General features: G+C 39.0%; 100 protein-coding genes, 10 pseudogenes, 1 riboswitch and 1 other annotated feature (2 of these 112 cut by a window edge). Of the genes and pseudogenes, 38 read left to right on the forward strand and 72 right to left on the reverse strand.

The annotated features are described in order from the left end of the window. Both LREU_RS08110 and LREU_RS08115 read right to left on the reverse strand, forming a co-directional pair. On the reverse strand, nucleotides 1-425 hold the 5' end (the start) of the coding sequence (locus LREU_RS08110; RefSeq protein WP_003668880.1) for a dipeptidase. Its footprint begins 910 nt before the window's first position; only the first 425 of its 1,335 coding nucleotides appear in the window; it begins with the start codon at nucleotides 423-425; its stop codon lies beyond the left edge, outside the window. Nucleotides 426-437: 12 nt separating this feature from the next. Beyond that, nucleotides 438-1,955 (reverse strand): YfcC family protein, encoded by a 1,518-nt coding sequence (locus tag LREU_RS08115; RefSeq protein ID WP_003668882.1) that lies wholly within the window; start codon nucleotides 1,953-1,955, stop codon nucleotides 438-440. Nucleotides 1,956-2,089: 134 nt separating this feature from the next. On the opposite strand from LREU_RS08115, the gene LREU_RS08120 reads away from it, so the two are divergent. From LREU_RS08120 to LREU_RS10560, 3 genes are all read left to right on the forward strand, one after another. After that, nucleotides 2,090-3,034, forward strand: coding sequence for a Dyp-type peroxidase (locus tag LREU_RS08120; RefSeq protein ID WP_011953543.1), 945 nt, complete (start codon nucleotides 2,090-2,092; stop codon nucleotides 3,032-3,034). A gap of 263 nt (nucleotides 3,035-3,297) precedes the next feature. Beyond that, nucleotides 3,298-3,849 (forward strand): ATP-binding cassette domain-containing protein, encoded by a 552-nt coding sequence (locus LREU_RS10555; RefSeq protein ID WP_003668887.1) that lies wholly within the window; start codon nucleotides 3,298-3,300, stop codon nucleotides 3,847-3,849. Further along, the gene (locus LREU_RS10560; RefSeq protein ID WP_003668889.1) at nucleotides 3,849-4,766 is read left to right on the forward strand and encodes an ATP-binding cassette domain-containing protein; all 918 of its coding nucleotides are present in this window, start codon (nucleotides 3,849-3,851) and stop codon (nucleotides 4,764-4,766) included. Before LREU_RS10555 ends, LREU_RS10560 begins: the two co-directional genes overlap by 1 nt. A 226-nt stretch (nucleotides 4,767-4,992) precedes the next feature. Here the strand turns inward: LREU_RS10560 and LREU_RS08130 are convergent, their stop codons facing one another. After that, nucleotides 4,993-5,709 (reverse strand): alpha/beta hydrolase, encoded by a 717-nt coding sequence (locus LREU_RS08130; RefSeq protein ID WP_003668890.1) that lies wholly within the window; start codon nucleotides 5,707-5,709, stop codon nucleotides 4,993-4,995. Between the two features lie 178 nt (nucleotides 5,710-5,887). Here LREU_RS08130 and LREU_RS08135 point away from each other — a divergent pair. Further along, nucleotides 5,888-6,916 (forward strand): annotated as a pseudogene (locus LREU_RS08135) (YeiH family protein). An 83-nt stretch (nucleotides 6,917-6,999) separates the two neighbouring features. Here LREU_RS08135 and LREU_RS08140 read toward each other — a convergent pair. Further along, nucleotides 7,000-7,539, reverse strand: a complete 540-nt coding sequence (locus LREU_RS08140; protein ID WP_003668895.1) for a flavodoxin family protein — start codon at nucleotides 7,537-7,539, stop codon at nucleotides 7,000-7,002. A gap of 194 nt (nucleotides 7,540-7,733) precedes the next feature. Continuing rightward, the gene (locus LREU_RS08145; protein ID WP_003668897.1) at nucleotides 7,734-8,648 is read right to left on the reverse strand and encodes a PLP-dependent cysteine synthase family protein; all 915 of its coding nucleotides are present in this window, start codon (nucleotides 8,646-8,648) and stop codon (nucleotides 7,734-7,736) included. Between the two features lie 449 nt (nucleotides 8,649-9,097). On the opposite strand from LREU_RS08145, the gene hemH reads away from it, so the two are divergent. Next, nucleotides 9,098-10,030, forward strand: a complete 933-nt coding sequence (gene hemH / locus LREU_RS08150) for a ferrochelatase (RefSeq protein WP_003668899.1) — start codon at nucleotides 9,098-9,100, stop codon at nucleotides 10,028-10,030. 2 nt (nucleotides 10,031-10,032) lie between these two features. Beyond that, entirely contained in the window at nucleotides 10,033-11,337 is a 1,305-nt protein-coding gene (locus LREU_RS08155) for an Nramp family divalent metal transporter (protein ID WP_003668901.1), read from the forward strand. Nucleotides 11,338-11,603: 266 nt separating this feature from the next. Here LREU_RS08155 and LREU_RS08160 read toward each other — a convergent pair whose 3' ends face one another. Genes LREU_RS08160 through LREU_RS08170 form a run of 3 tightly spaced genes read right to left on the reverse strand, consistent with a single transcriptional unit; the run spans nucleotide 11,604 to nucleotide 14,171 of the window. Next, nucleotides 11,604-12,149 (reverse strand): class I SAM-dependent methyltransferase, encoded by a 546-nt coding sequence (locus LREU_RS08160; RefSeq protein WP_003668903.1) that lies wholly within the window; start codon nucleotides 12,147-12,149, stop codon nucleotides 11,604-11,606. A 17-nt stretch (nucleotides 12,150-12,166) separates the two neighbouring features. Continuing rightward, on the reverse strand, nucleotides 12,167-12,835 hold the full coding sequence (locus tag LREU_RS08165) for a potassium channel family protein (protein WP_003664702.1): 669 nt from the start codon (nucleotides 12,833-12,835) through the stop codon (nucleotides 12,167-12,169). Further along, complete coding sequence (locus tag LREU_RS08170; RefSeq protein WP_003668905.1) at nucleotides 12,828-14,171, reverse strand: TrkH family potassium uptake protein; 1,344 nt, start codon at nucleotides 14,169-14,171, stop codon at nucleotides 12,828-12,830. The genes LREU_RS08165 and LREU_RS08170 overlap by 8 nt, the downstream gene beginning before the upstream one ends. A gap of 154 nt (nucleotides 14,172-14,325) precedes the next feature. On the opposite strand from LREU_RS08170, the gene LREU_RS08175 reads away from it, so the two are divergent. Beyond that, nucleotides 14,326-16,098: an oleate hydratase gene (locus tag LREU_RS08175; RefSeq protein WP_003668907.1), complete on the forward strand. Its 1,773-nt coding sequence runs from the start codon at nucleotides 14,326-14,328 to the stop codon at nucleotides 16,096-16,098. Nucleotides 16,099-16,175: 77 nt separating this feature from the next. Further along, on the forward strand, nucleotides 16,176-16,937 hold the full coding sequence (locus tag LREU_RS08180; protein WP_003668909.1) for an NADPH-dependent oxidoreductase: 762 nt from the start codon (nucleotides 16,176-16,178) through the stop codon (nucleotides 16,935-16,937). Here LREU_RS08180 and LREU_RS08185 read toward each other — a convergent pair. The 8 genes from LREU_RS08185 to LREU_RS08220 all read right to left on the reverse strand — a co-directional run bounded on the left by LREU_RS08185 (nucleotide 16,934) and on the right by LREU_RS08220 (nucleotide 25,712). After that, nucleotides 16,934-18,073, reverse strand: coding sequence for a glycosyl hydrolase family 8 (locus tag LREU_RS08185; RefSeq protein WP_003668911.1), 1,140 nt, complete (start codon nucleotides 18,071-18,073; stop codon nucleotides 16,934-16,936). The genes LREU_RS08180 and LREU_RS08185 overlap by 4 nt on opposite strands. Nucleotides 18,074-18,087: 14 nt before the next feature. After that, on the reverse strand, nucleotides 18,088-19,395 hold the full coding sequence (locus LREU_RS08190; protein ID WP_003668913.1) for a glycosyltransferase family 2 protein: 1,308 nt from the start codon (nucleotides 19,393-19,395) through the stop codon (nucleotides 18,088-18,090). Nucleotides 19,396-19,537: 142 nt separating this feature from the next. Further along, entirely contained in the window at nucleotides 19,538-20,401 is an 864-nt protein-coding gene (locus LREU_RS08195) for an efflux RND transporter permease subunit (protein ID WP_003668917.1), read from the reverse strand. Nucleotides 20,402-21,573: 1,172 nt separating this feature from the next. Beyond that, nucleotides 21,574-22,278: a phosphate signaling complex protein PhoU gene (gene phoU, locus LREU_RS08200; protein ID WP_011953545.1), complete on the reverse strand. Its 705-nt coding sequence runs from the start codon at nucleotides 22,276-22,278 to the stop codon at nucleotides 21,574-21,576. A gap of 10 nt (nucleotides 22,279-22,288) precedes the next feature. Further along, nucleotides 22,289-23,044, reverse strand: a complete 756-nt coding sequence (gene pstB, locus LREU_RS08205; RefSeq protein WP_011953546.1) for a phosphate ABC transporter ATP-binding protein PstB — start codon at nucleotides 23,042-23,044, stop codon at nucleotides 22,289-22,291. A gap of 10 nt (nucleotides 23,045-23,054) precedes the next feature. Then, nucleotides 23,055-23,936, reverse strand: a complete 882-nt coding sequence (pstA, locus tag LREU_RS08210; RefSeq protein WP_003668923.1) for a phosphate ABC transporter permease PstA — start codon at nucleotides 23,934-23,936, stop codon at nucleotides 23,055-23,057. Next, on the reverse strand, nucleotides 23,936-24,835 hold the full coding sequence (pstC, locus tag LREU_RS08215; protein WP_003668926.1) for a phosphate ABC transporter permease subunit PstC: 900 nt from the start codon (nucleotides 24,833-24,835) through the stop codon (nucleotides 23,936-23,938). Before pstC ends, pstA begins: the two co-directional genes overlap by 1 nt. A gap of 4 nt (nucleotides 24,836-24,839) precedes the next feature. Beyond that, nucleotides 24,840-25,712 carry a phosphate ABC transporter substrate-binding protein gene (locus LREU_RS08220; RefSeq protein WP_011953547.1) on the reverse strand — a complete coding sequence of 291 codons (873 nt, stop codon included), beginning with the start codon at nucleotides 25,710-25,712 and terminating at the stop codon, nucleotides 24,840-24,842. A gap of 125 nt (nucleotides 25,713-25,837) precedes the next feature. Here LREU_RS08220 and LREU_RS08225 point away from each other — a divergent pair, with 125 nt between their 5' ends. Further along, complete coding sequence (locus LREU_RS08225) at nucleotides 25,838-26,548, forward strand: winged helix-turn-helix transcriptional regulator (protein WP_003668930.1); 711 nt, start codon at nucleotides 25,838-25,840, stop codon at nucleotides 26,546-26,548. A gap of 178 nt (nucleotides 26,549-26,726) precedes the next feature. Beyond that, a pseudogene (locus LREU_RS10735) lies at nucleotides 26,727-27,770 on the forward strand (transposase); the annotation flags it as partial. 26 nt (nucleotides 27,771-27,796) lie between these two features. Here LREU_RS10735 and LREU_RS08240 read toward each other — a convergent pair. Together LREU_RS08240 and LREU_RS08245 are read right to left on the reverse strand one after the other, a co-directional pair. Continuing rightward, nucleotides 27,797-28,009: a hypothetical protein gene (locus LREU_RS08240; protein WP_003668936.1), complete on the reverse strand. Its 213-nt coding sequence runs from the start codon at nucleotides 28,007-28,009 to the stop codon at nucleotides 27,797-27,799. Between the two features lie 163 nt (nucleotides 28,010-28,172). Further along, nucleotides 28,173-29,186 carry a hypothetical protein gene (locus tag LREU_RS08245; protein WP_003668938.1) on the reverse strand — a complete coding sequence of 338 codons (1,014 nt, stop codon included), beginning with the start codon at nucleotides 29,184-29,186 and terminating at the stop codon, nucleotides 28,173-28,175. Nucleotides 29,187-29,301: 115 nt separating this feature from the next. On the opposite strand from LREU_RS08245, the gene LREU_RS08250 reads away from it, so the two are divergent. Together LREU_RS08250 and manA are read left to right on the forward strand one after the other, a co-directional pair. Continuing rightward, nucleotides 29,302-29,832 (forward strand): GNAT family N-acetyltransferase, encoded by a 531-nt coding sequence (locus LREU_RS08250; protein ID WP_003668940.1) that lies wholly within the window; start codon nucleotides 29,302-29,304, stop codon nucleotides 29,830-29,832. A gap of 134 nt (nucleotides 29,833-29,966) precedes the next feature. Continuing rightward, nucleotides 29,967-30,939, forward strand: a pseudogene (gene manA, locus LREU_RS10575) (mannose-6-phosphate isomerase, class I). On the opposite strand, the gene LREU_RS08265 reads toward manA, so the two are convergent. Further along, on the reverse strand, nucleotides 30,936-31,829 hold the full coding sequence (locus tag LREU_RS08265) for a LysR family transcriptional regulator (RefSeq protein WP_003668946.1): 894 nt from the start codon (nucleotides 31,827-31,829) through the stop codon (nucleotides 30,936-30,938). The pseudogene manA and the gene LREU_RS08265 overlap by 4 nt on opposite strands. Before the next feature lie 128 nt (nucleotides 31,830-31,957). Here LREU_RS08265 and LREU_RS08270 point away from each other — a divergent pair, with 128 nt between their 5' ends. Then, a complete protein-coding gene (locus tag LREU_RS08270) occupies nucleotides 31,958-33,064 on the forward strand; it encodes an NAD(P)-dependent alcohol dehydrogenase (protein ID WP_003668948.1) in 1,107 nt (368 codons plus the stop codon). Nucleotides 33,065-33,081: 17 nt separating this feature from the next. Further along, nucleotides 33,082-33,545, forward strand: a pseudogene (locus tag LREU_RS08275) (low molecular weight protein-tyrosine-phosphatase). Between the two features lie 48 nt (nucleotides 33,546-33,593). Here the strand turns inward: LREU_RS08275 and LREU_RS08280 are convergent. The 3 genes from LREU_RS08280 to LREU_RS08290 all read right to left on the reverse strand — a co-directional run bounded on the left by LREU_RS08280 (nucleotide 33,594) and on the right by LREU_RS08290 (nucleotide 36,827). Beyond that, nucleotides 33,594-34,637: a hypothetical protein gene (locus LREU_RS08280; RefSeq protein ID WP_003668952.1), complete on the reverse strand. Its 1,044-nt coding sequence runs from the start codon at nucleotides 34,635-34,637 to the stop codon at nucleotides 33,594-33,596. A gap of 191 nt (nucleotides 34,638-34,828) precedes the next feature. Then, nucleotides 34,829-35,386 (reverse strand): elongation factor P, encoded by a 558-nt coding sequence (gene efp / locus LREU_RS08285; protein ID WP_003664757.1) that lies wholly within the window; start codon nucleotides 35,384-35,386, stop codon nucleotides 34,829-34,831. Between the two features lie 259 nt (nucleotides 35,387-35,645). Continuing rightward, entirely contained in the window at nucleotides 35,646-36,827 is a 1,182-nt protein-coding gene (locus LREU_RS08290; protein ID WP_003668955.1) for a PTS sugar transporter subunit IIC, read from the reverse strand. A 310-nt stretch (nucleotides 36,828-37,137) separates the two neighbouring features. Between LREU_RS08290 and LREU_RS08295 the strand changes: the two are divergent. Next, a pseudogene (locus LREU_RS08295) lies at nucleotides 37,138-38,105 on the forward strand (IS30 family transposase). A gap of 146 nt (nucleotides 38,106-38,251) precedes the next feature. Here LREU_RS08295 and LREU_RS10660 read toward each other — a convergent pair. The 6 genes from LREU_RS10660 to LREU_RS08320 all read right to left on the reverse strand — a co-directional run bounded on the left by LREU_RS10660 (nucleotide 38,252) and on the right by LREU_RS08320 (nucleotide 43,157). Beyond that, nucleotides 38,252-38,377, reverse strand: a complete 126-nt coding sequence (locus LREU_RS10660; protein WP_003664763.1) for a hypothetical protein — start codon at nucleotides 38,375-38,377, stop codon at nucleotides 38,252-38,254. Between the two features lie 251 nt (nucleotides 38,378-38,628). After that, nucleotides 38,629-39,492, reverse strand: a complete 864-nt coding sequence (locus LREU_RS08300) for a MetQ/NlpA family ABC transporter substrate-binding protein (protein WP_011953549.1) — start codon at nucleotides 39,490-39,492, stop codon at nucleotides 38,629-38,631. 115 nt (nucleotides 39,493-39,607) lie between these two features. After that, a complete protein-coding gene (locus LREU_RS08305; protein ID WP_003668959.1) occupies nucleotides 39,608-40,084 on the reverse strand; it encodes an S-ribosylhomocysteine lyase in 477 nt (158 codons plus the stop codon). Nucleotides 40,085-40,162: 78 nt separating this feature from the next. Continuing rightward, nucleotides 40,163-40,412: a binding site (T-box leader), on the reverse strand. 59 nt (nucleotides 40,413-40,471) lie between these two features. Next, nucleotides 40,472-41,158 (reverse strand): matrixin family metalloprotease, encoded by a 687-nt coding sequence (locus LREU_RS08310; protein WP_003668960.1) that lies wholly within the window; start codon nucleotides 41,156-41,158, stop codon nucleotides 40,472-40,474. A 23-nt stretch (nucleotides 41,159-41,181) separates the two neighbouring features. Beyond that, the gene (locus LREU_RS08315; protein ID WP_011953550.1) at nucleotides 41,182-41,796 is read right to left on the reverse strand and encodes a DUF6198 family protein; all 615 of its coding nucleotides are present in this window, start codon (nucleotides 41,794-41,796) and stop codon (nucleotides 41,182-41,184) included. 305 nt (nucleotides 41,797-42,101) lie between these two features. Beyond that, on the reverse strand, nucleotides 42,102-43,157 hold the full coding sequence (locus LREU_RS08320) for a zinc-dependent alcohol dehydrogenase family protein (protein WP_003668962.1): 1,056 nt from the start codon (nucleotides 43,155-43,157) through the stop codon (nucleotides 42,102-42,104). 318 nt (nucleotides 43,158-43,475) lie between these two features. Here LREU_RS08320 and LREU_RS08325 point away from each other — a divergent pair. From LREU_RS08325 to LREU_RS08335, 3 genes and pseudogenes are all read left to right on the forward strand, one after another. Next, nucleotides 43,476-44,807, forward strand: a pseudogene (locus LREU_RS08325) (ISL3 family transposase). Nucleotides 44,808-44,923: 116 nt separating this feature from the next. Next, nucleotides 44,924-46,318, forward strand: a complete 1,395-nt coding sequence (locus LREU_RS08330) for an IS3 family transposase (protein WP_003668965.1) — start codon at nucleotides 44,924-44,926, stop codon at nucleotides 46,316-46,318. A 214-nt stretch (nucleotides 46,319-46,532) separates the two neighbouring features. Next, nucleotides 46,533-47,780: an ISL3 family transposase gene (locus tag LREU_RS08335; protein WP_003668966.1), complete on the forward strand. Its 1,248-nt coding sequence runs from the start codon at nucleotides 46,533-46,535 to the stop codon at nucleotides 47,778-47,780. A gap of 67 nt (nucleotides 47,781-47,847) precedes the next feature. Here LREU_RS08335 and LREU_RS08340 read toward each other — a convergent pair whose 3' ends face one another. Beyond that, nucleotides 47,848-48,090 carry a cytochrome b5 domain-containing protein gene (locus LREU_RS08340; protein WP_003668967.1) on the reverse strand — a complete coding sequence of 81 codons (243 nt, stop codon included), beginning with the start codon at nucleotides 48,088-48,090 and terminating at the stop codon, nucleotides 47,848-47,850. A gap of 91 nt (nucleotides 48,091-48,181) precedes the next feature. After that, complete coding sequence (locus tag LREU_RS10325) at nucleotides 48,182-48,652, reverse strand: transposase (protein ID WP_011953551.1); 471 nt, start codon at nucleotides 48,650-48,652, stop codon at nucleotides 48,182-48,184. Between the two features lie 180 nt (nucleotides 48,653-48,832). Here LREU_RS10325 and LREU_RS08350 point away from each other — a divergent pair, with 180 nt between their 5' ends. Further along, nucleotides 48,833-49,120: a transposase gene (locus tag LREU_RS08350; RefSeq protein WP_003668971.1), complete on the forward strand. Its 288-nt coding sequence runs from the start codon at nucleotides 48,833-48,835 to the stop codon at nucleotides 49,118-49,120. Between the two features lie 179 nt (nucleotides 49,121-49,299). Here LREU_RS08350 and LREU_RS08355 read toward each other — a convergent pair whose 3' ends face one another. Further along, nucleotides 49,300-49,887: a DUF4767 domain-containing protein gene (locus tag LREU_RS08355; protein ID WP_003668972.1), complete on the reverse strand. Its 588-nt coding sequence runs from the start codon at nucleotides 49,885-49,887 to the stop codon at nucleotides 49,300-49,302. A gap of 312 nt (nucleotides 49,888-50,199) precedes the next feature. Then, a riboswitch (TPP riboswitch) is annotated at nucleotides 50,200-50,308 on the forward strand. 74 nt (nucleotides 50,309-50,382) lie between these two features. Between LREU_RS08355 and cytX the strand changes: the two genes are divergently transcribed. Continuing rightward, nucleotides 50,383-51,552 (forward strand): putative hydroxymethylpyrimidine transporter CytX, encoded by a 1,170-nt coding sequence (gene cytX, locus LREU_RS08360; RefSeq protein ID WP_011953552.1) that lies wholly within the window; start codon nucleotides 50,383-50,385, stop codon nucleotides 51,550-51,552. A 73-nt stretch (nucleotides 51,553-51,625) separates the two neighbouring features. Here the strand turns inward: cytX and LREU_RS08365 are convergent, their stop codons facing one another. The 4 genes from LREU_RS08365 to LREU_RS08380 form a co-directional block, all read right to left on the reverse strand. Next, on the reverse strand, nucleotides 51,626-52,147 hold the full coding sequence (locus tag LREU_RS08365) for a GNAT family N-acetyltransferase (protein ID WP_003668975.1): 522 nt from the start codon (nucleotides 52,145-52,147) through the stop codon (nucleotides 51,626-51,628). A gap of 215 nt (nucleotides 52,148-52,362) precedes the next feature. After that, nucleotides 52,363-52,827 carry a hypothetical protein gene (locus LREU_RS08370; RefSeq protein WP_003668976.1) on the reverse strand — a complete coding sequence of 155 codons (465 nt, stop codon included), beginning with the start codon at nucleotides 52,825-52,827 and terminating at the stop codon, nucleotides 52,363-52,365. Between the two features lie 12 nt (nucleotides 52,828-52,839). After that, nucleotides 52,840-53,907: a LysM peptidoglycan-binding domain-containing protein gene (locus LREU_RS08375; protein ID WP_003668977.1), complete on the reverse strand. Its 1,068-nt coding sequence runs from the start codon at nucleotides 53,905-53,907 to the stop codon at nucleotides 52,840-52,842. Between the two features lie 92 nt (nucleotides 53,908-53,999). Continuing rightward, nucleotides 54,000-55,160, reverse strand: coding sequence for an MFS transporter (locus LREU_RS08380; RefSeq protein ID WP_011953553.1), 1,161 nt, complete (start codon nucleotides 55,158-55,160; stop codon nucleotides 54,000-54,002). Between the two features lie 18 nt (nucleotides 55,161-55,178). Between LREU_RS08380 and LREU_RS08385 the strand changes: the two genes are divergently transcribed. Beyond that, nucleotides 55,179-55,715 (forward strand): TIGR01440 family protein, encoded by a 537-nt coding sequence (locus LREU_RS08385; RefSeq protein ID WP_035164165.1) that lies wholly within the window; start codon nucleotides 55,179-55,181, stop codon nucleotides 55,713-55,715. Between the two features lie 191 nt (nucleotides 55,716-55,906). Here the strand turns inward: LREU_RS08385 and LREU_RS08395 are convergent, their stop codons facing one another. The 11 genes and pseudogenes from LREU_RS08395 to LREU_RS10685 form a co-directional block, all read right to left on the reverse strand. After that, entirely contained in the window at nucleotides 55,907-56,779 is an 873-nt protein-coding gene (locus tag LREU_RS08395; protein ID WP_003668981.1) for a TrmH family RNA methyltransferase, read from the reverse strand. Nucleotides 56,780-56,849: 70 nt separating this feature from the next. Beyond that, nucleotides 56,850-58,088 carry an L-lactate MFS transporter gene (locus LREU_RS08400; protein ID WP_003668982.1) on the reverse strand — a complete coding sequence of 413 codons (1,239 nt, stop codon included), beginning with the start codon at nucleotides 58,086-58,088 and terminating at the stop codon, nucleotides 56,850-56,852. Between the two features lie 392 nt (nucleotides 58,089-58,480). Continuing rightward, the gene (locus tag LREU_RS08405) at nucleotides 58,481-59,698 is read right to left on the reverse strand and encodes a tyrosine-type recombinase/integrase (protein ID WP_003668983.1); all 1,218 of its coding nucleotides are present in this window, start codon (nucleotides 59,696-59,698) and stop codon (nucleotides 58,481-58,483) included. After that, entirely contained in the window at nucleotides 59,676-59,891 is a 216-nt protein-coding gene (locus tag LREU_RS08410) for a DUF3173 domain-containing protein (RefSeq protein ID WP_003668985.1), read from the reverse strand. The genes LREU_RS08405 and LREU_RS08410 overlap by 23 nt, the downstream gene beginning before the upstream one ends. A gap of 1 nt (nucleotide 59,892) precedes the next feature. Then, nucleotides 59,893-60,141, reverse strand: coding sequence for a hypothetical protein (locus tag LREU_RS08415; protein ID WP_011953555.1), 249 nt, complete (start codon nucleotides 60,139-60,141; stop codon nucleotides 59,893-59,895). Nucleotides 60,142-60,158: 17 nt separating this feature from the next. Continuing rightward, nucleotides 60,159-62,225, reverse strand: a complete 2,067-nt coding sequence (locus tag LREU_RS08420; protein WP_003668988.1) for a hypothetical protein — start codon at nucleotides 62,223-62,225, stop codon at nucleotides 60,159-60,161. Further along, nucleotides 62,192-63,097 carry a hypothetical protein gene (locus tag LREU_RS08425; protein ID WP_003668990.1) on the reverse strand — a complete coding sequence of 302 codons (906 nt, stop codon included), beginning with the start codon at nucleotides 63,095-63,097 and terminating at the stop codon, nucleotides 62,192-62,194. Before LREU_RS08425 ends, LREU_RS08420 begins: the two co-directional genes overlap by 34 nt. Nucleotides 63,098-63,581: 484 nt before the next feature. Next, complete coding sequence (locus LREU_RS08430) at nucleotides 63,582-64,064, reverse strand: IS30 family transposase (protein WP_011953556.1); 483 nt, start codon at nucleotides 64,062-64,064, stop codon at nucleotides 63,582-63,584. A gap of 191 nt (nucleotides 64,065-64,255) precedes the next feature. Next, nucleotides 64,256-66,025 (reverse strand): glycoside hydrolase family 13 protein, encoded by a 1,770-nt coding sequence (locus LREU_RS08435; protein WP_003668994.1) that lies wholly within the window; start codon nucleotides 66,023-66,025, stop codon nucleotides 64,256-64,258. Next, nucleotides 66,022-67,368 carry an SLC45 family MFS transporter gene (locus tag LREU_RS08440; protein WP_003668995.1) on the reverse strand — a complete coding sequence of 449 codons (1,347 nt, stop codon included), beginning with the start codon at nucleotides 67,366-67,368 and terminating at the stop codon, nucleotides 66,022-66,024. Before LREU_RS08440 ends, LREU_RS08435 begins: the two co-directional genes overlap by 4 nt. A gap of 267 nt (nucleotides 67,369-67,635) precedes the next feature. Next, nucleotides 67,636-67,908: pseudogene (locus tag LREU_RS10685) on the reverse strand (type IIL restriction-modification enzyme MmeI); the annotation flags it as partial. Between LREU_RS10685 and LREU_RS08450 the strand changes: the two are divergent. Beyond that, a complete protein-coding gene (locus LREU_RS08450) occupies nucleotides 67,877-68,494 on the forward strand; it encodes a hypothetical protein (RefSeq protein ID WP_003668998.1) in 618 nt (205 codons plus the stop codon). The pseudogene LREU_RS10685 and the gene LREU_RS08450 overlap by 32 nt on opposite strands. Nucleotides 68,495-69,628: 1,134 nt before the next feature. Here the strand turns inward: LREU_RS08450 and guaA are convergent. Next, entirely contained in the window at nucleotides 69,629-71,182 is a 1,554-nt protein-coding gene (guaA, locus tag LREU_RS08455) for a glutamine-hydrolyzing GMP synthase (RefSeq protein ID WP_011953557.1), read from the reverse strand. Nucleotides 71,183-71,696: 514 nt separating this feature from the next. Between guaA and LREU_RS08460 the strand changes: the two genes are divergently transcribed. Beyond that, nucleotides 71,697-72,887: an ATP-binding protein gene (locus LREU_RS08460; protein ID WP_003669001.1), complete on the forward strand. Its 1,191-nt coding sequence runs from the start codon at nucleotides 71,697-71,699 to the stop codon at nucleotides 72,885-72,887. Here LREU_RS08460 and coaA read toward each other — a convergent pair. Both coaA and LREU_RS08470 read right to left on the reverse strand, forming a co-directional pair. Then, nucleotides 72,884-73,807, reverse strand: coding sequence for a type I pantothenate kinase (gene coaA / locus LREU_RS08465; RefSeq protein WP_003669003.1), 924 nt, complete (start codon nucleotides 73,805-73,807; stop codon nucleotides 72,884-72,886). The genes LREU_RS08460 and coaA overlap by 4 nt on opposite strands. Before the next feature lie 190 nt (nucleotides 73,808-73,997). Beyond that, nucleotides 73,998-76,094 carry an LTA synthase family protein gene (locus LREU_RS08470; RefSeq protein WP_011953558.1) on the reverse strand — a complete coding sequence of 699 codons (2,097 nt, stop codon included), beginning with the start codon at nucleotides 76,092-76,094 and terminating at the stop codon, nucleotides 73,998-74,000. A 210-nt stretch (nucleotides 76,095-76,304) separates the two neighbouring features. On the opposite strand from LREU_RS08470, the gene LREU_RS08475 reads away from it, so the two are divergent. Then, a complete protein-coding gene (locus LREU_RS08475) occupies nucleotides 76,305-77,174 on the forward strand; it encodes a DMT family transporter (protein WP_003669008.1) in 870 nt (289 codons plus the stop codon). A gap of 39 nt (nucleotides 77,175-77,213) precedes the next feature. On the opposite strand, the pseudogene LREU_RS08480 reads toward LREU_RS08475, so the two are convergent. The 4 genes and pseudogenes from LREU_RS08480 to helD all read right to left on the reverse strand — a co-directional run. Then, nucleotides 77,214-77,477, reverse strand: a pseudogene (locus LREU_RS08480) (NADH oxidase); the annotation flags it as partial. 144 nt (nucleotides 77,478-77,621) lie between these two features. Continuing rightward, on the reverse strand, nucleotides 77,622-78,797 hold the full coding sequence (locus LREU_RS08485) for an RNA-guided endonuclease TnpB family protein (protein WP_003669011.1): 1,176 nt from the start codon (nucleotides 78,795-78,797) through the stop codon (nucleotides 77,622-77,624). Further along, nucleotides 78,797-79,195, reverse strand: a complete 399-nt coding sequence (gene tnpA, locus LREU_RS08490) for an IS200/IS605 family transposase (RefSeq protein WP_035167654.1) — start codon at nucleotides 79,193-79,195, stop codon at nucleotides 78,797-78,799. Before tnpA ends, LREU_RS08485 begins: the two co-directional genes overlap by 1 nt. 153 nt (nucleotides 79,196-79,348) lie before the next feature. Next, complete coding sequence (helD, locus tag LREU_RS08495) at nucleotides 79,349-81,655, reverse strand: RNA polymerase recycling motor HelD (protein WP_011953560.1); 2,307 nt, start codon at nucleotides 81,653-81,655, stop codon at nucleotides 79,349-79,351. A 219-nt stretch (nucleotides 81,656-81,874) separates the two neighbouring features. Here helD and LREU_RS08500 point away from each other — a divergent pair, with 219 nt between their 5' ends. The 3 genes from LREU_RS08500 (at nucleotide 81,875) to hflX (ending at nucleotide 84,559) form a co-directional block, all read left to right on the forward strand. After that, a complete protein-coding gene (locus LREU_RS08500; RefSeq protein WP_003669016.1) occupies nucleotides 81,875-82,525 on the forward strand; it encodes a DedA family protein in 651 nt (216 codons plus the stop codon). A 73-nt stretch (nucleotides 82,526-82,598) separates the two neighbouring features. After that, nucleotides 82,599-83,252, forward strand: a complete 654-nt coding sequence (locus LREU_RS08505) for a histidine phosphatase family protein (protein WP_003669019.1) — start codon at nucleotides 82,599-82,601, stop codon at nucleotides 83,250-83,252. A gap of 29 nt (nucleotides 83,253-83,281) precedes the next feature. Next, on the forward strand, nucleotides 83,282-84,559 hold the full coding sequence (hflX, locus tag LREU_RS08510; RefSeq protein WP_003669021.1) for a GTPase HflX: 1,278 nt from the start codon (nucleotides 83,282-83,284) through the stop codon (nucleotides 84,557-84,559). 46 nt (nucleotides 84,560-84,605) lie between these two features. Here the strand turns inward: hflX and LREU_RS08515 are convergent, their stop codons facing one another. The 5 genes from LREU_RS08515 to LREU_RS08535 all read right to left on the reverse strand — a co-directional run bounded on the left by LREU_RS08515 (nucleotide 84,606) and on the right by LREU_RS08535 (nucleotide 89,840). Continuing rightward, nucleotides 84,606-84,857 (reverse strand): GlsB/YeaQ/YmgE family stress response membrane protein, encoded by a 252-nt coding sequence (locus LREU_RS08515; protein ID WP_003664819.1) that lies wholly within the window; start codon nucleotides 84,855-84,857, stop codon nucleotides 84,606-84,608. A 2-nt stretch (nucleotides 84,858-84,859) separates the two neighbouring features. Beyond that, entirely contained in the window at nucleotides 84,860-85,057 is a 198-nt protein-coding gene (locus tag LREU_RS08520) for a CsbD family protein (RefSeq protein ID WP_003669022.1), read from the reverse strand. A gap of 218 nt (nucleotides 85,058-85,275) precedes the next feature. Further along, nucleotides 85,276-86,268: a D-2-hydroxyacid dehydrogenase gene (locus tag LREU_RS08525; RefSeq protein ID WP_011953561.1), complete on the reverse strand. Its 993-nt coding sequence runs from the start codon at nucleotides 86,266-86,268 to the stop codon at nucleotides 85,276-85,278. 131 nt (nucleotides 86,269-86,399) lie between these two features. After that, nucleotides 86,400-89,267 (reverse strand): YhgE/Pip domain-containing protein, encoded by a 2,868-nt coding sequence (locus LREU_RS08530; RefSeq protein ID WP_003669026.1) that lies wholly within the window; start codon nucleotides 89,265-89,267, stop codon nucleotides 86,400-86,402. 36 nt (nucleotides 89,268-89,303) lie between these two features. Beyond that, nucleotides 89,304-89,840, reverse strand: a complete 537-nt coding sequence (locus tag LREU_RS08535) for a TetR/AcrR family transcriptional regulator (protein ID WP_003664827.1) — start codon at nucleotides 89,838-89,840, stop codon at nucleotides 89,304-89,306. Between the two features lie 308 nt (nucleotides 89,841-90,148). Here LREU_RS08535 and LREU_RS08540 point away from each other — a divergent pair, with 308 nt between their 5' ends. Beyond that, nucleotides 90,149-90,400 carry a PspC domain-containing protein gene (locus LREU_RS08540; RefSeq protein WP_003669028.1) on the forward strand — a complete coding sequence of 84 codons (252 nt, stop codon included), beginning with the start codon at nucleotides 90,149-90,151 and terminating at the stop codon, nucleotides 90,398-90,400. Nucleotides 90,401-90,454: 54 nt separating this feature from the next. Here LREU_RS08540 and LREU_RS08545 read toward each other — a convergent pair whose 3' ends face one another. The 5 genes from LREU_RS08545 to LREU_RS08565 are packed head-to-tail and all read right to left on the reverse strand — an operon-like array spanning nucleotide 90,455 to nucleotide 93,318. Then, a complete protein-coding gene (locus tag LREU_RS08545; RefSeq protein ID WP_003669030.1) occupies nucleotides 90,455-91,294 on the reverse strand; it encodes a DUF6681 family protein in 840 nt (279 codons plus the stop codon). An 18-nt stretch (nucleotides 91,295-91,312) separates the two neighbouring features. Then, nucleotides 91,313-91,792, reverse strand: a complete 480-nt coding sequence (locus LREU_RS08550; protein ID WP_003669032.1) for a hypothetical protein — start codon at nucleotides 91,790-91,792, stop codon at nucleotides 91,313-91,315. Between the two features lie 59 nt (nucleotides 91,793-91,851). Next, complete coding sequence (locus LREU_RS08555; RefSeq protein ID WP_003669033.1) at nucleotides 91,852-92,289, reverse strand: Fur family transcriptional regulator; 438 nt, start codon at nucleotides 92,287-92,289, stop codon at nucleotides 91,852-91,854. Between the two features lie 39 nt (nucleotides 92,290-92,328). After that, a complete protein-coding gene (locus tag LREU_RS08560; protein WP_003669035.1) occupies nucleotides 92,329-92,901 on the reverse strand; it encodes a guanylate kinase in 573 nt (190 codons plus the stop codon). A gap of 6 nt (nucleotides 92,902-92,907) precedes the next feature. After that, complete coding sequence (locus LREU_RS08565; RefSeq protein ID WP_011953562.1) at nucleotides 92,908-93,318, reverse strand: bis(5'-nucleosyl)-tetraphosphatase; 411 nt, start codon at nucleotides 93,316-93,318, stop codon at nucleotides 92,908-92,910. A 128-nt stretch (nucleotides 93,319-93,446) separates the two neighbouring features. Here LREU_RS08565 and LREU_RS08570 point away from each other — a divergent pair, with 128 nt between their 5' ends. Next, nucleotides 93,447-94,838 carry an APC family permease gene (locus LREU_RS08570; RefSeq protein WP_003669038.1) on the forward strand — a complete coding sequence of 464 codons (1,392 nt, stop codon included), beginning with the start codon at nucleotides 93,447-93,449 and terminating at the stop codon, nucleotides 94,836-94,838. 175 nt (nucleotides 94,839-95,013) lie between these two features. Then, the gene (locus LREU_RS08575; RefSeq protein WP_003669040.1) at nucleotides 95,014-96,318 is read left to right on the forward strand and encodes an MFS transporter; all 1,305 of its coding nucleotides are present in this window, start codon (nucleotides 95,014-95,016) and stop codon (nucleotides 96,316-96,318) included. Between the two features lie 80 nt (nucleotides 96,319-96,398). On the opposite strand, the gene LREU_RS08580 is transcribed toward LREU_RS08575, so the two are convergent. From LREU_RS08580 to LREU_RS08600, 5 genes are all read right to left on the reverse strand, one after another. Next, nucleotides 96,399-97,691 carry a hypothetical protein gene (locus LREU_RS08580; RefSeq protein ID WP_011953563.1) on the reverse strand — a complete coding sequence of 431 codons (1,293 nt, stop codon included), beginning with the start codon at nucleotides 97,689-97,691 and terminating at the stop codon, nucleotides 96,399-96,401. Nucleotides 97,692-97,808: 117 nt separating this feature from the next. Then, nucleotides 97,809-98,882, reverse strand: coding sequence for an ABC transporter substrate-binding protein (locus LREU_RS08585; RefSeq protein ID WP_003669042.1), 1,074 nt, complete (start codon nucleotides 98,880-98,882; stop codon nucleotides 97,809-97,811). Then, a complete protein-coding gene (locus LREU_RS08590; protein WP_003669043.1) occupies nucleotides 98,879-99,697 on the reverse strand; it encodes an ABC transporter permease in 819 nt (272 codons plus the stop codon). Before LREU_RS08590 ends, LREU_RS08585 begins: the two co-directional genes overlap by 4 nt. Next, complete coding sequence (locus tag LREU_RS08595) at nucleotides 99,697-100,503, reverse strand: ABC transporter permease (protein WP_003669044.1); 807 nt, start codon at nucleotides 100,501-100,503, stop codon at nucleotides 99,697-99,699. The genes LREU_RS08590 and LREU_RS08595 overlap by 1 nt, the downstream gene beginning before the upstream one ends. Then, nucleotides 100,503-101,594, reverse strand: a complete 1,092-nt coding sequence (locus tag LREU_RS08600) for an ABC transporter ATP-binding protein (protein WP_011953564.1) — start codon at nucleotides 101,592-101,594, stop codon at nucleotides 100,503-100,505. Before LREU_RS08600 ends, LREU_RS08595 begins: the two co-directional genes overlap by 1 nt. A gap of 139 nt (nucleotides 101,595-101,733) precedes the next feature. On the opposite strand from LREU_RS08600, the gene LREU_RS08605 reads away from it, so the two are divergent. From LREU_RS08605 to LREU_RS08620, 4 genes are all read left to right on the forward strand, one after another. Further along, nucleotides 101,734-104,136: a Xaa-Pro dipeptidyl-peptidase gene (locus tag LREU_RS08605; protein ID WP_003669046.1), complete on the forward strand. Its 2,403-nt coding sequence runs from the start codon at nucleotides 101,734-101,736 to the stop codon at nucleotides 104,134-104,136. A 100-nt stretch (nucleotides 104,137-104,236) separates the two neighbouring features. Next, complete coding sequence (locus tag LREU_RS08610; RefSeq protein ID WP_003669047.1) at nucleotides 104,237-105,148, forward strand: proline-specific peptidase family protein; 912 nt, start codon at nucleotides 104,237-104,239, stop codon at nucleotides 105,146-105,148. 235 nt (nucleotides 105,149-105,383) lie between these two features. Then, nucleotides 105,384-108,047, forward strand: a complete 2,664-nt coding sequence (locus LREU_RS08615; protein WP_003669048.1) for an HAD-IC family P-type ATPase — start codon at nucleotides 105,384-105,386, stop codon at nucleotides 108,045-108,047. Nucleotides 108,048-108,189: 142 nt separating this feature from the next. After that, entirely contained in the window at nucleotides 108,190-108,657 is a 468-nt protein-coding gene (locus LREU_RS08620; protein ID WP_003664851.1) for a Dps family protein, read from the forward strand. Nucleotides 108,658-108,737: 80 nt separating this feature from the next. Here LREU_RS08620 and LREU_RS08625 read toward each other — a convergent pair whose 3' ends face one another. Next, nucleotides 108,738-110,129 (reverse strand): APC family permease, encoded by a 1,392-nt coding sequence (locus tag LREU_RS08625; RefSeq protein ID WP_375341266.1) that lies wholly within the window; start codon nucleotides 110,127-110,129, stop codon nucleotides 108,738-108,740. A 140-nt stretch (nucleotides 110,130-110,269) separates the two neighbouring features. On the opposite strand from LREU_RS08625, the gene LREU_RS08630 reads away from it, so the two are divergent. Then, on the forward strand, nucleotides 110,270-110,926 hold the full coding sequence (locus LREU_RS08630; protein ID WP_003669050.1) for an HAD family hydrolase: 657 nt from the start codon (nucleotides 110,270-110,272) through the stop codon (nucleotides 110,924-110,926). Nucleotides 110,927-111,157: 231 nt separating this feature from the next. Here LREU_RS08630 and LREU_RS08635 read toward each other — a convergent pair whose 3' ends face one another. Continuing rightward, on the reverse strand, nucleotides 111,158-111,367 hold the full coding sequence (locus tag LREU_RS08635) for a hypothetical protein (protein ID WP_225349842.1): 210 nt from the start codon (nucleotides 111,365-111,367) through the stop codon (nucleotides 111,158-111,160). A gap of 170 nt (nucleotides 111,368-111,537) precedes the next feature. Here LREU_RS08635 and LREU_RS08645 point away from each other — a divergent pair. Beyond that, nucleotides 111,538-112,251 (forward strand): annotated as a pseudogene (locus LREU_RS08645) (helix-turn-helix domain-containing protein). A gap of 98 nt (nucleotides 112,252-112,349) precedes the next feature. Then, nucleotides 112,350-113,099 (forward strand): annotated as a pseudogene (locus LREU_RS08650) (IS3 family transposase); the annotation flags it as partial. Nucleotides 113,100-113,192: 93 nt separating this feature from the next. Here the strand turns inward: LREU_RS08650 and LREU_RS10715 are convergent. Further along, nucleotides 113,193-113,372, reverse strand: a complete 180-nt coding sequence (locus tag LREU_RS10715) for a double zinc ribbon domain-containing protein (protein WP_072575295.1) — start codon at nucleotides 113,370-113,372, stop codon at nucleotides 113,193-113,195. Continuing rightward, nucleotides 113,369-114,367 (reverse strand): NAD(P)/FAD-dependent oxidoreductase, encoded by a 999-nt coding sequence (locus LREU_RS08655; RefSeq protein ID WP_003669058.1) that lies wholly within the window; start codon nucleotides 114,365-114,367, stop codon nucleotides 113,369-113,371. Before LREU_RS08655 ends, LREU_RS10715 begins: the two co-directional genes overlap by 4 nt. Before the next feature lie 164 nt (nucleotides 114,368-114,531). Between LREU_RS08655 and LREU_RS08660 the strand changes: the two genes are divergently transcribed. Then, a protein-coding gene (locus tag LREU_RS08660; protein WP_003669060.1) for a nucleoside hydrolase crosses the window boundary here: on the forward strand, nucleotides 114,532-115,343 show its 5' portion. The gene runs 151 nt beyond the window's last position; the window shows 812 of its 963 coding nt (coding positions 1-812); it begins with the start codon at nucleotides 114,532-114,534; its stop codon lies off the right edge, out of view.

Consider the following 115,343-nt stretch of genomic DNA (forward strand, 5'->3'; position numbering starts at 1 on the left):
ATTCGTTGATTGAAGTGATAACCTTGATCCATCAATGCTTTAACAGCATATAAAGCTGCAATTCCTGGACCTTTATCATCTTGTGACCCTCGTCCATAAACTGCATCATTGATTACTGTGCCTTTAAATGGATCATGTTTCCATTTGCCTAAATCGCCGGCAGGAACCGTATCAAGATGACAAATTACACCAAAAATTTTGTCCCCACTACCAACTTCTGCATAGCCATAGTACCCGTCTGGATCTTCATAGGTCTTAAAACCTAATTCATCACAAATCTTCATCATTTCATCGAGGGCGTTACGAATTCCTTTGCCAAATGGTGCGCCTTCTTCTGCTGGTTGATTATATGATGGAACAGAAATTAGTCGTTCTAAAATTTTAACAGCAGCTTTTTGTTCATCTTCTGTAATAATTTTATCCATTCAAATCCCCTCCTAGAGCAAGGCAGCAATTCCTAAGAACAAGCAAGTAGCAACAAAGAGATAAATCATTAATTTCAGCATCCACTTCCACCAAATGCCGACATTAATATGCGCAATTGCTAATGCTCCCATAACAACTCCCGAAGTTGGGGTAATAAGGTTAACCCAACCTGAAGCTGCTTGATAAGCAGTAATAACAAGGCTACCAGAAACATGCGCAAAATGTCCCATTGGTCCGATAATTCCCATCGTTGCCGCAGCTAACCCAGACGTTGATGGAATTAAGAATGACATTGGGATATAGAAAATGTAAGTCAAAATAATAAAGATCGTTTGTGATAATCCATGAAGGCCCAATTCTCCCCAGTGAAGAACTGTTCCAGTGATCATCCCATTATTCATTATTACTTGAATTCCCCGTGCAACTGCCACAATAATTGCAACGCTTAAGAAATCTCCCATTCCTGACATGAAAGCATCAATAAATTCACTTTCCTTCATATGGTAAACAGCCATAATCAAGACCGACATAAAGAGGAAGAGCATGGTAATTTCATTGAAGTACCATGTTCCAAAGGGTGCCATATCATGCCCTAATAAATCGCCTAGGAATGGAATATTAACCAACCACTTTGTAAATTTATCAAAAAATGTCCAATGGCTATTAAGGTTTGACCATGGAATTAGTCCTAGAATCATCACAACAAAAGTAATTCCGAATAGCCAAATAACTGTCTTTTGACGACCGGTCATCTTATGGTCGTCATTAGGATCAGCCTTGACTAAAAAGTGCTTTTCATCTTCTGCTCGTTGATTGTAAACTAATGATTTAGTTGGATCTTTTTCAATTACCGATGCATAGTGGTAAACATAAATAATACTAATCGTTATCGTAATAATTAAAAGGATTACCCGGGAAACTAAACCATCACCAGGAGAAATATTTAACGTTTGAGAAGCTACTCCTGTGGCAAACGGGTTAACAGTTGATGCTAAACAACCAACTTGACTTCCCACTAAAGCAATCGCAACCGCTACAATTGAATCAAAGCCAACACCCATCATCACGGGGATCAAGAGAGGATAGAATGCAATCGTTTCTTCCCCCATTCCATATGTTGATCCACCAAGAGCAAACAGAAGCATTAAAATTGGAATCAATTGTTTTTCTCGTCCCTTATACCGGCGAACGATTGAACCGATCCCTTCGTTTAATGCATTTGTCTTATTAACCACTCCTAGGAATCCACCGATAACAAGAATAAATAGTGATACTGAGATAGCTCCATCTGTCTTTTTATCACCGACCATCCCGATAACGGGTGCCATAAAGATATCCCAAATTCCCTGGGGTTTATTTGTCACCGCCTTATATGTGCCAGAAATAATATTTCCAGCTTTATCCGTCTCATATGTCCCTGCTGGTATAATCCACGTTAAAATTGCAATTAAAATAATAATTAAAAATAAAATTGTAAACGCAGAGGGCATATGAAAATGATGTTTTTTCTTCGTTTGCGTTTCCTGCACAATAACCGCCTCTTTTGTAAAATTAGTATCAATTTTATTTTAATTCAGTTTGAAAGCGGCTTCAACTTAATCTAAGAATTATCCTTAAAGAATGCTATAATTGCCTTGTAGTAATTTTAAGGAGGATGAAGCTAATGGTAATGAATCCTAATAAAGCACAAGACGTTTGGAAAGACGCCGGTGAACATGTCCAATTTACTGTATTAGAATTAAAACGAGAAAATCAAGCAAAGGAACAAGAAGCAATTCAAGAATTTGTTGAACGGTTCCAAGCAATTACTCGATCACTGCGAATTCGGGATAATAAGGGTAATCTTAAAGTTTCTTTAGGCTTTAGCAACGACGCATGGGACTATCTTTTCCCAAATGCCCCTAAACCCAAAGAATTAGAAACTTACCAAACATTAACCGGGCCAAAATACAAAATGCCTGCCGCAAAAGGAGATATTTTCCTCCATATTCGTGCAAACGATGAGGCTGCAGTTTACGAATTCATGGCTCAAGTAATGCTCTTTATTAGAGATATTACTAATGTTGTTGATGAAACAAAGGGCTTTCGCTATTTTGAAGGCCGGGCCATTATTGGCTTTATTGATGGAACTGAAAATCCGGAACCTCAGGATGCTGCTGAATACGCAATTATTGGTGATGAGGATCCTACGTTTGAAAATGGTTCATATGCCTTTGCACAAAAATGGCGGCATAACATGGACATTTGGAATAAGCTAACTACTGAAACGCAAGAAAAAGCTGTTGGACGAAAGAAGTTTTCTGACTTAGAATTAAGCGAAAAAGAGAAGTTTAAGAATGCTCATAATGTCGCTTCCCAAGCGGAAATTGATGGTATTGAACAGAAGATTGTGCGCATGAATGTTCCATATTCAGACCCTGCCGCTGATAATACTGGAACTTTCTTTATTGGTTATTCAAGGCATTGGACTGTAACTAAGAAGATGCTTGAAAATATGCTTGAGCAAAACGATTATCTCCTAACTTTCTCTGATATTTTAGGTGGTCAACTCTTCTTTATTCCTTCGCGTCCAATGTTGGATCAAATTGCTGAAGGCGAATTAAATTAGTTGATTGACAAGTTGAAGGCAAATTGCTATATTATTAGTAGCAAATTTTAAGAGGGATCATCCATTGAAATTTTAATTCTACACAATTTAATGTATCTGGAACTGTGGATTCACGCAGAAAGATACTACGGGTAGAATTATTTTTCAATGATTGATCAATAAATGAGAACTAATGGGCCAATACCATTAGTTTAAAAGTCTACCTGTAGTGGTGGGCTTTTTTTCGTTACCTTTTCTGCGAGTAACGAAAGGGTGATTTTTTAATGGAACCAATCACGATAAATAATTTAACTTTTGCTTATCCGGGACAAGAACCGCTTTTTAATCATTGTGATCTTAATATTAGCAGCGATTGGAAACTTGGTCTTCTTGGACGAAACGGTCGGGGCAAAACCACACTACTCAAAATCTTGCAAAAGCAACTTTCCTTTCAAGGAAGTATTCAAACCAATCTTAAGTTTAACTATTATCCATTAGTAATTCGTGAACCGAATGATTACACATTGAATGTCCTTATGAGAAGTGGCTATCAAGGTGAGCAATGGCAAATCGAACGAGAATTAAATTTGATGGCAACTCCCACAGAATTACTATGGCAACCTTTCAGTAGTCTTAGTGGTGGCGAACAAACACATGTGATGCTAGCAACCCTTTTTGCCCAGGATGGATATTTCCCCCTGCTTGACGAACCGACTAATCACCTTGATCAGGATGGTCGAAAACAAATTGCTCAATATCTAAAAGCGAAAAAAACGGCTTCATTATCACTAGCCATGACCGAGATTTTCTCGATAAAGTCATTGACCATTCATTAGTGATTGAACAACACCAGCTTGTTTTAACCCGTGGTAATTACAGTGATTATTTCGTTCATAAGGAGCAACGAGATTCTACGGCCATCAAGAAAAACGAAAATTTATTAAAAGATATTCGTCATTTAAAGCAAACACGTCAGGCAAAATCTCAATGGGCTCAACAAGCAGAAAATGAAAAGAAGAATAATTCGCATGCGGATAAAGGCTTTATTGGTGCCAAAGCTGCAAAAATGATGAAAAAAGCAACCATAATGAAAGGACGCTTAGACACCGCAATCGAGGAACGAAAAGGACTTTTAAAAGAGATTGAAAACGTTGTTCCGCTAACAATTAATGTCCTCCCCACTAATCATCAACTATTGTTAAGCATTAATGATCTAACGTTATCGTATCCAACTAAACAACCCTGTTCTAATATCACTACAACCATTGAAAAAAATGACCAGGTCCTGCTCTGTGGGAATAATGGTACTGGAAAATCTAGTATTATTAATGCAATCATCGGGACATTCAGTGGTAAACAAAGCGGAGAGATACTTTTTAGCAGTGCCCTTAAAATCAGCACAGTGCGTCAAGATTATTCTGATAATCATGGAAGTTTACGTAGTTTTGTATCTTCTTCTAAAATTAACTACGATCAATTTCTTAACCTTCTTCGTAAATTAGGAATGGAACGTGCTACTTTTAATGTTCCGATTGAAGAAATGAGTATGGGACAACAAAAGAAGGTTGAACTAGCACGGTCATTAGCTGAACCCGCTCACCTTTATTTATGGGATGAACCGCTAAACTATCTTGATACCTATAATCAGCAACAACTAATTCAGTTAATTCAAGAAAAGCGATCACCAATGCTAATTGTTGAACATGATCAAAATTTCATTAAGCAAATTGCTACAAAGAAAATTGAAATTTAATATTTCCTGGGAAATAATCAACTTTACAAAGTTAGTGTTAAAAAGCTGAGAGAAAATTTGTTTTTCTCCCAGCCTTAACTGTTTTCACGAACAATAGCAAGATATCGTGGAAATTAACCGCAAGGCTCGAGGCTAAGTCCGAACAATAATCAGCCCGTGCTAATCACCGTTCTATCCTTAGCCCACCGCCTTGTCGAGAAGGTTAATTCCCACTCACAATCATTAGCTAAATTAAATTCAGTTCAGTTAACCACTCAAGAAATAGCGGGAACCACTTTCCCATATGATTATCTACCCGATCATTATTAACAATACCAGTATATTCGTTAGCTAACGCGATTCCATGTCCCCCAGTGCCAAACTCATGTAATTCATATGGAATATCATTCTTAATTAACGCATCTGCATATACTTGAAGGTGATCAACAAAGGGAGTCAGTTCATCTTTTGCCGATCCCCACATAAAGGTTGGTGGTGTTTGCGGATTTACTAATTTCGCTACATTCTCTGTTGTAACCCCCATACGTTCATCAATCAAGGGTTGAATAACAGGATATCCTAATGCGGCGAATCTAGCGTGTGTTAGTTTTTCATTACTATATGCAGCGGCAATTTGGCCTCCTGCAGAAAAGCCAATAATCCCCAACCGATCAGCGTCAACATCTAATTCAGCTGCATGGTTGACGATATATTCAAATGCTTGGTGAACCGCTATTTTGGCTTCTTCATAATTCTTATGCTCAACTACCGGATATCGTACAACAAATGTTTGCCATGCATGGGTTGCAAACGTTAATGCCACCCGTTCAGAATCTCGCTCCATGATCTGGTTATAACTGCCTCCTGGTAAAATAACAAGACCGGGCAAAGCTTTATCAGTATTACTATGATAAATATCTAGAGACGAATATGGTTGATCTAAGTTAACACTTTTAATTTCCATTTTCTCACCTCATTTTGATTTTTTAAATGTCGAAATTACAATGAATAGTATAACCTTAATCTGAGATAAACGATACAGGTAAAAAAATGTTATTAATTCACAAATTTCCCCTTGTTTATTATGATACATTTGTTAAAGTGATAAGGTATCAATTATTATTTGGGGGTTAGAAAATCTAATGAGTATTATGAAGACTAGGTCATTCTGGATTGCTGCCATTATGACCTTAATTTGTTCTGTTGCTGGGGTGCTTTTAGCAAAACTACCTTATGTCAACTTGATTGGAGCATTGGTCATTGCTTTATTATTAGGTATTGCCATGCAGTTGACTCCTGCTAGCTTGCGGAATGAGGCTCAAGGCGGCATCGGATTTATTTCTAACAAATTTTTACGGCTTGGTATTATTCTTCTTGGTTTCCGCTTAAACCTAGAAAAACTTGCGGCCGCAGGGGTTAAGACTATTTTGGTTGCAGCTATTGGGGTTACCGGCACGATTGTCCTCACTTATTGGCTTAGTCGAAAGTTTGGTGCAGAAGATGAATTAGCTATCCTTTCTGCTTGCGGCTGTGGTATTTGTGGAGCGGCTGCCGTAATGGGGGTTTCACCACAAATTGAAACCGACAACGAGGAGCGCAAACGAGAAAATGAAGTATTAGCTGTTGCTGTTGTTTGTGTAATGGGAACAGTCTTTACTTTAGTTGAAATTGGAATCAAACCATTAATCGGGCTTACTGACCCACAGTTTGGAATTGTTGCCGGTGGTTCATTGCATGAAATTGCTCATGCCGTTGCTGCCGGAGGTGCTTTCGGTGAAGCAAGCTTAGATAACGCCCTTATTATGAAACTTTCACGGGTTCTTCTCTTGGCGCCAGTCGCTTTAATTGTTGGTTACTGGTATTAACACCGTCTTGTAGTTGAAAGTGAAGAAGAACATACTAAAGAACCAAAGAAATTACCAATTCCTTGGTTCCTTGGCGGTTTTATTTTAACTAGCGTGTTAGGAACCTTTCTTCCATTCTCACCAGCTTTTCTTGATGCACTTGTTCAAGCAGCCTATATCTTTTTAGGAATGGCAATGGCTGCATTAGGTGTTTCAGTAAACTTTAAAGTTATTTTTAAACGCGGAGGAGCCGTTTTTGGCGCAGCTGCGATTAGCTCAACCTGTTTATTGGTGTTCATGATTATTATGAGTAAAATATTCTTCTAATTATTAAAAGCGTTAAATTGAGGATTTATTTTAAAAGGGCATATCGCCTTTCCTCCAATTTAACGCTTTTTATTTATATTCTTCTATTTAACTCTCTTTCCCAGCTGGTAAGCTTCTTCAACGTGTTTAGCCAATTTTTGATTATTCCAAGAATCAGCCGCAAGCACTTCTCCTACTTTATCCCAACGCATATATTCAAGCAATTGCTTAAAATATAAGTCAAGTGAAGCAAAGGCATCTTCTTGACCATAGCCACTCACTAAAGTAATAGCTTTCTTTCCGCCATGAAGTTCATGGTTATAGTTGTAGAAACGATCAATCACTGCTTTTAGGGCTGCATTGATCCCATAATAATATAGCGAACTAACCAAGACTACCATGTCTGCCGCTAACAGCTTAGGCATTACTTCATTAGTAATAACATCATTCGGTTCAATCGCAACTTCTTGTCCGGGATGATTGTCTTCCAATTCAATCATCGAAAATTCATCAGTCCGGCGTCCAGCATCAAAGCGATAAACTTCATTTCCTGCTTCAGTAGCGCCCTTAACAAAGGCATCTGCTAATTGCTCAGAAGTTCCTGGATGATGGGGACTTCCTGTTAATACAACAATCTTCATCATGATCCCGCCCTTTCTTACTTAATTATAGTGATAATTCGACCAGATTAGAAATAGAAACATTGAATATTAATAGATAACTAAAATGAATTAACGAGGCCAACTAAAAATTTTTAACCAATTTAACTTAGCACGCTCTCGTTTTTGTTCTTCTTTAATGTATGAACGATCCGTAATGAAATGAAAGATATTCATGCCTATTCCTCATAAATATGTTCACTAAGGTAGCGCTCGCTTGAATCAGGAAATACCGTGACTAAATTAGCCCCGTGTGGCAATTCTTTAGCAACTTCTAAACTTGCCGCGAGCGCAGCCCCACTAGAGCTACCAATAAAGAGGCCGAGATTTTTAGCAACCCAGCGAACATAATAGAATGCATCCTCATCACTGATTGTTTTTACCCCGGTATAATCTAAGTCCTTGAAAAACGGTGGAATAAACTCCACTCCAATTCCTTCTGTACGGTGACTATGGGCTGGACCCCCATTTAAAATCGATCCGGCTGGTTCAACAATATAGCCTTTTAATTCTGGGTAAGCATCTTGGAGCGCCTTTTGAATTCCCGCAAAAGTGCCACCACTTCCTGCACCAGCTACAAAGGCCGCCAGCGGTTTATTAGCAAGATCAGCTAAAATTTCCGGTCCCAAGGTGCGTTGATAAACATCAGGATTTGCTGGATTCTGGAATTGTAAAGGCACGTAAGCATCTCCGATTTCAGCAGCTAATTCTTTGGCGGCCGCAATTGCTCCTTTGATCCCTTCTTCACTCGGAGTATTAATCACTTCGGCTCCCAACGCACGCATTAATGTTTGCTTTTCAAAACTAAACTTTTCTGGTACCACTAATTTAACTGGTAAATGGTATTTTAGTGCTGCTAAAGCGACTCCAATCCCTGTATTTCCGGCAGTTGGCTCGATGATTGTCGTTGTATCTTTTATTTTTCCTTCTTCCATTCCTCGCTGGATTAGCGCCATCCCCAAACGATCCTTGATACTGCCACCTGGGTTAAACATTTCGAGCTTAGCATAAATATTAACGTCATTCGGAGTCTTCATCGGCAAGTGCATTAAGGGGGTGTGACCAATCAAATCATAAGTATTTTCAACTAACATAATAGTTCCTTCTTCCTCAGAAAAGTAAGTGGGAATTAACCTCCTCGACAAGGCGGTGGGCTAAGGATAGAACGGTGATTAGCACGGCACGGGCTGATTATCGTTCGAACTTAGCCTCGAGCCTTGTGGTTAATTTCCACGATATCGTAACAATATACCTATAAAAAACGAGGCTGTTGAAAAAACAAAAGTTTTTTCTCAGCCTCGCCTTATGTGTTATCAACTTGATAGTAATTCAATTAAAAATGAGTATACCAAAAAGTGAGTCGCATAAGACGCGATTCACAACAACAAATATTTGCGTTAACAAAATAATTGTTTTCCATTGGTAATTTCCTCGTATTTCAAATTACAGTAATAATAACTAGTTAAAAGTAAGTTGTCAAGAAAATTTATATGGACAGGTGTAAAATAAAAAAGAATTATTTTATAAAGCAGGAGCGATACCTATGAAAAAGAATGGACTACTATTAGTCAATCTCGGTTCACCCGATACGCCAACAACTCCCGACGTTAAACGTTATTTGAAAGAATTTCTCAGTGATCGGAATGTTATTGAAATGCCCCCAGCATTATGGCAGCCACTCCTTCGTGGGATTATTCTTCCAACTCGGTCATGGCGATCAGCGACTTTTTATCGTAATTGCTGGACAAAAGATGGATCCCCATTAATTGTCTACACAGAACGGTTGGTTGCTAAGGTTCAGGGATTAATGCCGGAATGGGTTGTCAAAATGGCAATGACCTATGGCAAGCCTAAAATTAGCGACACAATTACCGGAATGAAAAAGGAATGTCAAAATATTACAGTTTTGCCGCTCTTCCCTTTTTTTACTAAAAGTACAACTCAAACGGTTATTGACAAGGTAAAGGATGCTGATCCAGAAGCGAAAATAATTGATCGTTTCTCGGCCGAAGAAGATTATTTAGACTTATTGGCTAAGCAAATCCAAACGGCATGGGATAGAGGAAAATATGACAAATTACTCATTTCGTATCATGGAATTCCGACTGCCATGGTTAATCACGGTGATCCTTATCGCGATGAAACAGAAGCGGCCACCGCGGAACTAATTAAACGTCTTGACATTCCTGAAAAGCAAATTAAGATGGCTTACCAATCTAAGTTTGGCCCAATGCCATGGTTAAAACCTTACCTCCGGAACACGCTACTTAATGAGGCACAACTTGGACATCGTGATGTGTTAGTCGTCGCTCCATCATTTGTGGCGGACTGTTTAGAAACATTAGAAGAAGATCAAGTGCAAAACTATCAGGTCTTTCGTGAAAATGGCGGAAATAACCTTGTAATGGTGCCTTCACTCAATGACTCACCAGAATTTGCTCAGTTTATTACTGATCTTGTGCAACGAAAGGGATAAAAATGGAACGAAAAAGTTTAGACGAAATCAATGGAAGTGTTGATGTTCCAAATGTCTATCAAAGTGCATTTTGGCAGAAATTTCTCGCTTATAGTGGTCCCGGTGCTTTAGTCGCCGTTGGTTATATGGATCCAGGTAATTGGTTAACGTCGCTTGCCGGTGGGAGCCAATATCGCTATCAGCTATTAGTGGTCCTTTTTACTGCCATTTTAATCGCTATGTATATGCAATCTTTAGCAATCAAACTCGGCGTTACCACCCGAACCGACCTCGCCCAAGCAATTGCGCGGCGTTTACCTACTCCCCTGCGGATTGCCCTGTGGTTATTTAATGAAATAGCGATGATGGCAACGGACTTAACCGGAGTCGTTGGAACTGCTGTCGCCTTAAACATGTTATTCAAGCTGCCCTTACTTATCGGCGTCCTGCTAACAATTGCGGACGTGCTAGTTGTCTTATTTTTCCTTCATTTTGGGATCCGCCGAATTGAATTTATCGTTTTAACTGCTATTCTGGTTGTCGGCGCCATCTTTGCGATTGAAGTCTGTCGGGCCCACCCTGAATTTTCCGCGATCATGGACGGTTTTGTTCCTCGTTCCACAATTTTTACTAATCACAGTGAGTTGCTAATTAGTTTAGGGATTGTCGGGGCCACAATTATGCCCCATAATATTTATCTTCATTCCTCCCTGGCGCAAAGTCGACGCTACGATGAACATGATCCAAAGCAAGTCAAAGAAACGCTCCGTTTTGCTAATTGGGATTCATTAATTCACCTTTTTGCGGCTTTCATCGTCAACGCCCTTCTGCTTATCCTTGGTGGCACCCTCTTCTTTCATGCAGCAAGTCTCGGTAGTCTCGAGGATGTCTTTTTCGGACTAAAGAATCCCCAAATCGTTGGTAGCCTCGCTAGTCCATTAATGAGTTGGCTCTTTGCCTTCGCTCTACTGGTAACTGGTTTAATTTCTTCAATCACTAGTACCTTGGCCGGTCAAATTGTCATGGAAGGATTTATCAATATTCGCCTTCCACTCTGGAAAAGGCGTCTCCTTACTCGAGCTGTAACCCTTGTGCCAATCCTAATTATCGGCTTCATGATTAATTTCAAAGAAGAACAATTTGAGCAACTCATCATTTATGCGCAAATCGTCCTCAGTATCGCCTTACCATTTACCCTCTATCCCCTTGTTGCCTTGACGGGTAATAAGAAACTGATGGGACCACACGTTAATTCACGATGGCAAACGGTCCTTGGATATATTTTAGCTAGTTTGGTCACTGGGTTGAACTTGCTGGTATTGGTATAATTTTTGTTTATCATTATAAACCCAATAGATAGATACCCTTATTTTCAGTTATCAGTGTTTAAAAAAGCAATCAAATATTGTAAGATAATAATAAATTTTGTTGTAATTGTTGATGCAATAAAAGACTGGGCACTATTTACTTTTGGGAGAGTAATTTGATATTAAAAATTTTATCTTTGGTGTGACGCTTTTATCAATCTCATTTTACAACTGAATTAAAGAAGCAGGGCTGAACGGTATTTATGTTCAAACCCTGCTTCTTTATTTTAGTTTCGTCGCGCAACCATCACGCGCTGTCCACCTATTTGTTTAACTTTAATGTCTTTAAAACGATAATATTCCAGTAGTTGACGATAACGTTGCACAGTAGTAGCAGTAATCACTATGGTTCCCTTAAAAGCGAGAACCCTTATCGCCTCTTGCAAAACACGTCCTTGCGTAATTGCCGGTTTCACCTGCTGCAAATCACTAATCAGAACATAGTCAAACTGATGATCAGTGAAAGGCAAATTAGTGTTATCAGTCAATTCTACTTTCGCGCGATCAGCTACTGCCTCTTCTTTGATCAGTCCTTTCGCTTGCTGTGCTTGCTTTTCATTTTTAACTATTCCCATAATTTTGCCGGGAGCAGTCAATTGCTTGGCAAGGTTAATAAACGTTTTTCCATTACCAATGCTCATATCAAGGATTTGCACATCCCCGCGTATCGATAAATCAGTACTTATCTTTTTCCAGACCTGTTGCCTTTGCCAGATCAACCATCCAATAATTCCAACAACTATAACAACTATGATCCCAATAACGACTATCAATTCTCTTCACCCATTATTTAACTAACAATATCGTTTAGTTTCCGAATATCCTTTAACTGCCCAACAACTGTGATTTTATCGTGCGGTTGAATAACATCATTAGCTTGCGGCATTTGATTAACTTCATCATCTTTACTAACAATGATAATCACATTGACATTATAACGATTACGAAAATCCAGTTCGTCTAAGGTCTTATTAAAGAACTTGGGATTATTAATATTTACTTCTGCCAAAGTTATTTCCTTACTTAAGGTGACATAATCGACGACGCTTGGGTTTAGTTGTTGAAAAATAAGTCGCTTAGCTAAATCATGCTCTGGACGAACAACCATATCAGCACCAATTCGTTCCAAAACGCGCGCATGATTAACATTTTCAGCCCGACAGATTACATCTGGCGCCCCAAGTTCTTTAGCGATTAGCGTGGCCATGATACTTGCTTCAACATTTTTTCCGATTGAAATATACACATGATCAAAACTACCGATATCAAGGTCACGCAGAGCATCCTCATCTTGCGCATCCGCAATTACCGCCCGCATAACTGACCCCGCAAATTCATTTACCACTTCTTCACTAGAATCAATCGCCAATACTTCTTGGCCTGCTTGAACTAAAGCTTCACATATTGAGGCCCCAAATTGTCCAATTCCAATAACAGCATAACTTTCTTTTTTAGCCAATTAACACACTCTCCTCTGGATAACGATAATTCTTCGCTGCTGTACTTGCATTTAGGATTGAGAACATTACAGTATAAATTCCTACCCGGCCCACAAACATTAAAAACATTATAATAAATTGACCTAATAAATTAAGGTGGGTTGTAATTCCCAACGATATTCCAGTTGTCCCAAAGGCTGCCACTGCCTCAAAAGTAACATACGCCAACGAATCATGTTTTGGCAAATCCTGTGTTTCAACAAGCACCAAAATTGATACAAGCAAAATAAATAAAGCAACAAACAGTAATGTCAAAGCACGATAAATATTTTCTTGGGTAAACCGGCGATGAGCAAATGTCGTGTCTCGCTGTCCACGCAAAGTTGCAAAACTCTGAATCGTTAATAGACCGATTGTTGTGGTTTTAACCCCACCAGCAGTTGACCCCGGCGTTCCTCCGATAAACATCAAAATAACCGTAAACGCGAGGCCGGCAGCACTTAAATCAGTATAAGGAAAAGTAATTAAACCGGCAGTTCGTGGCGTGATTGCCATAAAAATAGTATTGAGAATACGGTTGGAAAAACTTAACTTATCACTTAATTGTGCTAAGTTTTTCTCGGTAATAAAGTAAACAACCACAGAAACAACGAATAAAACTGCTCCAGTACGTAACGCTAACTGCGTATGCAAGGATAGCCGGTGATATTTAGGATAATTGAGAATATCTTTCCATACTAAAAATCCTAATGATCCGGCAACAATCAAAACAGCAAGCACACATAGCATATAAGGGTCATTAGCATAATTTGCCATACTATTATCAAACAAGTCAAAGCCGGCATTACAAAAGGCTGAGATTGAATGAAAAATACTAAACCATATTCCCTTACCGAGTCCGTAACACGGATAAAAGTCAAAAAATAAAAATATTCCACCCGCTAATTGGATAAGTAATGAAAGCCGAATAATAAGGTAAACCACGTTCAATTGGGATAAGTGGTCAAGATTAAGGGCTTCTTGAGTTAATAATCGTGTTGACATTCGCATTCGTTGCCGGATCAGTAACGACATCATGACTGCAAACGTCATAAAACCTAAGCCTCCCACTTCCATCAAGATTGCAATCACAATCTGGCCAAATAATGTCCAGTGATGAGCTGTACTAACAAGAGTTAATCCAGTTACGCAGGTTGCACTCGTTGAAGTGAAGAAAGCAGTCATAAAATTTGTCGTTTCTCCTGGTCGTGTTGCAAACGGCAAGGAGAGTAAAATTGTTCCCATAAAAATAACAATTAAGAACCCAAATGTAAGAATTTTGGGAAATGTATATTTATGTTTATTTATTTCAATCACTTTTATCCTTCCTCATATCAATATTACTCAACTAATTATAAGCGTTTTTGTTAAATTCTAAACCATTATTTTATTTCCCGGGAAATCATCTCGAGAAAGCGCTACAATATAACTGTAGATTACCCGATTGCTTTTCCTGAAAGGAGATCCTTTTATGTACTATTCAAACGGAAATTATGAAGCATTTGCTCGTCCCCGTAAGCCGGCAGGAGTGGATAAAAAACATGCTTACATTGTTGGCGCTGGTTTAGCAGGTCTTTCTGCGGCTGTCTTCCTAATTCGTGACGCCCAAATGCCAGGCGAAAACATCCATATTTTTGAAGAGTTACCAATCGCTGGTGGTTCCTTAGATGGTCAAGATCGCCCCGATGTTGGCTTTGTCACTCGTGGTGGCCGTGAGATGGAAAACCACTTTGAATGTATGTGGGATATGTATCGTTCAATTCCATCCTTGGAAATCCCCGGTGCATCTTATCTTGATGAATATTATTGGCTAGATAAGGATGATCCAAATAGTTCAAATTGTCGCTTAACTTATAAACGGGGCAATGAGGTTCCAACTGACGGCAAATACCTTCTCGGTAAGTCAACTAAGGAATTGATGAAACTGATCCTTACACCTGAAGACCAGCTCGGCGACTTAACGATCGGTGATTACTTCTCTGAGGACTTTTTCAAGAGTAACTTCTGGATTTATTGGTCAACCATGTTTGCTTTTGAGAAGTGGCATTCGTTAGCAGAAATGCGGCGATACGCAATGCGATTTATCCACCACATTGACGGCTTGCCTGACTTTACTGCTCTTAAATTTAATAAGTACAACCAGTATGAATCAATGACTAAACCATTGCTTGCATACCTTAAAGATCATGGTGTTAAGTTTGAATACGATACCCAAGTCCAAAACGTCCTGGTTGATACCAAGAATGGTGAAAAGCACGCTAAAAAGATTATTCTTAAGCAAGGCGGCGAAGATAAAGCCATCAACTTAACTGACGATGATCTGGTATTTGTTACTAATGGTTCAATCACGGAAAGTTCAAATTATGGGAGTCATCACCAGGTAGCACAACCAACCCGAGCCCTTGGCGGCAGCTGGAAATTATGGGAAAACCTTGCTAAACAATCGCCAGCATTCGGTCACCCGGATGTCTTTTGTAAAAACATTCCTAACCGCAGTTGGTTCATTTCTGCAACTGCGACCGTTAAGAATCCACAAATTGAACCATACATTGAACGACTAACTAAGCGTGACCTTCATGATGGAAAGGTAAACACTGGTGGAATTATCACCGTCACTGATTCTAATTGGATGATGAGTTGGACCATCCACCGGCAACCTCATTTTAAGAGTCAAAAGCCAAATGAAACCATTGTGTGGATTTATGGTCTCTATTCTGATACAGAAGGTAATTACATCAAGAAACGAATTGTTGATTGTACTGGGGAAGAAATTACTAAAGAATGGCTCTACCATCTCGGTGTTCCAGAAGCTTTAATTGACGATTTAGCAAAAGAAGAGTCGGTTAATACCGTCCCTGTTTATATGCCATTCGTTACTAGCTACTTTATGCCACGGGTAAAAGGCGATCGTCCTGATGTTATTCCTGAGGGGTCCGCTAACTTAGCCTTTATTGGTAACTTTGCCGAATCGCCAACTCGGGATACCGTCTTTACAACTGAATATTCAGTCCGGACGGCAATGGAAGCTGTTTATAGCCTCCTCAACGTTGATCGCGGGGTACCAGAAGTCTTTAATTCGATCTATGATATTCGCGAATTAATGCGGGCAATGTACTATATGAACGATAAAAAGCCGCTTGAAGAAATGGACTTGCCAATTCCAAAGATTGTTGAGAAACCACTGCTCAAGAAAATCAAGAAGAATTGGATTGGCGAATTAATGGAAGAACAACATTTACTTTAAAAAACTAGGGGAGTGAGGCATTAGGTATCTCTACTTTTGTCCCACTCCCTTCAATTTAATATAAAGGAGTCTTTTTTATGACCAATGAAACGATTAAGCACCAATTAAACCATCGTACAATTCGGGCCTTTAAGCCCACAACTCTTTCAACAGAACAATTGAATACTCTTTACTCTGTTGCTAGTCATACGCCAACCAGTATGTTTATGCAGCAAATGTCAATTATGCACATTACCGATCCAGATAAACGGGCCGTAATCAGAGAAATTAGTAAGCAACCGTATGTCGGTGCAAACGGTGACCTGTTCATTTTGTTAGTTGACCTTTATCGTAACCAACAAATACGACAGCAAAAGGGCAAGGATGATGGCCGTTTACATACCGCTGATATTTTCTTCCAAGGCCTTGATGATGCAATCATGGCTGCCCAAAACATGATTACTGCTGCCGAGAGTATGGGCCTCAGCGTTGTTCCCCTTGGTTCAATCAAAAATGAGCCGCAAAAAATCATCGAAGTCCTTAATCTCCCTAAAATGACCTTCCCAGTTTTAGGCTTACAAATCGGTATACCTGACCAAGAACCTCAACTAAAGCCCCGCCTGCCATTAAAATTTATCGCATTTGATAATGACTATCCAAAAGAGATCAAGCTCAGTGACTTAAGCGATTATGATCAAGAAGTTACTACCTACTATGACCTTCGTGATGCCAACCAACGAATTGATTCCTTCACCAACCAGATTGCGGGGGCTAAACTCGATCGCCACTATACCAAGCGCGATGAAATTATGAAGGTGTTACACCGACAAGGTCTTTGCACTGATGAAGGAATTGATTAGTTCATCCCCTCAAGAGCAGCTAATGTCGTTAAGGTCGCATCATAATAATTTTTCTCTGTTAAGGGTTTACTGAAAATGTGTTTCTGGCTAGCAAACAGATTATCATACCCTTCATTACGATTGCAGCTAACCGCATAAAAAATCGGCGCACTGAAACTATTTGATTGATATTTAACCAATCGGTGACCGTTTAATGAATAGCCAGCCGTAATATAATACTGTTCACTGAAGAACCTCATCATTTTATTTAAGACTTTCTGAGCTCGTGGATCATTGCTTTTTGCCAACATCATTGGAACCCGACAAGCATTCGCACTATAGTCTCCATCATATTTTCCAGCAACCGTATTCGGCCCCACTGGCTTGGTACTCCCTGGTCGAGCCCAGGCAAAGTCAGGTACTAGTCCTGTTCGGTGCTGTTTACTTAATGCAGTCAGACGGTCAAGCATATTATTTTTGATCATCTGCCACCTTGAATCGTGAGTACAATCGTATAAATGATCAAAAACTGTCGGCATTACATCTGAAGTTCGCAATAAATAATAAAACTTAGAATCCTTCGTAACCCAATCACCCACTGTTAACATGTGCGTGGTTGGGTTATATTCATATTTCATAATATCAGTGGCAATCTGTTGCTCTAGCTTATGATAATAAGGTGCTTTTTGTGGCCAAACTTTTGCAGCCCGGTGAAGAGCCGCAGCAATGTAAAGATCACCATCAGTCGCACTATTATGATCATCAACCCATTGACCTTCTTTATTATAAGACTGACGCCAGGACATTAAGTAAGTTAGCTGGTCATGGTGTTTTCCAACATAATCGCGATGTGCAAGGTAATAGTTAAGTAACTTATCAAAGTCATTTTCACTTGCCCAGCCCTTTTCAGCAGCGCGAGATACTACTTGCAGCCCGTAGCCTTGTCCTTCCGATAATGCAACAGGATGTTTTTGGTCGTTGCTGGTATTAACATACGTTTGCTTATTATTTTTGCGGACCAAATATGTCTCCTGCCACCGCCGATAAGCTTCGTATTGAATATGTTCAGGATTCTTTATTCTTACAAACGCGAGCGTTGCAATATAAATAACTGCAACAACGAGCGTAAGAAGCCAAATATATACTGGACGTTTCATAACTAATCCCCTTATTAGTCAGCAAACCGCTTAGTCTTTACCCATTTTGTCCCGTCACGCCGTAATAGTCGATCAAGTGCAACTGAGATTACCGCATGAATCGAAACAATTATAAATAATTGCGAATAGGTAAAGTATGAAGCAAGCGCTAACCAGATTTGCTTATTCGTCGCTTGCCCAAATTGCGTAGCTGCTGCTGTTGTAATTTGTAAAATATACAAGATTATCATTAATAACCAATTAAAAAGCAAAAGTTGGGCGATTAGGATGTTACTTTCCCCGAATATAAAGGGAATCATTACCTGTGGATTGAAAAGATGAACAATCCAAAAACCTACGTTCGCTAAAAAGATTGCATCAGAAAGAACAATTGCCGCATTAAACCAGAAAAAAGTACAGGAATAATAAAAGGTTTCTAACTTTACTCGCCAATTGCTCTTTCTAAAGAGATACTTAAAATTTTTAAGGACAACTTGGTAGTTTCCCTTTGCCCACCGTAGGCGCTGATAATAATAATCATGCAGACGTTCTGGTTCCTGTTGAAAAGCTTCCGAATTATAAGCTAACGCGATTAGTTTTCCACTTTGCATAATCTTAAATGAAATATCAGTATCTTCTGTTAAGGCTCCATTTGCCCAGCCCCCGATTGAACGGACATATTTACTTTGAATGATAAAGTTAGTTCCTGGAATCCGGCCAATTTTAAATAAATGCCAAATTGCACAGTGCTGGATCCGTTGGGTAACAACAATTTCTTGATTAATGCACTTCGTTAAAAAGTTTTGTTCGGCGTTGCGTGTCTTATTCCGGCCAAATGCTGCAACGTACCGTGTTGGATTTTCGAGAATTTTTCGTACTAAGAAATAGAGGGCGTTTTTTTCCGGCATTGCATCGGCATCGTAAACACCAATATATTCACCATGAGCCATTTTAAGGGCATCGTTTAAGACACCGGCCTTCCCTCCGCTACCATGACGTTCTATCACCTTTGCTTTTCTTTTCTCATATTTTGGAAGCTGTAACACTGTTCGGGCCCGTTGAGCAGTTTGATCATTGCAATTATCCGCAAAGATTAATAATTCGACCTTATCTGCTGGATAGTTTAATTCAAGGATTGCTTGGGTCGTCTGCGCAATAACTACTGCTTCGTTATGAGCGGGAACAACAATCGTAATTAATGGATATCGTTTTAATGGGACAATATCCACAATTTTTCTACTATGCTCAAGCCAAAAGTGAACTGCCCCACCTAATGTAATAGATGACATTAATAGCGAACTCCAAATTGAGATCAGGGTCACAATCATTACAAACTCGGTCATTGCTTTTTCCTTTCCCTTTTTACATTTAGTGTTGTCTGTTCAACGCGAAAATAAATCACCCACTGAAGAACCGCAAATATTAATGCCTGAACAAAAAAGATCAGGGTAATCACGAGCGCTAACCAAAAGAAAATCCTTACCATTATCTCTGAACCCCTCTTAGGTACTCAACGACAAGGTCTGTTTCCATATCTCTTTCAATATGACGCATTACACTTTTCAGATTCTTAAATGAAGTCGCATTGATATCATCAACCTTCAAATGTCCCCATTTAAACTGAGGTTTTGAACTATTAATTTGTAATTCATCAAGTCCTGCACGCGTGCTTTGGTTCTGATAAGCAAATGTAATAGCTGGTAAATTATATGACAAAATTAAAAAAGTACCATCTTCTAAATAGTACAAGGCTTCAGATGGTAATCGTCGCCGTTTTAAGACTTTCGCAATTTGCTGAAGAGCATAGTTGTAATCATTATGATGAAATTGCCGTATTTGGTGATTATGAACCCAGTGAATCGCTGTAACATCAATCCACAAATCAGCAATTTGTTCTTTAGTAATGAATTGAAGTTCCTTTTTATAAATCTTATTAGCATTATATGCCGTCTGAAGTTTTACTATTTGATTATAGTGGGTCGCATAGCTTTCTATCTCTGCGCGATTACGGTCAAGCCATCCCCATTCCCCAATAATATAACGACTAAAGTAAGCTAAACTTGCGGTAATTGGAAAGGCAAACAGTAGCATTATTTTGATTGAATTATCCATTACCACATAACCTAGCAATAAAATGGCACTACCAATCGTTGTTAGGCCGATTGCAAGCCAGGTTAAAATAATATTTGGTACTAAGCTCCCTACCATTAAGCCCAAAATGATCATAATCATCATGGCCGTCGTAATAAAATGGGCGTATTGGGATGCCCACCACATCATTAACACAATTGCAGTCAATATTACACAAAGCGCAATAAGCCCTGATTCTACAACATGTCGCCGAATCATAAGAATGTTCTCCCTTTCTTCCTATAAATTAGCAACTAATATCTTAGCACACCTTTTTTAGATTTCACTAGTTTAAAAGTTTGGTAAATAAGGAGTTATGCTTTGTTTGTAAAAATAATTTATCATTTTATAACAAGTAAATTCCCTTGAAAAAAATTACTCTTTTCTATATTTAAATTTATAGACATTCATATTAGATATGTTTTATTTTTGTACGTTGATAAGCAAAAGTACAATAATTAAGGTAAACAAAAAAGCCTGATTTAACTTTGCAGGAAAAATCAGGCTTTTAACTTAGTAAACTCATCGATGAAACATAATGTTGCTGATGTTAATTGGATAAAGGGATGCATTGTTTCAATGAAGAGTCTTTTATCTAACTTAAAAAACAAGTGGATTTCTTGTTTGTAAGTATTATAGCACACCTGTTGTGAAAATGTTAACTAAGATTTAGGATGATTAAATATTTTTCGCAACAATTTCTTATTTATCTACTATTTATCTTATTTTCCAGCAGTGATTATCATCACAATATCACATTATTTCTAATTAAATTTAGAAATAATAAATTACCTTGTCTATCTCTGATTAAAATTCTCCTCGGTATTTTATAGATAATATCATTGCTTTTATTTAATAATTTTCATTATATCTAGTTCATTATATTACAATTTATAAAAATAAATATTTTTATGTTATTGGTGTTAAAAAAAGGCTAAGATAAAGGTGATAAATAAATTTTGATAAATTTGTTTAAAAGAAATGAATTTATTATTCCTGATCACACCCCATACGGTCAGCAGCGATGATTTTATAGCTATTTATAAACTACTATTTCATTGGATTTTATTTATCAATTTTTATAGAAAGGAGCAGAGTTTTTTTACTTTGTTAGCTAAGCTTAGGGGTATCATTTGAGTTATTTAATTTACTTTATAGCTACTTTTCTTCCTTTATCAAATTGATTAAATTGCTTGGATTCATATCACTAATACTTTTAACCTAGTAATTCTCTTTTAGCGTTTCTCATTATTCTTAGAAGCGCTGTTGTTTGATCCAAAAATAGAATATTCATTAATACGCAGTTACAAAGCAATCTCTATATTTAAGCTTTCTAATCAAAAAGCAACCTCAGCGTCATCCTTTGACCTTGAGATTGCTTTTTAATTTAATTACTGATTTCCAGTTAATTTTCGCCGGACTAACGTTGGATCAGCCTTTCCTGGATTTAATTCGACCAGTTTTCCCGATCCACTATAAATAATCCATTCGGCTAAATTAACAATATGATCGCCAGCACGTTCTAAATTCCGAAGAACAGCTAAATAACTTTCATAGGCTTTTACATCTTCGCCACCTTTAACCAGTGCTTTCATGATTTCTTTTTGTAATTTTACATAAAGTAAATCAACTTTCAAGTCCTCGTTAGCAACCTCATAGGCAACCTGCTCATCAGTATAGACATAAGCATCAAGGATTTGTTCAAGCATCTTGCGAACAATCATCATCATCTGTTCAATTGGCTGTTCGATGTCTTCATGATGTTCAAATTTACTCAAGGTAATCGCAGCACGGGCAATATGGGTGGAATAGTCTCCTAATCTTTCGATATCAGTACTAGCTTTTAAGATACTGATAATTTTCCGAAAGTCGGTTGCAACCGGGTTTTGCAATGCCATTAGCTTCAACGCCTGTTTTTCCAAATGAATTTCTTCATCGTTAATCTTTGTATCAGTTGTTAAAACCTTATCTGCTAAGTCCGCATCATGATCCGTAAATGCCTTTGTTGCTTGATAGATCTGCTCACTAGCGTCAATTCCCATTTCCATGAAGTGGCTCCGCAGCCGTTTTAATTCATCGTCAAAAATTGCTCCCATGTTTTCACTCCTAACCAAATTTTCCACTAAGGTAATCCGCCGTTTGTTGTTGTTGAGGATTCATAAAAGTATCTGCCGTCTGGTTAAATTCAATTAATTTTCCTTGGTGCATAAAAGCTGTCCAGTCTGCTGAACGTGATGCTTGCTGCATATTATGGGTAACCATAATAATTGTAAATTTCTCTTTTAATTGTACAAGAGTATCTTCAATTTGCGAAGTCGAAACCGGGTCGAGGGCACTTGTCGGTTCATCCATTAAGATAATTTCTGGCTGAACTGCCAGCGTCCGCGCGATACAAAGTCGTTGTTGCTGCCCTCCTGATAAGGCGAGCGCACTTTCTTTTAAGTGATCTTTGACTTCTTTCCACAAAGCGGCCTGACGCAAACTCTCCTCTACTCGTTGATCAAGGATTTGCCGGTCCTTTACTCCGGCAAGCCGTAATCCATAAATAACATTCTCATAGATTGATAAGGGGAACGGTGTCGGTTGTTGAAAGACCATGCCAATTTGTTGACGAATCCGGTAAACATTAACTTTAGGCTGGTTAATATTCAAGTCATGAAAATTAATTTCACCTTTGACCGTTGCTAAGTCATCGTTCATCCGGTTAAGACTTCGTAACAATGTTGACTTTCCTGAACCAGAAGCCCCAATCATTGCCGTAATCTTATTGGCCGGAAATTTCATTGAAACATCATGAACAACGTGTTTGTCACCATATAATACTTGTAAATTTTTCACTTCAAGAGCAACTGAATTTTCCATTCTTTTATCCTCACTTTGCAAGTCGTCGCTTAATTAAATAACCAATATATCTAGCTAATAGGTTAAAGATTAAAATTGTTAGAATCAAAACCGCTGCTGAACCATTTGAAACAGCACGGGCATCTGGAACCAATCCCTCACTGTTAACTTTCCAGATATGGACAGCTAAAGTTTCGGCTGGTCGTAATGGATTTAAGAAACTGGTAGGACTAAATGGGTTCCAATCGGTATAGCTAATTGCCGGTGAACTCTGCCCGGCCGTGTAGATTAAGGCAGCAGCTTCCCCAAAGATACGGCCAGCACTTAGGATCGCTCCAGTAATAATTCCCGGTAAAGCAGCCGGTAAAACAATTTTAGTTGTTACGCGCCACTTTGACATTCCTAATCCCAATCCGGCCTGGCGTTGAAGATAAGGAACTTGGCAAAGGGCGTCTTCACATGCCCGCGTTAAAATCGGCAAGTTCAAAATTGTTAATGCTAGTGCCCCCGCAAGTAAGGAGAAGTCTAACCCCCATTGCAAAACAAAGACTAAGTAACCAAATAATCCCACTACTACTGATGGCAATGAACTTAAAACTTCAATCGCCAAGCGTAATAAGTTTGTCCACCGATTATCTGGTGCATACTCACTTAAGTAAATGGCAGCACACAATGCTAAAGGAATCGAAACGATTAATGTTAAAACAACCAGGTAAAGAGAATTAAATAATTGATCACGAATCCCCCCACCACTTCTAAATGATTCAGCGCTTGACGTTAAGAAATGCCAAGAAATATGGGGAATTCCTGATAGTAATAGGTACGCTAACAAGGCAAATAAAACTAACCCTACTAAACCGGTTAAAGTTAAAATAATCACGGTTGCCAACCGATCTACTTTTTCTGGACGCATTATTTTACCCCTTTCCGGCTAACGAGCCGCATTAAAAGATTGAAGGCCAAGGACATTACCAACAGAATTAAAGCTAAGGACCAGAGTGCATTGTTTGAGATCGTCCCCATGACTGTGTTTCCAATTCCGGTAGTCAAAACACTAGTCAAGGTTGCCGCTGAATGCATCAATCCCGTTGGCATTACCGTCGTGTTTCCAATTACCATTTGGACTGCTAAGGCCTCACCAAATGCCCGAGCCATCCCGAATACCATTGCAGTTAAAATCCCGCTTTTAGCACTCGGAATAATCACCCGCGAAATCGTCTGCCAGCGAGTTGCCCCCAGCCCTGCAGACGCATTGCGATATTGTTTAGGAACCGCCCTAAAACTATCAATTGTCATCGAGGTCATTGTTGGTAAAATCATCAAAAACAATACACAAGTAGCAGCGAGAATCCCAAAGCCAGTGCCGCCGAAAATGCGACGTAAGAAGGGAACGATTACTGTTAAACCGACATAGCCATATACGACGGATGGAATTCCGACTAATAATTCAATGGTCGGTTGAAGAAACTTATATGCGGTTGATGGCAAAATCTCTGTGATTGCAATAGCTACTACTAAGGCAAGCGGCAAAGCAATTACTCCTGACAAAAGAGTAACGCTAAAAGAAGTGGCGATCATCGGTAAGGCCCCGAATACATGATCACTTGGCCGCCATTTAATCCCACTTAGAAAATCCCACAATGAATAGTGATTGCCAGTAAAGAGGGCAATTCCTTTCCAAGTTAAAAAGATTAAGATCGTTGCCACTAGTCCCCCAATTAAAGTAATTGCAAGATAACTAATTACTTTCCCTGAGGCTTCCTGCTTACTTTCAACCGAGGGCTGTGTCAAACGTTGTCGTAAGTCTTCCATCGTACTATTTCCTTTCAGTTACTTTCCCAGTTGGTGTTTTTTCAACTTTCATATCATGAATGCTAATATAGTGAGCTTCTGTTACAAGCGTCTTTTGAACTTTCTCGCTTTGCATATACTTAATGAAATTTGCAGTTGATTGGGATGGCTGTTTTTGCGTATACATGTGCTCATATGACCATAATGGCCACTTATTAGTCGTAATGTTATCAGCAGTTGGCGCTACTCCATCAAGGCTAACTGACTGAACTTGGTCATTAAGATAAGCAAATGCAATATAGCTGATTGCCCCTGGTGTATTTCTAATAATTTCTTTGACTGTCCCGTTTGAATCTTGTTCTTGAGCATTTACCGCCTGCATCCCCGGTTTCAATACCGTCTGTTCAAACGCAACCCGTGTTCCACTCCCATGAGCACGATTAATAACTGTAATTGGCAAATCAGGTCCGCCAACTTCTTGCCAATTCGTAATTTGACCAGTAAAAATTTGTTGAAGCTGTTTCATTGTTAAATTCTTAATGCCAAGCTCTTCATTAACAATTGGTACTATTCCCGAAACAGCAACAATATTGTCATCTAATTTATTGGCATTAATCCCATCTTGCTGGTCAGCAAAGATATCAGCAGATCCGATATTTACTGCTCCTGCTTGTACCTGACTAAGACCGGTTCCTGAACCACCACCCTGTACAATAATGCTGGTTTGGGGATGCTTAGTTCGGTAATTATTTGCAACTGCTTCAGCTAATGGTTGAAGAGCTGTTGAGCCGACAATAGTAATTTTTTCTTGTGATGGTTGTTGCTTAGCGAGTACCCATGACCCGCCTAGCCAACAAACTATTGCGACGATAACAACCCCGATAATCGTTTTTTTCATTACTATTCCTACCTGTTTATTAGTTGTTTTCATATATTTCGTATGGTACAAATAGAGAATAGCAAGTCGATGTAAATTTTTAATCTTTGTAATGTAAAGGTTATGTAAATTTTGGAGAAAGTATTATGACCAAGAAATTTTTGCTAATGAGCCAGCAAGACGATCTCGTCCAACAGTTACAAGCTATTTGTAAAAAAGAACACTGGACCTATGAGCTCGTAACTACTCCAACTGGCTTAGTAGTAGCCTTAGAAAAAAATCAAATTAGCGGAATTTGGTGGGATATGACGGAGGTAAGCTTAGACACTACGATTGCTACCATGACCCTTATTCGGTCGCAAGTCCAAGGACCGATTACCGTTTTTACTCCTCGCTTTACGGAACACATTCAACGAAAATTATACCGGGCACATGTTGATGATGTAATTGCATTCCCTCTCCTCCTCAGTGTTTTCCGCTCCTTAATTCAGCATCGCTTGTGGACTTACCACTATCCACAGATGCATTCATTAGCTGATGATAATATGACAAAAAATGACCCAGTTATAACTACTGGATCATGGGAAATTAATCAAGAAACCTATACTGTTACTAAAAATGATAAAACAATCGCTTTAACACCCAAGGAATTTCAACTACTTTCCTACTTAGTTGACCATAAAGGACAGGTATTAAATCGGGATCAACTCGTTAATGGAGTTTGGGGATATGATATTCTTGATACTTCACGGATCGTTGACATTCATATCAGCCACCTCCGCGATAAACTTGAAGATGACTCCCAACACCCTACTCACCTTCTTACAGTACGGGGATTTGGCTATAAATTTGTTTAAAATAATAAAAAATGAGCGCGGCTGGAAAAAAACTCCTAGTCCAAAATAAAACCGGATGATAAATTTTTTGAACAATTCATCATCCGGTTTTTATGTACACAGGAAATCGTTCCTGATATGATGTAATTACCCCTAAAAACAACCAAAGGGAGCGAGTTCCACGTATCAAAATTATACCATAGGGCAAACCAAATTCGTACTAAACTATAACTATGATTTACCACAGAATCATGTTGCGCGACTAATTAGTGATTTTGTCGACTCGATTCCACAAGATGTGCTATTAGAAGATTCAGTAGCGGCTACCGGCCGCCCTTCATCGCATCCAGCAATTATGCTTAAGATTCTCTTGTTTGCCTACGCACGCCAAACTTATTCTGGAAGAAAGATTGAAATGATGTTGGATGAGAACCTACCAATGCGTTGGTTAGCTTATGATTATACTTATAGCTACCATACCATCAATAACTTTCGCCGCAGTCAGCACGCCAGTAAGCTAATTAAACATGCCTTTGTCTACTTTACCATGGTTTTGAAAGATCACGGACTAATTCAAAACCATGCGGTTTTTATCGATGGGACCAAGGTAGAAGCCGATGCCAATAAATATTCATTTACTTGGCGACGGGCAGTTGAAAAGTATCACGCTAAGTTAAGAGAAAAGACAAGTAAGCTTTATGAGGAACTAGTAGAAAAGCAAGTGGTGCAAGAAATGGCACCGGAGCTGGTTACTTCCGCCGAAGGCATGGACGTAATGGAACAAGAACTGGCGGAGAAAATCACTTAGCTAGATGGAGAGATTAAGCAAGAACCAAAAATCATCAAAGGTGGTTCAGTGAGAAAACGGCGCCGTCGTTTTCTAAAAAGCTTCGTCACCAATTAAGCAACGACCTAATTCCGCGTGCCAAAAAGTATGAACGTGCCGAAAATATCTTCCAAGGTCGTAATAGCTATTCCAAAAGCTGACCACGATGCGACCTTCATGTGTATGAAGGAAGATCCAATGATGAATCGGGAGTTGAAGCCCGGCTATAACCTGCAAATCGCTACCCATAAGCAATTTGTCCTTGATTACGGGCTGTTTTCAAATCCAACTGACACCAGGACCTTAGTGCCATTCCTTACCCAGTTTCATGCTTTAGATTTCTTTGAACATATCGTCGCCGATGCAGGCTATGGTAGTGAGTACAATTACACAATGATTCTTGATCAGTTTGAAAAGTAGCCGGTTATCCCATACACAACCTATCAAAAGGAACAGATCGGACTGATTAAGTATTTGGCTTGCAATTCCTCAATTATCGTTATCAATTGATTATCAGAAATATTAGTCAATAATTCGTGTAAATCATCAAAGTCCAGCGGTTTTATTCCTAGCCAAAAAAGAACTTTAGAGTAATCAGCATTACGCAAAAAGCTTAAAGAATAAGTAATTCCATGATTAGTTTCTTGATTCATCATTAACCCACTCCCGCGTACAAAATATTGTAATATTCATCACAAATTATAACATTAGGAAAAAGCAATCTCAAAAGATAACCCATATTTATTTATCGAATTATTAATTTAAAAGACAGATTTCTTATTAAAGCTCATTTACTCGTTGAAATCGCTATCAAAACCATTATATTGTATATTTACTTTTTAGTAAAATTTGTGCCTCTTTTATTCCAAAGAAATGTGATTTAGGACTACTCATCTTATGAGCGATCAATATTTGTTGCGCTTGTTCACACTGTACTTTTGCTAACTCATTTGGCTGGAATATTTGCAGATAGAATGATAATTGCCGTAATTTAATCGCTAACTGGCTCCGCGCCTTCGTCAAAGTCACATCCTTAAACTGCTTATAATCATGAATCATGAAACGAGTTTTCCGGCGCTGTAAAGCATAGTTAATTGAATTGCTCTTAATCCGGTGAAGATCTTGAACTGTGAGGCCGTGTTGACGAAGAAGATAATTAAACATCGTAATCTGCTGGTCGACTTGTCGCCAATCCGTTGCAATATCGTCTCGTAATTGCTTAATCTCTTTTTTGGTAAGGCGGTGGGCAACTCCTTGTTTTAATTGATGGTATAAGGTTTGCAAATCTTGATAATCGCGTTGGTGGAGTGGAAGGTCAACTCGACTAAACAAGTTACATCGCTGGTAAAAGATCGTTCCTTCGTGGTTCTTAAATCCCTGCTGATCAACAATAAACTGGAATATCTCTTGTGGAAAACGCCGACCAGCTTGATAAGCCAAAAGAATGCTATCCATATACAGATTAATTTCGTTAATTCCGGCCTGAATCTCTCTTGCAACCTTTTGAGGAATACTGGCATGCTGCTGAAAATGAGAGATACCTAGAAATAGTTGGCGTCCACTTGTACGAGAACGTAAGATAAATTGATTCTTTAAACGCCGACCACAATCACAGTAAAGGTTGTCGCCAGGGTGGTCATGCTGTCGCTGATACCAAGGATCAATTACCATTCCCTGAAACTCCCAATCAGTCTGTTTAAGATAGTGATGAGTATGAAAACGCGATAGCATCGCATAACGTGTAAACTCACTCAACGCCTGCACCTGATTGGCCGTTAAATGTTGTAAAATAGCTTCTCGCTGTTGACGAGTCAACGCAATAATTTTATCCATCCTCTCATCCCTTTTCTTAAATTACTGTATTACTATATCAAAACAAACGTTCGGTTTCAAATTGTCTATTTAATCCTTTTCTGGTAAAATATTTAATTACAAGGAGTGATATTATTTGGATTTAGACATACAGCCCGTGAGGTTGAGTTTAAAAGAATATAAACAAGTTAAACAATTATATATGCGCGCATTTCCGAAATATGAGCGAGAACCGTGGACGTGGTTGCTCATCAAGAGTAAGTATCAACGCGCTGACTTCATGGTCTTCTATGACCAGGAACAGTTTGTTGGATTTGCTTACGTTATTCACAGTCACGGTATGCATTATATTTTGTATCTCGCAGTTAATGATCAAATCCGTTCTCAAGGATATGGGACACGGATTATTAATGAGCTTCGTCGCCTTTACCCTGAAGATTCACTTGCCCTGGATGTTGAGCAACCTAATCCCCAAGCTGCAAATAACCAGCAGCGGTTACGACGACTTAAATTTTATCGGCGCAATGGCTTTTTCCCAACTCCAAAACTTTTCAAAGAGGAAAAAGTCACATTCCAAGTTTTAGCAACCAATAAAAAAATCAACCAACGAAAGATTGATAAGGCCTTCGAGTGGTTCTCATGGCCGCTTGGTTGGTTGATTCAATAAATGTTTCGATTTTACTAGTTTGAGGCTGAGAAAAAGCTTTTTTGCTTTTTCAACAGCCTTTTTTATTGTCAAGAAAATAAGGTTTACAAAAGCGTTACAATTTATGCAAGCGGATACATAAAGAAGTGATAACATTGGTAGAACCATTATTTTTAAAGCCAGTCTTTCATGAGAAAAATTTTTTTTGGGGGGTGGTCGACACCTTGCAACTGATTTCAGTTACCAAATTCCAGAAGGGACAATTGGGGAGTGCTGGGCAATTTCTGGACATCCTCATGGGCCAAATATCATCACCAATGGTCAATACAAAGGCCAACTATTGCCAAAAGTTTATCAGCAACATCCAGAGCTGTTTGGTAATCCACGCTCTTCTGTTTTTCCATTATTAACAAAGATTCTTGATGCTAATGCTAGTCTATCAATTCAAGTTCATCCCGACGATGCTTACGCCGAAGAACATGAGCACGAACTAGGTAAAACAGAGTGTTGGTATGTCATTCATGCAGAACCTGGAGCTTATTTAACATACGGACATACCGCAAAAACGCGCGATGAGCTTATTAAGATGATCAATAATCATCAATGGTCAAAACTTTTTAGTAAAAAGCCAGTAAAAACGGGGGACTTTGTCTATGTGCCAAGCGGAACCATCCATGCCTTAAACAAAGGAATTATCGTCTTAGAAACCCAGCAAAGTTCTGATACCACTTATCGGATCTACGACTATGACCGTCGAGATAAAAAACAGGTCAGCTACGCCAGCTTCATTTAAAACAAGCAAAAGACGTGATAACAGTGCCATTTACTGAGCCACAAATTAATCCCCGTATCGTCCATGATGATAGTTCAATAATTACTACTTTAATTTCTCAACCTGACTCACCATTCTTTACCGTCTACAAGTGGGAGATCAATGATTAAACCAGCTTGACCCACGATCATGGTCCCTATACTCTGGTTTCCATTATTGATGGTAATGGAATTTTAACCGTTGATGATCAACAATATTCACTTCACAAAGGCGATCATTTTATCATTCCTGCAACCGTTAAAAGCTGGACGATGGACGGTGAGCTTTTAGCCATTGCTTCTGAACCAACAGATTAATCATTTGCTATCTGCAGTATTTTAGCCACTTGTTTTACAATATCATGCGGTTTTTCCGCTTTAAAAATTAATTTAAACTCAAACGACTGATTGCTTTTCCCGGCCAACGGTAAATAGCAGATATTTTCAAGTGGGTTTTGGAGAACCTTGATCAGCTTTTCAGGATAAAACGCTACGGCTTGGCCTGATCCGACTAACATCTGCATCTGCTCATAAGTCGGCACTCGTAATACCTCAGCAGGTCGTACAATTCCTTGGAGACTACTGGTAAAGGCTTGTTTTAAATATGATGAATCTTCATTACTATAGTAGGTTACTGGCATTTTCTGAATAGTGGCAAGCTCAACTTCATTATTATGACTTAAACGCTCGCTTATTCCGATAATCATTCGGTCACGGTGGATGGTAACCGTTTGTAATCCCATTTGTGCATAATTATTGTTAAATCCATAATCATCCATCACAATGGCACAATCAAGGTTATCCATTAATACATCTGAGACCAAATGTTCCACACTCTCTTCGCTTACAAAAGCATTTACAGTGGGCGATAACTTAGCAAGCAGTTTATGGATAAAAAGGCCATCAAAAGGCGAAAAGTAGCCAATTGACAAGTTAGTTGCGCCCCGGTAAGAAAAACGGTGGAGCTCATGTTCGGTTGCATCTAGCATATTAATAATTGCCTCACTGCGTTTCCTAAAGAATTCACCAGCTGGCGTCAAAACGATTTTATTTTTCTTGCGTTCGAACAATTGAGTATGAAGATTTTGCTCTAACCGTTGAATTTGTCGCGAAACAGCCCGTTGTGAGACGTAATTCTTTTCCGCTACTTTTTGGAAACTGCCTAATTGAACAACATCCAAAAATAATCGTAATAATTCTTCGTTCATTTTTATCTCCTAGGCGAACATTTTAATTCGGGTGTAGACTTCCATTAACAGTCTACACTTTTTCTTTCTAATGCTACAATAATTTTGTTTAATATCCAGAGTATTTATATTGAAAGGAAGAGCCAAATATGCAAATTAAAGCTGCTCTTGCAACCAAACCTAACGCTGATTTAGAGATTCAAACCGTCGAATTGGATGAACCAAAAGAAAATGAAGTATTAATAAAAATTGCTTCAACAGGTTTTTGTCATACAGATATTGTTGGTCGAAGCGGTGCCACTACCCCTCTCCCCGTTGTCCTCGGGCATGAAGGTGCGGGCGTCGTCCAAAAAGTAGGAGCTAACGTTACGGACGTTAAACCCGGCGACCATGTTGTTCTATCATTTAGCTACTGTGGCCATTGCTATAACTGTACTCATAATCATCAAGGCTTATGCGAAAACTTCAATCAGCTAAACTTTGAAGGAAAAACCTATGATGGTACTCACCGCCTGCACTTAGATGATGGCACGCCAGTCAGTGTCTTTTTTGGTCAGTCTTCCTTTGCGACCTATGTAACAGCCAATGTCCATAATATTGTTAAAGTTGATCAAGATGTTGATCTTAACTTATTAGGGCCACTCGGTTGTGGAATGCAAACAGGTGCTGGAACCGTTCTAAATTATATTAAACCTGCTCCTGAAGATGCAATTGCCGTTTTCGGTGCTGGTGCTGTTGGCTTAGCCGCAATTATGGCTGCTAAAATTGCTGGAGTTAAACATATTATTGCGATTAATCGTAACGGTAACCACCTTGACCTGGCGAAGGAATTGGGCGCTACTGAAACGATTAATAATACGGCTGAAGATCCCGTCAAAGCAATTAAAGAAATCGTTCCGCGTGGTGTAACTTATGCAATCGATACTACCGGAAACACCGGTGTAATTAAATCAGCAATTGATAGTCTTGCCACCGCTGGAGAATGTGTCCTCTTAGGAGTTGGCGGCGATATTACCTTAGACTTAATGAATGATATCTTATCAGAATCTAAGAAAATCTCTGGGGTTGTCGAAGGAGATAGCAATCCCCAAGAGTTTATTCCTCAACTAGTTAAGTACTACAAGCAAAGCAAGTTCCCCCTTGATAAGCTTGTTAAGTACTACGATTTTGCTGATATTAACCAAGTTATCGCTGACTCAACAAACGGAAAGGTTATTAAGCCAATCATCAAAATTGATCCTGAATTAGCTAAATAATTAGGTGGAGTGTTTTTATGAAAGTAATTTTTGTTTGCCTTGGTAATATTTGCCGCTCACCAATGACGGAAGCAATGTTCAAAAAATGGTTGCAGAAGCTGGCCTTGCTGATCAAATTACTATTGATTCAGCCGGAACAAGTAACATTGCAGAAGGTTCACCTGCTGATAGTCGAACAAAAGCCATTCTCGATAAATATCACATTAAAGACGACGGAATGATTGCCCGTCAATTGCAGGACAGGGATTATTATGATGCCGATTATATTATCGCAATGGATCAGATGAATGTCCGGGACGCAAAAGATATGGCACCAGCTGGGTTAGAAAATAAGGTTCATGGAATCTTTGAAGCTACCCCAGGAAAAGAAAATTGCTATATCGTTGACCCCTGGATCACTCACTGATTCCAAGATACCTATGATAGCTTAAGTGAAGCTCTCCCCAATTGGCTTGCTAAGATAAAGAAGGAAATTAAATAACTGTTTATCAAAAAACACGCCTGAAATTTTCAGCCGTGTTTTTTCTTTTTATTGGTAATTAAGATCGTCAAACTTCTTATCAGCGTTTTGTTGCGCCATATCCTTTGATTGGTAGTAAACAGCATCTACCCAATTTCCGGCACCCCCGGCTGATACAAGAACTTTAACCTGCTTTCCATCGATTGTTTCGGTCTTAACAGTATATGATGAACCGTCACCGGCATTTTGAACCCAACCACGGATATTTAACCATCGTGATCCATCCATGTTAAAGAAGCTGGCTTTCCCCCAGTTCTTAGTAGCGTTTTGGATTCCTTCGTTAGTATAGTTATCCTCGTTTTCACCCCACTCAGAATCCTGTTTAAAGAGTTGAGTTGTTGTACTGCTATTCTCGCCACTGTAAGTAAAGGTATGAGAACCAAATGTTATTGTTGAATCAGCATCATTATCTGCCGAATACCATGTTCCCTGCATTTCACTTGGAACATCAATAGTACCACTGCGGCCATACTTATGATCATTGCCAGAATTACTGGTGCTTGCTGAGGAATTGCTATCCCCACTGCGCTTATCGACTACCTGTGCCTTAGCAGCTAAGTCATTAACGAGCTTTCCCTGACCTTCTTGATTAACATAATTGGCCATTTCTGACTTTGAGATTGTGGCGAGTTTAGTACTCTTTTGATTTTCCTTGACATTTTGGTAGATGTTTACATCATCGTTATTAACAGTGTAAACCAAGCCCTGTGACTTTCCACCAGCAGTCACATCGTAAGCTACTCCTTGTCCTCCATCACTCAATTGGTATTTAGAACTTGGGTAAAGATTTACCTGCAATCCCTCTTTTTGCGCTTCTTTAACCATGGCAGCCCAATTTCCACCATAACGAAGGCCACAATACGTACTAATCAAACTAACAGCTTCTTGGGGGCTCATGTTATCACTATTAACTTTCACATTACTTTTAGCCACTAATAAACTACTGCTTGAGGCAGATGAAGAATTAGCCGCTTTATTGTTAGCCTGATTTCCACAACCAGCTAATAATAGGCCCATCCCCGTAACCATTAAAAATCCTATTTTCTTATTCATATTAATATACTCCTATAAAAAAATGAGGCTGGAGAAAATTTTTGTTTTCTCCAGCCTCAACTGTTTTTATGAACAATAGTAAGATAACATGGAAAATAACCACAAGGCTCAAGTCTAAGTAGGACGATAATCGCCGTCCTAGCTTAGTCCACCGCCTTGTCGAGGGGGTTATTTCCCACTTCCATATTTAACTAAGCCCGTGACTTGTAGCTACCATCAGTAGTGTTGATGATTAACTTGTCACCGTTCTTGATAAATGCAGGAACGTTAACAACTAAACCAGTTTCCATCGTAGCAGGCTTACCACCACCATCGATAGTAGCACCCTTAATCATTGGTTCAGTTTCAGCAACAGTTAATTCAACAGTAGTTGGTAATTCAACACCAATAATGTCGCCGTTAACAAAGTTTAAGATAACCTTCATGTTTTCAACAAGGTAGTTCTTGTCGTCACCAAGCAAGTCATGGTTTAAACTGTATTGTTCGTAGCTTTCAAGGTCCATAAATACGGCTGAGTCACCTTCATCATAAAGGTATTGAGCAGAACGCTTGTCAACGTTAACTTGTTCAACCTTTTCAGATGGACGCATAGTAGTGTGGACAATTGAACCTGAACGGAGGTCTTGGATGTCCATTTGCATTAAAGTGTTACCCTTACCAGGCTTGTGGTGGTTGATTTGAAGAACCTTTAATAACTTACCGTCACGTTCAAAAACCATACCTTTTTTCAAATCAATTGTTTGAATCATAGTATAAAAACTCCTTCATATAAAACTGAACTCTTTTACCGATTAATGGGACTTTGCTTTAAAGCAAGCCTTAATCTTTGGCTTCGTTCCGTGCCGTTAATCATAGATAGTTACCATCTATAATTTACATTCACTATCTATTGTATCACATTCCCTAATCACAACAATAGCAGTTGTTAGGATGTTTTATCAATAAAAAACTGTCTGCCTATTTCATAATTTTCAATAGACAAACAGCTTTTTTCTTTGATCGATACTTCTAAACTAGCTCAAGATGTAATTGCTTTTCACCGATGAATCCAGCGCGCTTAAGAACAAGGTAAAGAGCAATTGAAAGAACAGCGGGTACTACCACGCCGAAAACCATGTATGTGCTGAACTGAGCCCAGCCACGTGATAAGTAAGCAATTGGTGCAATCAAGGAGTTTAGTCCCAATCCTCCTAAGGTCGATGTTGAACGGAAATCAAACAGAACTGTTGCAATTGGTGCACAAACAGCTGCTGAAACAACCGTTGGAACTAAAAGATAAGGATTGATGAGGAGATTGGAAAATTGAACTTTAGGGGTAACAAGTCCTTGGGCGATATTTGCGCCAAGGTTATTTTGCCGAAATGACATCGCAGTAAAACCAACAAATTGAGCAGTAGTACCGATCAAGGCAGCCGCCGAAGAGATCGGATCAAGCATCAAGGCAACTGCCAAGGCTGCAGAAGAGGCAGGCGTCATCAGAAATAGGGCCCACACAACGGAAATTACCATTGATCCTAAAACTGGTGAAACTTGCATCGAATGCGCAATGTAGGCGGACACAGCAAGAAGCGCCGGCGTAACAACTGCCGCAACGACTAGACCAAAACCGATCCCCACGGCTAACGCACCAAATGGAACAAGAACCATATCAAGTGGCGTCTTTCCAGTTAAATACTTACCGACAAGAACAGCAACAAGTGCCGCTAAAACAGCAGAAACAGGTTGGCCAGTAGTAAGAACCGGTGCTCCCGCTGCCGCCGCAGTTACTTGCCCTGTTGCAGTCATTCCTTTAACCGCCGTATCAGTAAAATGAACACCATTTGATCCAACGGTAGCCGCTACCATTGATGCAAATGTAACTAATGTATTTGTGTTCATCTGTGAAGCAACCGCAACTCCAATAGCAGGCGCTAATAATGCTTGAGCCTCACCACCAATTAGGGTAAGGACATGGATACCTGTCAAGTTACCAATTGTTTGAGTTAATAATCCTCCTCCTAGAACGACCAAAATAGCATTAGCCACCGCCGCAAAAATTCGATAGGCCACTTCCTTGACCTTTGATGAATTTTGATAAGTTGCATTAGCTTTAGAATTGCTAACTCGATTTTCCATCATTAACGCCTCCTTATAATTTATTTTTTGTTTAATAATTGTTGTTAGTTTAATCGGCTCATAATTAAAAGTCAATTATATTTCTAATTATATTTTAATGTTAATAAAATCTCTTATTTAATAAACATTTCATTCTCAATTACATCAAAAGAAAACCTTTTCATAAAAATATATTAAAGCTTCATTAACAAGTGATAATTTTATCATTTGTTAATCGTTAAGTATTTCGTTCTTAATATATCACTAGGTAAAGAAATCAATCCTTTATTTAATCATTAAAATCAATTTTTATTATAACGCCGGTTGTAAAATTAAGTTAGAAAAATAGAAAAGCCATTTGTGGTAGACTTTTGAATACCCCTAAACAAAAGAAAGGAAACCACAAATGACTTACACCCATCTTACCACAAACGAGCTGACAATCATCGCCCATTCTTTCGTACAAAAGCTTAAAGCGTACCGAGTGGCCCAAATGATCAACCGTTGTGCCGAAACCGTTTATCGCGATTATCGTTACCTGGAAACCGGTGCCTCAATTGCTGATTATCAAGATCACTATATGCGTAATAAGCAACGTTGTGGCCGAAAACGTACTCAGTTGTCACTGGCTGAACTCGCTTATATCAACGACAAAATTGCCCGGGGGGGTGGACGCCTGATACCATTATTGGGCGCGCTGAGCGCCCAATTAGTTGTAACCAGCGAACTCTTTACCGGATGTTTGAACGTGGCCAGTTCGGCTTCGATGTCCGTTCCTTGCCGATGCGAGGTAAGCGGTACCCGAATGGCTATGTCGAGCGCCGCGGGAAGGCTGGCCAATTGGGGCGAAGTATTCACGAGCGTGACAAGGACTTTCCGCACTATACCACTGAATTTGGGCACCTTGAAGCTGATACCGTCCAAGGCAAAAAGCACCGAGGGGCGGTAATGACCCTGACCGAACGCCAATCGAAGGTCGAAATTGTACTCAATGTGCACGAAAAGACGGCTGATGCGATTAACCAACACTTAAGTCAGTGGCTTCGGAAATTCCCGCGGCACTTCTTCAAATCGATTACCTTTGACAACGGAAAAGAATTCGCCGGCTGGCGCGAGATTGCCAATCAATTTGACCTTCACACTTACTTTGCCGAGGTTGGTGCTCCCAATCAACGAGGGCTGAACGAAAACAACAACGGTCTTTTACGTCGGGATGGCTTAACGAAACAGCTAGATTTCCGCAATCTTCCTGATGAATTGGTAACCCAACTGATGAGTAAGCGAAATAACCTGCCCCGTAAATCACTAGGCTATCGAACTCCATATGAAGTATTCATGTCTTGCGTCACTAATGAGCAACTATTTTCTTTCTAACTTAAATTGACATTTCGGGAAATTAATTTTTTATCATCCTACTAATTTAAAGGTCAACAAAATTTATCCTTGGCATTGTTAAGAGCAAAATTAATAAAAAAACGAATGGTCGCTCTACGCTTAATACCATCCGCTACCACAATACATTAGTCATTGCTTTTCGTTGTTTCTTTCGGTTGCTTCTTTGCAAATAAGTGATATACGAGTCGGGCAACCAGTGCTTGTAAAACAATCGTTACTACGCTTTGTGCAAGTTTTCTTACCCATTTCATAATTTTAGCTCCCTTACTTAAATCATGCCTTGTAGTTAAACCTAATCTTCTATCACTTTAATTATACTCGTTTCTTATTAATTTGTTTAATAGAAGTCTTTATCTTAAGATTAGATAAAATTATTAATTTTCATAATAATCTTCAATTCATCAATATAAACGCACAAAAAGCCCTTTTTATTCGATAATTGAGAATAAAAAGGGCTTAAAATTACCACAATGTTGTCTTTTGGCTAATTATAATTTTATTATTAATTTTCTAGATAATTTAATGGCTTATCAACATTCACCTTTGTTCCTTGATACTTTTTAGCAATCCATTGTTGAATTTGCTTATTATGGTAAAGCTTGACTAACTTCTTATATTCTTTATTATCACGGTTCTTCTTAGCAGTTGCTAAAACATTAATGTTATCCTTCGTGCTTTGATCAACTTTTTCGTGATAAATAGAATCTTTCAACACATTTAAATGACCAGTTAAAGCAATCGTATTACCGATTAATACTAAATCAGTTGACTTTAATACTCGTGGTCCGGTGGTATCATCAATTTCTTTAAATTGAAGGTTCTTTGGATTAGCCGCAATCTCATTGGTTCCACTTGTTGCCCCAAAGCCCGGCTTCAATTTTATCAAGCCTGCACTTTGTAAGAGCAAGAGGCCCCGCGCCGTGTTTGCTGGGTTATTAGCGATCGCAACTGTGGCACCATCCGGAATGTCTTTAACACTCTTATACTTATCCGAATATAAGCCCATTGGTTCTAAATAGGTAGTTCCCATCGCCGCTAATTGTGCTTTCCTATTTTCCTTATTATAAGCTTGCAGATATGACCATGATTGGAAAGCATTTACGTCAATTTCACCACTAGCAGTCGCCCGGTTTAAAGCTACGGGATCAGTAAAGCTCTTGACCTTAATCTTCAAGCCTTCACTTTTGGCCTGTTTACTATTTGCAATGTGTTGCCAAACCTGGACATCTGGGCCAATCGTTCCAACAGTAATCTCATCGTTGCGGGTAAACCCACCATTAGCGCCCACACTAAGTCCAGCTGCAACTAAAATCACTACTACAATACCAACAATCCACCAGCCGGTATGCTTTTTCTTTCTCATCATAACTACCCCTTTACTTTTGTTTTCGCTATTCGTCATAACTAGTCGCAATAGCCAACGGGATCCGACATGTCGTTATTCTCGAGAAATCCTTAGTCAGCGTTTACCAAAATTATTATTAGTCAACCACGTGGCGTTCAAATGGCTTATCTGAAATACCTTCATCAAGAATCTTCTTTGACCATTCCTTCGCAGAGAATAATGAATGATCACGGTAGTTACCGCAAGATTCAATCGTTGTTCCTTGAACATCTTCCCACTTAGTCTTGTAGGCAATTTCTTCAAGTGAAGACTTCAATGCCTTGGCAACTTCAGTAGTTGAGTGTTCACCCCATGTAATTAAGTGGAAACCAGTCCGGCAGCCAAATGGAGAGCAATCAATTACGCCACCCAAGCGGTCACGAAGCAAGCCAGCAAGCAAGTGTTCAATCGTATGCAAACCAGCAGTTGGAATTGCATTTTCATTTGGTTGAACTAACCGTAAATCATAGTTACTAATCTTATCTCCCTTTGGCCCTTCTTCAACAGTAATTAAACGAACGTAAGGTGCTTTAACCTTTGTGTGATCTAATGTAAAACTTTCAACTTTAGCCATAGTAAAACTCTCCTTTTCTGCCTGATGAGGATAAATCTTGGAACTAAAAAATCCCTAGGAACGGCAATCCAACCAATTCCTAGGGACGTCTAATATTCATTAACGTGATACCACCCTAATTTAGCCTTATCTCACAATAAGACCCGCAAAAAGTACATAAAAATACTCCAGCACGGTAACGGGTGCTAATCGCTTGCTGCTAACATGTATGCTCACAGCATCAGTCTGCTCCAAGACCATCTTCATTATTCGTCACCATACTAGTTCTCATCTTTCCTAGCTCTCTGTAATGGCATTAAATAATTACTCATCTTTTCTAAGCAATATCTAATTTAATTGTAATTATAATATCCTTATCCTTACTAATTGTCAACACATATTTCAAAATTATTCACGATATAACATTCTTAACGTTTTAGCATCATTTTTAGTTATTCCGTTTTTGATATTTCGTGGGATCATCACACTATGCTCATATTCTGGAGCGTGGGCTAATCCAAGTGCATGTCCCAGTTCATGTTGTGCAACCTCACTTCGAAATTCTTTATTAGTATAGTCTAACTGGTTAGGGTCCAAAGTTGAGGTTGCCTTATGCAAGGTATTCGTAGTCGGATCATATTCAGTCCGGGTTGAGCCGAGTTCAGATGTTGTATAGCCAACACCATTGTTTCCCGTATTATTTCGTGCTAGATCACCATCGGCCGCAATAATATTAGCCTTATCTTCGTTCTTAGTCCAGCGGATATGAACTGCTTTCGTCTTGTTCCACTTTTTGACCGCATCACGAAAAGCCCATTTTAATTTAGGATCAGCCGTTTCCATATAAATAGTAATATTCTTTTTCTTCCACTTAAAGCCTTCAAGCGGTGTCGGTGTATTTTCTGGGATTCTTAGCCGGTCTGCATTTGGTCGTTGGCCACCATTAGAAAACTGAAAATCATTACTATTAGAAGAATCCTGGCTAAAAAATGATGATTGGAAGGGTTGAGAAGGCGCATCTGCATCAGCAAGGACATGATAATCGCCAATTCCAACCATGCCAGCGACTAAGAGTGCTACTAAAAATCGACGCATTTAATCATCCCCATTCCATAAAGTTAGAAATGACAACACGGTTCGAGGCGTTCCTGCCAGAAACTGACAATCCAGTTCTGAGAGAAAAAGCCGATCACCGTTCCAATATTAAAAGCAAAGATTGCATGATTTTTAAGAGAACATAACAAGATAATGATAACGGGCAAGACAATGTTAAAGTATTTCGTGAATTTAAGACTGGCGCGCCGTTTTAAGTAGACTGTTAACTTATCGTGTGGATGAAAACAACAATCACACTGTTGGTAAAGAGCATACCCGGCAAAGGCAATCACTAAGCCGAGTAGGTCAAAACCGAAGCGCAGGAAAATGTTCATCGTATCGATTCCCCAAAAGCGCCATAAGTTCGCAAAAAGTTGCATTAAAATACTGTACGGAACTAAAAACGTTAATTCCCAGCCAAATTCTTTAGGGACAAATTCACCAACCAAAAGGATATTAAGGCCAATGACAAATAGTCCTTCTGTAAAAATCGTCTCTGTCATGTTCCAGCCCATCATATGCATAATATTGACGATGGAGGCTGGCCATGGCATACTCCCTAAGTTTGTTACAATCGTCATTGAATGACCAATTGAGTTTAAGACAATCGCCAGTGCTAAAAATACATACCGACGCATTTTTATCATCCCGTTTACGCTTATTCTCTATCACAGTATTTTAGCACGCTTATTGATTTTATGCGTTTATCTTGTCCTGAATTTTTGTAAGTATGCAAAAGAGAGTGGGAAATAACCTCCTCGACAAGGCGGTTGGCTAAGCTAGGACGATGATTAGCACAGCACGGGCTGATTATCGTTCGTACTTAGACTCGAGCCTTGTGGTTATTTTCCACGTTATCTTTCTATTGTTCATAAAAGTAGTTGAGGCTGAGAGAAAACAAAAATTTTCACCCAGCCCCTATTGTTTCAATCAGTTTTAAATATTAATCGCGTTCAAAGCCATCCATAATAATGTAAGACTTGATTGCTTCACGCTTATCCATTGCTTCATAAGCTTCTTGAATTTGGTCAAGGTCGAAGCTCTTAGTAAAGACCTTACCAGGGTTAATGTCACCATCAAGAACAGCCTTCAACAATACGTCCTTGTCGTAAGTGGTTACTGATGCTGGACCACCGCCGACAATAGTGTTGTTGTAGAATAGCACCGTCATGTCCATCTTTGGGGTATGAGGTAAGCCAACCCGACCAACGATGGTACCTGGACGGCCAACTTTCATGGCAGTATCAGTTGATTGTTCAGTACCAACGCATTCAAGGACAGCATCAGCACCGGCACCGTTAGTGAGTTCCATGATCTTTTGAACCGCTTCGTCACTACGTTCAGCAACATTGTCAGTAGCACCAAATTCCTTAGCAAGGGCTTGACGGTCAGCATGGCGACTAGTAGAAATGATCTTCTTAGCGCCCCGCATCTTAGCAGCAATAATCGCACAAAGGCCAACAGCACCGTCACCCATTACAACAACTGTATCACCATCACTAACGTTAGCAACTCGTGCAGCGTGGTAACCAGTAGCCATAACATCAGCAAGGGTTAAGAGGGACTTAAGCATTCCTTCACTGTAGTCACTTGGCTTGCCCGGAACTTTAACAAGCGCCCATTGACCGTGTTGGAACCGAACGTATTGAGCTTGCACACCAGAGCTAAAGTTATCGTTGTGACTTTGGCAAGAACCATCGAAGCCCGCGCGACAAGCAGCACAGTGCCCACATCCATGAGTAAATGGAGCAATCACAAAGTCCCCAGGTTTGACAGTAGTGATATCTTCACCAACTTCTTCAACAATTCCAATTGCTTCATGGCCAGAGTTTTCAGAATCTTTTTCAACCGGATTAATTCCTCGGAAGTTCCATAGGTCAGAACCACAAACACAGGTCCGCACTACCTTAATAATTACGTCATCAGGCTTTTCAATTGTTGGACGGTCAACATCAACAATCTTCATTTGACCCGCCTTTTCAAAAATAGCTTTTTTCATTGAAACGACCTCCTTTTTTTATTATTCGCCGTTTGTAAAATTAAGTTAGAAAAAGCTGATAACCTCGCCTGTTTGACATGGTTATCAGCTTTCAAGTTTCAGATTTAATGTGTAAACTTGAAAGGGCACAGTACCTCTGCAGGCGTCATGATTTTTTATTTATCGTTTTATCAATCGTTTAGCATTTCATTATATAAAAAACGGCTCTACAATTTTAAGTACTGATGGATTTAACATCAGTGCTTTATTTTTTAAAATTTAAAATAAAAAAGCGAAAGATGGTTGGACCCCGTCTTCGTTAAGAAAGGACCATCTTTCATGAACAATTCTATCAGAACTATCTTAGGAGTTAAAGATCCCTATCTCAAACTAGATGAAAAGAACTTTGATAATCCAATTGAAGATCAACCTAATCAAATCATTGTCCATCTCATCCAAACTTATCCTATGCATTGCCCACGATGTGGACAGCTAATGTGTAAGAATGGCTATAAAACAGTTAATTGCTTGGGACCAGAGCTTCACTTTAAACCAACAATCTGGTCGATTAAAAAGCAAAAATATATCTGTAAAGCTTCCCCTTCTTGTCCCGAAGTAATTACTAAATTAGCGGCTGTTAGAGATATTAATTATCATGATCATATCTCTTTAGCGATAAAACAACGAGCCATGATGCTTCTGACGAAAAATGAATCACAAAGTGATTTAGCCAAAGAACTAAATGTCTCTGACTGGACAATTAGACGAGTCATTACAAACCTTGATCAATTTTTCAAGCCTAACTATCATTGGTTGCCTCGCCATATTGCTTTTGATGATTTTAAATCTGGTCGCTTTGCGCCCAGTGGAATGAGTATGATTCTAATGAACATTGAAAATAAACAGACACTTGACATTATCCTGTCACGAAAAAATAGTTATTTGCGGGACTACTTTCTTCGATATGACCGTTCAGCACGCCTAGCAGTTCAAACAGTAACAGTTGACTTATACACTCCATATCGTCACTTAATTCATGAACTCTTCCCTCACGCTATAATTATCGCTGATCATTTTCACATCGTTGCTCAAGCGTATCGTGCATTAAATAAAATTAGGATTCAAGTAATGAATCGCGCTGGTGCTGCCACTCATGAGTGGCGTGCACTTAAGCATTTTTGGAAATTACTTTTAACACCTGCTAATGAGCTTAAATATAATAATTATTGACCAAGACGTAACTTTAGTTACGCTCAATTAACCGATGTTGAAGTTATTCACCGTCTCCTAAGTTTTGATAATGAATTAAAAAAAGCTTATGAATACTATCAAGACTTAATTATGGCGATTGCTCATCGTAGTAAGAAAGAATTAAAAAACTTACTCGTAATTAAATGGACACAGCTTCCACAAGCACTACAGAAAGTTCAGCGTACCCTTCGTAGTCATAAACAAGAAATCTATAATAGTTTCAAATATAACACCTAGATAAACGGCCCTGTTGAAGGAACTAATAATAAAATTAAAGTTATTAAACGAACTGCTTATGGCTTTCGTAATTTCTTTAATTTCCGGATTAGAATTCTTCTTGCATTACCAAATACCTATATCGCAATAACTTGGCAAAATAAACAAACAGCTCATGCCAAAGTCCAGGCACAAGCTGCTTAGTAAAACTATTTTATTTTCTCATCAGTACTTCTTGACGAAGAGCCTAAAAAACAGCTGTGGATTTCCCCTCTGACGTGTACCCCCAGAGTTGGAAATCAACTCTGGGGGTATTTTATATGACCAAAATTAGCGTTAAAACTAAACTTAAAGCTGTTGAAGAATATGCCAACGGTAATGTTACTTTAGCATCAGTTAGGCATAAATACGGGATTGCTGAACATGATTTCCAAATTTGGGTGGGAATTTATGCAAGATTTGGTAAAGGACCATTACTCAATCCACTCAAAGTAACTGGGGATTTTCGGTTAAATCTGGTAAAGTGGAAACAAGAAAATTTGGCGTCAATCTCAGAAACTTGTATTCACTTTGGATATCGTTCCCCAGGTTCAGTGTATCAGTGGGAATGTCTCTATAACAAGAAAGGGCCACAGGCTTTACTGAGATTGTGTCGGGGAAGGAAACCTAAAAATGGTCAAACGACACGACAAGAATCAAGACAAGCTTCTTCAGCTCCAAAAACAGAACCAAGCTTTACAAAGAGAAAACTTATTGTTAAAGATACAACTCGATGCCTCAAAAAAATTGACAGCCTTGAGAAAGCGTCCAAAAAAGAACTCGCACAAGTAATTTATGGCCTCAAGGCTAAATACTTATTAAAGGATTTGATCGATGCACTTCCCATTTCCATGTCAACCTATCAGTATTGGCAAAATCGGTTTGAACATCCGGATGAGGATGAAGAAGAACTTAAAGCCGTTATTAAAGGCCTCTTTAACTACTACCAAGCTGAATACGGCGTACGCCGTTTAAGCACTCAAATTCGAGACTACTATCGCTTAATTGGTAAAAAGACACCTAATCATAAGCGCATTCAGCGCTTAATGCATGAAATGGGACTTAAATGTATCAAATATAATCGGCGAGTCCGTAAGTATGATTCCTCTAAGGGACCAAATGGCAAGAAAGCTAAGAATAAGCTAAATCGGCGTTTTATGAGTAACCGTAAATATCAGAAAATGGTTTGTGACATTACAGAATTAAAGGCTCATGATGGGCGAAAAGTGTACTTAGAAATTATTAAGGACTTGGCAACTAACCAGATTCTTACTTGGTCAATCAGTCAACATCCAAATCTTCAATTCGCATTAGATCCACTCCAGCAATTACTTAAGCAGTTACCTCATACAGGATACCAATTAACTTTACATACTGATCAAGGCTGGCACTATCAACATCGTGCTTGGCACAAACTACTTCGTCAGGGAAACATTAGGCAAAGCATGTCGCATCGAGCAACCTGTCTGGATAACGCTGCCTGTGAAACAGTCTTTAGTAAACTGAAAGCAGAAATTGGTCCTGATACCAGTTATTGCAATCAAGAAGAATTAAGCCAAGCAATTAATGAATGGATTCACTTTTATAACGAACGCCGTATTCAGACAAAACTAGGCAACCAAACTCCACTTCAATATGAGCAGAATCTAGTTGATGAGCAGAATCTAGTTGCCTAGAAAAATATTTATTCAATTTTAAAGCAAGAACATACAGGTTCCAACTTTAAGGGTACACGTCACTCCGCAGCTGTTTTGGTGTTCTATTGGGTATACACTTTCTGGTATGGATGGAGATTCCATGCCAGATTTTTTTATACAAAAAAGAGGACATTTGCTGTCCCCTCGTTATACAATCAATTCACTACAAAAATCATGAAAGAAGGTTAAACAAATGTCCCATAATGATTCTATCCTAAATATTCTTGGAATTAAAGATAAAAATATTAAAATTATTTCTGTTGAAGAAGCTGAACACAACGATGATTCTGTTAAAGAGTATATAACACTAATAACAGCTACTCTTTCCTATCCGATTAATCGTTGTCGTAACTGTGGCTTTCCTACAGTTAATAAGGATGGCTTTCGCAAAACTCATGTACGACTGGCTAGTTTAAACGGGAGAAGATATGAATTAGAGCTTCGTAAACAACGCTATAAATGTAAATCATGCCATACTACTTTTGGTGTTATTACCAATTTAACCAAAGAAAATCAAACCCTATCCAGTAATCTTAAAAATCAAATCATGCTTTGGGCTCGTAAAGGACTATCTGGTCAGCTAATTGCTGAAATGTGTCACTGCTCTCCTAGCAGTGTTCGTCGAACAATTTTAGAGCGCATGGAACCACACTATCGTGTAGCTAAGTTGCCTAAGCATCTATGTTTTGACGAGTTTCGTTCAACTAAGTCTGTGATGTCCTTTATCTGTTGTGACGCTGAAACCCACCAAATTATCACAAAGTTACAGGATCGTCTATCACCTACCATTATTGATTATTTTGAAAGTCGTTATTCAAAAGCCGAACGCGAATGCGTCCAATCAGTTGTGATTGATTTAAATGCTCAATATCAAAGCTTTATCTATCGCCTTTTCCCTAATGCCAGCATTATTATTGATCGTTTCCATCTTGTGCAATTAGCTGGTCGCGCTTTGGACAATTGTCGTATTTCTATCCTAAAACAACTTGATAAACAGAGCCGAGAATATAAAATTATGAAGTCACATTGGAAGCTATTCCATAAAAAAGCTGAAGATCTTCACCCTGAAGAAGTAGTTTTTCTTCGCGGCGTTAAGCAATATATGACTCGCCAAAATGCTGTTGATCTCATTACTAGTAAATTTTCCAAGTTTGCTGAAGTATACCAAACTTACCAAGATATCACGAAAGCCCTAAACGAGCGCAATAGTGAATTACTAGAGTCAACCATCTTAGACTACCAAAAAACCAATACAGAAATGGATACCGCTATCCAAACCCTTCGTCAAAACAGAAAATATGTCTTAAATAGTGCTAAATTTGAATACTCTAATGTTCCTTTAGAAGGCATCAATCGCAAAATCAAAACTCTAAAACGAACTTGTTATGGTTTTGCCAATCAAAAATTTTTCTTTTTAAGAATCGATTGTATTTTTTCGTAAAAAAATACCCCCTACATTTTCGTAGGAAGTATTTTTAGTCAACCATACCAGTTGACAGATATCCGTTCTATTCAGCAAGTCTACCGACGACTGGCAGATCCTTTAATACCCGTTTACCATGGGGTGACTTTTCAAGCAAAACGTCTGTCAAGTCCTGGCCGGCCAAGTTTCCATGGTGGCGGCCACCCTGCCAGGCTGGTTTAGCAGAGACGTCATAGATTACACCTTCAACTGCTACGTAGGCAGGTTGACCAGCTTGGCCATTGTACTTTGCTAGTTCATCCCTCGTCATTACCTTATCAGCCATCATGATGACCTCCTTTAATTTTGGTAATTAAACCGTACCATGAACCCTGGCTCTTTGTCAATCGGTAAGGATGAAGAGAATTTGGAGAACTATACTAAGCTACTTTGGCTTTTGGTCTAGTTCTCTTTTTTGATAATTCACGGATCATGAGATTAGAAGTCTTCAACGAAATAAGAAGCCTAATCCGAAAATGGAAGAAGTTGCGATAGCCATATGCGGTTCGTTTTATTATCTTGATTTTATTATTAGCGCCTTCGATCGGCCCGTTGGTTAGTAGGATGTAAAAGCTGGCAATGATCTCCTGGCGGTGCTTGGCAAGGGTTCGCTTAACTCGTCGCATCGCACTTGGTAAATTATTCCGCTTGATTAACTGATCTAACAAGGCCTGACTGCGGTTACTAATCGTGGCTATTAAGTCTTGATAGTATTCGTAGGCAGCCCTTAGATCTGGAGAGAAATCGAGTAGCCGTTCGACGACTTCTTGATTGGATAACCAGTGATATTGGAAGTTACGCCGAGAATAACAGTGTAGGTAATTAAGTAAGGGTCCTTGATTCCGGTCCAAAAGTTGATATCATTAGTCATGAGGAATATATCCTTTCTAAGACAACCGAGGTAGTTATGGGGATAACATAGAACGGTTGTCTTTTTTTGTTTCGCCGTTTGTAAAATTAAGTTAGAAAAATAGAAAAGCCATTTGTGGTAGACTTTTGAATACCCCTAAACAAAAGAAAGGAAACCACAAATGACTTACACCCATCTTACCACAAACGAGCTGATAATCATCGCCCATTCTTTCGTGCAAAAGCTTAAAGCGTACCGAGTGGCCCAAATGATCAACCGTTGCCAAGTTTTAGCGCGTTATAAAGAGGGGATTAAGTGTGGCTTTGAGACTAAGTTCTCAAATGGTCGAACCGAAGGGATTAATAATCGAATTAAGACTATCAAACGAGTTGCCTGTGGTTATCGTTACTTTACGGCATTTAAAACTTGGATTTATTTAATTATTGGCCACCAAATTCAAACTAACTAAAAAGAACCGTCACGAATGACAGTTCTAACTAGACCAATTTAATTGGCGATGATTCATATTTGCGTATCAACACTACTTGACGTAGAGCCAAAAAAGTCCAGCCACTCAAATTGAGTTTGCTGGACCATTATACGCGAAACTAATTTTAGTATAACAAACTAAAGGATCTATTTCCAAGATTATTTAGTAGATTCTGTTGCGATCCGTTCAAAATTGCTTTCAAGATCCATATTAGTCGTCGGATGACAATCTGGATCACCGTTATTTGATTGGTCAACTAACACAACCGGTTTACCATTATGGAAGGCAAAGAAGTATGTAATTCGATTTGGCAATGGCGGTTCTGTCCCGTCATGATTATAGATCGCTACAACATTATATTCATAATCACCCTTGCCTGATGGTGCCCAGCCAATCAAGCCAGACTGACCTTCTACTAATTCTTTGCTTAAACCATCGGGGTATGTTATTCCTGTTGAAACCTTCAATTCATTTTGACCATCATATTGTTCATAGGATTGGTGCATTGTTGGTCCCCATTTTTGCATAAACGATGCCAACTGCTCATTCTTTTGATTATTCCACAATGAACTATCGTGGTGCGATTCACTACTGCTTGTATTATTAGTAGTGGCAGTACTTTGACTACTGCTAGCTTCTGAATTAGTCTTTGCGGTATTGCTACTGCTTTGCGTGCTTTGGTTGCCACAACCAGTTAAGGCAACGCCCAAACTAGCAATCGCAAGAACTTCCATTAATTTTTTCAATTTTATCCTCCCCAAACGTAAATAAAGACCAGAAAGAATGCTTCCCTCTTCTTTCCAGTCTACCTATTAATCTTCAACTTTTTTAGCGTCGTTCATTGCCTTCATGATAGAAGGATTCTTTGAATGACAATCCTTGATCATTTGGATATCTTCTTCACTTAATTCAACGGTGTATTTATCCATGATCTTCCCTCGCTTTACTTAAAAAATTACACCCTTACTATATCACATCACAGGAGCAGTGTCTGGCTTAATCAGTAAATTAAGATCATTAATTGACATTCAACTGAGATTTGCTAAGATTAACATTGAATTGCATAAACGGGGAGCTTGCAGACAGGCTGAGAGGGGACTATGCGTCTCGACCCAATGAACCTGATTTGGATAATGCCAACGTAGGAAGGATTAATAAAGGACGACCAGGATCAAAGTGATTACTGGTCGCTTTTTACTTTGCACTATCTTAATCAAATCAAACTTAAGGATGGTGGAATTATGCAACGACAGACAACAATTATCGAAAACAGCATGATTTGGTGTGGCGCCGGGATTTCAATTGCCGAAATCCTAACTGGGACTTACTTAGCTCCCCTTGGTTTTACAAAAGGGATCGCCGTAATTATCCTTGGCCACATTATCGGCTGTTTTCTGCTCTTTTTAGCTGGAATTATTGGCGGTCAGCAACGTCTTAGTTCAATGAACGCCGCAAAAATTAGTTTTGGCCAAAATGGCAGTAAGTTTTTTGCCCTATTGAATGTTCTCCAATTGATCGGTTGGACCGGCATCATGATTTATGATGGTGCATTAGCAGCCAATGGGGTCTGGCACCTTAATCAGGCATTATGGGTCATTTTAATCGGCGCCCTGATTATTGGCTGGCTGCTCGTCGGGGTTCGGCACCTTTATTACCTTAACCTTGCGACCATCTCAACATTATTAATTCTAAGCGGTCTCCTATGCGCCGCCATTTTTACCCATCATTCTACCAGTTCACCAACTGGTACATTGTCATGGGCTCAGGGGATGGAGCTAGTTATCGCCATGCCATTATCGTGGTTGCCACTTATTAGTGATTACACCAGTGTTGCTCAACGACCCGTGCCAACTAGCGGGATTAGTGCAGTTGTCTATGGCCTGACTAGTTGTTGGATGGCCTTCATCGGTTTAGGAGCTGCTATCCTTACTCATGACATTAACATCGCCACGATTATTTTACGGGCCGGCTTGGGAATTGCCGGTTTATTTATCATTATTTTTTCCACAATCACAACGACATTTATGGACGCTTATTCTGCTGGTGTTTCTTCAAAAACGATTTTCAATAAATGGTCGGGAACAATGGCCGCAATTGGTGCAACTATTCTAGGAACAATTAGTGCATTAATTTTCCCCATGGATAACTTCAGTAATTTTCTTTACCTTATTGGCTCAGTTTTTGCACCAATGATTGCGATTCAAATTACAGATTACTTCATTTTGAAAGTAGATTATCGTCAACAAAATTGCCAATGGACTAACCTAATTCTCTGGTTGATTGGTTTTATCATTTACCGAATTCTGCTAAATTATTCATTTCCGCTCGGCAGTACCGTTACTACCATCATTGTCATCATCGCAATGACATGGGGCACCTGTCGCGTTATGAAATTAGTTAAAGCAAAATAGTTAAGCTAAATAATTACAGGAAAAGAATATTAAGTTCATTTGTCCTAATAACCGTTTAGGGCAGGTAGACTTTTTATTTTAAATTCAGTTCAAACCCCATATGTTTATTGTCAATTTTGTCATCAGTATAAATCGTTCCGCGTTTTATAAAGCCAATCTCCTGGCCTATTTTTTGAACAGGAATATTTTTGTAATGAGTATCATAACGGAAATTCCTTACTCCCTGCAAATACCCAACCGTAAGTAAATTGGAGAAGATATATTTCCCAAAACCTTGACCATTGTGGGAAGGAAGGACTGCTAATCGATGAATGATTGCATATGGCTCATTTGGTTTTAACCACGATCCATCTTTAATCTCTTCATACGTTTGTTCCGAGGTTAGTTGTAAGGTAGCCGTCCCAACAATTTTTTGATTATCAATTAGCACCCAGTTATAGCCAGCTTTAATATCATTTTCCATCGTTTTCTGGAAAGGATGACCATCTTGCCATTGTGGATTACCCTTTTCTTTTAATTGTGCTCGTGCCTGTTCAATAATTGTCATCACACTTTGAAGATCATCCAAAGTTGCTCGTCGTAAGTAAATTGCCATTATCTTTTCTCCTTAATCATCTCTCACTCCTAATAACAAAATTCTAATATATTAATGTATGGTCATTTTATCACGATTAATTATTAAACTGATGGGGCTTTAGCTAAGTTTAAGTGTTTTGTCACAGCGTTTTCATTTTAAGGAGGGAATCTCATATTTATCCATAATAAAAAGGCCTCCTTTAGAATTGGGAGACCCTTTTATTTAACTTTATATCATCTAATTTGTTCAAACTTAGTCGCTTTATGATCAATTCCTTGACCGGCATTGGCAATCTGATAAGTAAAGTTACCAGACCGCATCTTTTTGCCTAATGCTAGCATATGATTATATTGCCACATTGAGACTTTCCCATCTTGCAGTTTTGAAAGTGTCAACCGATTTCCTTGCGCCTTATAATTCCACTTGCCATCTTCGGCGTTGTCTTGGTAGGCTTGTTGAAAATCGCTAGCACTATTACTTGCTTTGATTGCCGTATCCTTGTCGGGAGTAACAACAACCTGATCCCCACTTGTGGCAAAGGTCATATAAGCATTCTGATTACCTGACACTGATGTATATTCATAAACGTGACCAGGAAGGCGTTTAGCCACTGTCCGACTAGCATAGAGATAAAAGCCGCCAATAACAACCATTACTGCTACTAAAACAGAAATAATAACTTTTGTCTTTTTTTGCATTTTTATCCCCTATTACTCATCGTCAGAAGTGTCGGTGTCGTGGTCACTTGTAGTAGCTTGACTGTTGCTATCTTCATCATCACTGCTGCTTTGACTGCTGTCATCGCTGCTTTCACTTTCGCTACTACTGCTGCTATCGCTATCTTCATCATCCTTATTGCTGCTACTATTGCTGCTATCAGCGTCATCATTAACACTAGCGTAGACATGGATCTCGTTGCCATCTTTTTCAATGTAAACTGTCGTATCCTTCTTGGCTTTTGAACCTAGGGCACTTTCGATTTCACTAAGGATCGCATCATAGTCATTCTTCTTAGCATCCTTTAAGATAGCTGCTGAATCAACATTAAGTTCATCAGCGTCACTACCCCCATCCCCTTCGTCAAAGGACAGTTTGTCATTATTATTGGCATCATTCAAGCCGCTCACAATGTCAGAAGCACTGACTGATGAAGTATGCTTCTGATGCTTAGCAGACTTAGTTGAGCTGGATTGACTAGCACTTTGTTCATTATCATTGTCGTTGTTGTTAAATGAATTTACCGCGCCTGCCTTGTAAATTGTTGTCGAATGATCAGAATTGTCGGAATTATCGTAATTCTTAACAACAGATTGTGGTTGAACGGCAATATTCACTGTTGTTGGGCCATTATTGATTGTAATCTTTGTCTGGGCAACAACATTCGGATTTACGTTGGGATCATAACCAGCAGGAACGCTTCCTTCACGGTTTAAGATAAGAACATCCCCAGCAAAGATTAAATTAGCATTTTGAATGTTGTTATCGTAGCAAAGTTTAGCCACAGAAATTCCAGTTGCGGCTGAGATCCCCGATAAAGTGTCACCCCATTGAATAATGTAACGAGTGCCATTAAGGTTATTGGTATTAATGTGTTGCATCGCCATATTATTAGAAATTTGTTCGGGGGTATTGGCAATCCAATTAGTAATATCCGCTTGCTCTTCTGGTGATCCACTGGCATTATCAGCCTCAGTAGTTACCACAGAGCCAATCATTACTGATCCCGCTAAAACAGCAGTCATAAAAGTAGCTGCTAGTTGCTTCTTACTTAACTTCATAGAATTATCCTCCCTAATAGTATCAAACCTATTAATACAGAAATAATTTTACTGCTATTAGAATAATTCTTCAAATGCAGGTATGACCCTTTCTATTTGGCGCTGGTTTTAATAAGATAGAACGAACCAAAAACGGCAACCAATGCATAGATTGCCCCAACATACCCAATCTGGTTAATTTGAACAAAATTGATACTGATCGATGCTGTCAAGGAACCAATCGATACTCCCACGTTAGTACAAATTGGGTTTAATGAAGAAGCCAGATTCATTGCTTCTGGATATTCCCGATCAGCAATGTTCAGAAACATTACTTGCAGAATTGAACCGGGCATTCCTAGAACAAAACAAATAACACACAATAACAGAATTCCTAACCATGCAACATGGAACATTGCATTCATCAACAACAAACAAATAAGAACAGTACTACTAATAATTGTAAGTTTAGTGATCCCAAAACGATTTGCGATTACGCCGGCACATATATTACCAAGAATAAACGTAATTCCAATAAGTCCTAATAGCCATGTTAAGTTAGTCGTACTAAACCCAAGAACATTGGTAATAATGGGGCGAACATAAGTATAGAAAGTATATTCAGCGGACATTAATGTTACCATTACGATAACCCCAAGAATTATTCGCCGATCCTTAAAAAGTTGAACTTGGTTACTTAACGAAGCATTTTCTTGACGACTGTCCCGTGGTGTCGGCCAATATAAAAAGCCACAAATAATTACTGTTAAAACCGAAATGAGGGCAAAACTATCCCGCCAAGAAAAAGCATTACTAATTGCCGTTCCAACGGGGACCCCTACAATCGTAGCAATACTAAAACCAGTGAAAGTTGAAGCGACCAGCATTGCCCGTTTTTCAATGGGCGCAATCATACTTACAAATACAAGAATCAATGAAATAATTGTCCCCGCGACCGCAGCTGTTACAATCCGCGAAACAAATAGCCAAAATAGGTTAGGCGCAACTGCGGTTAAAGTGTTACCGATTAAAAAGATTAGCATTAGCACCATCAAAACCTTAAAACGATCAAACTTACCTGTCAAAGTGGTAATTAAAGGCGTGCAGATAGCATAAATAATTGCAAAACTAGTAACTAAAAAGCCAACCGTTGATAATGAAGCATGGTAACTTTTGGCAATATCAGAAATAACCCCCACAATCATAAATTCATTACATCCTAATAAAAATGCGGTTAAGACAAAAACAACGGACTGCAAGCGAAATTTAGACATATCTTTAGCTCCTTTCGTATAAATAAAATTAAAGAACAAACAGCAACAGGTTTAACCGAATTATTGGATCAAGCTCAGTTAGAAAAAGATGACCTCGTAGTGTTAGGTCTTTCAACTAGTGAAGTCCATGGCGGAATAATCGGAAAGGACTCTAACATTGAGATTGCCTGGGCGATTGTTTCGACAGTTGTTAATATCTTACGAAAACACCAACTCCATTTAGCAGTCCAAGGTTGCGAGCACCTTAATCGGGCACTTGTTGTCGAACGAAATGTAGCTAAGGAGCGCGGCTTTGAACAAGTTACTGTCTTCCCTTCGCTCCATGCAGGTGGTGCAGGACAAATTGCTGCTTTTGAAAACTTTAACGATTCGATTGAAGTTGAACACATTACTGCTGAAGCCGGCATGGACATCGGTGATACCTCGATTGGCATGCATGTTAAGTTTATCCAAGTTCCAGTTCGCACTTCGATAAAACAAATCGGACTGGCTCATACGACTTATCTCCGCAACCGACCAAAATTGATTGGTGGTGCGCGCGCAAAATACGAATAGGATCCGTTTGACAATAAATAATTTTAATTATGAGGCTGCGAGAAAACTTTTTCAACATCCTCTTTTTTTATACGAATCTTGTTACGATATCGTGGAAATCCTTGTAGACTAGCTTTGCATTGTAGCCATCCTTGCGGGAGTGGGGCTAAAAACTCGCAAGCAAGTTTAATTCTATTCCCTTTTTCGTTCAATTATTTAACTTTCCGATTACCCAATTCCCAAAAAGCGAGGGCCGAGGCAGCCGCCACATTTAAGGAATCAACGCCTGTAGCCATCGGGATCTTAATTGTAAAATCACTCTGCGTAATTGTATTTTCTCTTAATCCCGGCCCCTCTGAACCAAGGATAATGGCTAATCTATCCACCTCAGCTAACTGAGGATCATCAATATCAACCGTGTTATGACGGAGCGCCATCGCGGCTGTTTTATAGCCAGCTCGATGAAGAAGATCAACTCCTTCTGACTGCCAAACTTTAGCATCAACATAGGTCCACGGTACTTGAAAAACCGTTCCCATAGCTACCCGTGAGGCCCGGCGATAAAGGGGATCAGCTGAGTCGCTCGTTACAATTACCCCATCAATTCCGAGAGCTGCGGCTGAGCGAAAAATCGCCCCAATGTTGGTGGGATTAACAACACTTTCCAGGATTGCGATACGCGGATGGTCACTGGGCATAGTAGCCAAAAAATTATTTAGACTTGGCCGTTTGACGCGGTGCATAGCTGCTAATGCTCCTCGTAAAAGATTATAACCACCACCAGCCAACTGCCGAAGTAATTTACTATTAACTACATAAATTGGCGTTTGTTCTAATCCCCTAGTTTGGTTAATTGCCATCTCATGATCCAAATCAGCCAAGTCGCGCTCTAGTTCCTTTTCTTCTATTAAAAGAGATGCTGGCCGATAACCTGCTCGTAAAGCTCGTTCAATCACTTTGGGACTTTCCGCAATAAATAAACCCGGATTAGGTTCAAGAGCATGAAAAAGTTGTGCTTCATTAAGTCGCATATAAGGATCTAAATCTGATCCTGTAAGATCTGTAAGAAAAATTAAATTATGCATATTGAATTTACCTTATCTTAAAAACTGAATTAGTTTAGTATACTCTTATTTTCGATCTTTTTCATGACGGTTATTTTATAACGAGTTTCGTTTGCCGATTAGTAATAAAATCACGTTGAATCAAAAGAGAAACAATCATTGCTAAAGCATCAATAATTATGAAAACAATTAAGGTGACATAGTAATTGTGGAGAACTTGGTGTGTGTAAGAAAGAAGAAGGGGTCCCACCATCCCAGCAATTGCCCAGGCAGTTAAGATATAGCCATGAATAGCTCCAAGTTCTTTTGTTCCAAAAACGTCACCGAGATATGCCGGAATCACAGAGAATCCCGCCCCATAACAAGACATTAATAAGCACAACGCTAACGCAAAGATAAATGGCGCCTTAAATAAAAGAAGAACAAAGAGCATCACAATATCAAGAACAAAAATCAAACTATAGGTAAGTGGCCGGCCAATAAAATCTGATAAAGTTGCCCAAGCTAGACGACCAAAACCATTAAATAGACCAATGATACCAACCATTACGGCAGCCGCACTCGCTGTCATTGTCGTCATGTCCTGGGCCATTGGTGAAGCAGCTGAAACTAGCCCAATTCCGGTAGTGATATTAATAAAAAACATAAACCATAGGAAAGCAAATGTCCGTGTCCGCAAAGCCTGATTAGCAGTTAATTCGCGACCAGTCAAACTTATCCGTTCAGCATTCTTAGCAATCGCTGGAGGGAGTTCATGTGATCGTGGCTTCTTGATAAATTGGGCAGCAACCAGCATTACAACAAAATAAAAGCCTCCGAGAATGTAGAAGGTATTTACAACGCCAACGTTCGCCATTAAACTTTGCGCAATCGGCCCCGTAAGCATCGCTGCAAAACCAAAGCCCATAATTGCTAAACCAGTAGCTAGTCCCCGCTTATCGGGAAACCAACGCACGATAGTAGAAACCGGGGTTACATATCCTGACCCTAATCCTAAGCCACCTATTACTCCATATGCGACATATAATAACCATAATTGATGAGACTGAATCGCTAATCCCGTTAAGGCAATCCCACTCCCATAGCAAATACTTGAAATAGTTCCAGTAACTGTTGGCCCAAATTTTTCTACTAAACGCCCCATAAAGGCAGCTGACATCCCCAAGCAAAAGATAGCTAAGCTAAATGCAAACGATACTGAAGTTTCCTTCCAGCCTGTATATCCAGAGATTGGTTTGGTAAACACACTCCATGCATAGACACTACCAATCATCAAATGCAAAATTACTCCTGCAATAGCTACTCCATAACGATTTCTTGTTTTCGGCATCTTCACTACTCCTTCTCTACATAATTTACGAACTTTTTAATAAATTAAGCTCTATAAGTTCGTCTATTTAAAAATATCATAGAGCAACTAACTTATCAATAAGAAAAAAACGAACAATCTAATTTAGCGATAGCATTTATTACTGCTTGAAACTTACCTTTAATAGTAAAAAACACCCAGCTTTTACACTGGATGTTTCTCATTGGCAAATATGTTGTTTTTAATTGAGTTGACTTAGTTTTAAAACTACCAAAGTACCATCATATCGCAGTTCCAACTCTAAGTTACATTATATAATTCTATTCGTATTCAATTGAAGATGCCCCTTTATTATCCCTATAATATCGGCATTTCTAGAGTCATTTCCTATTTTTGGTAGGGTTTTGGTAGGATTATTTGGTTGAATGGAGATGCTGATTTCCATTAAAAGCCAACTTATTTTCTTTAGCATTTTTGAAAATAATATTACCTTCCATTTTATCAGCAATGCTTTCATCATTATGCGGCCATAAATGCGAATAGTACTTGAGTGTTATATCTGGACCTGAATGCCCAAGTCTTCTGGAAACTGTTAACACATCAGCATTAAACTCATTGATTAAATAACTAACATTACTATGTCTAAGTCCTTTAGCCTGAATAGGTTTCACACCAGCAATTTTTGCAAACCTCTTAATTATCAACGGAATTGTCGTTCGACTCATGGGGGTATCATCATAGGACATTATAAAGTGATATACACCATGAGCTTGTTGATCTTTTTGCCAAGATTTTAATACTCGAATAGTGTCGTTGTCCAACGATATCGTCCTAATGCCATTTATAGTCTTGGTGTAGGGCTTTATTGTGTAATGTTCCTTATTAGTCATATCAAGCGTTTTATTGATTCTTAAACGATGCCGTTTATAATCGACGTCATCATATGTTAAAGCCAACCCTTCGCTCACACGCATCCCACATGTGAAATATAAGTATAAAATAGTAAAACACATGTGTTGATAATAATCTTTAGTATATATGACAGAAAGGACTTTCTCAAATTCTGATTTTGTCCAGAATTCAACATTAGATTTACCTTTATTAATAGCCTTGGTCTTACGAGAAGGATTTTTAGTAAGAAAATCCATTCTTACAGCATAATCTAACGTATTACGGAACAAACCATAAACCATGCTTGAAAAACCTTGAGAATAACCACTTTTATTGAGCAAATATACTCTAAATTTCTCACAGTCAATAGATCGGATACTTCGTAACTTATATTGCCCAAACCAATTTATTAAATGTTTAAAAATACTTTGACGACTCTTAAAAGTACTATGTTCAACATCAGATTTATAAGATGGAATATAGTAATTCTCCATAAAGTCACCGTACAAGAGTCCGTAATTTGCGTAACCATTCTGACTCTGGTACTCATTCTTTATCCTTAAGCACTCTTTATATGCATCATGTGCAGATCTAAACCTATTATTGTTGGCATCTCGTCGACTTTTCTTTTGAATTCTTTTTCCTGTCAATAAATCATGGCCTAATTCAACTAAATAATAGTAATGACCCTTATTGTCTACATAAACATCTGGATATTTAGTCTTTGCCAATACTATCATTCCCGTCTTTTAATAACGGAAACCCAACAATTTTTTCAACAGCACGAACTGGTACAACACCAATCCTTTTCCCATTGTATAAAGGCAAACCTTGTTCCACAAGATTAATTTTAGCTTGGTGAATGATATCGCGTGCCTGATGTTCCTTGAATCCTAGTCGAATTAAGTCTTTATAATTAACCATTGGTTTCATGCTAAATATCCCCTTTGTTCATGTCATAACGATAGCTTTCCAGCTTTTTAATTTCTTTTTTTAACTCGTCAATTTTCTTATCCAATTTATCGTAAGCGTTAATTGGATAGTACATGCCAACAATACAGTGATCACCATTAATCACATTAATTGGCAATTGTTTAGCATTTCCCATCGCATTTACTTTAGAAAAACACTTCAAGAACAACTCTTGTCTAACATTCACTGCTTGTTTATTTTGATAGTCCATTACCCTTTCTCCTAACATTAATCATTAAAGTTAAAAGGAACAAATAGCTTAGAATTTTGTTTATTCTTGCCTTGTTCTTCACGGTAGATCACAAAATTCTCATGCCAATGTTGTAACGTGTACGTATCATCAGTTGTTTCATAATTGAATAATTTATCGGGCAAAACGGCATATTTTATGAGCATGTCTTTCATTTTCCCATTATCAAGGGCCTTATTACCTGACACAATTACGTTGCTATAATACTCCCCGTTAAAATGCTTGCGTTGGAACTTCAGTCCTAGCGATTTAATTTGATCTTTAAAAGTGCGGTATGACGCAGTAACCATATGAGTGTGGTTTTTATAGGTTTCAAACAAGTCACTTGTCCCCATCCCAATCAGATCAAACGGGCACGTAATGTGTTGCGCTTCGAGAAACTCCAAAAGTGATGAATTAATGTTTGACAAACTACTTTGAGCAGAATTCTCTTGGCTAAAAATCAAGCCTAAATCTTGTTTGCTCATAGTTACGAGCTTAGACGCGTATTTGATGATAAGGTAGAACATTACTTCTTGAACTTCTTTATTATTAATCCAAGCTGCTGCATCGTCATTGGGGATGTCAACCTCATCATATAGCTTTGTATTACAATTAAAGACAAACATGCGATCTGCTGTACCTACTTGACGGATCTGAGGGAGAGCATTGGTAGCAATCACAATTAATGATGGCAGTTTTACGTCATGGTACTGTTGGAATTTGGCAGCACCAGACATTGTCTTACCACTAATAATTCCATTGATTGCAGTTCCAGCCTTTGAGCTAATAGCATTATTCTGTGAATCTGTCTGGAAGTCGTCAAACCACAAAGTAAGTTGCCCTTTTTTAGTGTCATTTGCATCGATCAGATTAGGATCTGTTAATGCCTTATTAATATTTGACTCTGAAGTCAAGATACAAGAAGTATTATTCTGCGTATTATTAAAGATCTTTTCTAACAAGCTTGCTAAGACAGTTTTTCCTGCCCCAGGAACGCCTAGCAGAATGAAGAAACGACGTACCTTAGCCAGAATTCCTGTGTTTTGTAATGGGATAAATCCAAGCATATATAACAGTTGTTCTAGCTTGCCACCACTAATATGCGTCAAGAATTGGATAACTTGTTTATATTCTTCGCTAGCTTTAAGCTTAGAATCCTTATCAATGTCAATATAATCAACGTTGACATAGTTTTCCATTTTTCCTACTAAAGGGGATGCAATTTGAATATTGCCATCTTCTTCAATCATGATAGATTGGTGGGGTGACTTAAAGCCGTCGTCTAAAACTTCATTTTCAAATTTTGAATCAACTAATTGAGCGTGAACATTTTTTCGAGCATTAATAATGTTATCGAACTTTGAATTTGGAAGGAATTGATCAATCAAACTGTTAACAATAGTTGGTTCAGCAGTATAAATATGATGATCATTCAACACCATAAGTTGATTATCAACTAGTAGTGAACGTGGATCGTTATATACTTTCTCAGCAATAATTTGCTTCCTTAAGGCATTGTATTTCAACGTATTATAGAGTTTTTTAGCTAACTTATTAGCATCCATATCATGCTCTACTGCCCAGATCTGTAGCACCATGGCTAGCTCGTTATATAGGTAAGTATTCTTGGTTAGGATATCTTTATTCTTATCAATAATATTATCCAACCATTCTTCAATCTTATCGTCGGTAATAGTAGCAATCGTGATTGGCAAGCTGTCAATCAAGCTAAAATTAGAATGTAATTTTAGAAACTCATCAACATCATCAATTTCATTTGCCAAAATAGTTTGCCCAAACAAATTAATCCGATCAGCAACTTTAGTCTTAGAAATAAACACCTGATTTACCAACGAGGCTTTCGTGAATTCATTAATATAAGATTTAACATCCTTACTTTTTTCCTTGTCGATTGAGAAAGCATAGTAGTACTCTTTAGGCAACTTACTATCAACATCTGCAAAACCAGCATCTGTTAAAATTGCATCTAATTTCTTAGAAATCTTATGTAGTGCCTTGACATCACCATTTAGTTTGTTGTTTTCAAAAAAAGATCCTTGCATAATTTTACGCTCTCCTTTTCAATCCGTTCTGCTTCCAACAATGCTTTTTCATTAACACTAACAGTTTCATCTTTTAGTGATTTTCCTGTTAACAATTCGTAAACACCATTTTTTCCAAATTCACGATTACGGCATTTATAATCACCATCGCTATTAATAAGAAGGTATTCCAAATCATTTTTCACAAGGCAAAAATCATACTGTTTAACTGAAAATGTTAGGTATTTGACTTTCCCACTATATTTGTCCTTAAATTGTTCGAACTTTTCTTCATTAAAGTTGGTAATAATGAAGCCATCATTAACACAATTAATCACGTTTGATAGGCCCCAAAAGTTGAGCATGTCGAAAACCATATTCATACCACCATACATAGCTTTATAGCGATTAATACTGTGTTCTGTTTTTGTCTTGCCAATGGTTGAACAATACTTGTTTAACCATTGCTTTAACCTTTTCCTTTTTGAAACAAGTCGTTTATTGTTAGGATAATTAGGATCTGCCTCAATCTCTTTCTTTTCCAAAAACATTTTTTCATGCCGTTCATCTAATAAATCCAATTGGTAAGCCATTGTTAGTAGCAACGAATGAACGTCAATTTGTGCAACGTTACGTACCATGCATTTTCGGTATAGATAAATACCATTACCAGTAAAATTAAGTCGTTCCTTTTGATAACCTTCATACGGTCCCGTCGCAACCAAAGATGATAGTAACTGTGGAGGCAGTAACTTAATATTTTCGTGCTCTTCATCCATAGTTTCTGGCCGATGATTAAAATCTGGCGTTAAATGCAACTGTTCAGCCATCAAGAGGAACCGAGGAGTGCTAGGCCAATACATAATGCCATTTTTCTTTTTTACTTTTTTCAAAATAAAATACCCCTTTTCAATTCCTGCTTAACAGCAAAACCGAAAAAGGGTATACTAAACTTGCCTTTATTTATAATAAAGGTTATAATAGTAATATATAAATATATGCATTGGTAGTGAGTATATTTATATAGTTTTTCAGTTTTAAACTGTTAAGTAGGTTAAGGTTTTCAGATTTTGCTGCCCGGCGATTTCTGAAACCTTTTTTATTTTGCAATAATTATTAAATAATTATTGTTATTTATATAATAACCCACCAGTTCGAAAAGTAAATGGCTTTTGCTTGACTATTTATCTCATTAATTATATAATAATAATTAAGAAATGTAATACAGGCTGTTATTATGCGGTTTTCAGCTTGTGATAAAAGAGCAAATTTCGTGTAAATATTTTATTAAGATTCTCTTAAGACAATAATTTCCGTTCTTCAAGTTAGAAGAACGGTTTTTGTTTTGGCAGATTGCAAGAAATAACTTGAACGAATTTAATGACGTAAATTAAGCAGGAAGATCTCGATTGGTGTGCGCCAGTTAAGACATTTGAGTGGCCGGGAATTCAGATACCAATTGATTTGAACCAGCTCGCGATCGCTCAGCTCTTCAATAGCTTGTCCCTTGGGAATAAATCGTCGCAAAACTCGGTTACGGTTCTCATTACTACCGCGTTCATGTGGTGAATAAGCATGGGCAACTTGTTCAGGGGACCACTTCTGGACTTGAATCTTTTCCTCGACCAAGTGTTTAAGGTTTTTAGTGAGCGAAGACTTCCGCCCCCGTTGACTAACCTTTTGTTCAAAGTCAGTTTGCGCTAGCTCAGCCTGGTACTCACTATTTAGCCGGTGAAGCTCATTGAAGATAGTGGTCTTACTAAAGCCTAAGTAGTTAGCGATATACTGCAAGGAACGTTTCTCGTTATGAAGTGTTTCGATGACAACGCGGTCTGAAAATGATAAGATAGTGGTGCCCATAAAGGTCCTTCTTTCAATGGAATGTTGTGGTAACACCATTAAAGACCTTTATGGGTTTTTCTGTCCACTTAATGTTCAACTTAAATTTTACAATCTGCCATAACTAAAAAGAGGCCGGGAAATAACCCGACCTCTTTGCTATTTTAATGATAAAAATGCAGCGGCTGGCTGTCCAGTCATCCCGCTACTCGTTATTCAATTGTTATCGCAAAACCGTCTGGAGCCAGCTGGTGCCCCTGCATTCCCTGACTAAGAAGCAGTTGGCCCCTGGTTGCTAACTCCGCTGGTGCGCCCGTAGTGTTAAAGAACCCTTTAAGCACTTTCCCAGCACCTGTACGGGAAACTTCCACCACCCCGATTGGCAGGACATTAAATGCAATTGTCCCGCCTGCAATTAGGTCGGCATAGTCACGACGTAATGCGACTAGCTTCTTAAAATATGCAAGCATTTCTTGAGCATCATCGTCAGGCGCCCAGTTCATTGGCTTCCGACAGTCCGGATCATTGTCTCCATCCATGCCGTACTCGGTGCCATAGTAAATTGACGGTGTTCCAGGCTGCAAGAATGTAAAGGCAAAAGTTTGCTTGACTAGGTCCCGGTTATCGTGGGCCTGAGTCATAATTCGCGCTGTATCATGAGAATCCAAGACATTAAACATCATCTGATTAGTCTGGTCACGGTACTTCATCAGCTGGTTGCTAAGCTGATCAATCATTCGTTCCGCACTAAGCCGGTGGTTGATGAAGTGGTCCAAAATAGCACCGGTGTAGCTGTAGTTCATTACCCCGCTAAATTCGTCCCCGTTCAGCCACGCCTGCGAGGTATGCCAAATCTCACCTAGGATATAAAAATCTGGTTTGAGGGCCGTTGTCTCCTGATGGAACCTCTTCCAGAAGTGGTGGTCAATTTCATTGGCCACATCCAGCCGCCAAGCATCAATATCAAATTCTTCAATCCAATATTTGGCAATTCCCAACAAGTAATCCTGCACTGCTGGGTTAGCTGTGTTGAGTTTCGGCATATGCGGTGTGTAATCAAAGGTATCGTAAGTTGCATCCGGGGTAAATTCAAAGTTCTTGGTCGGCGTGTAAGTTGCTGGGAACTTATTAACATGGAACCAATCAGCATATTTCGAGTTTTGGCCGTTTTTAAGGACGTCCTGCCACTGTGGCGACTTATCACCAATATGGTTAAAGACGGCATCTAGCATTACCTTAATCCCCCGCTTGTGAGCCTGGGCAACCACTTCCTTAAATAAGGCGGCGTCACCAAAGTGAGGATCAATCTGGTAATAGTCTTCTGTATCATACTTATGGTTAGAAGGGGCTTTAAAAAGCGGGTTAAAGTAGATCCCATTGACACCCAATGCTTGAAGGTGGTCAAGGTGGTCCAGTACACCCTGCAAGTCACCACCATAGAAATCCTGACGACCAGGATGGTCATTGGCATTCCACTTTTTAGTACCAGCAGGGTCGTTGGACTGATCACCATTGGCAAAGCGATCGGGGAAAATCTGGTACCAAACCGTTTTCTTTACCCATTCTGGAGCATGAAACATATCAATCTCTTGGAAGAAGGGCATCCGAAAGTAGGTATTTAAATCATTCAAGGCAGCGTGGTCATCTGGCTGAAGGTAGCCCCGGTCGGTATAAACCGTCCTCGTCCCATCAGCGCCAGTGATGTCAAAGGCATACGCCAAGCGCTTTTTCGGCTCGGTAACCGCAATCTGCCAATAATCATAGAGGTCATCTGACAAGATTTTCTTCATCGGCGTCGGTTTGGTATAAAATGGCGGTTTAATTCCCGCCAGGCTGCGAAGACTGTAAGGGTCACCGTGCAATAGCTGGACCGCTTTTACGTCATCTTTAGCAGTCCGTAAACGGATATGCATCGTCTGAGAGTCATAAAGAAAGGCCATTTCGCTTTCCGGCCGGTGGTAGATAGCAGCAAGATTCATCATTCAATATCTCCCTTTTCAACAGAGGTTTCCTTGACAACGTAAACCGTAAATGCCCCAATCAGTGCTAGGACAGCAGATACGACCAGCATGTGTGGAATGTAGTTGCCCAATAACGGATAAAGAGCAAAGGAGCAAACAGAAGCAACAATCTGTGGGAGGCAGATCCAGCAGTTGAATAACCCCATGTAAGTACCATCATGCTTACCATCCAGGGCATTCGTCAGGATAGTGAACGGGATGGAGTTGATCGTAACCCAGCACATACCGATACCAATAAAAGCAACAAACGATAATAGCTTAGTCGGCGCAACAGATAAGCCCCAGAAGCCGAGGGCACCCAGGACCATTCCTAAGGCGTAGGCAGGTTTCCGAATTCGGTCATTCAGCTTTTGCAAAACCAATCCGTAAATAATTGCTACCCCGACTTCAACAGCAGACAGGACACCAAACCAGTTTCCGGCAGCTTGGTAAGCAGCGCTAGAAGCATTCGTAGTGTGCCAGATGTTTTGGGCCACCGTCCCTGCACCATAAGTCCACAGGTATTGGAAACCAGTCCAAGAGAAAAATTCAACAATTCCCAGCGTCCAGAAAACCTTGGGCGCGTGTTTAACAATTGTGAAGAAGTTTTCACTAATATTAGCATTTTGGTCTAAGCCGTGGTACTTGGCATAAGTCTCTGGGTCATATTCGTCAACTTTCCAAATAGTAAAGATTGATGAAACAACTAAAATCGCAGCTCCAATATAGAATGACCACTTAACAGAATCTGGTAATTCACCCTTAGCTGCAATATTCTTAACCCCAATCCAGGTCAAGAAAAACGGGAAGAGGTCAGCGGCAACTGACCCGATGTTTCCCCAAATCGTCTGCCATGACCAAGCCTGGTCCTTTTGTTCATCGTTTACCATGTCAGAAATCATCATCTTGAATGGCTGCATCGACATATTTGAAGACAGGTCCATAAATAGGATGGTTACCGCGCCGAACCATAGCGCAGTCGAAGTCTTGAAACCAAACGAGCCGGAGTTCGGCAACAGGCACATCACAATGACAGCCACAATCGTCCCTAAAATCAAGTAAGGGAGCCGCCGCCCAATTTTAGGAATCCAGGTCCGGTCGGAAAAGTAGCCGACCAGTGGTTGAACAACCATCCCTGCTAATGGCGGCAGGATGAAAAACCATCCTAGCTTGGTTGGGTCCGCCCCCAGGGTTTGGAAGATCCGCCCCATGTTAGCACTCTGCAAAGCAAAGGCCATCGAAGTCCCCAGGTTCCCAAACGTCATCAGCATTAATACTGAAAACGCGAGGGACGGCAAATTTTTATTTAACTTTTTCTCGCTCATATAATAGCGCCTCCATCAATAATTAATAAGTCTATAATGATTACGCTTACATAATACTGCTATCGGCCGCCTATTGCAACCGCTTGCACAAAATTATTAGCAACCGTTTACTTTTAAAAGCTGACGGTCCCTTGGACTCCCTAAATTCTTACCGCACATTTGCTTTTTTAAGGTAAACTGACAATCCATTTAAATTTTATAAAAGCTTAGTTTTAGTTATTCAACCACTTTATAAAACCGGAGTTTTACAAAGCTTATTACGAAAGATTATTTTTCCTTACTCGTTAATTTTTCGTACATTTCAAATAGATGCTGTACAATCTCCTGCTCAGTAGCTGATGGCTTTAGGCCGTATGCTTTAAGAACAGCTTTATCATTAGCCTCATGTGCTTTACGAAATTCGACTGGCATCGTTAATGGATCGTAGAGATCGGCAAGAGAACTATCTGGGTAAAGTTTACGGGCATCAAGTATTCCCTGGGCTGTTTTTGAAATTTGTTTTCTAGATTTGTCATCTAAATTAGGCCAAGGAAAATTATGTTGGAAAAATCTTACTAACATTGAAAGATTTTATAAAATTAACTGGAAAGATGACTATCTACATGACTTATTAGTCTTTTTTGATATAAAACAGATTTTACCATCTGAAAATCAAATGCAGCTTTACATAGACAACAACGGTAATGTTAATAGTATTTTGTTATATGAACTATTAGTGTATGAATTACAAAAGTTATCACTAACCGAAATAACTACTTTGAAGCATTATATTGAGCTAAAATCTTCTAAAAAAGTCTATCAAAGAAATATAACACTTAATAATGTTAGTAAAGTAATTCTAATAGTTAGTACAATTGCTCTTATCCTTACCATATCTGGAACTAATGAAGATATTACAGTCGGTAATGTCACTGTTAAAAATTTTAACACTAAAGTTATCACGCATCTTATTGCTCAAGTTCCTGTTATTCCCATAATATTTAGCCTGCTTATTTTAATATTAGTTACAACTATTTTTATTTCGGTCGCATTTTATAATGCAAAACATTTAAGGTACGCGGATGTCATTCACCAAGCTCTGGAGGATGCATCCTCTATCAAAGCTAATATTCACCATAAAAAATAATGTTTCAACATATTCTTTATATTGATACATTTCTTTTTAGTTTAAGTACAATCAGTTCACTATGATTAATGAAATATGGATTATTAATTAAAGATAATTATATTATTTCCTAAGCATACCCTATCTATCATTTTTACAAAAAAATAAATATACCGCATATGTTTCTAATAACCTTCTGACAATCAACGATACAAAAAAAGGTACTACGTAAGTTCAAATTACAGAGTACCTTTTACCGTATTATTCGCTGATGTTTTCTGTAGAGAGTTTGTGCCTAACTTTCTTTTTCTACTAAGCTTTGTCTCACTACTAACAAACAACGTTATAATAAGTTATTTTACTTAATCTAATGCTCAACCATAGGATTAGAATCTTTAACCTCATCATTATATTTGAAAACTTAATAGCAGAAACAGATATTACGTATATTAAATTTATGTGGTACCTGTTTTTTCTTTATATATTGCTTTTATAGGCTCTTTTAAGACGATTTGATTAATTTATCATTAAGCCCTCAAAGTGTGCTCATTTGAGGCTTATTTTGGCTCTCATGAGATATAACTAGTTTTTCAAAAGAAGTAAAAGACTTCATTTCTCGCTTAGAGAGATGAAGTCTTCATTTTTTATGTCAGCCTTTTTATCTAACTATTTTATTAAATTTGGTGTATTTTTGGTGTATATACACCCTAATTTCTAATCTTATAAAGAATAACATCAGAACTTGCAAGTAGTTTTAGCATATTCTAAATGCCTTTATATCAACCATTCAGTTTACTTCTTCTTGTTCTTCTTTTTCTTTGAATCGTTCTTAGTTTCCTTTTCCGGACGCATCGTTGGGAAATAAAGAACATACCTATCTTCACAATTAAGTAAGGATAATATACAGAACCTGTAAAGATAATTATATTATTACTTATAGCTAAAATATGTAATTTTAAAACAATGGCGTGCCAATGTAATAACAAAAAAAGTACTACGCAAGCTCAAATTACGTAGTACCTTTTGCGGTATTATCTATTGATGTTTTTGGTAGACTTTTGGTAGACAACTTGCAATAAACTGCCAATTCTACCAAATTTGAACCTCTACAAATGCCGTTATCTTAGGCTTCCCTCTTCATATTGTTCTATAACATTATTCGTATTCGATCGTCGAAGGTGGCTTACTCGTAACATCATAAAGAATGCGGTTAACGTGGTCGACTTCATTTACGATTCGGACTGAGATCTTTTGAAGAATATCCCATGGAATCTTAGCGAAATCGGCTGTCATCCCATCAATTGAGGTAACGGCCCGGATAGCAACTGCATAGTCATATGTCCGGCCATCACCCATGACACCAACTGAACGAATACCTGGTAAGACAGTAAAGTATTGCCAAATTTCTTCATCAAGACCTGCTTTTTTGATTTCTTCACGAAGGATTGCATCACTTTCACGAACAATTTCAAGCTTTTCAGGAGTAATTTCACCAATAACACGAATTCCAAGACCTGGACCTGGGAATGGTTGACGCCATACCAATTCATGTGGAATTCCAAGTTTTTCACCGAGTTCACGGGTTTCATCCTTAAAGAGCTTGCGTAATGGTTCAATTAACTTGAAACCGAGCTTCTTTGGCAAACCACCAACATTATGGTGAGACTTAATTGTCTGGGCGGTGTCTGTTCCAGATTCAATTACGTCCGTATAAAGCGTACCTTGAGCTAAGAAATCAGCATCTTTAATCTTCTTGGCCTCTTCGTTAAAGACTTCGATAAATTCCTTACCGATAATCTTCCGCTTTTGTTCTGGATCGGTAACACCTTCAAGCTTACCTAAGAAGCGATCTGCGGCGTCAACTTTAATGATGTTAACACCAAGGTCGCGGCTCAACGCATCCATTACTTGGTCAGCTTCGTTCTTACGTAACAATCCGTGGTCAACAAAGATACAAGTAAGTTGGTCACCGATTGCCTTGTGGATCAAAACGGCAGTAACACTGGAATCAACCCCACCAGAAAGGCCTAAGATAACCTTCTTGTCACCGACTTCTTTGCGGATTTCATCAATCTGCATATCGATGAAGTCATCCATCGTCCAGTTTGCTTTAGCGCCACAAACATCAAAAGCAAAGCGGCGTAAAATGTCTAATCCATATTCGGAATTACGAACTTCAGGGTGGAATTGAACACCATAGAATTTACGGTCATTATCAGCAATCGATGCGATTGGACAGTTCTTACTAGTAGCAGTAACTTCAAAACCAGCTGGGGCTTGAGTTACTAAATCACCATGGCTCATCCATACATATTGCTTCTTTGGCAAACCTTTTAATAATACAGCCTCGTCATCAAGTACTTCAATATCTGCTCGTCCATATTCGGAGTTATCAGCTTTTTCAACCTTTCCGCCAAGATCGTATGACATTAATTGCATTCCATAACAAATACCTAAGATCGGGATCCCAAGCTTAAAGATTTCTGGATCGACCTTGAATGCGTTTGGATCATAAACACTGTTAGGGCCACCAGAGAAGATGATCCCCTTAGGATTAATCTCTTTGATCTCGTCTGCAGTCAACTTGTGAGAAAGCAATTCGGAATAAATACCGAAATCACGAAGCCGACGAGTAATCAATTGATTGTATTGGCTACCAAAATCCAAGGCAATGATCTTATCAAACGCATCTAAATTGATGTTTGCCACAATGACACTTCCTTTGTTCAAATTTTTATTCTTAAAGGCTAGTTTACAGGCTGAACATGGCATGGTCAATGATTATTTAATATTCCATAACAAAAAAGACGGGAGCCAAATTTTCTCACGCCTTTTTCGTTAGATGGAATTTTATTGAGGATATTTAATTAGTGTTCTAAATCAATATTTAATAGACGTAATTCTTCATCAACCGCTTGTGCTTCAAGTGTTTTAGTATCTTTATCAGTTTTTATCATTTCGACAGCCTCCTCATCTCATTTAATCTGTATCTTTCTTAAGTGGTCTGTCAGTAATTGTCAATAAAAATGAGTCATAAATATTATATGCAACCGTTTCGAACCTTGGTATATTAGGATTAAAAAGGTTCATTTTTTTACTTTTACTAAGGGCTTTAACTAAATTTTCTAGTGCAGGATTTGTAATCCATTCCAAATTCAGTTGGTTTGAATACGCTTTCTATATTTGATAAAATTTAGTTAGCTATTTTTACTTGAGGTACAATATGTTTATTCGGACAAAATATCTTAACCAACTAATAAACAACATGGACCGGCCAACAATTAAGATCCTCGTTGGGGTTCGTCGGTGTGGTAAAACAACTATTCTTGACCAATTCCGAGCAACTCTTCGGCGCCAAGAAATATCCCCAAGCCAAATTCAGGTGATCAACTTTGAATATCTCCTAGAAAATGAATTATGCAATCCAGAATATCTTTTACAATTTATCCTTGATCGGCTTAGTAAACACCAGATGAATTATATTTTTCTCGATGAAGTTGAAGTGGTTCCCCAGTTTGCCCGCGTTGTCAATGCCCTAAATTCACTCTCCAATACTGATGTCTATATTACAAGTTCCAACAAAACTATTCTGGAGAAAGAAAATCTTCAACAAATGACTCCCTACATCATCATCCCCGTTTTCCCTTGCAGCTTCCGTGAATACATAAAAAGGAACCAACAAGAAGCTGATTCCCAAACGTTATATCAATATTTAAATGAGGGTGGTTTCCCCTATACTCACGAAATTCACGGTCCAATCAACCTCCGTAATTATGTGAATGGGATCATCAACACGATTATCATTACCGATTTCACCCAGCAAGCGACCCTTTGTAATCCAGGACTAACTAAACAACTCGCGCATCACCTAGCTCATCACGCCGGAACCACACAAAATATCTCTCAGATTGTTGATAGTCTTAAACGTCACCATATCACTACTTCCAATAAGACAGTCGATTTCTATTTGCAGTTCTTACAGACGTCCTTTATTTTTTACCCGTGCAAAGAGTATGATTTTTCTCGTCGCCACGTCAAAAGCACCAATATTCGTTATTATCCGGTAGATCCCAGTATTCGTCAGGCGCTCACACTAAAAAAGAATGTCCTTTCTCAACGAATTCTTGAAAATATCGTCTTTATTGACTTGTTGAGCCAAGGTTACCAAGTATATAGCGGCCGTATCAAAGATAATGAAATTACCTTTGTCGCAATTAAAAATGATATCTTTACCTGTATTCAAATTGCTTATTCGCTTGCTGATGATGGTGCCTATCGTCGGGCGATCAGCGGATTACGGCAACTTTCCTCAAAATATAGAAAGCTTTTAATTACAGTAAAACCAGCGCTCAATTACGCTGGCTTAGATCCTGATATTGAAATTATTGACTTATATAGCTGGCTAACCAATTAACCCCGTCGCAAGTAAAGCTTATCCACGACATGGCCAGTAGTTTTGTGTAAAATTACGTCAGCACGACTCTTAGTTGGTAGGATAAACTCCCGTAAATTAGGAAGGTCGACACGTTGCCAAACATATTTTGCCATTTTAAATGCTTCTTGGCGGTCACCCTTCGAATAAGGATAGTAATAGTTTGATGGGTCAGTAAAGGCTGTATCTAACAGCATCCCAAATCGTTGAAGATACCAATGCTCAATCAAGTCCGGATCTGCGTCAACGTACAATGACCAGTCAAAGTAATCACTGACATAGAGTTGCTGGTTACTTGGCAATTGCAATGTGTTGATCCCTTCTACAATTAATATATCTGGACTATCAATTACCAAGGGTTTATCCAGTTGAACATCATAAACCTGATGCGAGTATGTAGGTGCCTTAACAACTGGTTCCCCTGCTTTGACATCATTGAGAAACTTTAGAAGTCTTTCCATATCATATGATTCGGGAAAACCTTTCCGATCCATGATCCCCCGCCGTTTTAATTCTGCATTAGGATATAAGAACCCATCCGTCGTCATTAATTCTACCCGCTTATCCGGCAACATCTTATTTAGTAAAATACTAATCAACCGAGCGATGGTGCTCTTCCCAACTGCAACCGAACCCGCAATCCCAATAATATATGGAATGCGCATCGTGGAACGCTGTAAAAAGTTTGCTTTTTGCATCTGCCATTCCAAAAAATTCTGGTAGCGCAATTGAATTAATTTTATTAACGGCAAATATACATCCTGCACATCCTCAATTGAAATTCGGTCATTCAATGATTTAATTTCATCCAAGTTTCCTTGGGTTAACCGCACTGAATCAGTTGGGAAAAAGCCGTGCCATGTTTGCCGATCAAATTGTTCGTAGTTCATCCATTCATCCATTATGCAAAATCCTTTATTTCACCCGTTAATGAAAACGGTTACTCACATTTAATAATAACATATTATAAACATAATTAAAGCTCAATCTAGCTTGTGAACACCTAAACATTTTACCAGATAATTAGCGCAACGCAACTGTTTGAAATAAAAATGGAGACTAGTACTATTACTGGCCTCCATTTTCATTTGATTATGGTTTAGGGAAGTTTAATTTCGGATAATCCTTTAACTCAGGTGCATCGGTTGTATAATCATCGAAGGTACTCTGGTTATTATTTTCCGACTTCAAACTTGTCTTCTGTTTCTTTTGCTGCTTCTGTAAATTCTTCAAGCTCTTCTTAAGGTTATAAGTATATTGTTTTTTATCAACTTTCTTAAATCCTGGGAGTTTGTAGAACCGAAGCAAGTCACCATTCACAACTTTATCTGATAATCCAAGATCAGTTGTAACATATTTTTGAATCTTGCCAATTTCTTTGCGCTGAGCCGCGGTTTGGTGAGTAATTTGCTTACCATTCTTAGTGTAATAGTAATCACCATTATACTTAGTGTATTTAGGCGTTACCCAATCACCATTTCTAAACGGTACAATTTGCTTATTTTCAGGGGAAAGTAAGTCTTGTCCGAATTGAATATAATTCTTAGAGCTGATTCCTAACAAGTCCTCAAGAGTAGGTAAGACGTCAATTTCGCCACCATAAGTATGATTAATCCCACCTTTTAGGCCAGGCATATTAATCATGAATGGCACTTTTTGGAACATTGCTAGATCATAATTAGTTACTTTCTTCTTACCTAAGATTTGCGCAATGGCTGGTTGGTGGTTGTTAGAGATTCCATAGTGGTCACCATAGAGAACTAACACACTGTTTTGCCGTAACCCTGTCTTATCAAGGTAATCAAGAAATTCACCAAGAGATTCATCTAAGTATCGTGCGGTTTGAATATAAGGATCGACCGTATCATCACCAGTCTTCCACGCTTCGATATCCTTATTCTTTTTATCGAGGATATATGGATAGTGGTTAGTAACTGTGATGAGCTTTGCATAGAATGGTTGTGGAAGCTGCTCGATATAGTGGGCTGATTCTTTCATGAAGATCTTATCCTTCATCCCATATCCAGCATCATAATCCTTGGTCTTAGGGTAATACTCTTTACTAAAGAAGTATTGGTAACCAAAAGACTTATAAGCATTATCACGGTTCCAGAAACTAGGAACATCCCCGTGGAATGATGCCGTGGTATAGCCAAGTTTTTGATGAAGAAGCGCTGGCGCAGATTGGAAGGTATTAGTTGTCCCATCAGTAACCATTGCTGATCCTTCTGGAAGACCAAATAGCGAGTTTTCGAGCATTGTTTCAGCATCCGCCGTCTTTCCTTGACCAACTTGGTGGAAGAAGTTATCAAATGCCAAAGTATCATTAGCATGGTACAACTTATTCAGGTTTGGCATTACTTCTTGACCATCTTCTTTATAGTCGATCATGAATTGCTGGAGACTTTCAAGGTGAATGATAAAAATATTCTTTCCTTTAGCCTTACCATAATATTCAACATTTGGCGCAGCATAATTACTATGGATGAAATGCAAAACCGGCTTTAATTCGTCGCGATTAGCACGCGCTTTTACTACACTGTTATTAGTTGTCTTAACTCCATCATAAACTGTATATGCTTCGAGCCCTAGATACTTAACAATATAGTTATTATCAAAAGTTCGTGTAAGTAATTGTGAACGATCACTTTCCGCCATTCCTAAGTTAACTCCAAATAGCACGAAGCCAAGGGCAGTAATCGTCATCGCATATCTAACCTTAAAGCGCCGCATATCAACACGGACAAAATGGAAAAGTAAGATGAGTGCTAAAATTACAACATCTAAGTAAACTAAAAAGTCTTCGGGACGTAATATTCCCATTAAACTTTTACCAAGATTATTTGAAGCCGCTCCAGATCCCTTTATTACGTTAAAGGTAATGAAATCTGAAAATTCTCGATAGTACAAAATATTTGCAAAAAGCCATGTCGATAATGCCGCATTAATTATCAACATAATCCAATAGGACAAGCGCCCACGGAAATACAATGCAATTCCCAAAAATACAAGGGCACTTGGAATCGTATTAAATGCTAAAAGGAATTGTTGCATGCTTCCTTTTACACCTAAATTAAATTCATTTTGATAGGCCCAATAGCTCTTTAAACAAAATAAAAGTACAACAAGCAGAAAAAAACCGAGCTTGGTATTCAAGACACGGCGGAGCTTCTGCAACGCTGTTTTCATAGTCGTTCCTCCATAAAAAAATATCATTATTAACAATAATACACTAACTAGCTAACCGCAACCGTACAATTTTATTTTTCCAAAAAGTTAAAAATTCCGTCACTTTTCTGTCGTAGTTAGCCTTTTGAAAATAGATCTTAAATGTTATGATTGAGTGTCGTTAATTAACAGAAGGGACTGAGCACCATTTCAAAGAAAAAAGCGAACTTAATGTTACTGCTAGTTGCTATTTTATGGGGAAGCAGCTACGTATTTGCCAAACTAACAATTCAAGCTGGAATGCATTCTGGAGTCATCAATGCTTGCCGGGGAACAATGTGTGTAATTGCTGGCTATATTATCTTCCATAAACAGATCAACCAAATGACTTGGCTGGATTTTAAGCTAGGACTCCTTATGGGAACAATCAATTTCCTGGGTTATTTTTTACAGACTGATGCCCTCCGTTATACTACGCCGGCTAAAAATGCCTTCTTGACAACCTTATACGTTGCAATTGCTCCCTTGATTTTATGGCTATTTTGGCATGAACGTCCACAGCGGAAGACATATTTTGCGGTCGCCCTCGCGATTATCGGGATGGCCGTCATCACTAACGTTGCTAATACTGGGCTTCAATTAAATTTTGGTGACTTTCTAACTGTTGTTTCTGCTATCTTTTGGGCCTTACAATTAATCTTCTTTGGAAAGTACGCGCCGAAAGTTTCCAGTCCCTGGGTGGTAATCTTCATGATCGGCCTATGTCAAGGCACGTTCGGCTGGATTACGACCGGATTATTTGAACGTACCAATCTTCCACAAATTCATTGGGTTCAAGCCCTGATTCCCCTTGCTATTTTAGCGATCGTCGTAACCTTCTTAGCGCAAGGAATGCAAATTACAGCTCAGCAATATACTGATGCTACATCTGCTGGATTATTATTGATGTTAGAATCATTTTTTGCCAGCACCATGTCAGTTATCATGGGCTATGATCCCCTTACACCACAACTAATTTGGGGTGGTTTAATCTTACTTTTAGCCAATGCAATTATGCAAGTTAATTTCCAAGATGTGCCATTTTTAAGAAAACAGCATTAAAAATAACGAGGATGAAAAGTTTTTTCATCCTCGTTATTTTTATTTGCTTACTTTCTTATCTTCCTTGGCAACCGCTGCTTGAGCTAGCAAGTTGACATAGTTAAATGGTCGGTCAAAGTTTGGCTGGAACATTGTATCATACATTCCAAGAAATTCAATTGTATTTTGGTTCTGAATGCATAACGAAATCAGACTTAAAGTTTCTGAAATATCGTGTTTACTCATCATCTGTGCTCCCAAGATTCGTTGGGTATCCTTATCCCAAACCAATGACATCAGGACCGGCGTGGTAGTTGGCTTGAACTACTCCCACTTAGCTAAACCTACGGTTTAATGCTTGAAGTGGGAGATTCTGGAAACATCGCATACTTACCCTACCGATTCTGAACGAACCTTCAAGCAGAGGTTACGACTATTAGCCAAGGCTCGTCCCGAGCCTAACTTTATCTATCGGATAGCTAATCCTTTTTGCAAGATGACTTGTGCAGCGTTAATATCACGATCTAAATGTTTACCGCAGTTTGGACAATCCCACTCACGTACCGCTAACCATTCCGATTTATTCAATCCTAACCGATGATTATTCTTCCCACAATTAGCACAAATTTGGCTAGTATATGACGGATTGACCTGAATAAGCTTTTTACCGTACCAGTCACACTTATATTGCAACATATCTACTAATTTTGACCAGCTAGCGTTACCGATTGCTCTAGATAAATGGTGATTCTTCATCATTCCCTTAGTATTAAGTTTTTCCAACACAATGATGTCGTACTTTTTGACCAATTTAGTAGTGAATTTTTGTAGCTGATCCAACCGTTGGTTGGCAATCTTTTGCCGATACTTCGCCACCATAATACGAGCTTTCTGATAATTCTTAAAATCGTCTAATTGCCGTGGAACTAACACTTTATTATGATGATTCCAGGCGATTTCCTGCTGGGCCTTTAAGAACCGACGACTACGCAATTTCTCCCAACGATACAACTTTTTACGGTATTTGTCTTCAAAATGATTGATCGGTTCCTTGCATCCATCTGAAAGATTAAGTAATGACTTAAGTCCTAAATCGCCACCAATATATTTACTTGTTTTAGGAAGAGTTTGGTTTTCGCTTTCCACTAAAACAGTAATGTAATATTGACCAGCAACGTTCAGACGAACAGTGACATTCTTAATTTTACCCATTGGCAATCGACCAGCTCTAAAATAGACGATACCGAGTTTTGGTAACTTTATATGATGGCAATCTAAAACTTTAATATTGCCATTAACGTACTTTGAATTGTAGCTCTGAGAATATTTTCTGGATTTAAATCGAGGGAACTTATTTTGACCTTTAAAAAAGCGTTGAAAAGCATCGGCTAAATTGCGATTAGCACTTTGCAAAGCAGTTGATTCTGCTTGTTTCAACCAAGGATACTCAACCTTAAGTTGTTTCAACAGATTATTCATCCCAAAGGCATTAACAAATTTAGCTTCCGGATTGTTCTTGCGCCGTTCAATTTGCATATTAAGCATTTGATTCCATACAAAACGAACACAACCGAAGGTTTGCCAGAGCTGATTTCGTTGTGCTGAATTCGGATAGATGCGCATTTTAACGGCTTTTAGAACCATTATTTTCTCCCTTGACTTTCAATATATCGTTTTAAAACTTCTAAAGGCGCTCCACCAGTGCTAATTAAGCAATAGCTTTGTGTCCAAAAGGCTGATTTCCAAAGATACTGCTTGATTTCTGGAAATTGTTTTTTAACCATTCTGGAGCTAGACGATTTGTAAGCATTTAAAAATTTAGCCATTTCCGTATGAGGCGTTGCTCTAAACAAAACATGTACGTGGTCCTGATCATGATTCCATTCTTGCAAATTAATGCCGTATGCTTGTCCCACAACTACAAAACGATGTTTAAGATATTCAGATATTTCATCGTTAATTACTTTTCGACGATACTTAACCACCATTACCAAATGGTAATTAAGTAAGTATACTGAATGCTGATTTCTATCTAATTCTATTGTTATCACCACATTTTATAGATATATACTAAATATATCATAGAACAAAAGAAAAAGCACTAACGTACTTTAAGAGAGCGATTCATCCCCTACTTATAGAAGTGGGGGTATTCTCGCAAATTTATGGATAAAGTGCAATATTACTCTTGCCATTTATTTATCAACATTAACTTTTTCATATTCATCTGTCGGCACTTGATTCAGCAAACTAGTTGTCCTGCCAATTGATACTAAGCTTAACTCATGCATTGCTCGAGAACAAATTGTATATAACAATTGTCGCTCATCGTTACCATGGTATTGCTGATCATTCGCATTCCAGACAATAACCGCATCAAATTCCAACCCTTTTGCTAGATATGACGGCACAACAATTGGCCCCTTTACTAACCGTTGATTCTCTGTCCGAATAACGGTGGTCTTGATATTATTGGCATTTAACTTTTGATACAACTCTTCACTGTCTTTGAGATCTTTACCAATAATTGCGACGGCATCATGGTCATTCTGATACTTATTAAGAATATTAATAACTGCCGCTACCCCTTCTTGTTCATCCTTAGTTTGATAAACTTGTGGCTTATTACCTTCACGTTCAAAGGCCTCAATTGCTTCACCGTCAATTAAAATATGCTTAGTAAAGTCGGTAATTTGTTTCGTGGAACGGTAAGACTTAGTTAATTGGACAACCTTCGTCTTTTCTGGATCAAACATCGTCCCTAACTGCTTTAATAGTGACCGACTATTCTCATGAGTGAAAATCGCCTGGTTAAGGTCTCCTAACAATGTGAATTTAGCACGGGGAAAACGATATTTAAAGTAAGCTAACTGGTAAGCATCATAATCTTGAACTTCATCAACAAAAACGTAACGAATATCACGTTGACCACGCTTTCCAGTAATCAAATCATACAGGTACAGGTAAATGGTAATTCCGTTTGCACTGATATTTCCCTTCTTTAGCTCTTCTTTTATCCCATCAACATAACCTTTCCATTGCTCTGCAGAAATACCGTATTCAGCAATATTAACAAGTTTTGGAGTTACCCGGAGAAGGTGTAAAAATTGTCCATTGATGTTAAGCCACTGATTATGATCGATGGCTTTTTTTATTGGCATAAATGCCCGCATAACGATTTGACGCGCAAGGAACTTGTATTCTTTATCTTCATCCTCAAATTCACGTGGCTGGTTATTAAATAGGTTGTCGATTTCTTCTTTACTCAAGCTTTGAATTTCATCCTCTACCCATTTGTTGCGCATTTCAGATCCAACACGGTGATTAAGGTATTTAATAAGAGCTTCTTTCGTTCCATCCAACCTATTTCCCAGGTTATAGTTATTGTTAAATGAGTAGTAAATCTCCTTAATCTTATCTTTGCTCAAAAAGACTTTACCATTAAACATAAGGTTGCGGAAACGCATATTAGCATGACCAAGATGGTTAGCATAACGCTCTGTTGCTTTGAAATATTGTAAGCTAGTTAATAGTTGTTGTGCATTCTTAGCCGTTTCATCTTGGTGACTTTCAAACCGTTGTTCTAAGTTTTGAACATGAAGCTTTGGTACCCGACGATTAGCAAACTGGAAGTAAGTCATCTGGACCATATTATGCTCACCCAATTCCGGTAAAACTTGATCAATGTAGTCATTAAATAATTGGTTAGGTGAAAAAAGAACAACTTGTGAAGAGGTCAAATTACCCCGGTAACGGTAAAGAAGCCAGGCAACCCGTTGGAGAACTGCAGCTGTCTTTCCCGAGCCAGCAGCCCCCTGAACAAACAACAATTCATTTTTAGTGTCACGAATAATTTCATTTTGTTTCCGTTGAATCGTCGTTACAATGCTCTTCATCTTGGTACTTGAATGGTTACCAAGAGCATCAAGAAGCATCTGGTCGCCTACTTGTTCGTCGGTATCAAAGATGGTTACAATCACGCCATCTTTAATTTGGAATTGGCGCTTAAGAGTAAGATCAACCTCTTGTTCACCTACCGGAGTCTGGTACTTAACTTTCCCGAGCTTTCCTTCATAGTAAACAGACGAAATCGGTGCTCGCCAGTCATAAACAAGAAAGTGATCTGGCTTATCGGTAAAAGATGCAAGCCCGATATATACCTTTTCGGATTCATTGGCACCTTTTTCACGAAAATCAATGCGAGCAAAGTAAGGTTTCTTTTCAAGTCGCTGTAAAGTTGCTAGCCGGTCTGCAGCGTGTTGCCAGCTATTTTGACGTTCATCTAGCATCTGCTGTTGAGCACGAAAAGACATGGCCGTATCCATCATGCCTGAATAAGTAGTGGTATTTAAGTGGATATCATCAATTTGCTTATTGATGCCCTTAATATCATGTTGAGCCGTTTTAATCTTTTCTTCTGCTTTTTGTTCGGCCTGTTTTACTTTATCAATCACATTATCAAGGTACTTTTGTTCTAGTTCTTTTTCAGTTTTCGTAGACATTCCATACTCCCTACCTTTCATCTTCAGGTCGACTTACTTAATAATTTATCTTAAAATGATCCAATTATTATATCATTTTCGCCAATTAGTCTGTTAACTTTCCGCCTTCTATTTTTTCAATTATTAAATGTCGTTTAATTTTAATCCTAAGATCATCAAAATAACTAATAATAACGCTACAATATATTGAAACCATGATCCAGGAGGAGGAAAACAACAATGAGCCATATTTTTTATCTTCTAACTCATATTGCGGAAATAATTATTCCCATGTTTGAGTGGATGGGCGCTTGGAGCTATGTTCTCCTTTTTATCCTAATTTTTATGGAAACTGGATTAGTGATTTTCCCATGGTTTCCTGGTGAATCACTCGTCTTTTTAACTTGTTCTTTCATTGCTTTTAACCCGATCTTAAAAATGGAAATCGTCATCCCCGTTTTCTTTTTCGCGGCGCTAATTGGTGACACAGTTAATTATTATATTGGTCATTCCCTTTCTCATTGGCAATGGCTCAAAAAAAGAATGGCCGGTCCCCGCTTTGAGAAAGCACAAGAATTTTTAGCCCGTCATGGGATCAAAGCTGTAGCATTAGGGCGATTTGTACCGCTCATTCGTACCTTTGTCCCCTTAATTGCTGGAACAATGCAGTTTCCATTTCACCGTTTCACAATTGGTAATATTATTGGCGTTACATTATGGGTAGCGATTGGTGCTGGATGTGGATATTACTTTGGAACAATTCCGTTTGTCCGTCAGCACTTCTCACTTATCATCTTAGCATTTGTTGTGTGTTCACTGTTAGGAGTTGGCTTGTTAGCACTTATCAAAGCGATTCGTCAACGAATTATTAAGCGAAGCCGAATGCTATAATTGCTTTTTCTTCAGCGAAATCATGTTAAAATGTAATAAGTATTTTTATTTCGCTTAAAGGAGTGCTGTAACTATGGCAATCAATGTTTATTTTGTACGCCACGGACAAACCTATCTTAATCTCTACAATCGGATGCAAGGTTGGGCTGATGGCCCGCTAACGCCAAAGGGTGAAGAAGACGCTAAACGAGTAGGACGGGCGCTTGCTCCTATTCAATTTGATTATGTATTTTGCAGCGACCTCGCACGAACAGTTTCAACTACCCGTTTCTTGCTTGCTGAACATCCTGGTAATAATCCAACGCCAATTCCAGAGCCAGCGTTTCGGGAAGAATTCTTTGGCTACTTTGAAGGAGAAGATGGCCAACATTTTGCTGACTTTCTTGGCGGCCCAGATGGTTATCATAGTTTTGCAGAAATGGTTGCCGGGTGGGGTCCAGACAAATTAAAAGATAAGATTGCAGCCGCGGATAATTATGGTACTGCTGAAGACCATGTTGCTTTCTGGAAGCGGGTTGACAAAGGTTTTGACCGCCTACGAGCATTACCAGATGGGTCAGAAGTGCTAGTAGTTTCACACGGAGCCACTATTCGCTCAATCGTCCAACGCTATTCTGACGCTTACGATCCAGGCGATTCACCACGTAACGGCAGCATCACTAAGCTAACTTTAGATAAGAATAATACTACTGTTGATTTTTATAACAAACTTGAATTACCAGAATAATATCCATAAAGGAGGAACATTATTCTTCAATGGAGACTAACATACAAACTCTAGAACCAGTAATTATTACTGGATTAAATACTGGGCAAGAAGACTTTGACTACTCAATGGTTGAACTTGCTGAATTAGCACAAGCAAATCACATGGAAGTTATCGATCGGATTGATCAAGTCATCGATCGCCCTAATCCCGCTACCTACTTTGGAAAGGGCAAAGTAGAAGAAATTCGCGATGTGGCTGATGCTAATCACGTTCCTACTATTATTACCAATGATGAATTATCACCAAGTCAACTACGTAATCTTGAAGAAGGAACCGGATGTCGTATTCTAGACCGAACTGCTCTTATTTTAGAGATTTTCGCAACTCGTGCTCAATCTAAAGAAGCGAAACTTCAGGTGCAAATCGCTGAACTTCAATATCGCTTACCACGATTGCAAACTAGTGCAAGTGAGCGCCTAGACCAGCAAACTGGTGGAGGAAGTGGCTTTACTAACCGGGGGGCTGGGGAAACTAAACTTGAAATGGATCGTCGAACTATCCAACATCAAATTTCCCACCTTCGTCAAGAATTAGCAGCCATTGATAAATCTGAACAGACAAAGCGAAAGCAACGAGCAAAAAGCGCCATTCCAACAGCGGCCCTCGTTGGCTATACCAATGCTGGTAAATCAACTATTATGAATGGCCTTGTAAGAAGATATGGAGCTGCTGAAGAAAAAACCGTTTTTGAAAAGAATATGTTATTCGCGACCCTTGATACAAGTGTCCGACAACTAACGCTTCCAGATCAAAAACGTTTCTTATTAAGTGATACGGTTGGATTCGTTAGCAAGTTGCCTACTCACCTTGTTGAATCATTTAAATCCACGCTTGCAGAAGCCGCTAACGCCGACTTATTAATCCAGGTTATTGATTATTCTGATCCGCATTACAAGGAAATGATGGAAACAACTAACGAGACTTTAAAACAGATTGGAATTAATGATATTCCAATGATCAATGTGTTTAATAAAGCAGATAAAACTGAAATAGAATTTCCTATCCTCGAAGGTGACGATCAAGTTGTTATCTCAGCAAAGCAGGATGCTTCATTAGATCTTCTCGTTGACGTTATTAAGAAGCGTCTCTTTAAAGACTATGTTACTACCACGCTTTTAATTCCATTTACTGATGGGCACGTCGTTTCTTACCTCAATGAACACACTAATATTTTAGATACTACTTATGAAAGTGATGGAACATTATTAACGGTAGAAATGTCAGTTCAAGATTATCATCGGTTTGGAAAGTATGAAAAGAACTAACATAAAAAGCAGCGATCAATTTTTGGCCGCTGCTTTTTATGTTAGTCTATCTCTCTGCTTTTACTCCGAAAATCAAGGAGACAATCATCACTAAGATTACTGCTCCAATAATAGATGGAATAATTGCCATTCCTGCTACTTGTGGTCCCCATGCACCTAACACTGCTTCACCGATTGACGAGCCAACCAGTCCAGCTACGATATTACTGATAACTCCCATCGATCCACCGCGACGGGTTAATGCACCAGCAGCAAGACCGATCAATCCACCAACAATTAAAACCCAAATCCAATGCATAATTATCCCTCCTTTTTATCTTCCAATGTATCTTTAAGATCAGTTACTTTATCCTTAGCTTTTCCTTTAGCTTTCTGCAACTTTCCCTCAGTTTCGCGGGGCTTGTCGTTGGTTATTTTACCTTCAACCTCTTTTAATTTACCCACTACTTTATCTTTAATTCCATGTTTATCGCTAGCCAATATCATCAGTCCTTTCATCTATTCTTGGCTACTAGTGGCTGACAACATTTTATTAATTTCGCTCCCTTCCATAATGACTAGTGCTTTCAACAGTTTTAAGTTTAACAGTCTCCCAACAAGAAAGCGATATCTTAATAGATTACTTACGTTTTCTTTAATAATTTTATTTATGTCTTAATTAAAAAGAAACTCTACCTTCATAAATTGGTAGAGTTTCTTTTTATTCTTGAACTTAATTACATTCTTATTTCATTTCGTGAATGCTTGCCTTCTAAAATCGTAACAGCATCATTCAAACTAATCTCGACCATATTACGAATAGATGTTTCGGTTAGGAACGCAACGTGGGGTGTAACAAGAACATTTGGCATTGCCGCTAATTTCTTGTAATCATCTGGAATTTGATCTGATGTAACTTGCTTCCCAAAGAAAGAAGTTTCGTCAGCTAATGTATCTAGGCCAGCACCCGCAATTTCTTTATTTTCCAATGCTGAAATTAAGTCCGCGGTATTTACCAGTTTTCCACGAGCCATGTTAATCAAGTAAGCATTGTCTTTCATCATCTTAAATTGTGGTGCTGCAATCATGTTTTCGGTACTTGGTAACAACGGTGTATGCAATGACAAAATATCCGCATTCTTAATAACAGTATCGAAATCGGTATATTCAACGTATGGTTCATATTCGACATTGTACGATGGATCATATGCAAGAACTTTTGCGCCTAATGCTTTATAAATCTGAGCAGTGGCCCCACCAATATTACCAAGGCCAACAATTCCCACGGTTAAATTGTAAATTTCATTACTGATCAAGTCATCGCTCCACCGAAAATCACCATGGCTCATTCGTTGTTCGAATTCACCAATCCGTCGTAACAAGTACATCGCCTGAGTAACGCCCATTTCTGCGATTGCCCTTGGTGAATAAATAGGGACATTCGTTACAATGATGCCATTTGCTTTACATGCATCTAAATCAAAAATATCAACACCAACCATCCGAGCAGCTAATTGCTTTATTCCCATAGCTGCTAATTGCTCATACAGTTGTTCATCCCCAAGTTTTGTTGTTTGCTGTAAGGAAATTCCATCATATCCCTCTGCAAGCTTAACTGTATCAGCATTTAATGGTTCAGTAACCATCTTGACGTCATTGCCTGTCTTCTTTTCCCATGCTTCAATATAAGGCTTTTCAGCGTCACGAACGCTATACATAATTAATTTCATCAGTTTTCCCATTCCTTTCATAAAAACCGCTTACATTAATAGTTTAACACTCCTTTACTTAATCATCAGTATTTTAGCAACAAAAAAAGCAAAGCGGATTTGAAGTTCCACTTTGCTTCAGTTATTTTTAATTATTGTTCGCCATTATCTCCTTGGTTTGGGCGACGTTGTTGAAGGTGCATACCGTCATAATCGCCTTCTGGTCCAAGCAGTTCTTGGTTATTATCCAATTCCGAGCGACCAGCATAGTGATGATGTTGTAACCAAATCATACCGACTAGTAACAATGCATAGAAGACAATTGCGATTACGATAAGAACAGTGTTACAGAACATCGTGTAATGTGCTCCCAAACCACCAGAAATTGAATCACGGAGTCCTAAGATTGAGTAAGTCATTGGTAAGTACCAGTGAATTACGTTATAGAACTTCATTGTAATTTCCATTGGGAAGGTACCACCAGATCCACCTAATTGAAGCATCAAGAGAACCATGGCAAAGAATCGACCGGGGTTATCAAAGAGCATTGAAAGGAACATAACAATTGCCATTGAGGCTAACCCGAAGCATATCGTCGTCACAAAGAATGAGACTGGGTGAATAACTGTAAGTCCACACGCCATCATAATTGCGTCTTCAGCGATTGCCATTGCAGTTACTACCAGTGATCCAACTGTTACCTTACTTGCCCACCAAGCGATTGGAGCTTTACCAAATTCAGCAACCCGGCGAATTGGGTAAACAAAGTTAAATACAAGTGCCCCAACATATATTGCTAATGATAGAACATATGGTGCTAAGGCGTGACCATAGTTTGGTACATAACTGTAATCTGTGTGCTTAAGAGCAGTTGGTTCTGCAAACATCTTGGCAGTCCGTGGTGAAGTCTTAATACCATTGATTTGCTTTGCACCACCTGCAAGAGATGTAGCCAATTGAGAAGCACCAGCATTCAACCGCGCAATTCCTGAAATAAGAGCAGGAGAATTATCTTGAAGTTGTTGAGTTCCGGCAGCTAATTGATTTACACCAGCAACAAGAGCAGGAACTTGACCGTTTAGTTGACCAAGCGCACCAGCTAATTGAGCTGCACCAGAGTTCAAGGCCCCGCTATTAGCGTTAAGCTGGGCAATTCCGTTACCTAATTGACCAACACCTGCTGTATATTGACCGATTCCACTAGCCAATTGACCAGCTCCGGCTCCAGCTTGCGCGACCCCAGCTGTGTATTGACCGATTCCGCTAGCTAATTGATTGGCACCGGCTCCAGCTTGAGCAACACCTGCTGTGTATTGACCAATTCCTGAATTAAGCGTACCAGCACCGGCAGCAGCACTATCAACACCATTAGTATATTGATTTACACCACTATTAAGCGTGCTTGCTCCAGAAGAAATCTGACTTGTTGCTTGTTTAAGTTGATCAACAGCTCCTGGCATTGCCGCTAAGGTGCCTTTATAGCCATTTAAGGTTGCTAATAATGCGTTAGCTTGACGAATAGTCCCATCCGCATTATCTAACACAGCAGACATTTGTGAAAGCTGACCTAATTGTTGTTGCATACCACTCAAGCTTCCTTGAAGGTTACTCAATTGACCAAGGGTTCCACTTAATCCTTGAATAGCAGCAACATTAGCATCGGCTTTTTGCACAATTTGTTGAGCAGCCTGCTTGGATTGTTCACTAGCTTTATCATCGCTAAGAATTTGTTGTGCCAATCCAGCAATTTGACCATCGTTAGTTGCAACACCTTTAAGCTGATCACCAGCACTGGCAGCACCAGATAATGCTCCTGAAGCTTGTTGAAGACTAGCAGCACTACTTTGAACACCAGCAAGAGCATTCTTAGCAGTTGTCAAACCGGTCTGGAGTTGACCTAACCCTTGCTGAAGATTTTGTGCTTGATCCATGGCCCCCATAATCCCATTAAAGTTAATGTTTCCTAACTGACTGTTAACGGTTGAATTCAACTGATTAGCACCAGATGCTAATTGACCTGAACCGTTCCTTAAGTTCTCTGAATTACCACTTAACGTATTCAAACCACTACTTAATTGGTTAGCACCAGAATTTAAGGTACCAGAGTTAGCCATTAAAGTATTTAATCCAGCATTCAACTGACTAGCACCAGAATTTAACGCACCAGAGTTAGCCATCAAAGTGCTTAATCCACTGCTCAACTGGTTAGCACCGGAATTTAGTGCACCGGAATTAGCCATTAATTGGCCAACACCATTGCCGAGGAGACTAACCCCACCAGTATATTGCATAATACCATTTGCTAAGGTTTGGCTCCCGGTAGCAAGTTGTTGCGCACCAGAAGCTAATGGTGCAACGCTAACACGCAAGGTTTGAACCCCGTTATTTACTTGGGAAACTCCTGCAACATAACGATTTACACCATCACTCAAGGTCACCATTCCGGTACCAATTTGTTGGGCACCATCAGCGGCCTTGTTCATCCCCTTACCTACAACATGTAATTGCTTAAACATTACCGTTGCGTAAGCGTTAGTAACCTGGGCACGAATTTTTTCATTTAGCCGTGTCATCCCTGTTTGGGCAATTACCTGTCCAATGTAGTTCAAGGAACCATTAGTTTGATAATGTAACTTCATCGTCTTAGGATGCTTTTGCAAAACAGTCGTTGCATTTTCAGAGAAATCTTTAGGAATCGTAACCACCGCATAGTACTTGCGATGACTCATACCATATTTTGCTTCTTTAGCGGATACGAATTCCCATTTTAATTGGTGATTTTTCTTCAATTCATTAACGGTCTGTTTCCCAACATCCATTTTCTGGCCTTGGTATTCAACCGGAATATCCTTATTTACCACCGCAACTGGTAAGTTACGTGTACTTCCATACGGGTCCCATACTGATTTTAAGAAGAAAATACTATATAGGAAAGGTATTAAGCAAATAACCGTTACTGATAAAAGCAGTAAACGGTTATGAATAATATGACGAAATTCGCCTTTAATCATGCTCCACATTTAATACTTCACCTCAAAATTTATCCTTTCATAATTTTAGTTTGTTAGTGATTTGGTAGCTGCTCTTGCAAACTTAATAACGTCCTCAGTTGGTACGTCATAATTATTGCCTTGCCACCAGTAAAAGGTCCCGATAATAGCCCCACTCAATACATAAGCAAGCATCTCAGGATTATCAGACTTTTGCAGCGCCGTTACAATCGGATCATTAGTCTCAAGATTACGCCGCTCTAAAAGAACCTGACTTAAAATATTTAAAATTTCGGTATACAAAGAGCTTCGTGCACTATTAGGTGCTAAATGACGGATAACATCCTTATTTTTATCAATGTATGATAATAATTGCTTAATAATGTCATCTTCAGAATCTGTATTCTCCGTCAATTTGTTAATTTGTGCATTTAACGTTTGTTCTAAGAGATCGTACTTATCACTAAAATAGCGATAAAAACTGCTCCGGTGCATCAATGCTTCTTTACAAATTTGATCAACCGTCAAACTTTCAAAAGAATTTTTCTCTAATAACGTTATCAATGCATTTTCAAAGTCACGAATAGTTCTCGTAACACGCATAACTCTTCCCTCCCCAAATAATACAAATTTAACATGATTATTCTAACTTGTTGCAATTCAGCACAACAGGGGTAATTAAAGATAATCATTTCAAAATAAGACAAAGATAGCTATTTGTTCATAAATAGACTTTTGTTTGTCCCTTAATCAAACGAAAACTATAATATGCTCCTAAATTTAACTGGTCAAGCGTGTCATCAATAACTTTATGGGTCTTTCATAAATAAAATAATTATTAACTTGCTAAATCTCTTCTCTAAAATACGGTATAATAAAAGTATCAAAGCTATGTGATTGGAGGCTTCATAATGGCAAAAACTAAAAAACATTTAACTAAATCCAAAGATAAAGTATTTCTTGGTGTCTTTGGGGGTATCGCTGATTACTTCGGTCTTGATGAAACCCTCGTGCGGATAATCGGAATTCTCATTTTCGTCTTTACCGGTTTTTTCCCGCTAGGAGTCTTCTACCTCTTAGCTGCCCTCGTAATGCCTGAATATAATGGTAATAAGACAAACAATGATGACAATATCGTCGACGGTGAATTCAGAGAAAAATAATGTTGATTGCAGCAAAAAAGCTGAGGTTGGGAGAAATTCCAATCTCAGCTTCTTTTAAGCATTATTTCGTTGTTTATAAGCTACTTGAACTTGTAGTCCATAATCTTCTTCCGTTAAAATTGTTGAGCCGCTTCGCCCTGCAATCTTATTCGGGCCCCCAGTAACAACTACTGCTGCAAGATACAATTGATACTTATCATGAGCAGTATGGACATCGGTTAGGCCGATTTTGGTAATATGACCAACCGGGCGTCGTTCCATTTGATTCATCCCGATATAAATTTCAAGACGGTGTCGCAACTCATCATGAACCAATTCAAAGTATGGCGGAACAGATTGTGAATTCAAAGCCGTAACTGGTTTTTCAGTTGCCTGATATTGTTCAACGATTTCTTTTTCACTCAGGCCATCATAGCCGTTAACAAACACACCCTCCATTAATAGTTGGTCAACAACACGTTGTAAATTATGCTGTTCATGTTCGTCAATTGCTACTGCTGCTGGGATCGTGTCGGCATTAGCAAACAAGCCATTTGACCGGTTTGCCAATTCTGCCGCTAGTCGTTGTTGTGCATCAAGAGGGGTCTTAGCTTTGCCGTCCTCAAATTTTTGACCAGTAATCTTTGCGACACGCGGTGAAATAAAATCAAATCGTGAAGTCTTCTCAAGAAAGTAAAAGACGAAATTAAGATAGATAAAATATGTTAATCCAATCACTGCTAAGCCATATAACAATGCCCGTAGCCAAACATGATTCATAAAGAGTCGGAACGTAACATAAACTAAATAAATATCGCCTAGTGAAGCAATAATGATATAAATACGACTCTTTAACTTTACATCAAGGTTAAAGTAACTCAATGACGAGTTAATCATATCAAGAAAACTAAACATTAATAACCCGCCTCCTTATCATTCAGTCGTAGTTGTTCCGGTAGTATTACCACCAGTCGTGTCCTGTGTCGTTGTATTATTGTTAGTTGTTGTACCAGTTGATTGTGAGGTACTGTTTCGATTAGCACTCGTACTTTCATTTGTATTTGCTGATCGATTTGTCGATGTTTCTGTGCCAGTGTTTCCTGCTGACCGTGTAGTTTGATTAGTATCCCCAGTATCATTCGCTGTATTGTTGCTATTACTTGTCCGGGTAGTTGATGAGCTACTTGCACTTTCATCATCATCATTATCACGATCGCTTTGTGAATTCCGACTTGATTGATTGCTTTCGTCATCACCTGATTGCTGAAATTGGCGACTTGTTGATACTGATGTTACTTTTGCACCTTCAGAAGTATGCGTTGCCTTGTTAACCACTACATTGGTGGCACCCAACGCAAGTACCAATGATACAAGTGCAAAGGGGGTTACTAATGGCGGTATCTTTGCTCCCATGTCTCATTCTCCTTTTCCAGAGTATATAATACACGAAAACTGGCCCAATAAATATGAATTTATTGTAAAGATTTTTTCTGGCATTGGGCACATATTCCGTGCAATTCAAAACGATGCCCAGTGATTTTAACTCCTGGCAACTGCTTTTCAAAGAATTTCTTATCAATTGGTGGCATTTGAATCTCTTGAACTCGTCCGCAAATATCACAAATAAAATGATGGTGATGCGTAAAATCACATGAATATTTAACCTGCATCTGATCATGATGTTGACGCAATTCGACAATACCCAGTTTCTCAAATTCTTTGAAATTTCGATAAATAGTATCGTGACTTAATCCAGGGAATTGTTCTCGAAGATATTGGTCAATTTCTACAATATTAAAGTAACGATCAGGGTGTCGCGCAACTGATTCAATCATCATTTTACGTTGCTTAGTCCACCGCAAATGATGATCTTTAATAATGGTCTGTGCTTGATCAATTAATTTCTCCAATATTTTCCCTCCCGATTAGAGATGATATTGTAACATATTTTAGTTCTTTTTGGATAATATCTGCCTAACAATTACATCTATTTGTTGTTTGGTATTTTTCCACTGGTCGTTAACTACGACATGCGCGATCCCTTTTAAAGCCGCTGGCAGGGCAAGATCACGGTGGTACTCTTTGCTATGCAAGCGAGAATGAATTGCACTCAATTTATCGCCCCGCAGTGTCATTCGCTTAGCTAAAGAAGCCATATGGGTAACGGTCAAGAAAATAATTACTGCTTGGGCACCAAGTTGTTGATGGTAAGTAATCGCGCCAGCTGTGTCAAGAACAATCACGTCATTTTTTCCTTGTTCCCATCCTTCTGCTAAGCCTTCTAATGAAGAACCGTATTGAAATTGGTCATAAGTGACTTGCTCAAGCAAATGGAGTTTCTTCAGGGAAGATGGTGTTTCAAAATGATAGTCTACCCCATCTTGTTCTCCCGGACGTGGCAGCCGGGTCGTATGGGTAATTACCCGGTGCATATCATAATGATCTTGTAGGTAGTTAGCGACCGTTGTTTTGCCGGACCCCGCTGCCCCTGTCACAATAAACACATACTTATTATTTTTCATAATTGTTTATTTTAAATGATCGTTAACTTGATCTAACAGTTCTTTTAAATTCTCGTAGGTTAACCGTTCACGAGCATCTTGATAATTGAACCATCCACAATTCTTAATCTCTTCTGCTTGCAGATGAATGTCTTCTTTGTTATTTAACTCGGCAGTATAAAGGGTCATTTGCTTATGATTGCCATTTGGTAAGTCGTATTCGGTATACACCTTAAAACTTGTATCAATTGGTAATTCTAATTGCGTTTCTTCTTTTATTTCACGAATTGCTGTTTCTTCTAGTGATTCATCGCCTTCAACGTGACCTTTGGGGAAGCCCCAGAAGTGTCCCTTATTTTGACTTTCTAAGAGTAAATACTCGATCCCGTTTTCGCCTTGACGATATACAACTGCTCCACTAGTAACTTCTATTGCCATTTTTATCCCTCTTTTGTAATTAAATTTCTCTAATTTACTTTTAATATTAACTAAGGTATCATTATTAATTATAAACGTGACGAACCATTTCGGCACGTACAATTTATTATAGCAAAGGTGGGTTAAAGATGAGCTTAAACATTATGCGAAAAGAAAGTCTCGATCGGTATCTTGGTGAAGACAAGCTTTTCGTTAAATCAATGAATGCTCGTGATCTCATGGCAATTGGGATCGGTACTGTTATTGGTACTGGGATTTTCATTCTCCCTGGAACAATTGCCGCAAATTCAGCTGGACCAGGAGTGTCATTGTCATTTCTGTTTTCAGCGATTGTCTGTGCGCTAGCTGCAATGTGTTATGCTGAGTTTGCTTCTGCATTACCAGTTGCTGGGAGTGCATACTCGTACGGAAATGTAGTGTTTTGTGAATTCCTTGGCTGGTTGCTTGGATGGGCATTAGTTCTTGAATACATGTTAGCTGTTGCATCTGTTTCTACAGGTTGGGCAGCCTACTTCAATACATTACTTGAAGGATTTGGTATTCATCTTCCTAAAGCACTCTCAGGTCCATTTGATCCAGCCCATGGTACCTACATAAATATCGTGGCGGTTGTAATTGTTCTTTTAATTACAGTAATGCTTGCACGGGGGATGCAATCTTCACTGCGTATCAACAACATTGCTGTTTTCCTTAAGATTGCAATTATCTTGATCTTTATTATTGTTGGTTTCTTCTTCATCAAGCCCAAAAATTACCATCCATTCCTTCCATACCACATGAAGGGTGTTATTCACGGGGCAACGATTGGTTTCTTTGCTTATCTTGGGTTCGACTGTGTTTCTAGTTCAGCCGCCGAAGTTAAGAATCCTAAACGGAATATGCCGCTGGGAATTATTGGGACACTTGCTGTTGCAACCATCTTATATACTGGTGTTGCCGTAGTCCTAACTGGGATGGTTAAGTACACCAAACTTGATGTTGCTAATCCAGTGGCATTCGCCTTACAGATGGTTCATCAAGACTGGTTGGCAGAATTATTATCAATTGGGGCTTTGATCGGAATGTTCACAATGATGGTTTCGATGATCTATTCTAGTTCTCGTTTGATCTATGCAATTGGTCGTGACGGTCTGCTTCCTTCATTCTTAGGCAAGCTTGATGAAAAAAGTCACTCGCCACAAATTGCATTATGGATCGTGGCGATTATTATCGCTATCATGGGCGGACTTGTTTCTCTTGATCAACTTACAAGTTTAGTTAACATCGGAACCTTGTTTGCTTTCATGCTCGTTTCATTTGGAATTATTCCGCTTCGTAAGCGAAAGGATATCGGTAATCGTGGGGGCTTTAAGGTTCCCCTCTACCCTGTTCTTCCAATTCTTTCTGGTCTTGCCTGCCTTGGCATGATGACCCAGTTGCAAAAAGAAACGTACATTGGCGCAGCGATTTGGTTTGGAATTGGAATTGTCATCTACTTCACTTACGGCTACTGGCACAGTAAGTTAGCAGATAAGAATTAATAGCAAAAAGTTAAGCAGAGAGTGAGATTGATTTTTTCTTACTCTCTTTTTTATTTGAAACAGCAATTTGCATTAAATACCATTTTTTTGTTAAGGTAGTATTACTTACTTTTTTTATTCACAAGGAGGAATCAATTAGTTAGGCCAAATTTTGATCACATATGCCTAATTTTTTATGGAATATACAAAGAAGAATTACAAAAAAGCACCTTTATCATCAATTCACTTTCGAATATATTTTGCCCTCGCTCTTGGACAAATTGCTTGTGGTTTTGCTCTTGGAATTAGTGGAACCGCACTTTCCCAAGCAACTGATTATATCAATATCCCCGACTTTTGGGTTGGCCTAATTGGTGCTGGGAGTTTAATTGGACTTGCTGGGAGTGCTTTAATGGGTAAAATCGCTGACCAATTTGGCCGACGAAGAATGTTGATGCTCGATATGTATCTTTTTTCTATATTTTCTCTTTTGCAATTAGCAACAATGAATCTTGTTATCCTGTTTATCTTACGGATTTTAATCGGTTTAATGATTGCTATTGACTATACTGTTGGGAATGCTCTATTGGTAGAATGGTTACCAGTAAAAGAAAGCGGCCGCCTACAGAGCCAACTAATCGTTTACTGGACAATTGGCTTTATTACTTCATACATTGCAGGAATTTTAATAACAGGGTTTGGCACTCATAATTGGCAAGTTATCCTTGCATCAAGTGTCGTTCCAGGACTGATGGCTGCAATCTATCGGTCAATCTTCCGGATTCCGGCATCCCCGAGCTGGTTAGCAAGTCAAGGTAAGAATAAAACTGCTCAAAAACTAATTCAAAAACACCTTGGGAAAAAATGGGGATTATCATTAAAACAAATTCGTAGTAAAAAACCAAAAGCTGTCTCTCTTAAAACCCTCTTTAATCCCCCTTATCGCCGAAAAACCATTGTTGGTGGCTTATTCTATGCTTGTCAGGCATTTTCATTTTTCGGTATCAGTATCTTCTTACCAATTCTCCTAAAAAGTATGGATCTTGGTAATAACAACCTCTCTGGGATTATCTATAATAGTTGCGTCCTTATCGGCGTAATTTTCGGTAGTTTAATCTTCAAGATTCTTAGCAGGCGGATGTTTTTGGTAAGAACATTTTTCCTTTCAGCAGCAGCCCTTATCTTATTAATAATTGGCAATAACTTTTCATCTTTCTTCCAAATTAGCGTTTTTGCGATCTTTGCGATAGTCTTATCTTCAGGACTTGTCCTTGATTATCCATATCCAACAGAACTATTTGATGTTAAGGTTCGAGCCAGTGGAGTTGGTACTTGTATCACTATCAGTCGTTTTGGGGCTGCTAGTGGAACATTCTTATTACCAATCTTAACTCATCTTGGCGGTCCCATTTTAGCAATGCTAGTTTGTACTCTTGTTTTACTTATAGGTGGTACTATCTGTCTTTTATGGGCACCTGAAACTTCACCAAAATATATTTAACATTAATAATAGAATGGCCGGGAAAATTTTAAATTTTTCACCGACCATTTTTAGTTTTAAACATCAATCCAATAGACTAATCAATTTTTAACAAATAAATACTTACGATCATGATAAATCACAAAAATACCAGTAATAACAAATAAAGTAATCATGCTGACTCGCAAGTAAAACATCTCGCGACTATATTGCAGCTCCTGTTGGTGATCGATATACGGGATAAGGAGCGCACTCTTATTATCAAGTTGAAAATATGAAATTAATTCCAAAGCACCAAATAAAATAATTTGATTACAAAGCGAACCAAATACGGATAGTTTTTGATCAATACTGCTATATTTATCGGGAACTTGTTTTCGTGCCCACTTTCCTAATAAGATGGCACAAAAGACTGTTATAGCTGTTCCAAGCAAATATAGGTAATCGGTATACGTTAAGAATAAGCCAAGAGTAAGACAGATAAGGGCGGTTTTATAGCGAGTAGTTAATGGAAGCTTTTGCAATTTAGGACTCAATGCGCCCACTAACATTCCCGAAAGCATCAATTCGATAAAGACAATGAAAATCCAATAAGCTTTATTCTGTTGAAAAGCAAATAGTAAAGTATAGATAATGACATAATTCTTGATCGCTCCGAGCCAAATACGAAATAGTTTAAAAGGTTGTCCCAGAATATTTCGTAGTTCAAGAATAATCCCAATAATTGCTAGCACGATTAGGGCCCAACTAAAATCAGAAATTCGCCCCGTCTTCTTAAAGAAACTAATAATAAAAACAACGGTAAGCACGGCGATGGCAGGAAAAGCCGTTTTTAAATTAAAAGAGAATTTTAAATCCAATGGTGTCTTATCTCGTTTAACAACAACGTAAGCGTAAATAACTTCAAGGCCCAGGAAAAAAGTATAAAAAACAAAACCGACAACTAACGGCAGCTTCATCAGTAAAATCCCGAGAGCGATCAGTCCGATAATTACACTAAAGCCCGCGATAACATTTACTCGCTTCAAATCAATCTCGGAAATTTCCTTATTGGGATCGCCCAGCAATTTTAACCCCGTCACGCCAAAACCGATCAAGATCGCCGCCAAGCTAGCAAGCCACTCAAATCGAAAATAAATCCCAATAGAAGCAAGGACTCCCCCAATAAAAGCAATAACTGAACAAAACTTAGTAACACCAGACCAAGAAGCTAAATTTAGGCGTCCATCGAGAATAAAGGGCATTACTTTTTCAACGGTGTAAACAAAAATGAACGGCCAAACAAATGTGATTATATTTGCATGAGCAATGATAGAGAATGCAAATAGCAACGTTGGAAATAGAATATAGCTTCGAGCAACAAATTCATGGTTAATTGCTAAAATTTTCTTCATAAGCAGCCTCCGATCATTTTGCCTTTTATTTTTAGTAAACCACATCCCCTTATAAAAGAAAAAGAATAGGACTCCTAACATGATTTTTAATGCCAAGAGTCCGATTCTTTTTTATAACTATTTAGCAAACATCTTAAATTCTAAAAACAAATCATTATATTCGCCTAAAACGCGTAATGGCAAATCACGATATACTTGCAAATGCTTCATCGTTGTTTCAGGAGGATAGAAAGCTTTGTCATCGGTAATTTTCTTGGGTAATTCTTTTTTAGCCGCTTTATTTGGTGTCGCGTATCCAACGTATTGAGCATTTTGAGCCGCGTTTTGGGGATCTAACATAAAGTTAATAAATTCGTAAGCCGCCTTTTTATTACGTGCTGCTTTAGGGATCACCATGTTATCAAACCATATATTGCTCCCTTCGCTTGGCACAACATAGTGAAGGTGCGGATTAATATTCATCATTTCGCGCGCGTCACCAGAATAGGTCACACCCACGGCTGCTTCATTTTGCTCCATGTACATCTTCATCTCATCAGCAATAATCGCTTTTACATTGGGCGTCAACTGCTTTAAATGGGCCTGCGCAAGCTTCAACTGCTGGTAGTTGGTCGTATTAACAGAATGATGCTGAGTAATAAGGGCAACCGCAAACACATCCCGTGCACTATCAATCAACATGACATTATTCTTTAAACGCGGATTCCAAAGTTGTTCCCAATGTTGGACGTCTTTGCCATTTACTTTTTGATCATTATAGATAATACCTAACGTTCCCCAAAAGTATGGCACAGAATAACGATTGTCGGGGTCAAAAGAACGATTTAAGAATTGCGGATCAATATACTTAAGGTTAGGTAATTTCCGATGGTTAAGAGGTGCAATTAAATGCTCCTTTTTCATCCGTTGAACAGTGTATTCACTTGGCACAACGACATCATAATTAGTCCCACCTTGCCGAATCTTGGTTAACATTGATTCGTTGCTATCAAAGGTTTCATAATCAACATGATAGCCAGTTTGATGTTCAAATTTCGTTATCAATGCTGGGTCAATATAGTCTCCCCAATTGTAAATGGTCAGTGTTTGTTTACCACCACCAGTTTTTTGCTGGTTAAAAGCAACGTCCCCAAGCGCTAGCAAGATACAAATAACGACAATCGCGAGGAACGCAGTAAATATCTTTTTCATTGTGCATCCCCCTCTTTAACAGCCACAATCCGTGTCCGTCGACCGCCCCGTTTACTAATAAGGTAATAGCCAATTACTAACAGAAGTGAAACAATAAACATCAACGTAGAGAGGGCATTGATTTCAAGATTGATTCCTTGCCGCGCCCGCGAATATATTTCCACCGATAACGTTGAGAAGCCATTTCCAGTAACAAAGAAGGTCACAGCAAAGTCATCAAGTGAATAAGTAAAAGCCATAAAATAGCCCGCAAAAATACCCGGGGCAATTGATGGAAGGATTACCCGGGAAAGAACTTGCCAGCGACTGGCCCCTAAATCATAGGCAGCATCTACTAATGTTGGAGACATTTCATTTAATTTTGGCAAAACCATTAAAACAACAATCGGGATACAAAAGGCAATATGGCTTAAGAGGACTGAGACAAAGCCTAGTCTTACCCCCAGCATGGTGAAAAAGATTAAAAAGCTTGCCCCAATAATTACATCGGGCGAGACCATTAAAACATTATTTAAGGATAATAAACTATTCTTCCACGGGCGCCGTGCATCCTTAATTGCCAAGGCTCCTAATGTTCCGATAATCGTTGCTAATAGTGACGCCAAAAATGCTACTAACAAGGTATTGATAACAATGGTAATCATTCGCGTATCCGCAAGCAAATCCGCATAGTGTTGCCAAGAAAAGCCATGGTATTTTTCCATTGTTTGTCCGCTGCTAAAGGAAAAAACAACTAGATACAAAATTGGCGCATATAAGATCACAAAAACTAATGCCAGGTATGCTTTTCCCCATGACCATCGCTGCTTTTTCATTAATGGCGTCCTCCTTTCTGTTTCTTATCACCAGTCATAAACATAATAATAAACATTGCGATAATCAGCACCACCCCAATCGTTGAACCCATTCCCCAATTTTGCGTTGTGAGGAAATGTTCTTCAATCGCAGTCCCTAAAGTAATTACACGATTTCCACCAATCAAGCGGGTAATCATAAAGAGTGAAAGCGATGGAATAAAAACTGCCTGAATTCCAGCTTTTACTCCCGGCATAGAAAGCGGCCAAATCACCCGACGAAAGGTTTGCCAATGAGTAGCGCCCAAGTCATAGCTAGCATTTATTAGTGACGGGTTAATTTCAGCCAGGTTATTGAAAATCGGCAACACCATAAACGGAATTTCAATATAAGCAGCCACAAACATAAAACTGGCATCCGTGAACAAAAGCTGATGACTCCCAAGGCCCATAAACTGGAGGAAACCGTTAATTGTCCCGGTTCGACTAAACAAGCCAATAAACGCATACGTCTTCAATAATAAGTTGATCCATGTTGGCAAAATTACCAGCAATAGCCAAAACTGCTTGTTAGGCAATCTATTCAAAACATAAGCAGTGGGATAACTAATCACTAATGTCACAAGGGTAATCAAAAAGGCATACCAAACAGAATTAAGCGTCATCTTAAGATAAACACCTGATGTCAGATATTCAGCATAGTTATTAAGGGTCAGCTGGCCATTGATATTAAAAAATGATTGATAAAGTATCAATACCAATGGAGCAATCACAAATAGGATAATCCACAATGCATATGGGACGATAAACATCGCTTTTTGCCGCATTAGTCCCCCTCCTCATAGCTATCAAGGCGAGCATCAAAATCTTCTTCACTTTCGTTATACCGCATAACGTGAATATCTTCGGGATCAAATGTAATCCCTACTTTAGCCCCGACCTTTGTTTTATGAATAGAATTGATTTTCCACTTATGGTTACGTTGGTCAATCACCGTAATTTGATAATCAACGCCACGGAAAAGCTGGGTTTCAACGGTGCCGACTAATTTTCCTTTTTCAACCGTCGTAATGTCAAGATCTTCTGGCCGGATGACAACTTCAACCTTTTCGTTTGGTTTCATCCCCGCGTCAACACAATCAAAGTCTTGACCATTGATTGAAACTACATAGTCTTTTTTCATAATGCCTGGAACAATATTGCTTTCGCCGATAAAATCAGCCACAAAATGGTTAAGTGGTTCATCATAAATATCAACGGGGGTCCCACTCTGCTGAATCTTACCATCATTAATAATCATAATCTGGTCACTCATGGCTAATGCTTCTTCTTGGTCATGGGTAACAAAGATAAAAGTAATCCCTAGCCGCCGTTGTAATTGCCGCAATTCGGTCTGCATTTGAACTCGTAACTTATGGTCCAACGCAGATAAGGCTTCATCCAACAATAGTACTTTCGGCTTATTAACTATTGCCCGGGCAATAGCAACTCGCTGTCTTTGTCCACCAGACATTGCGGTAATTTCCCGATCACCATAGCCATCTAATTGAACCAGGTGCAAAGCTTCTTTTACGCGTTGTTTAATTTCCGCTTTTTTGACACCCTTAATCTGTAATCCAAAGGCAACGTTTTCTGCCACATTCATATGAGGGAAAAGGGCGTAATCTTGAAAGACGGTATTGACTTGCCGTTGATTGGCGGGAATATCATTGATTTGCTTTCCATCAAAATAAATTTTCCCGCTACTAGGATGATCAAAACCAGCAATTAAGCGCAAAATTGTTGTCTTTCCTGATCCCGATGGTCCTAATAAGGTATAGAATTTACCGGCCTCAATTTCAAAGCTTATATCACGCAACACAACGTTATCATCATACTGTTTACTTACATGCTGAAATTCCATTATGTTTTTTACCATCAGCGTTTCCCCAATCATCATTTTTTAAACTAAGTCTTAGTATAAAGTATACGCCTTAAATCGCAACACTGTTTATCCTAAGCAAATTATTATAAAAGTGCGATAATTAATATATCAAATTTTATACGAGGTGTTCCAGATGAAAATCAATCAATTTAGTATTACTTCAACTACACCACAAGCACGGCGCCAAGAATTAATGCAGATTCACTTGCTTCGGAAAAACGAAGAACAAACTTTGACACCGAACGCAATGTTTGAAACTTTCTTAGCACGCATTCATATGGCAAGTGCCCAGCCGATCGTCACTAAACAGTGGCTTCATGACCTCTTAGCTACCCCTGACCTTGCTCTTGATGATTGGTTTGACCAAAATCAAATATTAACCGATGAAGTATTTTACCTCGTCGCTCTCCAACTACTCGATTTTGAGGCCGCAGTTGATTTTGACATTACAGCTTCCCTTGCTACAGTTAAGAAAATTGGCTTGCCAGTCGAATCACATCAAAAATGGACAACCGCAAACGTTATCGATGCTTTTTACCTTCTTTTAAATACTCATAACAAAAATGGTCAATCGCTTATTGATCATTTAACGGCAGAGGGCTTTATGGCTTGGAGTTACCAACTTCCAGCTGAACAAAAACCGTTCTTTTTCAATGGGAAGCCGCTTGCTAGTTTTGATCCTGCTAAATTCATTCGTGAGGTTGTTTACATTGAGACCGATATGGATACCGATTTTGATGGTAAAGCAGATTTAGTTAAAGCAGAAATTATGCGGCCAATTGAGTCAGACCATGGCTTAAAAGTTCCCGTTGTCTTTACTGCTAGTCCTTATAATCAAGGAACAAACGACGAATGGGGCGAAAAAGCAACGCATAACGTCAATCTTCCTTTGAAGCATAAGGATCCTGATTATCAGGCCCCGACTGAAGAAAAATTTCCGACTGACTTTTCACGCCAAAAAGTTACTGGCGAAAGCCGGCAAGCTACTGAGACGTTTAGTACCACGCCAGCATACACGCTAAATAATTACCTCGCTGCCCGTGGTTATGCGGTTGTTTATTCAGCCGGAATTGGTACCAAAGATTCGGACGGTCTGCAAACGTGTGGTTCTCCAGAACAGACTGATGCGATGAAGGCTGTCGTCGAGTGGCTTCATGGTGATCGGCAAGCCTTTACTGACCGTCATAGCGGTACCACAATCAAGGCGACCTGGTGTAATGGTAAAGTCGCAATGACAGGACGCTCATATCTCGGCACTTTAGCCACCGCTGTCGCAACCACTGGTGTACCAGGCCTCGAAGCAATTATTAGTGAAGCGGCCATTTCCAGCTGGTATGACTATTATCGGGAAAATGGCCTTGTCCGCGCACCGGGTGGCTTTCAAGGGGAAGACGCAGACGTTTTAGCCGATGAAACATTCAGTCGAACCAAACGTCCCGCAGACTACCGCCGAATTGAAAAAGTAAATGATAAATATATTGCTAAAATGCAAGGAGCAATGGATCGAACAACTGGTAATTATAATGAATTCTGGGACCACCGCAATTACCGGCATGATCTCGAAAACATCAAAGCTGCTGTGATGATGGTGCATGGCCTTAATGATACCAACGTCCGTCCTAGCAATGTTAAGGCACTTTATGACGGTATTCAAAGTCTGCCAATTACAAGCAAACTCATCCTTCACCAAGGACAACATATTTATATCAATGCCTTTCGTTCATTAGATTTCTCTGACATGGTTAATCTCTGGCTTGCTAATAAGCTCTGGGGACAAGAAAATCAGGCTGATGATACGTTGCCAAGCGTTCTTGTGCAAGACAATAGCACCCCCGAAACTTGGATCGCATATGATCAATGGACGGCGGGCGAACAGAAACAGTACCAATTTAACGACCATCGTCTAACGAATTTGCCCGGACTAGGAATCCAAAGCTTTAATGACCAACAACCAGAAGAAAAGTACCTTCAATGGTGTAAACAACCCCAAGCATGGGCAAAGGCACTCGTGAAGGATAACGGTCAATTTAGTCGGCGCTTTGTAACTGCTGTATTTAATGATGATACGCTTCTCCGCGGAACACCGACTGTCACCTTAAAAGTAGCTTCTTCGAAAAATTATGGAATGATTAGTGCCCGGCTTGTTGACCTTGGCAGCAGCAAACGCCTTACAATGTCGCCTGTTCTGTTTAATCGTAATGGTCTTGAGCTAGGTTATCACTGGAAGACAGATGATCTTCGTGAATTTAAATTAGCAAAAGAAGCAACTAATTATAAGGTAATCGCAAGTGGGCATATCAATTTGCAAAATCGAAACAATCCAGCACAAGTTGATGAATTAGCCGCTAATCAATTTGTCACTGTTAAGTTTGATCTTCAACCAATTTTCCACCGAATTGTAGCTGGTCATCAATTAGGGATCATTATTTATAGCACTGATTACGAATACACGCTTCGTGGCAACGAACGGATTGAATATCAATTAGCGCTGAATGGCTGTCATCTTAGTATTCCAGGTGTTACTATTTTGAACTAAATGCTCACTAAAAAGACAACGCATTAAAACTAGTTTTAGCAGAATTCAGCTAATTGCGGTAAAATAGTTAGTATTACTAATAAAAAGGAGAGATTCGAGAATGAAACAAGGCACTAAAATTATTACCCTTGATAACGGCTATCATCTATGGACGAATACCCAAGGTGAAGGTGATATTCATTTATTGGCTTTGCATGGGGGTCCTGGTGGCAATCATGAATACTGGGAAGACGCTGCTGAACAATTAAAGAAGCAAGGTCTTAACGTTCAGGTAACAATGTATGATCAATTAGGTTCACTCTATTCTGATCAACCTGATTTTTCTGATCCTGAGATTGCTAAGAAGTACCTTACTTACGAATATTTCCTTGATGAAGTAGATGAAGTACGAGAAAAACTTGGCTTAGACAATTTCTATCTTATCGGTCAAAGTTGGGGTGGCCTTTTAGTTCAAGAATACGCTGTTAAGTATGGGCAACATCTTAAAGGCGCAATTATTTCTTCAATGGTTGACGAAATTGATGAATATGTCGACCGAGTTAATGAATTACGGGAAAAGACTCTTTCTCCAGAAGCGGTTGCCTTTATGAAAGAATGCGAAGCCAAGAATGATTACAGTAATCCTAAGTATCAAGAATACGTTCAAGTAATGAATGAACAATACGTTGACCGGAAGCAGCCATCCAAGCTTTATCATCTTAAAGACCTTGGTGGCACGGCGGTTTACAACGTCTTCCAAGGTGATAACGAATTTGTGATTACCGGTAAGCTCAAAGACTGGCATTTCCGTGATCAATTGAAGAATATTAAGGTGCCAACTTTAATTACATTTGGTGAACATGAAACGATGCCAATCGAAACTGCTAAGACAATGAATAGTCTCATTCCAAATTCACAGCTAGTTACTACTCCCGATGGTGGTCACCACCACATGGTAGATAACCCTGATGTTTATTACAAGCACCTCGCTGACTTTATTCGGAATGTTGAAAATAATACGTTTAATAATTAATAAAAAGGCCGAGGAAACGTTTCTCGGTCTTTTTATTAATAATTCATGAATCATATTTTAAAAATATCTTAACTAGAACTAAAATATTAAATGAATATGGTACGATATTTATACGATAAATACGAAGGAATGATTAAAGCAAAAACTTAATACGGCTTCACTGATGTTGTTCGCTTAAGGTGTGGGACCTTTAAGCATTAGTTACTTTACTCAATTTATATATTTAAGGGGAAAAATGAAAGAAAATTATCAACTAACAACTGACGAAATAAAGAAAGAATACCAATTAACTGATTTTACTCACGGTTTATCAACCCAAGCTGTCGAAAAACGGCTTGCTGATGAAGGACGTAATATCATTGAAGTAAAACCAACGCCAAAGTGGAAACTCTTCTTACGCCAGTTTAACAATATTGTTATCTACATTTTATTAGCCGCTACTTTACTGACCATTTTAATTGGTCACTATACTGATGCGATTGTTATCGGGGCGGTTATCATTCTAAACGCGCTCATTGGTTATTTCCAAGAATCAAGTGCCGCGAATGCCCTCGCCAAAATCAAAGAGATGATGGCGCAACATGCCACCGTCTACCGGGATGGTAAACGACAAGATATTGATGCCGCGGATCTTGTCCGTGGGGATGTTGTTTTCCTCGAAGCCGGTGATAATGTACCAGCTGACTTACGGATTGTCTCAGCTGATAACTTACGAATTGAGGAATCAGCTTTAACCGGTGAAACCAATTCGGTTATCAAAACTGATGAAGCAATTACCGACCAAGACGTTCCCCTCGCTGATCGTGTTGATATGGCATATGCTTCGACTTCAGTTACAAGCGGAAGTGGTCTAGGAATTGTAGTCGCAACTGGTGAACAAACCGAAATTGGTAAGATTTCACAGGAAGTTGCGCAAATCAAGCCAAAGAAGACCCCATTAACTAAAGAAATTGACCATGTTGGAAAAGTCGTTTCTTACATTACGATTACTGCCTCAGTGATTGTTTTCGTTGTCGGTTTCTTCCTCGAAATTTACTCCTTGCCTGCCCTTGCGCTCGCAGTCGTGGCAATGTTAGTTGGTGCAATCCCAGAAGGTTTGCCTGCAATCACCTCTGTTATCTTAGCCTTTGGTATTAGCAAAATGGCCAAAGAGCATCAGACGATTATCAAATCAATGCCTGCTGTTGAAACATTAGGCTCGGTCGATGTTATTGCTACTGATAAAACAGGAACCCTTACCAAAAACGAAATGACTGCCATTGAGTTATGGGTCGGCGATAAACACTACACGGTTACTGGAACTGGTTATGCTCCTGAGGGTGAGATTCTCTTAAATGGCAAACCAGCCCAACTGACAGAGCAGCTCAAACTTTTCTTAGAGGCTGGATACCAAGCAAATGATACGGTTTTAACTGATGAAGACGGCACCTGGCATATTAATGGTGAACCAACCGATGGAGCCTTCTTAACTCTTTACCACAAAGCGTTTGGGGCTAAATATCAATCGCCATATAAAGCAGTTGACCTCCTTCCATTTGATTCTGATTACCGTTATATCGCTGAATTAACTCGTGATCCGGAAGATAAACAACAAGTAATCTTTGTTAAAGGATCTCCAGATAAGCTCTTTGAAATGGCCGCAAAGGAAGATCCACAATTTGATACTGCCAAGTGGCAACAACGGGTAGATGACTGGTCCAAAGCCGGAAAACGAGTTATTGCAGTCGGCTATCAACCAGTTAATGGCGAAAACCTAATGGAAGTCGAACATGACCACCTCTACAGGGGAATTCACTTACTTGGCTTAGCTGCTCTTCAAGACGCACCACGCGAAGAAGTGATCGTTGCGTTAAAGCAAATGAACCGTGCTGGTGTTTCCGTTAAAATGATTACAGGGGATGACCCGCAAACTGCCCGTGCAATCGGTAAGCAACTAGGATTATCAACAGGCCCAATCAACGCAATCACAGGTGCAGAATGGGATAAACTTTCTGCCAGTGAACGAGAAGAGGCCGCTTTAAATAACCAAGTCTTTGCGCGGACGACTCCACAAAACAAGCTTGAAATTATTGAAGCGCTCCAAAACCGGCAAAAGATCACCGCGATGGTTGGGGATGGAGTTAACGATGCCCCCGCCTTAAAGAAAGCCGATATTGGAATTTCAATGGGGATCAAGGGAACGGACGTCGCTAAAGATGCTGCTGACATGATCTTAGGAAATGATAACTTTGCGGTAATGGCGGCTGTTATCAAAGAAGGTCGGCGAATTTACGATAATATCAAAAAGAGTATCTTATTCTTATTACCAACCTCCTTTGCGGAAGGATTAGTGGTTGCCTTCTCCATTCTTACCGGTCAGCAAGTTCCCCTTCAACCGGCGCAGTTATTGTGGATTAACTTAATCGCCGCAATCACTATCCAGTTTGCGTTCGTCTTTGAAAAAGCAGAAAAGGGCATCATGGATCGCAATCCTCGTCCAGTGACCCAACGATTAATGAATCGGCATGATTTAATCCAGATGGGTTATGTCTCAGCCTTAATGGCGCTGTTCGCCTTAATTGGTTACGAATGGTTCATCAGTGCTGGGGCAGACGTTGTCAATGCTACAACAATGATGGTTAATACCATTGTTATTAGTAAGGCCTTCTACTTCTTCAGCATTCGAACTGAACGATATGGGCTAAAAGAAGTTGGAAATATTGGCAAGAAAGCCTGGGGCGTTATTGGATTGATGATTCTCTTCCAATTGATCTTCACCTACGTTCCATTTATGCAGGCGGCCTTCCACGTGACCGGAATTAGTTTGCTGGAATGGTTAGCAGTAATTGTCTTCTCTTGCTTAATCTTCTTATGTACTGAATCCGATAAAATGATTCGTTTCCGTCTAAATCGACGATAAAATTAACGACACTGAATTAGATTTCATCTTCTTCAGTGTCGTTTTTTAATTCATAAGCTTTCGTAATGTTTCAACCAAATCTATGTAAGCGCATTATAAAATCTGATATGATACACCTAACACATAGAAAAGGAGTCTTATCATGAAATACCAAGAAACCAAAGAAACACTTAATCAATTAGTTGCTGATCTGAGTCAAATGGCAATGATAATTCATCAAACTCACTGGTATATGCGTGGCACTAACTTTCTAAAGCTTCACCCATTAATGGACCAATTTATGGATGAAATCAACGATCAACTTGATGTAATATCTGAACGATTATTAACTCTCGACGGTGAACCTTATTCGACCCTTAAAGAAATCGCAACCCATACGAAAATTAAAGACTGGCCAGGAAACTTTGATAAAACAACACCAGAACGACTCGCACATTTAGTCGCTGGTTATCGTTATCTTGAGGACCTTTATCAGCATGGAATTGAAGTGACTGATATTGAAAAAGATTATTCGACCCAAGATATCTTCATTGGTTTTAAGACGGCAATCGAAAAGAAGATCTGGATGCTGCAAGCAGAATTAGATCAGGCACCAGAAATTGATAATTAATAGTAAAATCGGCACCAAACGAATCGAAATTCGAACGTTTGGTGCCGATTTATTGTCTAAAAATTATTTTTTCTGGTTATCTAGGAGTTCTTTTTTTCATCTTTTAATCGCAAGTCATCAAGCCATTTCATATGCTTTTCTTCATAACTACGATCTTTCTTGATAAAGAAGTAGGCTGCCGCGGCAAGAATGGCGATGACAGTTCCGACAAGCAGGGTCTTAGCCGTAAAATTGGTAACCATGTAACAAGAAACTAACAATGCAAAAATGGGGATAAGATATTTCCCGGGTAATTTGAAACCGTGTGTTGGATATTCGTTACTATGTTCAAATTTAATGACGGCAAGAATCGAGGGAACATATTGAATGAATGAGGCTAAGACTGTACAACTAACCAAGAAGAGATAACTCTGGGTAGCGAATAAAGCAGAGAGGATGGATGTTAATAAAATTCCGACCCATGGAGCATCATGCTTATTCTTCTTCCCAATAAACTTTGGCAACATGCCATGTTCATTGGCCATTGAAGCAATTAACGATGGCGTGTTAAACGAAGCTGAAAAGGCAACCCCAAAGATACTTACAAGCATCCCGAAAATAATAAAGGCATATCCCCACTTACCAATAGTGGTTCCGAGTCCCTTCGCAAGGGCACCTCCCAAAGCATTAGCCAGTGGTGTCGAGTAACCGCCTAATTTAGTCCCGGAAAGTCCAACAGCAATGGTCATCATCAATGCATCCAAAATAGTTACACTAACCATGACTGCAATTAACACCCGAGGAATATTCTTTTCTGGATTCTTCATTTGCTTAGCAGCAATTGGTAAAAATGAAAAACCAGTAAAAAGATAAAAGATCGGAGTAAAGGCTTCTCCAAAGTGATGAATAAATGGCATTGGTCCCTTTAAAGCTGCTTGGGGAATCACTGGTGAGAAGTTAGCTTTATGGATAAAGAAGACCCCAACGACAATAAAGATGATCAGCGTAAGAATCTTCGCAGCCGCTGATACATTATTAACCAGTTTAACAAGACCGCGACCGAAGAAATTAATAACCGCAAAGAGCACAATTAAGCCAAAAGCAGCGACCCCATAGATAAGCGGCCGATTAAAGATTGGCAAAAAACTCTTGAGGGTAGTTAATAAGGCAACAATTTCCGCTGAAAGAGTACAGCAACCTAAGAACCAGGTAAAAATTCCTAGCTCATAACCGGTGAATCTTCCAAATGCATGATAAGAATAAAGCCACGCTGCCCCTGAGCCGGTAAAACGACTAGAAAGATCGGCATAACATAGGGCGATCAATGAGACGGTTATTGCTGTACATAGCAAAACTGCTACAGCCGATAAGTTCATGTACCGATAAATAACAGATGGCAGTAAAAATGTTCCTGAGCCAATTACTCCATTAATCCCTAAAAAGTAAATTGAGATGAAAGATAGCTTTTTAGGTACTGATTTTTGATTACTGATAATGACCACCCCACATAAAATTTATAATTCCATTTATATTGTAGTCTTTTTCAAATAAAAAGGTAAATTATCAGCTATCCTAATCTCGATCTTTTCTAAAATTGTTATACAATTAAGAATGTACTTATTTTATATAAAGGATGAATAAAATGGCACAGAAGATTGAGAATTTTATTTTTGATATTGACGGTACTTTAATTGATACTATTGATATGTATATGCCAGCAATGATTGATACGTTGGCTCAACACGGTCACCCAGTTGCGCCCGACAAAGTAGAACAAACTAAGCATGACTTATTTGGTATTACTGGTCGAGATGCTCTTCGCCTCGCTGGAATTAGTGAGGAAGAAATTCCGAAAATGTTAAAAGACTGGTTTGACCTTGCTTACCAACGTGCTGATCGGGCAAAAGTGATTGAAGGAATCCCTGAAATGCTTAATACCCTTGCCAATCGTGAAGATGCAAAGATCGCCATCGCAACTTCAAAACTCGCTGACGAATACCAAGAATACTTCGTTAACAAATATGACTTTGCGAAGTTATTTAAGGTTGCCATTACGTCTGCGGATACTAAAAAGCATAAGCCAGCTCCAGATCCTATTTTAGTGGCAATGGATAAAATGGGAGCAGATCCCGCAACTACTGTTTATGTTGGGGACACGATCAATGATATGAAAGCCGCCCATGCAGCCGGTGCCAAGTTTGCAGGCGCCCTTTACTCTTCTGCAAATCCCGATAGTATTAAAGATGCGGACTTTCCATTAATGAAGCCGGCTGATCTGCTAAAAATTTAAAACAAATAAGGAGTCTCTGATGTTTAGAATTCAAACGTTAGAGACTTCTTTTTAGTTCTTTTAATTATTATTCCTGCCTTAGGGGCTTTATTAATAAAGCTACTTTGGGGCCTTCATATACCCTGCCACATATTCCTGAGCCGTTTTTTCTGACATTTGATAGACATTCACGAGGGCAGCCACTATTTCTGACGGAGCTGTATCTTGACTGCTTAAGAATTTGACTAGCCTTTATTTTCCTTCTTCTCTTTCTTCTCGCCGGGCATCCATTAAATCAAGCTCGAACTTCATAAAGCCTCGTCTCCTCTCTGGCTCCTGCTTAATCTTAATAATCTCGTCTTGAATCTTAGTAATAAACCTACTCTTATTGTCTACTTGATTGCGCATTAAAGCAAGGAAGTTCTTGATCGGTTGCTCATCATTAGTAAATTCTTTAGCCAAGGCATTAAAGATCACAACAGTCCGTTAGTCGCCTAGTTTCAACTGATAATTACGGGTACACGCCATTTCAAACACATAACGGGCCCAACCATAGCCAAAATAAGACTACAATGCCCTCTGAGTATACAGATGAAATAGAAAATTCATCTTATACTTGGAGGGCTTTTTCTATGGGAAGAAAATCTAAATACTCAGCAGAGGAAAAACTCTTAATCCTCAATGAAGTTTTACGAAATGGAATCCATAAGGTAATAACTAAGTACAAGATTAGCCAAAAAACTATCAGGCAGTGGAGTCTTCTATACAAGTATCAGGGAATGCCAGGACTTCAAACAAGTCATCATAATTAAAGCTACTCTAAAGAATTTAAAAACTCATTGGTTGAACAATATCAACAAACAGATGAGGTATTAGATTTATTTGCGATAAAACACGGTTTACGATCTCAAAGGCAACTAGAACAATGGATTATCCGGTATAATGAATCTAACTTAAAGGCCTATACGCCAAGAAAGCGAGATTCAAAAATGAGTGGACGAAAGACTGACTTTGAAGAACGACTTACTATCATTGAAGAGTTGATTAAGCATGATGTGAACTACAATTGGGCGGTTGAAAAGTACCATATTAGTTACCAACAAGTTTATGGCTGGTATCAAAAGTATCGCAAAAGCGGTAATGACCCAGAATCACTTCGTGATCGCCGAGGCAAAGCTAAGCCAGAAGAGAAGTGGCTGGAAGTTGACCGACTCAAGGCAGAGAATCGCTTATTAAGGGCTCAGCTAGAAAAGCAAGAGATGGAGATTGCATTCGCAAAAAAATTAACAGAAATACGCAATCGGGAGGTGGAAAAGGACTCCGGTACCAAGCCATCAAAGAACTAAATCAAGAAAATGGATGGTCAATTAGCCAGTTGTGTAAAATAGCTGATTCTTCGCGAGATGGTTATTACAAATGGCTCAATTGAAAGCCAAGTCGATATCATAATGAGCAAGCAGAGTTACTTGAAGCGATTGTAGAGTTAGAAGAAGAACACAATTGGACGCTGGGATATTTAGCGATGACTACACAGTTAAGCTTTGAAAACCGTTTAAGCTTTACCGCTGGATTAAAACGAATAACTAACTGCATGCGTAAGCATGGAATTAGAGCAAATATTAGGAAGAAGAAGCGCAATCGAATTCAACGCCATGAAGAATACATCAATGACAACTTATTGCAGGGACAATTCGACCGTAAAACTAAAAATGAAGTGTGGGTTACCGACACAACGGAAGTAGCCTACGGCGGACACACACTTCATAAAGTACGAGTACACGTTATTTTAGATTTATATGGTCGTTACGCTTTAAGCTACAATATTTCAGACACAGAAACTTCATCAGCAGTAATTGAAACCTTTAATCGTGCTTTTATGGTTGAGCCTGATGCGCAACCAATGATCCATACTGACCGCGGGTCAGCTTACTGCTCAAGTATGTTCAACGACTACTTAGTCTCTAAAAATTGTATTCATAGTATGTCACACCCCGGTCATCCTTGGGAAAACTCACCCATAGAGCGTTGGTGGAATGACTTCAAGCTAATCTGGATTAACAAACACCCTCGTCCTAAGACGCTAGCAGAGCTAGAACAACTCGTCAAAGGAGTCATTGAATACTTTAATACCAAACGCGCTTACACAAGCAAAAACGGCTTGACCGCGGAACAATTCCGCAATCAAGCCGCCTAAAATTTTTATCTAATTGATCTGTATACTTGACGGGACATAGTGCCATATATCCCCACCGCTTATTATTTTTTCTGGGTGTAATTTCGCGTGAAACTAGCTGATGATACTTAGCTTCGTATGACATATCGAACATTCTCGTGACCCTAATGCATTAACTTTTCCACAATTAGGACAGACCAAGGCAAGCATCTGCCCTTTAAGTGGTTTTCCACAATTCTCACAGACTTCGGCATCGTCTGGATTTAATGTGTTACAGTAGGGACATTTTTTCATTTAGTAATCCCCATTGAAGAGCTGTGCATTGCCATTCGCTTATCGGGATAGAGTTTCTTAGCTAGGGCGGTTACCGCGGTCGGCGCTTCACCAAAGCCGGCCGCAATCAATGCAACTTTCCCCGGGTAGGTCACACCATCCCCGATCGCATATACCCCTTCAGTACTAGTTTCCATCATTGAATCAACCTTGATCAAGTTGTGTTCTGCTGCTAAGTCAAGGGACCACTGATTCAAGGCCGCATTATTAGAGGTAAACCCATAGTTAACCACAATCTTATCCACATTCAATTGTGCTTCGTCGTCACTCCGCATCTTCTTAAGATCGAGCGTTACCGTTTCATCATCTTCCACCGTTAATGCTCGTGGTAAGAAAGGCGTATCCAATTGCACAGATGATTGTTTAAGCTGGGTCACAGTATGCTCAAGGCCACGGAACTGGTCCCGTCGATGGACAAGGTGGACTTCCTTGGCGACAGGTTCAAGCATCAAGGCAATATCAATCGCGGAGTCTCCCCCACCAAGAATGGCAACCCGCTTGTCCGCATAATCAGCTTTATGATTAACAAAGTATGAAAGCTGCTTACCTTCAATCTCAGCTGCCCCTTCTAAAGCGAGCTTACGGGGAGTAAACGCTCCGTTACCAAGAGCAATGATTACTGCTCGTGACCGGGATACCCGCTTTGCTGATTTGATGGTAAAGGTTCCATCATCTCCTTTGATGACGTCCTCAACGGTTTCGCCAAGGAATTGATCAATCGGTGCCACTGCCATTTGTTCTTCTAACTTAGCGATCAGGTCGTGTCCAGTTACACCTGGCATTCCCGCTACATCCCAAACTTGTTTTTCAGGATAGAGTGCCCCTACTTGTCCCCCAAGTTGTGGAAGGCTTTCAATTAGCTGGGCATCTAATTCATGAAGGCCGCAGTAAAATGAAGCAAACATCCCTGCTGGACCTCCACCAATAATTGTCACATCATAAATTTTCTCTGCCATTTCTCCTCTGATCCTTTCATTTTCATCTCTAGAAGTATTATATCATCTTTATTTTTTCTAAAATTTCGTAAGCGGTCTCAAATTTTAATTGTAATTATTCAAAATTTAAATTAACATATTATATACAGAGATTGATTTTGCTTAAAATTGGAGGAATAAATACTATGGCAAAACGTAAAATGATTCTTGATTTAGATACTGGTGTTGATGACGCTTTAGCTATTGCCTATGCGCTCGCTGACCCAGAAGTTGATCTAATCGGAATTGTAAGTTCATATGGTAACAACCTATTAGATGTTTGTGCCGAAAACAGCCTTAAATTATTGGAATTATTAGGTCACACTGATATTCCAGTATTTAAGGGTCTTCCACATTCATGCACTACTGACCACTTTGATGTAATGCAAGTTTCAAAGGATATCCACGGTGATAACGGTATCGGTGATGTTGAATTACCTGCGCCAAGTCGGGCTCTTGAAGAACAATCCGGTGTTGATTTCTACATCGAAGCTGCTCACAAGTATGGCAAGAACTTAATCATCATCCCTACTGGTCCAATGACAAACTTAGCTGCTGCCTTGAAGAAGGATCCTGAAATTGCTGACTTGATTGGTAATGTCACATTCATGGGTGGTGCCTTAACTGTTGAAGGTAATGTTACTCCTGTCGCAGAAGCTAACATTAACCAAGATCCAAAGGCTGCCGATGAAGTAATGAAGTCCAACTTGCCACTTACGATGGTTGGTCTTGATGTTACTCTTCGGACCCTCCTTACTAAGAACGAAACAAAGCAATGGCGTGAATTAGGCACTACTTCCGGTAAGGCTTTTGCTGATATTACCGACTTCTACATCGACGCTTACTACAACCTTGATATTGATAAGCGTGGTTGTGCCCTCCACGATCCATTAGCTGTTGGTGTTAGTATTGACCCATCATTTGTTTCAACCATTAGCTTATTCATGAAGGTTGTTTA

The sequence above is a fragment of the Limosilactobacillus reuteri subsp. reuteri genome (assembly GCF_000016825.1).
Taxonomy (GTDB): Bacteria; Bacillota; Bacilli; order Lactobacillales; family Lactobacillaceae; genus Limosilactobacillus; species Limosilactobacillus reuteri.

Excerpts from the sequence above, each read along its gene's own strand:
- hemH (WP_003668899.1), top strand. The coding sequence starts at position 9,098 with ATGAAAAAGAATGGACTACTATTAGTCAATCTCGGTTCACCCGATACG.
- phoU (WP_011953545.1), bottom strand. The coding sequence starts at position 22,278 with ATGGGAGCAATTTTTGACGATGAATTAAAACGGCTGCGGAGCCACTTC.
- LREU_RS08375 (WP_003668977.1), bottom strand. The coding sequence starts at position 53,907 with ATGAAGTTAAGTAAGAAGCAACTAGCAGCTACTTTTATGACTGCTGTT.
- LREU_RS08565 (WP_011953562.1), bottom strand. The coding sequence starts at position 93,318 with ATGGCAATAGAAGTTACTAGTGGAGCAGTTGTATATCGTCAAGGCGAA.
- LREU_RS08340 (WP_003668967.1), bottom strand. The coding sequence starts at position 48,090 with ATGATGGCTGATAAGGTAATGACGAGGGATGAACTAGCAAAGTACAAT.
- LREU_RS08620 (WP_003664851.1), top strand. The coding sequence starts at position 108,190 with ATGAAATACCAAGAAACCAAAGAAACACTTAATCAATTAGTTGCTGAT.
- LREU_RS08270 (WP_003668948.1), top strand. The coding sequence starts at position 31,958 with ATGCAAATTAAAGCTGCTCTTGCAACCAAACCTAACGCTGATTTAGAG.
- LREU_RS08315 (WP_011953550.1), bottom strand. The coding sequence starts at position 41,796 with ATGCGTCGGTATGTATTTTTAGCACTGGCGATTGTCTTAAACTCAATT.
- LREU_RS08365 (WP_003668975.1), bottom strand. The coding sequence starts at position 52,147 with ATGGCAATTTACTTACGACGAGCAACTTTGGATGATCTTCAAAGTGTG.
- LREU_RS08220 (WP_011953547.1), bottom strand. The coding sequence starts at position 25,712 with ATGAAAAAAACGATTATCGGGGTTGTTATCGTCGCAATAGTTTGTTGG.
- LREU_RS08610 (WP_003669047.1), top strand. The coding sequence starts at position 104,237 with ATGAAACAAGGCACTAAAATTATTACCCTTGATAACGGCTATCATCTA.
- LREU_RS08145 (WP_003668897.1), bottom strand. The coding sequence starts at position 8,648 with ATGTTAGTTGAAAATACTTATGATTTGATTGGTCACACCCCCTTAATG.
- LREU_RS08140 (WP_003668895.1), bottom strand. The coding sequence starts at position 7,539 with ATGATGAAGATTGTTGTATTAACAGGAAGTCCCCATCATCCAGGAACT.
- LREU_RS08330 (WP_003668965.1), top strand. The coding sequence starts at position 44,924 with ATGACCAAAATTAGCGTTAAAACTAAACTTAAAGCTGTTGAAGAATAT.
- LREU_RS08605 (WP_003669046.1), top strand. The coding sequence starts at position 101,734 with ATGAAAATCAATCAATTTAGTATTACTTCAACTACACCACAAGCACGG.
- LREU_RS08575 (WP_003669040.1), top strand. The coding sequence starts at position 95,014 with ATGGAATATACAAAGAAGAATTACAAAAAAGCACCTTTATCATCAATT.
- LREU_RS08570 (WP_003669038.1), top strand. The coding sequence starts at position 93,447 with ATGAGCTTAAACATTATGCGAAAAGAAAGTCTCGATCGGTATCTTGGT.
- coaA (WP_003669003.1), bottom strand. The coding sequence starts at position 73,807 with ATGGATGAATGGATGAACTACGAACAATTTGATCGGCAAACATGGCAC.
- LREU_RS08470 (WP_011953558.1), bottom strand. The coding sequence starts at position 76,094 with ATGAAAACAGCGTTGCAGAAGCTCCGCCGTGTCTTGAATACCAAGCTC.
- LREU_RS08265 (WP_003668946.1), bottom strand. The coding sequence starts at position 31,829 with ATGAACGAAGAATTATTACGATTATTTTTGGATGTTGTTCAATTAGGC.
- LREU_RS08370 (WP_003668976.1), bottom strand. The coding sequence starts at position 52,827 with ATGCAAAAAAAGACAAAAGTTATTATTTCTGTTTTAGTAGCAGTAATG.
- LREU_RS08430 (WP_011953556.1), bottom strand. The coding sequence starts at position 64,064 with ATGGGCACCACTATCTTATCATTTTCAGACCGCGTTGTCATCGAAACA.
- LREU_RS08405 (WP_003668983.1), bottom strand. The coding sequence starts at position 59,698 with ATGATAGTATTGGCAAAGACTAAATATCCAGATGTTTATGTAGACAAT.
- LREU_RS08615 (WP_003669048.1), top strand. The coding sequence starts at position 105,384 with ATGAAAGAAAATTATCAACTAACAACTGACGAAATAAAGAAAGAATAC.
- LREU_RS08420 (WP_003668988.1), bottom strand. The coding sequence starts at position 62,225 with ATGCAAGGATCTTTTTTTGAAAACAACAAACTAAATGGTGATGTCAAG.
- LREU_RS08240 (WP_003668936.1), bottom strand. The coding sequence starts at position 28,009 with ATGATGAATCAAGAAACTAATCATGGAATTACTTATTCTTTAAGCTTT.
- efp (WP_003664757.1), bottom strand. The coding sequence starts at position 35,386 with ATGATTCAAACAATTGATTTGAAAAAAGGTATGGTTTTTGAACGTGAC.
- LREU_RS08120 (WP_011953543.1), top strand. The coding sequence starts at position 2,090 with ATGGTAATGAATCCTAATAAAGCACAAGACGTTTGGAAAGACGCCGGT.
- LREU_RS08500 (WP_003669016.1), top strand. The coding sequence starts at position 81,875 with ATGAGCCATATTTTTTATCTTCTAACTCATATTGCGGAAATAATTATT.
- LREU_RS10715 (WP_072575295.1), bottom strand. The coding sequence starts at position 113,372 with ATGAAAAAATGTCCCTACTGTAACACATTAAATCCAGACGATGCCGAA.
- LREU_RS08245 (WP_003668938.1), bottom strand. The coding sequence starts at position 29,186 with ATGGATAAAATTATTGCGTTGACTCGTCAACAGCGAGAAGCTATTTTA.
- cytX (WP_011953552.1), top strand. The coding sequence starts at position 50,383 with ATGCAACGACAGACAACAATTATCGAAAACAGCATGATTTGGTGTGGC.
- LREU_RS10660 (WP_003664763.1), bottom strand. The coding sequence starts at position 38,377 with ATGAAATGGGTAAGAAAACTTGCACAAAGCGTAGTAACGATTGTTTTA.
- LREU_RS08300 (WP_011953549.1), bottom strand. The coding sequence starts at position 39,492 with ATGATGAGAAAGAAAAAGCATACCGGCTGGTGGATTGTTGGTATTGTA.
- LREU_RS08155 (WP_003668901.1), top strand. The coding sequence starts at position 10,033 with ATGGAACGAAAAAGTTTAGACGAAATCAATGGAAGTGTTGATGTTCCA.
- LREU_RS08175 (WP_003668907.1), top strand. The coding sequence starts at position 14,326 with ATGTACTATTCAAACGGAAATTATGAAGCATTTGCTCGTCCCCGTAAG.
- LREU_RS08350 (WP_003668971.1), top strand. The coding sequence starts at position 48,833 with ATGACTTACACCCATCTTACCACAAACGAGCTGATAATCATCGCCCAT.
- LREU_RS08320 (WP_003668962.1), bottom strand. The coding sequence starts at position 43,157 with ATGAAAAAAGCTATTTTTGAAAAGGCGGGTCAAATGAAGATTGTTGAT.
- pstA (WP_003668923.1), bottom strand. The coding sequence starts at position 23,936 with ATGCGTCCAGAAAAAGTAGATCGGTTGGCAACCGTGATTATTTTAACT.
- LREU_RS08410 (WP_003668985.1), bottom strand. The coding sequence starts at position 59,891 with ATGAAACCAATGGTTAATTATAAAGACTTAATTCGACTAGGATTCAAG.
- LREU_RS08310 (WP_003668960.1), bottom strand. The coding sequence starts at position 41,158 with ATGCGTCGATTTTTAGTAGCACTCTTAGTCGCTGGCATGGTTGGAATT.
- LREU_RS08485 (WP_003669011.1), bottom strand. The coding sequence starts at position 78,797 with ATGGTTCTAAAAGCCGTTAAAATGCGCATCTATCCGAATTCAGCACAA.
- LREU_RS08540 (WP_003669028.1), top strand. The coding sequence starts at position 90,149 with ATGGCAAAAACTAAAAAACATTTAACTAAATCCAAAGATAAAGTATTT.
- LREU_RS10555 (WP_003668887.1), top strand. The coding sequence starts at position 3,298 with ATGGAACCAATCACGATAAATAATTTAACTTTTGCTTATCCGGGACAA.
- LREU_RS08415 (WP_011953555.1), bottom strand. The coding sequence starts at position 60,141 with ATGGACTATCAAAATAAACAAGCAGTGAATGTTAGACAAGAGTTGTTC.
- LREU_RS08560 (WP_003669035.1), bottom strand. The coding sequence starts at position 92,901 with ATGAAAAATAATAAGTATGTGTTTATTGTGACAGGGGCAGCGGGGTCC.
- LREU_RS08395 (WP_003668981.1), bottom strand. The coding sequence starts at position 56,779 with ATGCATAATTTAATTTTTCTTACAGATCTTACAGGATCAGATTTAGAT.
- LREU_RS08225 (WP_003668930.1), top strand. The coding sequence starts at position 25,838 with ATGACCAAGAAATTTTTGCTAATGAGCCAGCAAGACGATCTCGTCCAA.
- LREU_RS08505 (WP_003669019.1), top strand. The coding sequence starts at position 82,599 with ATGGCAATCAATGTTTATTTTGTACGCCACGGACAAACCTATCTTAAT.
- LREU_RS08475 (WP_003669008.1), top strand. The coding sequence starts at position 76,305 with ATGTTACTGCTAGTTGCTATTTTATGGGGAAGCAGCTACGTATTTGCC.
- LREU_RS08280 (WP_003668952.1), bottom strand. The coding sequence starts at position 34,637 with ATGAATAAGAAAATAGGATTTTTAATGGTTACGGGGATGGGCCTATTA.
- helD (WP_011953560.1), bottom strand. The coding sequence starts at position 81,655 with ATGTCTACGAAAACTGAAAAAGAACTAGAACAAAAGTACCTTGATAAT.
- LREU_RS08460 (WP_003669001.1), top strand. The coding sequence starts at position 71,697 with ATGTTTATTCGGACAAAATATCTTAACCAACTAATAAACAACATGGAC.
- LREU_RS08590 (WP_003669043.1), bottom strand. The coding sequence starts at position 99,697 with ATGAAAAAGCAGCGATGGTCATGGGGAAAAGCATACCTGGCATTAGTT.
- LREU_RS08630 (WP_003669050.1), top strand. The coding sequence starts at position 110,270 with ATGAATAAAATGGCACAGAAGATTGAGAATTTTATTTTTGATATTGAC.
- LREU_RS08195 (WP_003668917.1), bottom strand. The coding sequence starts at position 20,401 with ATGATTCGGCGACATGTTGTAGAATCAGGGCTTATTGCGCTTTGTGTA.
- LREU_RS08515 (WP_003664819.1), bottom strand. The coding sequence starts at position 84,857 with ATGCATTGGATTTGGGTTTTAATTGTTGGTGGATTGATCGGTCTTGCT.
- LREU_RS08380 (WP_011953553.1), bottom strand. The coding sequence starts at position 55,160 with ATGTCTAAATTTCGCTTGCAGTCCGTTGTTTTTGTCTTAACCGCATTT.
- LREU_RS08185 (WP_003668911.1), bottom strand. The coding sequence starts at position 18,073 with ATGAAACGTCCAGTATATATTTGGCTTCTTACGCTCGTTGTTGCAGTT.
- LREU_RS08550 (WP_003669032.1), bottom strand. The coding sequence starts at position 91,792 with ATGGGAGCAAAGATACCGCCATTAGTAACCCCCTTTGCACTTGTATCA.
- pstC (WP_003668926.1), bottom strand. The coding sequence starts at position 24,835 with ATGGAAGACTTACGACAACGTTTGACACAGCCCTCGGTTGAAAGTAAG.
- LREU_RS08525 (WP_011953561.1), bottom strand. The coding sequence starts at position 86,268 with ATGAAATTAATTATGTATAGCGTTCGTGACGCTGAAAAGCCTTATATT.
- hflX (WP_003669021.1), top strand. The coding sequence starts at position 83,282 with ATGGAGACTAACATACAAACTCTAGAACCAGTAATTATTACTGGATTA.
- LREU_RS08530 (WP_003669026.1), bottom strand. The coding sequence starts at position 89,267 with ATGTGGAGCATGATTAAAGGCGAATTTCGTCATATTATTCATAACCGT.
- LREU_RS08305 (WP_003668959.1), bottom strand. The coding sequence starts at position 40,084 with ATGGCTAAAGTTGAAAGTTTTACATTAGATCACACAAAGGTTAAAGCA.
- LREU_RS08600 (WP_011953564.1), bottom strand. The coding sequence starts at position 101,594 with ATGGTAAAAAACATAATGGAATTTCAGCATGTAAGTAAACAGTATGAT.
- LREU_RS08440 (WP_003668995.1), bottom strand. The coding sequence starts at position 67,368 with ATGAGCGAGAAAAAGTTAAATAAAAATTTGCCGTCCCTCGCGTTTTCA.
- LREU_RS08545 (WP_003669030.1), bottom strand. The coding sequence starts at position 91,294 with ATGTTTAGTTTTCTTGATATGATTAACTCGTCATTGAGTTACTTTAAC.
- LREU_RS08335 (WP_003668966.1), top strand. The coding sequence starts at position 46,533 with ATGTCCCATAATGATTCTATCCTAAATATTCTTGGAATTAAAGATAAA.
- LREU_RS08435 (WP_003668994.1), bottom strand. The coding sequence starts at position 66,025 with ATGATGAATCTTGCTGCTATCTACCACCGGCCGGAAAGCGAAATGGCC.
- LREU_RS08585 (WP_003669042.1), bottom strand. The coding sequence starts at position 98,882 with ATGAAAAAGATATTTACTGCGTTCCTCGCGATTGTCGTTATTTGTATC.
- LREU_RS08580 (WP_011953563.1), bottom strand. The coding sequence starts at position 97,691 with ATGAAGAAAATTTTAGCAATTAACCATGAATTTGTTGCTCGAAGCTAT.
- LREU_RS08520 (WP_003669022.1), bottom strand. The coding sequence starts at position 85,057 with ATGAAAGGACTGATGATATTGGCTAGCGATAAACATGGAATTAAAGAT.
- LREU_RS08535 (WP_003664827.1), bottom strand. The coding sequence starts at position 89,840 with ATGCGTGTTACGAGAACTATTCGTGACTTTGAAAATGCATTGATAACG.
- LREU_RS08400 (WP_003668982.1), bottom strand. The coding sequence starts at position 58,088 with ATGCCGAAAACAAGAAATCGTTATGGAGTAGCTATTGCAGGAGTAATT.
- LREU_RS08595 (WP_003669044.1), bottom strand. The coding sequence starts at position 100,503 with ATGCGGCAAAAAGCGATGTTTATCGTCCCATATGCATTGTGGATTATC.
- LREU_RS08180 (WP_003668909.1), top strand. The coding sequence starts at position 16,176 with ATGACCAATGAAACGATTAAGCACCAATTAAACCATCGTACAATTCGG.
- LREU_RS08190 (WP_003668913.1), bottom strand. The coding sequence starts at position 19,395 with ATGACCGAGTTTGTAATGATTGTGACCCTGATCTCAATTTGGAGTTCG.
- pstB (WP_011953546.1), bottom strand. The coding sequence starts at position 23,044 with ATGGAAAATTCAGTTGCTCTTGAAGTGAAAAATTTACAAGTATTATAT.
- LREU_RS08655 (WP_003669058.1), bottom strand. The coding sequence starts at position 114,367 with ATGGCAGAGAAAATTTATGATGTGACAATTATTGGTGGAGGTCCAGCA.
- LREU_RS08130 (WP_003668890.1), bottom strand. The coding sequence starts at position 5,709 with ATGGAAATTAAAAGTGTTAACTTAGATCAACCATATTCGTCTCTAGAT.